Origin of the sequence: Thalassospira profundimaris, assembly GCF_003326795.1 — a bacterium.
GTDB lineage: Bacteria > Pseudomonadota > Alphaproteobacteria > Rhodospirillales > Thalassospiraceae > Thalassospira > Thalassospira profundimaris_C.
This window is the reverse complement of the sequence record NZ_JPWI01000002.1, coordinates 230,275-345,617: the sequence shown is the minus strand read 5'-3', so window position 1 is coordinate 345,617 and position 115,343 is coordinate 230,275. Positions and strand designations below refer to the sequence as shown.

110 protein-coding genes and 1 riboswitch (2 of these 111 only partly in view) are annotated in these 115,343 nt (G+C 54.8%); of the genes, 67 read left to right on the top strand and 43 right to left on the bottom strand.

Features of this window, described 5'->3' with window-relative positions:
• From cobT to TH30_RS05960, 3 genes are all read right to left on the bottom strand, one after another.
• Window positions 1–1,079 carry the 5' portion of a cobaltochelatase subunit CobT gene (cobT, locus tag TH30_RS05970; RefSeq protein WP_114097155.1) on the bottom strand. The gene continues 847 nt to the left of window position 1, outside the view, so the window shows 1,079 of its 1,926 coding nt (coding positions 1–1,079); the start codon lies at window positions 1,077–1,079; its stop codon lies beyond the left edge, outside the window.
• A 51-nt stretch (window positions 1,080–1,130) separates the two neighbouring features.
• Window positions 1,131–2,138, bottom strand: a complete 1,008-nt coding sequence (gene cobS / locus TH30_RS05965; protein WP_114097154.1) for a cobaltochelatase subunit CobS — start codon at window positions 2,136–2,138, stop codon at window positions 1,131–1,133.
• Window positions 2,139–2,362: 224 nt separating this feature from the next.
• A complete protein-coding gene (locus tag TH30_RS05960) occupies window positions 2,363–3,007 on the bottom strand; it encodes a J domain-containing protein (RefSeq protein WP_114097153.1) in 645 nt (214 codons plus the stop codon).
• Between the two features lie 161 nt (window positions 3,008–3,168).
• On the opposite strand from TH30_RS05960, the gene TH30_RS05955 reads away from it, so the two are divergent.
• The 3 genes from TH30_RS05955 to TH30_RS05945 all read left to right on the top strand — a co-directional run bounded on the left by TH30_RS05955 (window position 3,169) and on the right by TH30_RS05945 (window position 5,445).
• Window positions 3,169–3,462 (top strand): BolA family protein, encoded by a 294-nt coding sequence (locus TH30_RS05955; protein ID WP_114097152.1) that lies wholly within the window; start codon window positions 3,169–3,171, stop codon window positions 3,460–3,462.
• 142 nt (window positions 3,463–3,604) lie between these two features.
• Window positions 3,605–4,858 carry a PQQ-dependent sugar dehydrogenase gene (locus TH30_RS05950; protein WP_114097151.1) on the top strand — a complete coding sequence of 418 codons (1,254 nt, stop codon included), beginning with the start codon at window positions 3,605–3,607 and terminating at the stop codon, window positions 4,856–4,858.
• Window positions 4,858–5,445: a c-type cytochrome gene (locus TH30_RS05945; RefSeq protein ID WP_114097150.1), complete on the top strand. Its 588-nt coding sequence runs from the start codon at window positions 4,858–4,860 to the stop codon at window positions 5,443–5,445. The genes TH30_RS05950 and TH30_RS05945 overlap by 1 nt, the downstream gene beginning before the upstream one ends.
• Before the next feature lie 3 nt (window positions 5,446–5,448).
• Here the strand turns inward: TH30_RS05945 and TH30_RS05940 are convergent, their stop codons facing one another.
• The 6 genes from TH30_RS05940 to TH30_RS05915 all read right to left on the bottom strand — a co-directional run bounded on the left by TH30_RS05940 (window position 5,449) and on the right by TH30_RS05915 (window position 11,542).
• Complete coding sequence (locus TH30_RS05940; protein ID WP_147251941.1) at window positions 5,449–6,669, bottom strand: type 2 periplasmic-binding domain-containing protein; 1,221 nt, start codon at window positions 6,667–6,669, stop codon at window positions 5,449–5,451.
• A 262-nt stretch (window positions 6,670–6,931) separates the two neighbouring features.
• On the bottom strand, window positions 6,932–7,513 hold the full coding sequence (locus tag TH30_RS05935; protein ID WP_114097148.1) for a DUF2889 domain-containing protein: 582 nt from the start codon (window positions 7,511–7,513) through the stop codon (window positions 6,932–6,934).
• A gap of 175 nt (window positions 7,514–7,688) precedes the next feature.
• On the bottom strand, window positions 7,689–8,138 hold the full coding sequence (locus TH30_RS05930) for a CBS domain-containing protein (protein ID WP_114097147.1): 450 nt from the start codon (window positions 8,136–8,138) through the stop codon (window positions 7,689–7,691).
• Window positions 8,139–8,367: 229 nt separating this feature from the next.
• Window positions 8,368–9,642 (bottom strand): HlyC/CorC family transporter, encoded by a 1,275-nt coding sequence (locus tag TH30_RS05925; protein WP_114097146.1) that lies wholly within the window; start codon window positions 9,640–9,642, stop codon window positions 8,368–8,370.
• A gap of 168 nt (window positions 9,643–9,810) precedes the next feature.
• Window positions 9,811–10,965 (bottom strand): 3-dehydroquinate synthase, encoded by a 1,155-nt coding sequence (gene aroB, locus TH30_RS05920; RefSeq protein WP_114097145.1) that lies wholly within the window; start codon window positions 10,963–10,965, stop codon window positions 9,811–9,813.
• Complete coding sequence (locus TH30_RS05915; protein ID WP_114097144.1) at window positions 10,931–11,542, bottom strand: shikimate kinase; 612 nt, start codon at window positions 11,540–11,542, stop codon at window positions 10,931–10,933. Before TH30_RS05915 ends, aroB begins: the two co-directional genes overlap by 35 nt.
• Before the next feature lie 433 nt (window positions 11,543–11,975).
• Between TH30_RS05915 and TH30_RS22070 the strand changes: the two genes are divergently transcribed.
• The 5 genes from TH30_RS22070 (at window position 11,976) to TH30_RS05895 (ending at window position 17,669) form a co-directional block, all read left to right on the top strand.
• Complete coding sequence (locus tag TH30_RS22070) at window positions 11,976–12,113, top strand: hypothetical protein (protein ID WP_170310220.1); 138 nt, start codon at window positions 11,976–11,978, stop codon at window positions 12,111–12,113.
• Window position 12,114: 1 nt separating this feature from the next.
• Window positions 12,115–14,172 (top strand): antifreeze glycopeptide, encoded by a 2,058-nt coding sequence (locus tag TH30_RS05910; protein ID WP_114097143.1) that lies wholly within the window; start codon window positions 12,115–12,117, stop codon window positions 14,170–14,172.
• A 12-nt stretch (window positions 14,173–14,184) separates the two neighbouring features.
• Window positions 14,185–15,141, top strand: a complete 957-nt coding sequence (xerD, locus tag TH30_RS05905) for a site-specific tyrosine recombinase XerD (RefSeq protein WP_114097142.1) — start codon at window positions 14,185–14,187, stop codon at window positions 15,139–15,141.
• A gap of 265 nt (window positions 15,142–15,406) precedes the next feature.
• Entirely contained in the window at window positions 15,407–17,188 is a 1,782-nt protein-coding gene (locus TH30_RS05900; protein WP_258548624.1) for a GGDEF domain-containing protein, read from the top strand.
• A gap of 127 nt (window positions 17,189–17,315) precedes the next feature.
• Complete coding sequence (locus tag TH30_RS05895; RefSeq protein ID WP_114097140.1) at window positions 17,316–17,669, top strand: hypothetical protein; 354 nt, start codon at window positions 17,316–17,318, stop codon at window positions 17,667–17,669.
• Window positions 17,670–17,675: 6 nt separating this feature from the next.
• On the opposite strand, the gene TH30_RS05890 is transcribed toward TH30_RS05895, so the two are convergent.
• From TH30_RS05890 to TH30_RS05870, 5 genes are read right to left on the bottom strand one after another with little or no spacing between them, the layout of a single operon-like run.
• On the bottom strand, window positions 17,676–18,326 hold the full coding sequence (locus TH30_RS05890; protein WP_114097139.1) for a DUF459 domain-containing protein: 651 nt from the start codon (window positions 18,324–18,326) through the stop codon (window positions 17,676–17,678).
• Window positions 18,323–19,642 carry a CCA tRNA nucleotidyltransferase gene (locus tag TH30_RS05885; protein ID WP_114097138.1) on the bottom strand — a complete coding sequence of 440 codons (1,320 nt, stop codon included), beginning with the start codon at window positions 19,640–19,642 and terminating at the stop codon, window positions 18,323–18,325. The genes TH30_RS05890 and TH30_RS05885 overlap by 4 nt, the downstream gene beginning before the upstream one ends.
• A 60-nt stretch (window positions 19,643–19,702) precedes the next feature.
• Window positions 19,703–19,990, bottom strand: a complete 288-nt coding sequence (locus tag TH30_RS05880) for a hypothetical protein (RefSeq protein ID WP_114097137.1) — start codon at window positions 19,988–19,990, stop codon at window positions 19,703–19,705.
• Window positions 19,991–20,014: 24 nt separating this feature from the next.
• On the bottom strand, window positions 20,015–20,659 hold the full coding sequence (locus tag TH30_RS05875) for a CoA pyrophosphatase (protein WP_114097136.1): 645 nt from the start codon (window positions 20,657–20,659) through the stop codon (window positions 20,015–20,017).
• Window positions 20,659–21,339, bottom strand: coding sequence for a DUF1285 domain-containing protein (locus TH30_RS05870; RefSeq protein WP_258548623.1), 681 nt, complete (start codon window positions 21,337–21,339; stop codon window positions 20,659–20,661). The genes TH30_RS05875 and TH30_RS05870 overlap by 1 nt, the downstream gene beginning before the upstream one ends.
• A gap of 11 nt (window positions 21,340–21,350) precedes the next feature.
• On the opposite strand from TH30_RS05870, the gene TH30_RS05865 reads away from it, so the two are divergent.
• Genes TH30_RS05865 through TH30_RS05850 form a run of 4 tightly spaced genes read left to right on the top strand, consistent with a single transcriptional unit; the run spans window position 21,351 to window position 28,128 of the window.
• A complete protein-coding gene (locus TH30_RS05865; RefSeq protein ID WP_114097134.1) occupies window positions 21,351–22,391 on the top strand; it encodes an AAA family ATPase in 1,041 nt (346 codons plus the stop codon).
• A complete protein-coding gene (locus tag TH30_RS05860; protein WP_114097133.1) occupies window positions 22,392–23,345 on the top strand; it encodes a DUF58 domain-containing protein in 954 nt (317 codons plus the stop codon).
• Window positions 23,342–26,056 carry a DUF4159 domain-containing protein gene (locus TH30_RS05855; RefSeq protein ID WP_114097132.1) on the top strand — a complete coding sequence of 905 codons (2,715 nt, stop codon included), beginning with the start codon at window positions 23,342–23,344 and terminating at the stop codon, window positions 26,054–26,056. Before TH30_RS05860 ends, TH30_RS05855 begins: the two co-directional genes overlap by 4 nt.
• The gene (locus TH30_RS05850; RefSeq protein WP_114097131.1) at window positions 26,053–28,128 is read left to right on the top strand and encodes a hypothetical protein; all 2,076 of its coding nucleotides are present in this window, start codon (window positions 26,053–26,055) and stop codon (window positions 28,126–28,128) included. The genes TH30_RS05855 and TH30_RS05850 overlap by 4 nt, the downstream gene beginning before the upstream one ends.
• Before the next feature lie 51 nt (window positions 28,129–28,179).
• Here the strand turns inward: TH30_RS05850 and TH30_RS05845 are convergent, their stop codons facing one another.
• Window positions 28,180–29,145: a LysR family transcriptional regulator gene (locus tag TH30_RS05845; protein ID WP_114097130.1), complete on the bottom strand. Its 966-nt coding sequence runs from the start codon at window positions 29,143–29,145 to the stop codon at window positions 28,180–28,182.
• A gap of 175 nt (window positions 29,146–29,320) precedes the next feature.
• On the opposite strand from TH30_RS05845, the gene TH30_RS05840 reads away from it, so the two are divergent.
• On the top strand, window positions 29,321–30,283 hold the full coding sequence (locus TH30_RS05840; protein WP_114097129.1) for a glutathione S-transferase family protein: 963 nt from the start codon (window positions 29,321–29,323) through the stop codon (window positions 30,281–30,283).
• A 114-nt stretch (window positions 30,284–30,397) separates the two neighbouring features.
• On the opposite strand, the gene TH30_RS05835 is transcribed toward TH30_RS05840, so the two are convergent.
• The 9 genes from TH30_RS05835 to TH30_RS05795 form a co-directional block, all read right to left on the bottom strand.
• Complete coding sequence (locus TH30_RS05835; RefSeq protein ID WP_114097128.1) at window positions 30,398–30,901, bottom strand: F0F1 ATP synthase subunit B family protein; 504 nt, start codon at window positions 30,899–30,901, stop codon at window positions 30,398–30,400.
• A 4-nt stretch (window positions 30,902–30,905) separates the two neighbouring features.
• Window positions 30,906–31,391 carry a F0F1 ATP synthase subunit B family protein gene (locus TH30_RS05830; protein WP_114097127.1) on the bottom strand — a complete coding sequence of 162 codons (486 nt, stop codon included), beginning with the start codon at window positions 31,389–31,391 and terminating at the stop codon, window positions 30,906–30,908.
• A gap of 74 nt (window positions 31,392–31,465) precedes the next feature.
• Window positions 31,466–31,690, bottom strand: coding sequence for an ATP synthase subunit C family protein (locus TH30_RS05825; RefSeq protein ID WP_033068123.1), 225 nt, complete (start codon window positions 31,688–31,690; stop codon window positions 31,466–31,468).
• Between the two features lie 60 nt (window positions 31,691–31,750).
• The gene (locus tag TH30_RS05820; RefSeq protein WP_114097126.1) at window positions 31,751–32,473 is read right to left on the bottom strand and encodes a F0F1 ATP synthase subunit A; all 723 of its coding nucleotides are present in this window, start codon (window positions 32,471–32,473) and stop codon (window positions 31,751–31,753) included.
• A gap of 34 nt (window positions 32,474–32,507) precedes the next feature.
• Window positions 32,508–32,861, bottom strand: coding sequence for an AtpZ/AtpI family protein (locus TH30_RS22525; RefSeq protein WP_258548622.1), 354 nt, complete (start codon window positions 32,859–32,861; stop codon window positions 32,508–32,510).
• A 454-nt stretch (window positions 32,862–33,315) separates the two neighbouring features.
• Window positions 33,316–34,647 carry a class I SAM-dependent methyltransferase gene (locus TH30_RS05810; RefSeq protein ID WP_147251939.1) on the bottom strand — a complete coding sequence of 444 codons (1,332 nt, stop codon included), beginning with the start codon at window positions 34,645–34,647 and terminating at the stop codon, window positions 33,316–33,318.
• Window positions 34,648–34,752: 105 nt separating this feature from the next.
• Complete coding sequence (smc, locus tag TH30_RS05805) at window positions 34,753–38,286, bottom strand: chromosome segregation protein SMC (protein ID WP_114097124.1); 3,534 nt, start codon at window positions 38,284–38,286, stop codon at window positions 34,753–34,755.
• Between the two features lie 73 nt (window positions 38,287–38,359).
• Window positions 38,360–38,956, bottom strand: coding sequence for a thioredoxin domain-containing protein (locus tag TH30_RS05800; RefSeq protein ID WP_114097123.1), 597 nt, complete (start codon window positions 38,954–38,956; stop codon window positions 38,360–38,362).
• Between the two features lie 243 nt (window positions 38,957–39,199).
• Window positions 39,200–39,823: a DUF721 domain-containing protein gene (locus TH30_RS05795; RefSeq protein ID WP_114097122.1), complete on the bottom strand. Its 624-nt coding sequence runs from the start codon at window positions 39,821–39,823 to the stop codon at window positions 39,200–39,202.
• Window positions 39,824–39,893: 70 nt separating this feature from the next.
• Between TH30_RS05795 and mutY the strand changes: the two genes are divergently transcribed.
• The gene (mutY, locus tag TH30_RS05790) at window positions 39,894–40,967 is read left to right on the top strand and encodes an A/G-specific adenine glycosylase (protein ID WP_114097121.1); all 1,074 of its coding nucleotides are present in this window, start codon (window positions 39,894–39,896) and stop codon (window positions 40,965–40,967) included.
• Window positions 40,968–41,051: 84 nt separating this feature from the next.
• On the opposite strand, the gene TH30_RS05785 is transcribed toward mutY, so the two are convergent.
• The gene (locus tag TH30_RS05785) at window positions 41,052–41,261 is read right to left on the bottom strand and encodes a hypothetical protein (RefSeq protein ID WP_114097120.1); all 210 of its coding nucleotides are present in this window, start codon (window positions 41,259–41,261) and stop codon (window positions 41,052–41,054) included.
• A gap of 141 nt (window positions 41,262–41,402) precedes the next feature.
• Window positions 41,403–42,503, bottom strand: coding sequence for a site-specific DNA-methyltransferase (locus TH30_RS05780; protein ID WP_114097119.1), 1,101 nt, complete (start codon window positions 42,501–42,503; stop codon window positions 41,403–41,405).
• Between the two features lie 509 nt (window positions 42,504–43,012).
• On the opposite strand from TH30_RS05780, the gene TH30_RS05770 reads away from it, so the two are divergent.
• From TH30_RS05770 to TH30_RS05735, 8 genes are all read left to right on the top strand, one after another.
• Window positions 43,013–44,017 (top strand): BMP family protein, encoded by a 1,005-nt coding sequence (locus tag TH30_RS05770; protein WP_114097117.1) that lies wholly within the window; start codon window positions 43,013–43,015, stop codon window positions 44,015–44,017.
• A gap of 230 nt (window positions 44,018–44,247) precedes the next feature.
• Window positions 44,248–45,846 (top strand): ABC transporter ATP-binding protein, encoded by a 1,599-nt coding sequence (locus TH30_RS05765; RefSeq protein ID WP_114097116.1) that lies wholly within the window; start codon window positions 44,248–44,250, stop codon window positions 45,844–45,846.
• Window positions 45,843–46,910 (top strand): ABC transporter permease, encoded by a 1,068-nt coding sequence (locus TH30_RS05760; RefSeq protein WP_114097115.1) that lies wholly within the window; start codon window positions 45,843–45,845, stop codon window positions 46,908–46,910. Before TH30_RS05765 ends, TH30_RS05760 begins: the two co-directional genes overlap by 4 nt.
• A gap of 11 nt (window positions 46,911–46,921) precedes the next feature.
• A complete protein-coding gene (locus tag TH30_RS05755) occupies window positions 46,922–47,863 on the top strand; it encodes an ABC transporter permease (RefSeq protein WP_114097114.1) in 942 nt (313 codons plus the stop codon).
• Between the two features lie 53 nt (window positions 47,864–47,916).
• On the top strand, window positions 47,917–49,215 hold the full coding sequence (locus TH30_RS05750; protein WP_114097113.1) for an amidohydrolase family protein: 1,299 nt from the start codon (window positions 47,917–47,919) through the stop codon (window positions 49,213–49,215).
• A gap of 37 nt (window positions 49,216–49,252) precedes the next feature.
• Complete coding sequence (locus TH30_RS05745; protein WP_114097112.1) at window positions 49,253–49,858, top strand: flavin reductase family protein; 606 nt, start codon at window positions 49,253–49,255, stop codon at window positions 49,856–49,858.
• A 166-nt stretch (window positions 49,859–50,024) separates the two neighbouring features.
• The gene (locus TH30_RS05740; RefSeq protein WP_114097111.1) at window positions 50,025–51,326 is read left to right on the top strand and encodes an esterase-like activity of phytase family protein; all 1,302 of its coding nucleotides are present in this window, start codon (window positions 50,025–50,027) and stop codon (window positions 51,324–51,326) included.
• Between the two features lie 97 nt (window positions 51,327–51,423).
• Window positions 51,424–52,395: an SAM-dependent methyltransferase gene (locus tag TH30_RS05735; RefSeq protein WP_181850159.1), complete on the top strand. Its 972-nt coding sequence runs from the start codon at window positions 51,424–51,426 to the stop codon at window positions 52,393–52,395.
• Here the strand turns inward: TH30_RS05735 and TH30_RS05730 are convergent.
• Window positions 52,386–52,796, bottom strand: a complete 411-nt coding sequence (locus TH30_RS05730; protein WP_258548621.1) for a GFA family protein — start codon at window positions 52,794–52,796, stop codon at window positions 52,386–52,388. The two genes, TH30_RS05735 and TH30_RS05730, sit on opposite strands and share 10 nt — an antisense overlap.
• Window positions 52,797–53,042: 246 nt before the next feature.
• Between TH30_RS05730 and nadB the strand changes: the two genes are divergently transcribed.
• A complete protein-coding gene (gene nadB, locus TH30_RS05725; protein WP_114097110.1) occupies window positions 53,043–54,689 on the top strand; it encodes an L-aspartate oxidase in 1,647 nt (548 codons plus the stop codon).
• 25 nt (window positions 54,690–54,714) lie between these two features.
• Window positions 54,715–55,173 carry an MOSC domain-containing protein gene (locus TH30_RS05720; RefSeq protein WP_114097109.1) on the top strand — a complete coding sequence of 153 codons (459 nt, stop codon included), beginning with the start codon at window positions 54,715–54,717 and terminating at the stop codon, window positions 55,171–55,173.
• 5 nt (window positions 55,174–55,178) lie between these two features.
• Here TH30_RS05720 and TH30_RS05715 read toward each other — a convergent pair whose 3' ends face one another.
• A complete protein-coding gene (locus TH30_RS05715; RefSeq protein ID WP_181850158.1) occupies window positions 55,179–55,778 on the bottom strand; it encodes a DUF4269 domain-containing protein in 600 nt (199 codons plus the stop codon).
• Between the two features lie 153 nt (window positions 55,779–55,931).
• Between TH30_RS05715 and TH30_RS05710 the strand changes: the two genes are divergently transcribed.
• A complete protein-coding gene (locus tag TH30_RS05710) occupies window positions 55,932–56,888 on the top strand; it encodes an AEC family transporter (RefSeq protein WP_114097107.1) in 957 nt (318 codons plus the stop codon).
• A gap of 76 nt (window positions 56,889–56,964) precedes the next feature.
• Here TH30_RS05710 and TH30_RS05705 read toward each other — a convergent pair whose 3' ends face one another.
• Window positions 56,965–58,053, bottom strand: a complete 1,089-nt coding sequence (locus TH30_RS05705; RefSeq protein WP_258548634.1) for a YHYH protein — start codon at window positions 58,051–58,053, stop codon at window positions 56,965–56,967.
• 99 nt (window positions 58,054–58,152) lie between these two features.
• Window positions 58,153–60,015 carry an ABCB family ABC transporter ATP-binding protein/permease gene (locus TH30_RS05700; RefSeq protein ID WP_114097208.1) on the bottom strand — a complete coding sequence of 621 codons (1,863 nt, stop codon included), beginning with the start codon at window positions 60,013–60,015 and terminating at the stop codon, window positions 58,153–58,155.
• A 251-nt stretch (window positions 60,016–60,266) separates the two neighbouring features.
• On the opposite strand from TH30_RS05700, the gene TH30_RS05695 reads away from it, so the two are divergent.
• The 6 genes from TH30_RS05695 to TH30_RS05670 all read left to right on the top strand — a co-directional run bounded on the left by TH30_RS05695 (window position 60,267) and on the right by TH30_RS05670 (window position 65,955).
• Window positions 60,267–61,553 (top strand): glutamate-5-semialdehyde dehydrogenase, encoded by a 1,287-nt coding sequence (locus TH30_RS05695; RefSeq protein WP_114097106.1) that lies wholly within the window; start codon window positions 60,267–60,269, stop codon window positions 61,551–61,553.
• The gene (locus TH30_RS05690; protein ID WP_114097105.1) at window positions 61,550–62,158 is read left to right on the top strand and encodes a nicotinate-nucleotide adenylyltransferase; all 609 of its coding nucleotides are present in this window, start codon (window positions 61,550–61,552) and stop codon (window positions 62,156–62,158) included. The genes TH30_RS05695 and TH30_RS05690 overlap by 4 nt, the downstream gene beginning before the upstream one ends.
• 55 nt (window positions 62,159–62,213) lie before the next feature.
• Window positions 62,214–62,603 (top strand): ribosome silencing factor, encoded by a 390-nt coding sequence (gene rsfS / locus TH30_RS05685; protein ID WP_309471199.1) that lies wholly within the window; start codon window positions 62,214–62,216, stop codon window positions 62,601–62,603.
• A gap of 90 nt (window positions 62,604–62,693) precedes the next feature.
• Complete coding sequence (gene rlmH, locus TH30_RS05680) at window positions 62,694–63,152, top strand: 23S rRNA (pseudouridine(1915)-N(3))-methyltransferase RlmH (protein WP_114097103.1); 459 nt, start codon at window positions 62,694–62,696, stop codon at window positions 63,150–63,152.
• Window positions 63,153–63,351: 199 nt separating this feature from the next.
• Window positions 63,352–65,133 (top strand): methyl-accepting chemotaxis protein, encoded by a 1,782-nt coding sequence (locus TH30_RS22625; protein WP_114097102.1) that lies wholly within the window; start codon window positions 63,352–63,354, stop codon window positions 65,131–65,133.
• 48 nt (window positions 65,134–65,181) lie between these two features.
• Window positions 65,182–65,955, top strand: coding sequence for a DeoR/GlpR family DNA-binding transcription regulator (locus TH30_RS05670; RefSeq protein ID WP_114097101.1), 774 nt, complete (start codon window positions 65,182–65,184; stop codon window positions 65,953–65,955).
• Between the two features lie 8 nt (window positions 65,956–65,963).
• Here TH30_RS05670 and TH30_RS05665 read toward each other — a convergent pair whose 3' ends face one another.
• Both TH30_RS05665 and TH30_RS05660 read right to left on the bottom strand, forming a co-directional pair.
• Entirely contained in the window at window positions 65,964–67,298 is a 1,335-nt protein-coding gene (locus tag TH30_RS05665) for an aspartate aminotransferase family protein (protein WP_114097100.1), read from the bottom strand.
• Complete coding sequence (locus TH30_RS05660; protein ID WP_114097099.1) at window positions 67,295–68,296, bottom strand: phosphotransferase enzyme family protein; 1,002 nt, start codon at window positions 68,294–68,296, stop codon at window positions 67,295–67,297. The genes TH30_RS05665 and TH30_RS05660 overlap by 4 nt, the downstream gene beginning before the upstream one ends.
• Window positions 68,297–68,609: 313 nt before the next feature.
• Between TH30_RS05660 and fabG the strand changes: the two genes are divergently transcribed.
• Together fabG and TH30_RS05650 are read left to right on the top strand one after the other, a co-directional pair.
• Window positions 68,610–69,389, top strand: coding sequence for a 3-oxoacyl-ACP reductase FabG (fabG, locus tag TH30_RS05655; RefSeq protein WP_114097207.1), 780 nt, complete (start codon window positions 68,610–68,612; stop codon window positions 69,387–69,389).
• A gap of 97 nt (window positions 69,390–69,486) precedes the next feature.
• Entirely contained in the window at window positions 69,487–70,149 is a 663-nt protein-coding gene (locus TH30_RS05650; protein ID WP_181850157.1) for a YajG family lipoprotein, read from the top strand.
• A gap of 63 nt (window positions 70,150–70,212) precedes the next feature.
• Here the strand turns inward: TH30_RS05650 and TH30_RS05645 are convergent, their stop codons facing one another.
• Window positions 70,213–70,752: a dihydrofolate reductase family protein gene (locus tag TH30_RS05645; protein ID WP_114097097.1), complete on the bottom strand. Its 540-nt coding sequence runs from the start codon at window positions 70,750–70,752 to the stop codon at window positions 70,213–70,215.
• Window positions 70,753–70,915: 163 nt separating this feature from the next.
• Window positions 70,916–72,358 (bottom strand): L-serine ammonia-lyase, encoded by a 1,443-nt coding sequence (locus tag TH30_RS05640; protein WP_114097096.1) that lies wholly within the window; start codon window positions 72,356–72,358, stop codon window positions 70,916–70,918.
• A gap of 201 nt (window positions 72,359–72,559) precedes the next feature.
• Window positions 72,560–72,654, bottom strand: a riboswitch (glycine riboswitch).
• A gap of 287 nt (window positions 72,655–72,941) precedes the next feature.
• Between TH30_RS05640 and gpmI the strand changes: the two genes are divergently transcribed.
• The 10 genes from gpmI to TH30_RS05590 all read left to right on the top strand — a co-directional run bounded on the left by gpmI (window position 72,942) and on the right by TH30_RS05590 (window position 83,336).
• Window positions 72,942–74,534 (top strand): 2,3-bisphosphoglycerate-independent phosphoglycerate mutase, encoded by a 1,593-nt coding sequence (gene gpmI, locus TH30_RS05635; RefSeq protein WP_114097095.1) that lies wholly within the window; start codon window positions 72,942–72,944, stop codon window positions 74,532–74,534.
• Window positions 74,515–75,873 (top strand): murein hydrolase activator EnvC family protein, encoded by a 1,359-nt coding sequence (locus TH30_RS05630; RefSeq protein ID WP_258548632.1) that lies wholly within the window; start codon window positions 74,515–74,517, stop codon window positions 75,871–75,873. The genes gpmI and TH30_RS05630 overlap by 20 nt, the downstream gene beginning before the upstream one ends.
• Window positions 75,870–77,171, top strand: coding sequence for a S41 family peptidase (locus TH30_RS05625; RefSeq protein WP_114097093.1), 1,302 nt, complete (start codon window positions 75,870–75,872; stop codon window positions 77,169–77,171). The genes TH30_RS05630 and TH30_RS05625 overlap by 4 nt, the downstream gene beginning before the upstream one ends.
• 58 nt (window positions 77,172–77,229) lie before the next feature.
• A complete protein-coding gene (locus TH30_RS05620) occupies window positions 77,230–78,747 on the top strand; it encodes a divergent polysaccharide deacetylase family protein (protein WP_114097092.1) in 1,518 nt (505 codons plus the stop codon).
• Between the two features lie 42 nt (window positions 78,748–78,789).
• Window positions 78,790–79,323, top strand: a complete 534-nt coding sequence (locus tag TH30_RS05615; protein WP_114097091.1) for an RNA pyrophosphohydrolase — start codon at window positions 78,790–78,792, stop codon at window positions 79,321–79,323.
• A gap of 82 nt (window positions 79,324–79,405) precedes the next feature.
• On the top strand, window positions 79,406–79,594 hold the full coding sequence (locus TH30_RS05610) for a hypothetical protein (RefSeq protein ID WP_114097090.1): 189 nt from the start codon (window positions 79,406–79,408) through the stop codon (window positions 79,592–79,594).
• A 76-nt stretch (window positions 79,595–79,670) separates the two neighbouring features.
• Entirely contained in the window at window positions 79,671–80,477 is an 807-nt protein-coding gene (locus TH30_RS05605) for a methyltransferase domain-containing protein (RefSeq protein ID WP_114097089.1), read from the top strand.
• A gap of 33 nt (window positions 80,478–80,510) precedes the next feature.
• On the top strand, window positions 80,511–81,356 hold the full coding sequence (locus TH30_RS05600) for an alpha/beta fold hydrolase (protein WP_114097088.1): 846 nt from the start codon (window positions 80,511–80,513) through the stop codon (window positions 81,354–81,356).
• Between the two features lie 217 nt (window positions 81,357–81,573).
• Window positions 81,574–82,236 carry a hypothetical protein gene (locus TH30_RS05595; protein ID WP_114097087.1) on the top strand — a complete coding sequence of 221 codons (663 nt, stop codon included), beginning with the start codon at window positions 81,574–81,576 and terminating at the stop codon, window positions 82,234–82,236.
• Between the two features lie 113 nt (window positions 82,237–82,349).
• Window positions 82,350–83,336 (top strand): squalene/phytoene synthase family protein, encoded by a 987-nt coding sequence (locus TH30_RS05590; RefSeq protein WP_114097086.1) that lies wholly within the window; start codon window positions 82,350–82,352, stop codon window positions 83,334–83,336.
• 90 nt (window positions 83,337–83,426) lie between these two features.
• Here TH30_RS05590 and TH30_RS05585 read toward each other — a convergent pair whose 3' ends face one another.
• The 4 genes from TH30_RS05585 to TH30_RS05570 all read right to left on the bottom strand — a co-directional run bounded on the left by TH30_RS05585 (window position 83,427) and on the right by TH30_RS05570 (window position 87,175).
• Window positions 83,427–84,623 carry a phosphoglycerate kinase gene (locus TH30_RS05585; RefSeq protein ID WP_114097085.1) on the bottom strand — a complete coding sequence of 399 codons (1,197 nt, stop codon included), beginning with the start codon at window positions 84,621–84,623 and terminating at the stop codon, window positions 83,427–83,429.
• Between the two features lie 189 nt (window positions 84,624–84,812).
• On the bottom strand, window positions 84,813–85,694 hold the full coding sequence (dapF, locus tag TH30_RS05580) for a diaminopimelate epimerase (RefSeq protein ID WP_258548620.1): 882 nt from the start codon (window positions 85,692–85,694) through the stop codon (window positions 84,813–84,815).
• A 7-nt stretch (window positions 85,695–85,701) separates the two neighbouring features.
• Entirely contained in the window at window positions 85,702–86,394 is a 693-nt protein-coding gene (locus TH30_RS05575; RefSeq protein ID WP_114097084.1) for a TVP38/TMEM64 family protein, read from the bottom strand.
• 10 nt (window positions 86,395–86,404) lie between these two features.
• Window positions 86,405–87,175: an SDR family oxidoreductase gene (locus TH30_RS05570; RefSeq protein ID WP_114097083.1), complete on the bottom strand. Its 771-nt coding sequence runs from the start codon at window positions 87,173–87,175 to the stop codon at window positions 86,405–86,407.
• 92 nt (window positions 87,176–87,267) lie between these two features.
• Between TH30_RS05570 and TH30_RS05565 the strand changes: the two genes are divergently transcribed.
• Window positions 87,268–87,852 (top strand): Crp/Fnr family transcriptional regulator, encoded by a 585-nt coding sequence (locus tag TH30_RS05565; protein WP_114097082.1) that lies wholly within the window; start codon window positions 87,268–87,270, stop codon window positions 87,850–87,852.
• On the opposite strand, the gene TH30_RS05560 is transcribed toward TH30_RS05565, so the two are convergent.
• On the bottom strand, window positions 87,816–88,334 hold the full coding sequence (locus TH30_RS05560; protein ID WP_114097081.1) for a hypothetical protein: 519 nt from the start codon (window positions 88,332–88,334) through the stop codon (window positions 87,816–87,818). The two genes, TH30_RS05565 and TH30_RS05560, sit on opposite strands and share 37 nt — an antisense overlap.
• Window positions 88,335–88,753: 419 nt before the next feature.
• Between TH30_RS05560 and ccoN the strand changes: the two genes are divergently transcribed.
• The 20 genes from ccoN (at window position 88,754) to leuB (ending at window position 107,861) form a co-directional block, all read left to right on the top strand.
• Window positions 88,754–90,211 carry a cytochrome-c oxidase, cbb3-type subunit I gene (ccoN, locus tag TH30_RS05555; protein ID WP_114097080.1) on the top strand — a complete coding sequence of 486 codons (1,458 nt, stop codon included), beginning with the start codon at window positions 88,754–88,756 and terminating at the stop codon, window positions 90,209–90,211.
• A 14-nt stretch (window positions 90,212–90,225) separates the two neighbouring features.
• Complete coding sequence (gene ccoO, locus TH30_RS05550) at window positions 90,226–90,957, top strand: cytochrome-c oxidase, cbb3-type subunit II (RefSeq protein WP_114097079.1); 732 nt, start codon at window positions 90,226–90,228, stop codon at window positions 90,955–90,957.
• 17 nt (window positions 90,958–90,974) lie between these two features.
• On the top strand, window positions 90,975–91,136 hold the full coding sequence (locus TH30_RS05545; RefSeq protein ID WP_114097078.1) for a cbb3-type cytochrome c oxidase subunit 3: 162 nt from the start codon (window positions 90,975–90,977) through the stop codon (window positions 91,134–91,136).
• A 15-nt stretch (window positions 91,137–91,151) separates the two neighbouring features.
• Window positions 91,152–92,024, top strand: a complete 873-nt coding sequence (gene ccoP, locus TH30_RS05540; RefSeq protein WP_114097077.1) for a cytochrome-c oxidase, cbb3-type subunit III — start codon at window positions 91,152–91,154, stop codon at window positions 92,022–92,024.
• 310 nt (window positions 92,025–92,334) lie between these two features.
• Window positions 92,335–93,822, top strand: coding sequence for a cytochrome c oxidase accessory protein CcoG (gene ccoG / locus TH30_RS05535; RefSeq protein ID WP_258548619.1), 1,488 nt, complete (start codon window positions 92,335–92,337; stop codon window positions 93,820–93,822).
• A 34-nt stretch (window positions 93,823–93,856) separates the two neighbouring features.
• Window positions 93,857–94,375: a FixH family protein gene (locus TH30_RS05530; protein WP_114097075.1), complete on the top strand. Its 519-nt coding sequence runs from the start codon at window positions 93,857–93,859 to the stop codon at window positions 94,373–94,375.
• Window positions 94,372–96,792, top strand: a complete 2,421-nt coding sequence (locus tag TH30_RS05525; RefSeq protein ID WP_114097074.1) for a heavy metal translocating P-type ATPase metal-binding domain-containing protein — start codon at window positions 94,372–94,374, stop codon at window positions 96,790–96,792. The genes TH30_RS05530 and TH30_RS05525 overlap by 4 nt, the downstream gene beginning before the upstream one ends.
• A 4-nt stretch (window positions 96,793–96,796) precedes the next feature.
• Window positions 96,797–96,985, top strand: a complete 189-nt coding sequence (gene ccoS / locus TH30_RS05520) for a cbb3-type cytochrome oxidase assembly protein CcoS (RefSeq protein WP_114097073.1) — start codon at window positions 96,797–96,799, stop codon at window positions 96,983–96,985.
• Between the two features lie 78 nt (window positions 96,986–97,063).
• Entirely contained in the window at window positions 97,064–97,762 is a 699-nt protein-coding gene (locus tag TH30_RS05515; RefSeq protein WP_114097072.1) for a cyclic nucleotide-binding domain-containing protein, read from the top strand.
• 214 nt (window positions 97,763–97,976) lie between these two features.
• On the top strand, window positions 97,977–98,822 hold the full coding sequence (gene panB / locus TH30_RS05510) for a 3-methyl-2-oxobutanoate hydroxymethyltransferase (protein ID WP_114097071.1): 846 nt from the start codon (window positions 97,977–97,979) through the stop codon (window positions 98,820–98,822).
• Window positions 98,823–98,876: 54 nt separating this feature from the next.
• Window positions 98,877–99,746, top strand: a complete 870-nt coding sequence (gene panC / locus TH30_RS05505; RefSeq protein ID WP_114097070.1) for a pantoate--beta-alanine ligase — start codon at window positions 98,877–98,879, stop codon at window positions 99,744–99,746.
• Between the two features lie 244 nt (window positions 99,747–99,990).
• Window positions 99,991–101,478, top strand: a complete 1,488-nt coding sequence (gene ffh, locus TH30_RS05500; RefSeq protein ID WP_114097205.1) for a signal recognition particle protein — start codon at window positions 99,991–99,993, stop codon at window positions 101,476–101,478.
• Between the two features lie 149 nt (window positions 101,479–101,627).
• Window positions 101,628–102,038 carry a 30S ribosomal protein S16 gene (rpsP, locus tag TH30_RS05495; RefSeq protein WP_114097069.1) on the top strand — a complete coding sequence of 137 codons (411 nt, stop codon included), beginning with the start codon at window positions 101,628–101,630 and terminating at the stop codon, window positions 102,036–102,038.
• 48 nt (window positions 102,039–102,086) lie between these two features.
• A complete protein-coding gene (rimM, locus tag TH30_RS05490) occupies window positions 102,087–102,761 on the top strand; it encodes a ribosome maturation factor RimM (protein WP_114097068.1) in 675 nt (224 codons plus the stop codon).
• A gap of 3 nt (window positions 102,762–102,764) precedes the next feature.
• On the top strand, window positions 102,765–103,481 hold the full coding sequence (trmD, locus tag TH30_RS05485; RefSeq protein ID WP_114097067.1) for a tRNA (guanosine(37)-N1)-methyltransferase TrmD: 717 nt from the start codon (window positions 102,765–102,767) through the stop codon (window positions 103,479–103,481).
• Between the two features lie 3 nt (window positions 103,482–103,484).
• A complete protein-coding gene (gene rplS, locus TH30_RS05480) occupies window positions 103,485–103,889 on the top strand; it encodes a 50S ribosomal protein L19 (protein ID WP_068519851.1) in 405 nt (134 codons plus the stop codon).
• Between the two features lie 553 nt (window positions 103,890–104,442).
• Window positions 104,443–105,849, top strand: coding sequence for a 3-isopropylmalate dehydratase large subunit (gene leuC / locus TH30_RS05475; protein ID WP_114097204.1), 1,407 nt, complete (start codon window positions 104,443–104,445; stop codon window positions 105,847–105,849).
• A gap of 11 nt (window positions 105,850–105,860) precedes the next feature.
• A complete protein-coding gene (locus TH30_RS05470; protein WP_114097066.1) occupies window positions 105,861–106,049 on the top strand; it encodes a hypothetical protein in 189 nt (62 codons plus the stop codon).
• Between the two features lie 4 nt (window positions 106,050–106,053).
• Window positions 106,054–106,665 (top strand): 3-isopropylmalate dehydratase small subunit, encoded by a 612-nt coding sequence (gene leuD, locus TH30_RS05465; protein WP_114097065.1) that lies wholly within the window; start codon window positions 106,054–106,056, stop codon window positions 106,663–106,665.
• 92 nt (window positions 106,666–106,757) lie between these two features.
• A complete protein-coding gene (gene leuB / locus TH30_RS05460) occupies window positions 106,758–107,861 on the top strand; it encodes a 3-isopropylmalate dehydrogenase (protein ID WP_114097064.1) in 1,104 nt (367 codons plus the stop codon).
• A 37-nt stretch (window positions 107,862–107,898) separates the two neighbouring features.
• Here the strand turns inward: leuB and sigJ are convergent, their stop codons facing one another.
• The 4 genes from sigJ to TH30_RS05440 form a co-directional block, all read right to left on the bottom strand.
• Window positions 107,899–108,822 carry an RNA polymerase sigma factor SigJ gene (sigJ, locus tag TH30_RS05455; protein WP_114097203.1) on the bottom strand — a complete coding sequence of 308 codons (924 nt, stop codon included), beginning with the start codon at window positions 108,820–108,822 and terminating at the stop codon, window positions 107,899–107,901.
• A gap of 146 nt (window positions 108,823–108,968) precedes the next feature.
• Window positions 108,969–109,403 carry a carboxymuconolactone decarboxylase family protein gene (locus TH30_RS05450; RefSeq protein WP_114097063.1) on the bottom strand — a complete coding sequence of 145 codons (435 nt, stop codon included), beginning with the start codon at window positions 109,401–109,403 and terminating at the stop codon, window positions 108,969–108,971.
• A gap of 131 nt (window positions 109,404–109,534) precedes the next feature.
• Window positions 109,535–109,957 carry a hypothetical protein gene (locus TH30_RS05445; RefSeq protein ID WP_114097062.1) on the bottom strand — a complete coding sequence of 141 codons (423 nt, stop codon included), beginning with the start codon at window positions 109,955–109,957 and terminating at the stop codon, window positions 109,535–109,537.
• A 137-nt stretch (window positions 109,958–110,094) separates the two neighbouring features.
• On the bottom strand, window positions 110,095–111,318 hold the full coding sequence (locus tag TH30_RS05440; RefSeq protein WP_114097202.1) for an SAM-dependent methyltransferase: 1,224 nt from the start codon (window positions 111,316–111,318) through the stop codon (window positions 110,095–110,097).
• 446 nt (window positions 111,319–111,764) lie between these two features.
• Here TH30_RS05440 and TH30_RS05435 point away from each other — a divergent pair, with 446 nt between their 5' ends.
• From TH30_RS05435 to TH30_RS05425, 3 genes are all read left to right on the top strand, one after another.
• On the top strand, window positions 111,765–112,787 hold the full coding sequence (locus TH30_RS05435) for an aspartate-semialdehyde dehydrogenase (protein WP_114097061.1): 1,023 nt from the start codon (window positions 111,765–111,767) through the stop codon (window positions 112,785–112,787).
• Between the two features lie 193 nt (window positions 112,788–112,980).
• Window positions 112,981–113,931, top strand: a complete 951-nt coding sequence (locus TH30_RS05430; protein ID WP_114097060.1) for a sugar-binding transcriptional regulator — start codon at window positions 112,981–112,983, stop codon at window positions 113,929–113,931.
• Between the two features lie 199 nt (window positions 113,932–114,130).
• Window positions 114,131–115,343 carry the 5' portion of an ABC transporter substrate-binding protein gene (locus tag TH30_RS05425; protein ID WP_114097059.1) on the top strand. The gene runs 98 nt beyond the window's last position, so the window shows 1,213 of its 1,311 coding nt (coding positions 1–1,213); its start codon is at window positions 114,131–114,133; its stop codon lies off the right edge, out of view.

Sequence of the window (115,343 nt, the reverse complement as noted above, 5' to 3'; positions counted from 1 at the left end):
GCCATCAGACGACGCTGCAAACGGTTGGCAAGACGCGACACCACGTTCTGAAGGTTCGCCAACTGCTTATCGAGCATCGCACGCAAGCGTGACAGTTCAAGGTTTTCGCACAGATCATCTGCGGTTACGACCTCGTCGAATTCACGCGTGAACGGCTCGTAGCCACGTTCAATCGGCTCGTTGCGACCGTCAAATTCAGGCTGCTCACCCGGACCGGCAGGCTTTTCTTCCTGCGACATCGCTTCAAGCTGCTGATCGTCAATATCGCCTTCGCCTGCTTCGGCGTCTTCGGAACCCGCGTCCTGTTGCTGATCGCTGCCATCAGGTTCGGAATCGTCGTTCTGGCCTTGCTGGCCGCCCTGACTTTCCATGTCTTCCTGTTCAGGATCGGCTTCGCCTTCTTTTTCCTCGTCATCCTCGCCTTCCTGTTCGGGCGGGACATCATCAAGGTCATCTTCAAGCGACAGGTGATCAAGCAACCGGCGCATGCCGCGCGCAAAGGCATCCTGATCATCAAGAACTTCACGCAGATCAGAAAGGTCAGACCCGGCACTTTCTTCGATATGAGTGCGCCACAGATCAATCAGCGGACGCGCGCTTTCGGGCGCACGTTCACCAGTAAAGATTTCACGCGCCAGCATGCCGATGGCATCAGCAAACGGTGCATCTTCACGCGATGTCAGGCGATGATAATTCTTGGCGTGGCAATCCTGTTCGGCATGGTCGCGCAGGTTTTTGCGGACACCCGGGAAATAGCGCGATCCCACCGCTTCGCAGCGTGCTGTTTCAAGCGCATCGTAAACAGCCTGAGCCTCGGCTGTTTCGGGCATGCGTTTGGCATGCAGGGCCACGTCGTGGTGACGCATCTTGAGCGCCCAGCCATCCGCAATACCACGAAGGTCTGCGACTTCATCCTTGGGCAAGGCCGTTTTGGGCATCGGCAAACGCACATGTTCGCCATAGCCGCCCGGCCGCCCGCCTTTGACAAAGCCGACTTCCAGATCATTGCGCCCGGCAAGCGCGCGAAACGTCGCTGCCGTGCCGCGCAAGAACCCGGAAAGAGCCTCATCATTCTTCATCGTACTACTCGCTTGTGGGATCAGCTCGCCAAGCTGCTTTAAAGACACGCCTTAGCGAACCATCACATTGATGGCTTCTTCGGGCAGCTCTTCACCAAAGCAACGCTGATAATATTCCGCCAGGATCGGACGTTCGACCTCATCGCAACGATTAAGGAACGTCACCCGGAAGGCATAGGAAATATCACCGAAAATCTTGGCGTTTTCAGCCAGCGTAATCACCGTACGCGGGCTCATCACGGTCGAGATATCACCAGCAATGAAACCCTGACGGGTCAGATTGGCAAGTGCGACCATCGCTTCGATCTTCTGGCGGCCGTCGGCATTGTCAAATGCCGGAACCTTGGCAGCAACGATATTGGTTTCATCGGCAACCGACAGATAGTTCAGTGTGGCCACAATCGACCAGCGGTCCATCTGGGCCTGGTTGATCTGCTGGGTGCCGTGATAAAGACCGGTGGTATCACCAAGGCCCACGGTGTTTGACGTCGCAAACAGGCGGAAATGCGAATGCGGGTGGATGACCTTGTTCTGATCAAGAAGGGTCAGTTTACCATCAACTTCGAGAACACGCTGGATCACGAACATGACGTCCGGGCGACCGGCATCATATTCGTCAAAGACCATCGCCACCGGACGTTTCAGCGCCCAGGGCAAAATGCCTTCGCGGAATTCAGTGATCTGTTTGCCATCACGCAGAACAATCGCGTCCTTGCCGATCAGGTCGATACGGCTGATATGGCTATCAAGGTTCACGCGCACGCAAGGCCAGTTCAGGCGCGAAGCCACCTGTTCAATATGGGTGGATTTGCCCGTACCGTGATAACCCTGAATCATCACACGGCGGTTGTGGGCAAAGCCCGCAAGAATTGCCAGCGTGGTATCACGGTCAAAACGATAGGTCGGATCAGCGACCGGCACGTGTTCACTGCCCTGGCTAAATGCCGGGACTTCCATATCGATATCAATCCCGAACGTTTCGCGCACGGAAATGGTGATGTCAGGTGTATCAAGCGGATGTTCAGCCGCCGTACCTGTCGCTTCGTAACCTTGGCTCATAAGTACTCGCGCATTTCTCGGACCGGCACTGGTGACGCGGTCGTTTCGTTAAACTTGCTCATTAATAGCGGTTTAGTCGCATCACACAAAGGGAAGATGCGCAAAAAATCTCTATTCCCGCAAAAGGTTTGCTCAAAGAGCTTCTCTAAATACTCTGGCACGGTACGCAAACCGCAGCCAGATTGACCAGATTTTTTGAAATTATCGGGGCGGCCTCTGTCAAATCAGAGGGTCACACGCGCCTCAAGATCGCGGATATAGCTCATCAGGGAACTATAGGCCGCGCTGATCTTCTTGAAGCGTTCTTCTGCCCCCTTGTCGCCGCCATTGGCGTCGGGATGGTACTTTTTTGAAAGCGCCTTGTATTTGGCCTTGAGCTCGTCACGGGTAAAGGGCCAGCCAAGGTCAAGCGTCGCCATGGCCTGCTGCTGTTCGCTTGGCATGCCAAGTGCCCCTGCGCGGCGCTGGGCTTCCTCGCTTTTGCGTCGGCGCTCCGCACCGGGATCGGCACCCGGACCATGATGGGTCTGATCACCGTCTTCGTTAAAGAAGCCGAACCCGTCCCTGAACTTGAAATTGAAGGGTTTCTTGGAACCGCGAATATGGCCGAATTTCCATGTCGGGCGCTGCCAATGGGTATCGCGACGCATGTCGTTCTCGATATCCTCGGCCTTCATGCCTTCATAATAGTTCCAGGATTTGTTGTATTCGCGAACGTGATCAAGGCAGAACTTGTAATAGTCGCGCAGCTTGCGATCCTTGGGCGCACGGAACTCACCATGCCCCTCGCAGCCCGGCCAATCGCAATCGGGCAGGATGGGTTCATTGTGATACAGCGTCTTGCGCTTGTTGCGGTGTCCTCGGTTCATCTGCGTCTATATGTTCTGAAAAATCGATGCACGCAATATCATAGGGATCGTTTAAATGCGATAAAAGGCTTGAAAAACCGCCATCGCGTGCCAGAACCTAACGCAGCAATTCGTTTTTGCAGCAATTTGCAAATATCCCCAAGAAAATAGAGGCCCTTATCATGCAGGTAGCCAATCAGATCCGCGACATCCTGACCGAACAATTCGCCCCGACCGAATTGCAGATTATCGACGACTCTTCAAAACATGCCGGTCATTCGGGTGCAGACCCGCGTGGCGAGTCCCATTTTTCCGTTCTGGTTGTGTCTGAAAAATTCACCGGTGAAAACCGTGTCAATCGTCAACGGCTGGTCTATGGCGCACTTGATAGCCTTCTGAAGGACCGTGTCCATGCGCTGGCGTTGAAAACCATGACGCCTGGCGAATACAAATCGGCTCCGGAAAACAGAACCTGAAAATACAATTCCACATCGTGAAATCAACCTAGACGTTAATCCCGATTAGGCGCAATGCTTGTGACACAAGCCGTCCACAAGCATTGCAGGTACGGCACGGGTGCCGACAAATGGCACCCGCTACAATCGGGAGGACTACGTAATGACGAAACGCCTGCTTATGGCGAGCATTGCGCTTGCCATATCCGGAACCGCCCATGCGCAAGCACCAGCACCGGATAACCTCGAAAAGCTGTCGAACTTTCAATCTACCGGAACCACGGAATTCACCCTTATCGAACAGGGTGGCGATTACGCCGAGGGCATCAAAAAGACACTTGAACGCATCAAACTGCCCGACGGCTTCAAGATCGGGCTTTATGCCGTTGTGCCCGATGCCCGTCATATCGCGGTCGGGCCGCAGGGTGTTGTGACCTTTGTCGGCACCCGCAAGGACAAGGTCTGGTCGGTAACGGACCGCAACAAGGACCGTGTCGCCGATGAGGTCAAGGACTTTGCCCCGTCCCTGCGCTTTGCTATTCCCAATGGTCCCTGCTTCTCGCCCGACGGAATGCTTTATATCGCCGAACAGAACCGGGTTCTGACCTTCCCGGCGGCAGAGTTTTTCTATGAAAGCCCGGACGTTGCGGCATTCAATGTCGTCAAACAGGGTGATCTGATCCCGCCATCCGAGGAAAGCTATAACCACACCGCACGCGTCTGCAAAATCGGCCCGGATGGCAAGCTTTACATCTCGCTGGGCCAACCGTTTAACGTTGCGCCGGAAAACAAACTTGAGCTGTATCGCAAGCACGGTATTGGCGGCATCATTCGCATCAATACGGATGGCTCGGACCGCGAAGTCTATACCTACGGGGTGCGCAACTCTGTCGGTCATGATTTCCATCCAGAAACCGGTGAGCTGTGGTGGACCGATAACCAGGTCGACGGGATGGGCGATGACATCCCGCCCGGTGAAATCAACCACCAGACCGCAGCCGGTCAGCATTTCGGGCATCCCTGGTATGGCGGCGGCGACGTTCGCACCAATGAATATGCCGGACAGGAAGTCCCCTATGACGTGGTGATGCCTGCGGTCGAAACCGTGGCCCATGCCGCCGATCTTGGCATGACCTTCTATACTGGCAAGATGTTCCCGGAAAAATACAGGAACGCCATCTTCTCGGCCCAGCACGGATCATGGAATCGCACGACACCGGTCGGCGCACGCGTGATGGTGACCTTCATTGATGCCGACGGCAATGCCGCCATCGAACCGTTTGCCGAAGGCTGGATCGACGAGAATGGCGAATATCTTGGCCGTCCGGTTGACGTTGCCCAGCTGCGTGACGGTTCGATCATTGTTTCTGATGATCTGGCCGGCGCACTTTATCGCATCTGGTATGAGGGCAACTGATGCGAATTTTCCGGATTGCACTTCTCGGCGGGCTTTTGCCCGCCGGGACCTTGTTCGCACAAGACGCCACCAATCTTGAAGACGGGCGCAAGGTCGCTGGTATGTGTCGCACCTGTCACGGACTGGATGGCAAGGCCCGCATTCCGATTGCACCACATATTGGCGGTGAGCCGGTCGATTACCTGATCTCTCAGCTTCGAGCCTTCAAAACCGGCGCACGTGAACATGAAATGATGACTGTTGTAGCAAGCGGGCTGTCAGACGAACAGATCACCAAGGTCGCCACATGGTTCAACCATTTCACCATCGAGGCCACCTTGCCCACTGGCAAAACCGAAGATGACGCACCACAATTATGTGTTGGCTGTCACGGGGCAAATGGCATTTCCGAATTAAAGGATGCCCCCAATCTGGCCGGTGAAACCAATATCTATATTGAAACCCAGCTTAAGGCATTCCGCACAGGAAAACGCACTCATGACATCATGTCCCCGATTGCCCGGGACCTGACAGAAACCGAAATGCAGGAAGCTTCTGACTGGTACAGCAAGATCACGATTGCGATTACAGACCCGACGAAGAAATGAGCATCAGCTTTCCGGACGCAAAGCGGCTGAAACATCAAGCCCGACGGTCAGAACCGCAAGGGTCTGACCACTGTCCGGATCAAGGATCGGCACCGTAATTTGCGACAAAAAAGCACGGGTTGATGCATCAAATCTGATGTCATCAATCAGGGCATGATCGCGATTGATGTTTTGTGCCATCTGATATTGCGGCTCGTCAGACTGGTCAAAATCCGACGTCAGACGGTTCATCCCGATGGTCTGACCATAGACATCGAACACAAATGCCTCGGCAACCTGACCGCCACTTGTAAGCTGAAAGTTTCGCAAGAATTCCGATAATTGATTCCCCAGTACCGCACGGGCCTTCATGCTGGGTTCACCAAGACGCGCCATGGTTGTCCATTCTTCATCGACCAGACGGCGCTGATCAGCAGGCATCCTGTTTCTTTCCATTACCGCGCGCACATTTCGGATCAGGTCTGGCGACCGCGCCAATTGCCGAACAGCAGGTAAATGCACCCGTTCAATTGCGTCCCGTTCCCAAGGTTCAAGACGCATAGGATTGGTTTCACAAAATTCCAGAACCGTATTCAGTCGATCAATCAGATCGGGAAACTTCGCCACATAGCGCTTTGAGAAATAGACAACAAGCGGCGCATACCGTTCAAACTGAACCAGAAACTGTTCGGCACCGATGCCCAGCTCGTTGCGAGCGATCTCGAAACTGTGTTTATCAATCAAGGCATAGTCAACACGCCCCGCAGCAACCTGCCCGACCAGCGATGCAATCGACGGCACGCGCACCAGATCAGTATAGCCTTCCTCGCTGAGCCATTCGGCCTCGTTGGACCCCAGTATCGCACCGATTGTTGCCACACCATCGGGTTTTGGCACTTTGACATTGCTCGCTTCAACCGCCCGTCGGGACGGCGACACCCACACCCATTTTTCAAGTGCCAGCGGGTTTGACGCCACCGCATATTCATCCATGAACTGGCTGATCCGGGCCAGGAAAAATCCGTCTGCCTGCGCATTACGGACCAGTTCGCGGTTGCGCTGGCGCGGAGCAACGGCAAGACCGTATCCGACACCAATACGTTCAAACGCACAATTAAGCACTGAAACAGAATATCCACCCAGCGTCCCGTTATGAAGTTCCTGATAGGGCGGATGAAGATTGGTTTGCAGGATCAGGAAGTTCTCAATGCCATCATCGTCAGCTTGAGAAACTTCGTCCGACACTGATCCCCCACCTGTTGCAGACACAGGTGAAACAGGGACCAACATCGAAATTGCAATCAAGCCCGCAGCCTGCGCAAACCGGTCAGTGTTGCGCAACAAACCATTTATGGCCTTGGTGATCTTTTTTGTTATTCCAGCACGGCATAGTACGGTCATGAAAAACCTGCAAAAACACGTGGCGGAGTGGCATTGATATTGGGCCTGCTTTCAGAACTTGCAAGACTGCTCTGACAGTTCGTCGAAGGACGGCATTTTCTAAAAGCTATTCATCCCCTGTGAAGAATTCAGGCGCGATACGTTTGACCGCTGGCCCGTCGCTTCGCCATCCGTGACAGGTATTGATCAACGGCATGCGACGACGTGGCGTTTCTTCGGATGATGTCTGTTCGGCTTTTCTTGCCACCAGGGATTCACGTGCAAGGATCGGGAAAACAGTTTGAAAAGCTGTTGTCGCAACCGGCCCCATCAGTTCGTTCAGATGTGTACAGCCATGTACACCGCCGACCCGTTCGCGGATCTGCTTACGTAGCCCCGGCCCCAGTTTAAGACCAACCAGTTTTTCGTAGTTTGGCGCAATGGCATCACAGCCATTGAACGGCGCATAATCGGTGACCGCCTCGACCGCACGTATCACCAGATCGTTGCCGATGGTAACCCGTATCCACATTTCATGAACCGGCTCACCGGCTGGTATTTCGCCACGATCATCGTTGGTGAAGGCATATGTCTTGATATCAGTGATGTGACCTTCTATGTCCCACAGATCGTCTTTGCGACGGAAACCCTGACAGGTCACGGTGCGGGTATGAATATGTTCACGATCAACGGGGCGGGACAATGGCATGGGAAATCTCTCCTTTACGTAAACGTAAGGACATTCCCCTATGCGCTGTCAAGTATCAAAGCACGCCATTCAAATGTAGCGGCCACCTCACCCGCCTGATATTCGCGCCGAAACCCTGCATTTTCAAAGCCACGATTGTTCCGGTTACAGCCAATACCCGAACGATCAACAAGGATCAGGCAACTCCGTAGTCAGACCCGAAAATGAACTTTTCACGTTCACGAACATCTTCTTCGAGTTGAGCCTTGACCACATTAAACAGATCGCGGATCGACACCATGCCAATGACGGTATCCCCGTCAACCACCGGAAGATGGCGATAACGCCGCGCACTCATCAGATCCAGCGCATCCATTGCCGAATCATTTGGCGCAAGCGTATCGGGGTCGGCGGTCATCACCTTGGACAAAGGGACTGTTGCTGCGTCCAGCCCCTGGGCGACGACGCGGTTCACAAGGTCGCGTTCAGTAAAAATACCCGCAAGTCTTGCCGAATTATCAACGATGATCACGGCACCGATCTTGCGTTCGGACATCAGGTTCACGGCATCCATTACGGAATCAGCGGGATTAAGCGTTGCGAGGGATTGCTCCTTGACCACACCTGGTACGATTTTCGTATCCATTTATTTCTCTCTGCAGATTGCTGTTGCCACATGCCCAAACCCGACTGGATCATCTGGTTCTATGCTGCAAATCATTGCAATACATAGGGGCCCTTATCTGCAAGTGGCCCTGCAATCCTTTGGGTCAAGACCTTGAAACAAGATTTTAACCCATAAGTGGAGAAACCTGAAACTGTTTACGCGAATAAGGTTTAGCTAACGTAACCTGATCAAGAAACCGTATGTGCCGCTATTCGTGAGAATCCCCGGCAAGATCGGTAACTTCATTCATCCGGACACGGGTGATCTGATTGCGGATACGGCGCAATATTTCGAACTCGAACCCGTGGAACCGGAATTGCTGCCCGACATCAGGAATACGACGGGTTTCATACAAAAGCAGACCTGCAACAGTGGCAGCTTCCTCGTCAGGCAGGCGCCAGCCAAACCGGCGGTTCAGGTCACGAATGGTGACATCCCCCCGGACAATGACCGATCCATCGGCCTGTGGCTGCACGCCAACCACTTCGACGTCGGTTTCATCAGCAATATCACCGACGATTTCTTCGAGAATATCCTCAAGCGAAACCACGCCTTCGAACGCACCATATTCGTCAACGACAATGGCAAAATGCTCATGCCGTTCCTTGAATGCCTTGAGCTGATCGGCAAGGGTGGTTGAATCCGGGATAAACCATGGTTCGGCGCTGAGTGCACGAACATCGGCGGCATTGGCCGGTTTGGCCCCGCGTACAATTGCCTTGAGCACTTCACGGGCATGGAGAACACCGACGATATTGTCGGGATCTTCTTCATAGATCGGAATACGGGTGTGCGGACTTGCCAGTACCGTATCAAGAATTTCTTCCATCGGGCGGGTAATATCGATCATCTGCACCTTGCGGCGGTGAACCATGATTTCCCAGACCCCGACATCCTCAAGATCAAGAACCCCATGCAACATGGTCCGTTCGGCGTGATGATTACCGACAACAACATCATCGGCATGAAGCTCAATCGCCCCGCGCAATTCGCGTTCACTATCCAGTCCGGGTCCCTCACCACTGCCAAACAGCCGCAAGGTTGCCTGCACGATGACCTGAATGCTCTGGGTGACCGGGGCAAAGATGACGACGAGAATGCTCATCGGGCGCGCGACACGCAACGCCATGGTATCGGCATGTTGCAGCGCGTATGTCTTTGGCAGAATTTCCGAGAAGATCAGAACAAGTGCGGTCATCACCGCCGTTGCGTAAACAACGCCATTTTCCCCGAACAGCTCGATCATCACCGATGTCGCAAGGGCCGAGGCCAGAATGTTGACCATATTGTTGCCCAGCAAGATCGCACCAAGCAACCGTTCCTGATACTGGCGCAGCCTGTTAACGATCCCGGCCCGCTGGTCGCCATCCTGTTCCTTGTGATGCATCACCGGACGCGACGCAGCCGTCAGCGCGGTTTCCGAGCCAGAAAAGAATGCCGACAACATCAGCAGGAAAAAAATCACGATAATCGTGATTGTCATTCAGGGAAGTCTCCAAAGAGTGATCGCAACAGGATTACTTTGTCCTGTGTTCACCTATAAGGTCAATTGGCGTTAAACAAGTTAACGACATCACAAATCATAAAACCCGCTTTGAATACCCGCCACACGGTCATTACTGGTTCCGGGCATCCAAGCGCAAACGATCAGTCAGCCCCGGCAGGATCGCGTGACGGCAGCCCGCATCTTTTCAACATCCATTGCCTTGGATGTAAATGCCTTGCCGATACCGCGCGTCATGACAAAGGTAATCTCGCCATCGCGGACTTTTTTATCACGTGACATATGGCCGATCACCTTGTCGATATCCCAGTGCATGCCACTGACTTCCGATGCACTTACCGGAAGACCAACCGATTTCAGATGCGCAACAATACGGTCTTTTTCGCCGGCGGGTGCCATTCCCATGGCACCACAGACATCATGGGCAATGACCATACCCATTGCGACGGCTTCGCCGTGCAAAAGTTTCTCGCCGTACCCGGTTTCCGCTTCAAAAGCATGACCAAAGGTATGACCAAGATTAAGCAGCGCACGCTTGCCGCCTTCGCGTTCGTCTTCCGAGACGATACGTGCCTTGGCCGCACAGCTTTTGATAACAGCCTGACGCCGCTCCGCACCATCTTCGGCCAGAACCGCCTGCCCGTTTTCTTCAAGCCAGTCAAAGAATTCCGGGTCATCAATCAGGCCGTATTTGACGACCTCGGCATAGCCAGAACGCAATTCGCGCGCAGGCAGGGTATCAAGAACCGCAGTATCGGCCAAAACCAGACGCGGCTGATGAAACGCCCCGACAAGGTTCTTGCCCGATTTCGAATTGATCCCGGTTTTTCCGCCGACAGAACTGTCAACCTGCGACAGAAGTGTCGTTGGAATCTGCACGAAATCAAGACCACGCAAAAGTGATGCTGCGACATAACCAGCCAGGTCACCGACAACACCACCACCCAGTGCGATAATCAGGGTAGACCGTTCAATCCCCATTGCCAGTATCTGTTCGACAACATCTTCGAACACGGCAAAGCTTTTGGATTTTTCACCCGACGGCACGATCACTTCGCGATGGGCGATATCGGCACCATCAAGGGAGTTCAGAACCGTTGAAAGATGATGCTTGGCAACAACGGCATCACTGATCACGACAACACCGGCCTTTTTGACGAACGGTGCAATATATTTGGCGGTATCAGCCAAAAGGTTGCTGCCAACAAGGATGTCATAGCTGCGCGCGCCAAGCTCGACGCGAAGGGTGTCGTGATTGCTCACTCTGTCAGGTTCCTGTCTTGATGAGGTGACCGTCGTCATCAAAGGATTGCGCCAGCAATTCGAGAACGGCATCCCGCGTTGCTTCCTTTGAAGATTCATCACAGTCGAAAATAATGTCTGCCCCCGCATAGACCGGGTAACGCGTTTCGATCAGGTCGGCCAGGATCTGGCGCGGATCGCCGTTATTGAGCAACGGACGATGGGTACGCCCGCTCGTACGGTGCAACAGCAATTCCAGATCGGCGCGCAGCCAGACGGATACGGATTTTTCAAGAATAAGCTCGCGGGTGCGTTCACGAATAAACGCGCCGCCCCCCGTCGCCAATACAATCGGTTCGCCTTCAAGCAACCGGGCTATTACACGTTCCTCACCATCGCGAAATGCCTCTTCGCCATACAGCTTGAAGATATCGGCAATCGAGCAGCCAGCGGCTTCTTCGATTTCGCGGTCGGCATCGACAAAATCCAGTTTCAGTTCCTTGGCAACCATACGGCCGATGCAGCTTTTTCCAGCGCCCATAAGCCCGATGAAAACCAGGGTCCGGCCCTTAAGACCGTTCCGGATTTTGGCGATCACGTCTTCGTGCAAACCCGACTCGGCAATGTTGCTGTCCATGTTCGGTTTGCAGTCCTGTAGTTCATTCGGTTGATATACAAATTACCCAATTCTTTAGGGCAGCTGAGCCACGAACGCAAGCAAACCGCACATCATCGGCGACAAAAACCTGCACATATTTGCCAATCCCGGTCACATGAAACATTCCGACAACCTGATTTGACTAATCACGTTGCGGCGTTGGGTATTAACCCTCTGTGAGGAACAGCATCCTATACTGCCTTGAAGTTGCCGGATTGAAATGTCATCCACCGCCTTTGATCATGCCAAAACGCGGCATCATCAGGGTGGGGGCACCAGACTTGCTAGAAGCGCAAATGGTCGTTTGCAACAAATGACCAGACCATGGGGTTTCCGTTTCTTGCATCTTTGGTTTTCGTGGCCATACTGGTAGCTGCGTCATTTGCTTAAACGCTTCGAAGTCTGGATTAAAATGAGAATCTTATCGCGCATCATCTTGTTGCTGGTCATCGCCGTCATTGTTGGCGGTGCGACGTTCCTTGTGACCTGGGATATCCCGGCACCGACCACCCAAATCGAAGAAACCATTCCGAATTCGAGGTTCAACTGAGATGACGTTGCGTTCCCGCCTGCTGATACAGACCTGTTTACTGGCAATGATGACGGGAACGGGCGCGATCGCCGTTCCTGCCAATGCACAGACATCGGCACCTGTACCGCTGTTTTTAAAACAGGAAGCAGAACGGGATGCAGAACAGCGATCTTCTGACTCAAATACGGCCCCCGACAGCACCGGCGGCACGTTGTCACAGGGCGGATTTGGCGGCACAACCACCACTCCTTCGCAGTTCCCCTCTGATCCGAATGCGGTTCAGTCGCTGTCTCTTGGCGCAGTCGATGCCGAGGCTGTCGGAACCATTGACCGGTCGCGTGGCGGGCTGGGCATTGATATGTGGAATGGCACGACCCGTAAATCCGCAGCCCAGCTGATTTCGGAATTACCAGCCACACCAGCCACTCATGCGGCACGCGACCTTCAGGTTCGTTTGCTGCTTTCAGCCGCTGCCTTGCCGCAGGACTCACAGGATATCAGTCTCCTTGATGCCCGCGTGGCCAAGCTGATCAATATGGGGGCGCTCGACGAGGCGATCGGACTGGTCCGTGCAGCCCCGCAAGGATCCCGTGGCGAATTGCTTGCCGAGGCCGAAGTGAATGCACTTTTGATCGGCGCACGGATGGATGAAGCCTGTGCCGCAGTTGAAAGTTACGGCGCAAGCTATGATCAGTTGTTCTGGCTAAAGGCCGCTGCCATGTGTGCCTTCTATGCCAACGATCCGACAGCCGCGGCATTTTCGGTTGATCTGGTCCGTGAAATGGACGGCGAAAAGGATGCAACCTTCTTTGGTCTGGCCAGCGCCATTCGCAGCGGGACGGCCATTAAATCCGAACCTCTTGCCCAATTGCGCCCGATTGACATCGCTCTTCTGGCCATTGCCAAACAATCGATCCCGACCAGCCAGCTTGAATCAGATAATGCTGCGGCAATTATTGGCATCACCAATGCAAATGCCACCGCAACCGATATTCGCCTTGAAGCCGCGCGCAAGGCTGAGAAGCTTGGGCTGATTGATGCTGAAAAACTTGCCGGGATTTATGGCTCGGTAAACTTCGAGCCGTCCGCACTTGAAAATGCGCTTGATGATGGTGCCGAGGCCATTCAGGCCCGCCAATATGCCAAACTGTATCAGGCCGCCGCACAAAGTGATGTGCCTGCTGCGCGCGCCGAAATTCTGGCGGCCCTGTTTGAAGCAGCCCAGATCGAAGGCGATTTCATGCAGGCAGCGCGCCTGAGTGCGCCACTACTTGCCGATATTCCGGTCAATGGCGATTTTTCGTGGTTTGCGGTTGATGCCCTTAAGGGGGCGCTTGCTGCAAACAGTCTTGAGCGCGCCGAAAACTGGCTTCAGGTCGCCAAGAACGCATCGAATTCCGGCAATGATATAGCCTCGCGGCTGAGCCTTCTTTACCCGATTCTTGCCATTGCCGGTCTCGAAGAAACCGGTGCGGCAAAGCCGGTCAATCAGGTTGCGAACGCAACCGATAGCATGGGCATGACATCTCCGGGACTTGCCCCGCAGATGCCGACGCAAAGTTTTGGTCTGGGTGGTGCGATCACGCCGAATACAAATAACGGCATGGCATCGGCGACCGTCATGCCCAATTCGACATCCCCCGAAGACATCCAGAAGGCCACCGATCAGGCGGCCGCCATTGCACGTCATCGCGCCCGTATGACCGAGTGGCAGGAAATGCAGGCTGCGCGCGGTGATCAGGCCGCAGCAAAACGCTATGCAGAACTGACCTTTGCCTTGTTTGAAGGGTTCGGAATCGAAGTTCCCGCCGGTCTTTGGGACAGTCTTTTGACAGCACCCTATGCCGAGGATCGCCTGACGATCAGCAGTGCGGTTGCCCATAACATGATGGCGTCCGCAGCTGCCCGCCAAAAAGCCAGAACCGTTGCCATGGCCATTCAGGCCCAGCAGATAGCAAATGCGGATAATGCCGATCCCAAGGCACTGGCAGATACGGTTGCAGCACTTGAGATGATAGGCCTTCACGATGATGCGCAGCATCTTGCGACTGAACTGTTGCTGTCATTTGATCAGTAATGGAACCGGGCAATGGCCAAGGCACTGACAAGCTCGCTGATATCGGCTTTTCTTGAAATGATGGCCGCCGAGCGCGGGGCAAGTGCCCACACGCTTGATGCCTATCGCCGTGACCTTGAAGATTATGTGGCGTCGCTCCTTGCGGGGAAATCCGGTCCGGTCGATGCCACCGAAAAGGACCTTCGTCGCTATATGGCCGAGTTGGGTGCGGCGGGTCTTGCGCCACGCACGCAGGCCCGACGCCTTTCAGCCCTGCGACAGTTTCACAAGTTTCTTTATTCCGACGGGTATCGCAATGACGACCCGTCGTCGAATATCGACAGCCCGCAACAGGGACAGACACTTCCCAAGTTCCTGTCGATTGACGAAATTGACCGTCTGATCACAACCGCTGCCAATCATCCTGGCATCAAGGGCAAACGCCTGCTTGCCATGGTCGAGTTGATGTATGCCACCGGCATGCGTGTGTCCGAACTGGTCGAACTGCCCTATGCCGCTGCGGCTCGCGATCCGCAAATGCTGATCGTACGAGGTAAAGGCAGCAAGGAACGGCTTGTCCCCCTGTCTGATCCGGCCCGTGATGCGCTTCGCGATTACCTTGATGTCCGCGATGCATTCATTCCCTCTGACAAATCAGACGGGCACGCTGATCGCCCCGGGCAATCCTCATACTTATTCCCGTCACGCGGTAAAACCGGCCATCTGACACGCCAGATGTTTCTGAAAATGATCAAGGATCTGGCGATTGAGTCAGGCATCGCACCATCGCGCGTATCGCCCCATGTGCTCCGCCATTCCTTTGCCAGTCACCTTCTGGCCAATGGTGCGGATTTGCGCAGCTTACAGAAAATGCTGGGCCATTCCGATATTTCGACGACACAGATTTATACCCATGTTCTCGAGTCTCGCCTGCGCGGGCTGGTACAGGAACATCACCCGCTTGCGCGGATGGCCGGACACGGATCCTGACCACAGAATAATCAGATTTGTCTAATACCCCCGCATAGGTAAAAGTCGATAATTTGACATAAAAACGGACTTTTTCTGCGGATGTCATATATTCGTAATCTAACTGTCATCAAGTTGTTGTCGAACCTGAGCTACCAGCAAGATCGTAAATAATAGTTTCTCCTTATATCCGGGATTTCAGGCCATTTTTGAAGATCGGGGAACTGCATTGGCGTTTGATGCAGAAGATGAATTGATAGCGGACCGACCCGTAAGCAAACCAGTCATGCTGCGGAACTGGCAGCAGGTCGTTGAAAAGGTCGACTTCGCATTCCAGCCCATTGTCAGCCCGCATACAGGCCATATTTTCGGCTACGAAGCGCTTTTGCGCCGCTGGGAGGATGCCGGTTTCACCTCCATTCAGGCCCTGTTTGATACCGCCTGGGATACAGGCAACCTGCATAGCGTCGATATGCTGCTGCGCGCCAAGGCAATTGAAAAATTCGCCCGGATGCCGGACGCAAAACGTCTGAAGCTGTTTTACAATTTCGACAATCGCGTTGTGAAGACCGAGGATTACCAGCCCGGTCAGACGGCAGCCCTTCTGGCCGATGCCGGGCTTGAGCGCGATACCATCTTTCTTGAGATTTCCGAACGTCACGACATCAGCAATGCAGACTATCTCAAGGACATTCTGGTGCGGTACCGCAGTCAGGGGTTCAAGATCGCCATTGATGATTATGGCAGTGGCTTTGCCCAGTTGCGCGCCCTTTATGAATGCGAACCTGACATCATCAAGATCGACCGGTTCTTTATTGATGGCATTGACCGCGACCGCCGCAAGGAACTGTTCGTCACCCAAATCACCGCCTTTGCCCACATGATCGCCGCCCAGGTGGTCGCCGAAGGTGTCGAAACCCGCGAGGAATTCCTGTGTTGCCGCCGGTTGGGATGCGATCTGGTACAGGGCTTTTTCATTGCCCGCCCGTCCATCGAGTTGCCGGAGCGGACCGACCTTGTTCAGGTTGCCGCCGACATTGCGGCTGATACCCGTCGGCAGTCGGATCGTGATGATGACGTAGTTCGATCCTACCTGCTTGATACCCCGGCCATTCCAAGTGATATCAACCCGGTCGATATCCTGACCTACTTTCAGCAGAACCCCGACATCACACTCGTTCCCGTCGTTAATCCGGATGGCGAGCCGATGGGCGTCGTTCGCGATTCCGAATTCAAGGCATTCATTTACACGCCATTCGGACGTGAATTGCTGCAAAACCCGGCAAACCGCGCCAATATCAAACGGTTCCTGCGCAGATGCCCGGTTGCAGACATTCGTACCAGTCTTTCGGAACTGCTTGAAACCTTTGTCGCGACCAATGCACTTGATGGCGTAATCCTGACCGAAAACGGACGCTATCTTGGTGTGCTTGATCAAAGTGCGCTGCTGCGCGCGGTCAATGAACGCAACACGTTAAATGCGCGCGATGAAAACCCGCTGACCCGATTACCCGGAAACAGCGCGATTTATCGATATGCCGCACATGCCTTATCCCAACCGCGCAAACGTCGATTTGCCGTCTATTTTGACTTTGATAATTTCAAGCCGTTCAATGATCGCTACGGGTTTCGGCAAGGTGACCGTGCAATTCTTCTTTTCAAGGATATTCTGGGCAAGGCGCTGAGCCAGAATGACTGGTTTGTCGGCCATATCGGCGGCGATGATTTCTTTGCCTATGTCCAGTCGGTTGATTTCGAAGTGGCCGTCGAAGCCGTGCAGCGCGCACAGGCCATGTTCGATGCACAGATCAAAAGTTTCTATGATCAGGAAACCCGTGATCGCGGCTATCTGATCGGCAAGGGTCGCGATAACCAGGTTACCAAATTCGATCTGATGAGCGTCAGTGCCGCCCTTGTCCGCATCCCGCCCGAACGAACCGATATCACCCTTGATCATATTTCGGTCGAAGCTGCCAAGCTCAAGGCGATTGCCAAAAACAGCATAAACCGTTTTGCCAGCGGACTTTATGATGCGCCCTGTGCGCCGCTTCCGATCAGTGGAAAATAAGTTTGCACCGGGATACGAAAACAAGTTTCTCGCAACCGCAAATTAACGCTTCAAATTATAGAATTGCTGGGTAATATTCCGACCAAAGACCAGAACAGCAACGATCTTTCACGAGCATTCTACAACGATGGTAAGCGTTTCCTCATCGTCCGATATTAAAACGGCAATCCCCGTTCGCCCGGCAAGTCCGATTGCGCAACGTCAGCAATCCGAACAGGAAATTCAACAACAAAACCAGTCTGTTGAACGGACCAGCCGCGTCTCCTTGACGACGGATCAGGAAATTGAACGTGCTGTTCAGGCCTTTCAGCGTGATCGCAACGAACAGCAGCGATTCGTCAAGGAAGGCACACAAGAAACCATTCTGGAAAACTATATCGACCAGTATGACCCGTCAGGCTACGGGCAGACCGGTACGACGAATTCTGCCAGTGCAAATAACGCCGCCGGTCGTGGTCAATATATCAACATCATTGTCTGATCCGGATCAGTCGGTCAGCCCGACAGCCCGTTTCCAGCCATCCCATTCCCAGATCAGTTCGGCCACCCGGTCATAACCGGCCTTGTCGGGGTGATACCCATCACCACGGCGTAATGCACGCTGCCATCTATCGTCCTTAAGCGTGGTCGCAAACAGATCAAGGTAAGGCACGTCAAAGCCACGCGCGGTTTCCAGATAAATCTGGTTTAACCCTTCGAGACGTTCATTGATTTCCTGACTGGATTTGCTGCCATCAATCACCGCCTGTGGCCCGATCCAGAGTGTCGGGGCAAGTCTGGATGCTTCCCCGATGATCTCGGCTGCATTTGCCGCCGACGTTGCAGGCGACACACGCATAGTGGTTTCTTCACCACGATCTTCGACATGGTTGGCATCATTGACACCAAAGCTGAACATCAGGATGTTCGGAAATTCGGTGACCATGCGTAACTGAGCTTCAAATTTCCAGCGGGCCTTAAGCCCCTCGGTGGTTTCTGCGCGGATGCCAAGATTGTATATCGTGGTTTCACGTTTGGCCTCTTCAAGCAACCTGCGCCCAAGGCGCATCGGCCAGCCGCCCTTTTCCCCATCGCGGACACCATTCACCAGACTGTCTCCAAAACAGCAAATGCGATGCCCGATTGCGCCTGTGCTCATTCCGTCTCCTGTGCGCCAGCCGATAGCAGGCCGACAATATAAGTCTTCAGTTCGTTCTGATCGGGTTCAAACCCGTGATCAAGCCAATATTCTTCGGCCTGTTTCAACAATTCGCCAATTTTCGGCCCTGCCGGAGCCAACCCGGCGGCCAGAATGTCGCGACCTTGTATCGGCAATTTGACCGGTTGCCAATTTCTCGCCGCATCAATCAGGCTTTGCCATTGTTCATTTTCCTGCCGCGAACATCGTGGCGGGACAGCGGCCCGCGTGCTCCAGGCCAGCAAAACAGCATCACGAAAGGCATCCGGTCCGATCCGATATAAATCGCGGCGAATATTGTCTGCCGACATTTCGGGATCAATCAGCGGCGCTTGTGCCACCATCGCGGCGAACCGGTCCGTCTGCTCGTTGGAAAGACGCAACGCACGCGCAAGCCGTTCTGCCGCGGCAAGGTTGTCATCCGTCCCGTCATCGCCGGTCTGGAACAATGCAGCCAGACGGCGCAAGGGATCAGGCATGATCGCCGGATCAGCAAGGGCTGTACTATCAAGCCATTGCATGATGCGCAGGCAGTCCGTCCGCGCCAGTTGCGGCAAGATCACCGGCAGAATGCCAAAGCCGATCATATCCCCGACGGTTCCCGCCGGGCTTCTGGACCGCAATAACTTGAATATCTCGTCGCGGATACGCTCGGCCGAAATATCGATCAGCCCATGCGCCCCCTTGCGACAGGCCTCTGCCCCGACAGGATCAACCGGCGGGCGGCCAAACCATGCCTGAAACCGGAAGAACCGCAGGATACGCAGGTAATCCTCGGCAATTCGGTTTTCCGCCACACCGATAAACCGCACCCGCCCTTCGCGAAGATCGGTTTCCCCGTCAAACGGATCATAAACGGTGCCGTCAGGGTCGCAGTAAATTGCATTAAAGGTAAAATCGCGGCGCTTGGCATCGGCAAGCCAACTGTCGGTAAAAGCCACCTCGGCATGACGTCCATCGGTTTCGACATCAACACGCAGGGTGGTTATTTCATAGGCGCCCGCGTCTGTTAACGCCGTGATCGTCCCGTGTTTGAGCCCGGTCGGCAGGACACGAATACCCGCCTTTTCCAGCGCAGTTTGCGTTTCTTCGGGTGCAAGGTCGCATGCGATATCAACATCAACCAGATCGCGTTTAAGCAAGGCATCCCGGACAATACCGCCAACATAGCGCGCCTTGCCACCATGCTGTGCGATGGCGGCAAACACGCGGGCGGTATCGTCGGCAACCATGATCCCGTATGGCTGCAATCTTCCGGTTGGTTCGAGTGCTGTCATTGCACGCTTGGCCTTAAACGCTTATCCGTCTGAACATAAACTTCGATATGTCATGCCAGGTTATTTTTTTGGCTCGAAATAGCCCGGCTCGACCACACCGTCACGCAGTACCGGGGCATGATAGATGGAATCAGGCGGTGCGCCAGTCCCTAGTGCCGTGAAAATCAGGATAGCGGCCGTCAGTGCAACACCGGCCCCGAACAGCAGCAACCAGGGACCTTTATTCCATGGCGGAATAACGTCGTGACCTTCCCGGATCGCCTTGACGCGTGCCCATTTCAACCACAGCCCGTAAAGGACAAAGGGCAGGATCAGAGGCAGGCCGATCTGGATGATTTGTCGCAACATAAAGCTGAGTTCCTGACACTTGGTTTAAGGTTGGAAGGTCTGTGTATTGGCGCGGATGACTTCACTGAAGTTTACCAGCATTCCGGCTGTTGCCCCCCATATGTAATATTCCCGGTACGGAATGGCAAAATACCGCCGACGCATTCCCTCGAATGTAACGGTCTGGAGCTTCTGGTTTCTCGGATCGATGATAAAGTTAAGGGGTACTTCAAAAACCTCGGCCACTTCATGGTCATCTGGCGACAGATCAAAGGGGGGTGTCACCAGACCAATCACCGGGGTCACCTGATATCCGGTCACGGTATAATAATCGTCAATTCGTCCGACCAGATCGACATGCCGTCGCGACAGACCAATTTCTTCTTCGGTCTCACGCAAGGCGGTTTCTTCGAGCGTCGCGTCCTCTTCTTCCTGACGGCCACCGGGAAAACTGATTTGCCCGGCATGGTCACTAAGATGATCCGTTCTTCGGGTTAAAATGACATGCAAACCGGCTTCACGTTTTACCAATGGCACCAGAACGGCCGCAGGCCGTGACACCAGTTCGCCCTCGGCAAAGGCACGCGCGCGCGATTTCGACCCCGGATAGTCAACAGCATGATCACCCCGACGTTGCAAAATGTCGGTCTGGGGTGCCCTGAGGGCGGCAATGATATCATCTGGACTCATCAAACAGCCTCCATCCGGCCAATCTCGAAGAAGTGTCCATGACTATACACGCCAATACGTAACATATTGCTTTCGGGCTCAATAATTTCGTCCGCCAGTTCAACCAGCTGATAAAATACCGCCCGGTTCAGGCGCGCCTCAAGACCGCGTTCGAGGCTGATATAGGGGGATGGTTCGTCAGTTTCCGGATCATGTTCAACCCGCAAGGGATGGGACATATCAAGTTCCACCCATTGATCAATATTGGTCCGGAAACGAATGATCTGATCCTGTCCGCTGCCTTCATTTTGCATCTCGACGGTAATGAAGGCGACGTCTTCAACCTCGATGCGGGCCATCTCGGCAGGCGTCACCAGCCAATGGCCGCCTTCATCGTCACGTTGCAGGACGGAAGAAAAAAGTTTCACCAGCTCAATTCGGCCAATCGGGCCACCTTGATAGAACCAGGTTCCATCCCGACCTATAGACATAGGAATATCGCCGCAGATTTGCGGATGCCGCCCACTACCCGGCTTTTGCCCGCGCAGGCGCGACCACAATTTTTCGGCAAGATCGACGGTTTGTTGGTTGTCACTCATGCTGTACAGTTGATCCTGAGCCAGACGTTTTCCCGTAATATTTATGTGAATCCATCTGCGCTCTTCAACCTGCTGGCATCCATGCTGCAACAAAGGAAGCAAAGTTTCGCATCATGACAAACGCGCCACGTTTCCCCGAAGAAATGGGATTTTCCCAAGATAGCAGTCTGGAACGCGACGCCGCTCGTTTAGACGAATGTGTCGCGCGGCTGGCCGAAGCCCGCAAAATGGTTTCATCTGTTATATTTGGGCAGAATGAAGCCGTAGAGCAAACACTTATCGGTATTTTATCAGGCGGTCACGTCCTGATGGTCGGTGCGCCGGGGCTTGGCAAATCATTGCTTGCCCATACGCTCGGCAAGGTTCTGGGGCTTCTGGACAAACGTGTTCAGTTCACCCCTGATCTGATGCCGGCCGATATCCTCGGCTCCGAAGTCCTTGAAGAAGGTGCCGACGGCAAGCGGGCATTTCGCTTTATCAAGGGTCCGGTCTTCTGCCAGTTGTTGCTGGCTGACGAGATCAACCGCGCCAGCCCGCGTACCCAGTCCGCCCTGCTTCAGGCGATGCAGGAACGCGAAGTATCCGTCGCCGGATACAGCCACAAGCTTCCCGAACCGTTCCATGTTGTCGCAACCCAGAACCCGCTGGAACAGGAAGGGACATATCCCCTTCCAGAGGCACAGCTTGACCGTTTCCTTCTGGAAGTGCGCCTTGGCTATCCCGACGCAGACGAAGAACGCAAAATCGTAACCGAAACCACCGGGCGGTATCCGACCCGTCCGCGTCAGGTTCTTCAGGCAGATGATCTGGTCGAGGCACAGGATTTTGTCCGTCGCCTGCCAATGCCTGACCGGGTGCTTGATACCATCATTGCACTCTGTCGCGAATGCCGCCCGGAAAGCACATCGCTTTCCGACATCCGCGACAATGTTGCATGGGGTCCGGGGACGCGTGCCGCACAGGCGCTTTCGCTGGCATGCCGGGCACGTGCGATGCTGTTTGGACGTTTCGCCCCGTCGCTTGAGGATATCGAAGAACTCGCCGTCCCCGTCCTGCGTCATCGTTTCGGTCTGACCTATGGCGCGCGCGCCGAAGGGTTCACTGCCAAAGGCCTGATCACGGATGCCCTTGCCCACTTGCAGGAGAAAGCATAATTGGCCGTTCCCGCCGTGCATGATCATGTTGCCGCCGCACGCGCCCTTGCGGCACGGCTGCCACAGCTGATTGATGAGTCCCGCAGAACGGCCATCAGTTTGCGAAGCGGTCTGCATGGCAATCGCAAGGTCGGCCCGGGCAGTGATTTCTGGCAATTCCGGCCCTATGTTCCCGGCGACCCAACCAACCAGATAGACTGGCGTCGGTCCGCACGCAGCGATCATACCTTTATCCGCCAGACCGAATGGCAAGCCAGTCACAATTACTGGATCTGGCCTGTCCTTTCGCCGTCCATGTACTGGTCATCCGATAGTTCCATTCCGTCCAAGGCCGAGCGCACCCTGATCATTTCCATCGCGCTGGCCGATCTTTTGATCCGCAATGGCGAGACCGTTGGCACCTTTGACGGGGAACGCACCCGGATCACGTCGGCCGAACATCTTGAAAAGCTGGCCCATGCGATGCTGGCAACACCGCAAAGCATCGCCGAACAAGGAAGCGGCATACATGCCGGGCGCAAGCAATCGGTCCTGCTATTGGGTGATTTTCTGGAATTTTCCGATCAGGCTGAAAAAAGCACCAATGTCATCCGGCGACTTGGCCAGTATCAGAATGACGGTGCACTGGTGCAAATTCTTGATCCGGCTGAAATATCCCCGCCATTTCGCGGACGCGTTGATCTGTTTGATACCGACGATCAGATGATCTATCGCAGCGAAAAGTTCGAAGACATTGCGGATGGCTTCAAACAGCGGGCCCGCAAATGGCGCGCAGCAGTGCGCGATGCTGCACGTCATAATGACTGGCTTTATGATCGTCATGTCACGTCCGAAAGTGCCAGCCCGACCCTGCTTGCGCTGTATCAGCATCTCAGCGAGCGGCAAAATCAAAGCGGATCAAACGGTCGCGGACGACCAAACTTGCATCGCCATAACCAGCAGGAGATGTCATGAGCCTGTCGGCCATCACATTCCTTTATCCTGCGATGCTGGCTGGCCTGATGGTTTTGCCGATTGTATGGCTTTTGATCCGCTCGGCCCCGCGTGCGCCAAAGAATGTGATCTTTCCGGCCGCACGGCTATTACGCGGTCTGAAAAGCCAGCGCCGCGATATTCAGCGCGCCCCGATCTGGCAGACTATTCTGCGCTGTCTTATCCTGACATTACTGATCATTGCCGCCGCGCGTCCGGTGATGAACCGCAACGACTTTGCCCGGAATGAGGGGGCGCTTCTGATCATTGCCGATAACGGTTGGGAAAGTGCTGCCAACTGGTCGCAATATCGCGTCGCCTTGCAACAGATTGCCAATCAGGCGCGCTTTGACCTTCGGACCATCTATGTCGCGCGCACCGCCCCCGAGGCCGCAGGCGCATCGACATGGAAATTGCCCGAACTTGTTGGCCCGGTTTCCCCGCATGATACTGAAAACCTGATTGATCGACTGCATCCGCGCCCGTGGAATTCCGACTATGCGGCCCTTTCTGATCTGATTTCCGAAAATCCGGAAATGAATAATGCGATCGGAAGTATCCTGTGGCTGACCGACAATATGGATGGCCCAGGCAAATCCGCACTTGCCACAGACCTTCAGGATATTGCCCCGATCACCGTTATTTCGCCGACCCGGACCGACCGGATTGCCATCACATCACTGACACGTTCGCGCACCGGCATGGTTGTATCCATCGCCCATGACCGCAACGAGAATCCGCGTACAATCAACCTGCTGGCCCGTGGCGAACGGGGTTCCGTCCTGTTACGCCATACTGCCGAACTTGCCGCCAATAGTGACCAGAGCGAAATCGCCATCTTTTTACCAAGTGACATTGCCAATGCCATTCAGGCTGTCGGCGTTGAAGGTATCGAAAGTGCGGCAACGATGTATCAGACCGGGGCGCGCTGGCAACAGCGGCGCGTTGGCGTGATTGTCAGTTCAGGTGACAGTCCCGGTGTTCTGTCAGATCAGTATTTCTTCCTTGATCGTGCCATTTCACCCTATGCCGATGTGACCTATGCGCCGCTTGGTCAGCTTCTGGACAGGAAAGTCGACATTCTGGTCGCAACCGGCCCGATTTCCGGTCTTGGCAGCCAGTTCGAAGCACTGGAACGCTGGGTCAATGACGGCGGAATGCTGGTGCGATTTGCCGGTGACAGTTCGACCGACATCGGCAATGAATTTTTGCCGGTGACGCTGCGTCTGGGCAACCGCGATTTTGGTGGTTCCATGTCATGGGAGAAGCCAAAGCGCCTGCTTGATTTCCCCGATAACAGTCCGTTTTACGGCATTGCCATTCCGGGCGACATCACCGTTAACCGCCAGCTTCTTGCCGAACCGGACCCAGATATTCTGAGCAAGACCTGGGCGCGACTGACCGATGGCACCCCCCTGATCACCAGTGCCACGCGCAATTCCGGCCGTATTGTTCTGTTCCATGTAACACCTTGGGCGGACTGGTCGAACCTTCCGATGTCGGGTCTGTTTGTCGAGCTGTGGCAAAAAATCCTGCCTCTTGCCAGCCCAAGTAACAATAGTGACGCCGAACTCAGCACCAGCCTGCCGCCGCAAGCGGTTCTGGACGGGTTTGGACAAACCCATCAACCAGATGCGGTGATCCTGCCGGTGCGAGCACCACTTCCGCCCCCGAACCCGCGCCACCCGCCGGGTATTTACGGGGAAAACGGACAGGCGGTTGCACTTAACCTTGGCCCGTCCCTTGGCAATGTTGCCAATACCGTCAACTGGCCATCCGGGGTGAGTGTCCGCCAGATTACCCGTCATGACCAGGTCGATCTGGCAGCCCTTTGTCTGTTGGGGGCACTGTTGTTGTTGCTGTGTGATGCGCTGATCCTGCTTGCCATTCATCATGTGACGTTACGACGTAACCGGCGCAGCAATGCCTTTACCTCGATCCTGATGGTGATCGGAATTACGGGGATGACCAGCGCCATCCTTATGGGATCGTCCGGAAGCAGTCATGCAGCCTCGCTACAGGAAGCCGCCCTGCAACCACGTCTGGCCTATTTGAAAACCGGCGTGGCACCGGTCGACCGCCTTAGTCAGGCCGGCATGACCGGTTTGACGGAATATCTGCGCCGTCGCAGTGCTGCGGACCTTAATACAGTCGATGGGATCGATCCTGAAACTGACGAGCTAAGTTTCTATCCCCTGATCTATTGGCCACTTGTTGACGGACAGGCTGCGTTTTCGGAGCGCGCACGCGAACGGTTGAACCGCTATCTGAATAATGGCGGCATGATCCTGATCGACAGTCGCGACCGCGAAGTTCAGCCAGCCCGCCTGCGCCGTTTGCTGGCCGGGCTTGAAGTTCCGCTTCTTGATCGGGCACCGGGCGATCACATTCTGTTTCGCAGTTTCTATTTGCTTGATCATGCCTATGGCCGGTTTTCCGCCCCGCTTTGGCTTGATGCTCGCCCCAATCAGCGACTGGACGGTGTTGCCTCGGTTTTATTTGGTGGCAATGACTGGGCATCGGCCTGGATGATCCCCGAAGGCCGCGATGAAATCCGCTCAGAGGACATCGCCCCGCGTCAGCGCGAAATGGCGGTGCGCTTTGGCATCAATCTTGTGATGTATGCCCTGACCGGAAGTTACAAGGGCGATCAGGTCCACCTTCCAGCCATTCTGGAAAGGCTGGGACGATGAATCAGGGCTGGCAAAACCTCCAGATTTCCCCGCTGCTTGATATCACGATCCTTCAGGGCTTGGCGGTACTGTGTCTTGGGGCAATCATTCTGTTTACCCTGTTTAGACTGCGCGGGACGGTCTGGCGCGGGGGGGTGATGGTGCTTGTCCTGCTTGCGCTTCTGGCACCGCAATTCACTGACCGCGAAAGTGAGAAGCTGAGCGACATTGTGCTGGTTCTGGTCGACAGATCGGCAAGTCAGCGCATTGCCAACCGGACAGAGCAGACGGACAAGGCCATCGCCGAACTCAGGGATCGTTTTGCAGATGATCCATCGGTCGAGTTGCGGTTCGAAAATGTCAGAGGTGAGTCAGACACACGCATGTTTGCCGTTCTTGATCGGATGCTGGGCGGCATTCCGCGTGAACGCCTGGGCGGGGTGATGATGATCACCGACGGTCAGGTCCATGACGTTCCGACCCGCCTTGATCTTGGTGCACCTTTGCATGTTCTGATCAGCGGCGCGCGCGATGAACGCGACCGCCGCCTTGTCATTCGCCAAAGTGCTGATTACGGCATTGTTGGCAAAAAGGCCGAATTCATGATCGAGGCGATTGATCATGACCTGCCGCCCGGTACCGCCATCCCGGTCAGGATGCTGCTTGAAGACGGTACTGAAAATGAAATCTTGCTGCCTGCCAACGAGCAGAGCCGGGTCAGCATTCCCGTACCTCATGCCGGATCGGTTCTGGCAGAATTGCGCATGGATGACGCGCCTGAGGAAACCGATAAAACCAATAATCGCCTGATCCTTGAAACCACCGGCGTGCGCGACCGGTTGCGGGTCTTGCTACTATCGGGGGAACCCCATCCGGGCGAACGGGCATGGCGCAATCTTTTGCGGGCTGATCCCGGTGTTGATCTGGTGCATTTCACCATTTTGCGTCCACCCGAAAAAGGCGATGACACGCCGATCAATGAACTGGCCCTGATCCCGTTTCCGATCCGCGATCTTTTTGAAGTTCGCCTGCGTCAGTTCGATCTGATCATTTTTGACCGCTATCAGATGCGCGGGGTTTTGCCGCCGCACTATCTGGAAAAGGTTGTTGATTTTGTGCGCTGGGGCGGGGCTGCATTGGTGGTTGCCGGGCCGGAATATATCGGACCTGACGGGCTATCAAGCACTGCCCTTAACAGCCTGATGCCCGCCGAAGCAACCGGTCGCATCGTCGAACAACCATTTGTTCCGCGTGTGAATGCCGCGGGTCGACTGCATCCGGTGACCGCCGCAATTGCCGGATCACCAAACACACCACCGAAATGGGGGCGCTGGTATCGTCAGATCGAAACACGGGTTTCCGATCCCGATGCCATGACGCTTCTGACCGGGGCTGATGACATGCCGCTTCTGACCCTGCAACGGGTTGAGGAAGGCCGGGTCGCGATGCTCAGTTCCGACCAGATGTGGCTGTGGCAACGGGGTCATGACGGTGGTGGTCCGGTTGCCGAACTGTTGCGCCGCCTGTCACATTGGCTGATGAAGGAGCCTGCTCTTGACGAAAACACGGTTACGACGTCGCGCAGTGCCGACGGACAAAGCCTTATCCTGAACTGGCGCAAGATCGGAGCAGCACCGGATAGGGCAAGCGCCATCAATCCGGAAACCGGCGAGCAGATCAATGCCAGTTTCGAACAATTGCCCGACCAGTCGTGGCAGGCCGTCGTGCCGATTGCGGAACGCGGCCTGATCCGGGTCAGCGTTCTTGATCGCAATGAACGCCAGCAAACAGCCCTGCATGTCGATCGGGATGTTTTGACTGCAGAAACCCAGAACACCAACTCCACACCGGAACTTCTGGCCGGACTGGTGGCAGAAAATGGCGGTTATATCGGGCGGATCGAAGACGGTCTTCCGGATTTGCGCCATGTTCCCGATGATCGCATCTGGCATGGTGGCAATTGGGCAGGTTTCATTGAAACCGACAGCTACAAGACCGTGATTGGCGGTATCACCAACCTGCTGCCGATCCCGATCATTGCCCTGCTGATCGGGGCGATTTGCCTTCTTGGCTGGCGGGTGGAAAGCAAATAGCTTCTCTGTTGCGATGGACCAAAAACGCTAACAACCCTGTGCGAACACATATCAGGGGGCCAGACGCTGCCGCCCCCGACCTTCCTTGTATTCCTTGCAGGCAGCTTCGTGGAAATTGCAAAGCCCGCCACGGAATTTTTCGGCCAGAAAATCGATAAACACACGTACCTTGCTCGGCAGGTGGCGACGTTCCGGATATACCGCATAGATACCGCCATTATTGAGCGGATCATAATCCTTGAGAATGCGGACAAGCCTGCCTTCGCTGAGCGCCTCGGCAACGATGAATTCCGGCTCGCGCGCGATACCCAGCCCCCGGATGGCTGCAATTGATGTGAACTCACCGTTATTGCACGACATGACCGGATTGACCCGGACCGTGACCGGACCATCGGGACCTTCGAAATCCCAGATATTCGGGCTGGCAACGTTGGTATAGGCAAGCGTCTTGTGATCGGCCAGTTCCTGGGGTGTTTTCGGCTCGCCATGCTGTTCGAGATAAGCCGGTGCGGCAACGACGTGGCCGGTAAAGTCGGCCAGCTTGCGCGCAATCATGCTTGAATCCTTGAGACGGGTAATGCGGATCGCCATGTCGAACCCTTCGGCGACCAGATCAACCATGTGATCGGCCAGATGAATATCGACATGCAGCCCCGGATACATTGCCATGAATTCCGTGACCAGTTGCGGCAAATACATCTGCCCGAACGTCAGGGGGGCCGAAATCCGAAGGGTACCTCGCGGCGTTCCGCGCAAATCCGTCAGGGCATGTTCGGCTGTTTCGATCTCTTCGACGACACGTGCACAATGCTGATAAAAGGTCGACCCGGCATCGGTCAGACTAAGACGACGTGTCGTGCGGTTCAGGAGCCGGATGCCAAGACTGTCTTCAAGCTTGGTGACATGCTTGCTGACAGCGGATTTCGACATGCCGAGTTTGCGTGCAGCACCGGAAAAACTGGCTTCCTCAACCACGCGGGCAAAAACGGTCATACCGTCCAGATTACCGATCAACATCGTCGTTCTCCTGATCGCTTCGCAACACGACTGTTGCGCATTGGGAAACAAATAAATCTCACATCACCGGATTGTCTTCAACGCGGAAATGGCGACAATGAAAGAAACAGCATAATTACCGACCTGCCATGATCATCGTTAGGCGTGACGCGCAGGTCCGTGACGGAGGAACAAGATGGGTCAACTGGTAAATGGCGTATGGCAGACCGAAGCGCTGCTGGCCAAGAACAAAAACGGCAAGTTCAACCGGCAGGACTCGGTCTTTCGGCAATGGCTTTCTGCTGACCCCGATGCCGAATTCCCGGCCGAACCAGGTCGTTACCATCTTTATGTTTCCTATGCCTGCCCCTGGGCCCATCGCACCCTGATCTTCCGCGCCCTCAAAGGCCTTGAAGACATGATTTCGGTATCGGTCGTACATTGGCACATGGGTGACGATGGATGGCGATTCTCGCCCGATGAGGGTCTTGTTGATGACTTGGGCGGTCATGCCTTGCTGCATCAGGTCTATAGCGCGGCCAAATCCGATTACACCGGTCGCGTCACGGTTCCGGTCCTGTGGGACAAGAAAACAAGCCGGATCGTCAGCAACGAATCTTCTGACATCATCAGAATGTTAAATACCGCCTTTGACAGAGTTGGCGCCAAAGCGGGCGACTACTATCCCGAACATTTGCGTAGTGAAATCGATGCCGTTAACGAGCGTGTTTATCATGACGTGAATAACGGCGTTTACAAATCCGGGTTCGCCACCAGCCAGGAGGCCTATGAAGAGGCCGTTACGACCCTTTTTGACGCGCTGGACTGGCTTGAACACCGTTTGATCAAACAGGCCTACCTGATAGGTAACACGCTGACAGAAGCCGACTGGCGCCTGTTCCCGACCCTGTTGCGCTTTGATGCGGTCTATCACGGTCATTTCAAATGTAACCGCAAGATGATCCACGAATATCCCAATCTGTGGAACTACACCAAGGCGCTTTATCAGCATCCCGGTGTCAAACAGACCGTGCATTTCGATCACATCAAGAAACACTATTACCAAAGCCACCCGTCAGTGAACCCGTCGGGCGTTGTGCCGGTCGGGCCGGATCTTGATTTTGACGGTGCCCATGATCGGGATCGTTTTTTACGTTAAGGCACGCCAGTTTGTCGGCCACGACAAAATGACGAAGCTGGTACCGGGCTGAACACAAACAAAAACCCCGCAAGCATCGCTTGCGGGGTTTTCAATTTCCGAAACTGGAAAATCTTAGTTCAGGCGAACTTTGATTTCCGCGATCGCGCCGTTCACCAACTCGTCTGCCTTGGCACCCGCGACCTTGTCAGTGACAAGGGCAGTGGTTGCCTTTGCTGCGATTTCGGCGACATGCGCACGAACTTCAGCAACAGCCTGGCTTTCCAGGTTGGAGATACGTTCCAGAGCCTGCTGCTCGCGGCGTTTAAGTGCCGCTTTCAGCTCAGCCTGGGCGCTTTCAAGCATACGATCGGCTTCCACCTTCGCATGTGCGCGGATCTCGTCAGCTTCCTTCAGGGCTTCGCGTTGTTTGGCCTGATAATTGGCCAGAAGCTCCTGAGCTTCTTCGCGAAGACGCTGAGCTTCGTCCAGCTCGTCAGAGATCTTCTGCGCACGTTTATCAAGTGCGCTCGAGATGCCTTTAACGGCCTTGAAACCGCCAAAACCGGCGACCAGGACGAAAGAAAGCGTAGTCCAGGTGTATGGATCGGTAAGGAAAGTAACCTCTTGGGTTGCCATTATCTTACTCTCCTACAATCGCCGAAACGGCCTTGTCGGCAGTTTTGGCCTGAACCTTGACACCGATAAGTTTTTCGGTTGCTTCGCGGGCAATTTCCGATGCTGCTTCTGCAACACCGCTCAGTGCATCCGTTTTGGCATCCGCAATTGCCTTCTCGGCATCAGATGTCTTTTTAGACAGCTTCTTGACCAGCGCTTCGGTTTTCTTGGCCTGCTCTGCAGCAGCCTTTTCCGAAGCTTCGCGAATGTCAGCCTGTGCGGCGTCACGAGCTTCTGCCAGAGCAGCCTCGTATTTCGCGATGGCGGCATCGGTTTCGTCTTTCAACGCCCGGGCCTTGCCAAGGTTGTCTTCGATGGTTTTCTGACGGCGTTCAAGCACTTCACCAACTTTCGGCAGCGCGATTTTCGACATCAAGAAATACAAGACGGCGAAAATAACGAACAGCCAGAAGATCTGTGCTGAGAACGTCGCAATATCAAACTGCGGCATAGCCTACTCCCGAATTCAACGACACCGGCGAGGGTCTTCCTCGCCGGGCCGTGTATTCGCTCAAAAGGCGCCGATTAGACGAACAGAACGATCAGCGCAACGACGAGTGCGAACAGTGCAATAGCTTCGGTAACAGCAAAGCCGATCCAGCCATACAGTTCAACGTCGCCTTTTGCAGCCGGGTTACGGCCAACAGTCGCAATCAGGCTCGACCAGATGTTACCAACACCAATACCGGCACCAATCATGCCAATAGCAGCCAGGCCAGCACCGATCATCTTAGCAGCATCGAGTTCCATAACTTCACCCTTTCGAATTTCTTAAAGGCAATCAGAAGAGATCACACCAAACCACACACATTAGTGCATGTGGATTGCATCATGGAGATAGATGCAGGTGAGAATTGTGAACACATAAGCCTGAAGCGCAGCAATGCCGAACTCCAGAACAGTAATCCCCGTCAGCAGAGCGAACGGAAGCACGCCGAGAATGCCAATCAGGCCGACGAACCCACCGATAACTTTCAGCATGATGTGGCCGACGGTCATGTTTGCAAACAGTCGGATAGCCAGGCTGAACGGACGAGAGAAATAGGAGATGATTTCAATCGGGACCAGAATGATCGCAGTCGCAATCGGCGCACCTTCAGGGAAGAACATCCGAAGGTAATGCGTACCATGACGCATAAAGCCGATGACCGTCACACCGATGAAGATCACCAGAGCCAGCGCGAAGTTAACCGCGATGTGGCTCGTAAATGTAAAGCTGTGCGGGATCATGCCAAGCAGGTTCCCGAACATAACGAACATGAACAACGTAAAAATGAACGGGAAGTACTTGCGACCCGCGCTTCCAACGTTATCTTTGAGCATATTGGCGACGAATTCGTACATCACCTCGGCAGCACCCTGCCAGCGACCCGGGACCAATGCACCGCGACGCATGGACAGCGTCATGAAGCACGTTACGAGAACGGCTGCGATTACCATCCAAAGGGCGGAGTTGGTGAAGGAAATATCAATGCCACCAAGCGAAAGCTCGGCCAAGGGCTTGATTTCAAACTGCTCTAGCGGTCCAGCCACCGTAATCCTCGCTCAATATTATAAGGCTTCGGGGTTATTCCCCGTCCCCCTGCTTGTGCTCCCTTATCGCACGACCAAGACCGACAGCACTGTCATAGCCTTTGGCAACACGATAAGCGTTCAAGCCTCCGGCACCTGCCCCGAGAAAAACGAACAGGACAAGAAGCCAAGGCGTCGTATCAAGCACCCGATCCAGCGCCCAGCCAATCAACAAGCCAACAAGAACAGCAGCGATCATTTCCGCCGAAATTCTCATGCCTAGTGCCATCCCTTGGGACGGTTTGCCAGTCGCCCGGTTCGGGCCGCGCGTCTCTTCGCGTTTGCCTGCTACAGCTGCCAGCTTGCTTTCCAGCTCTTCTAATGAAGCGCGATCTTTATCATCGCTCATTGTCGTGAACCCCGCTTTGGCAACCTCGCAAACGTCGCAAGGAAATGCGCGGGCAACATACTTAGCACCCCATGGGCTGTCAAGCTGTAAAACCCCGCCTCGCAAGCGGGATCAAAACAGGCATAAGTCTTTTTATAACAATATCTTATATTGAATAATGTGAAGGAAAACACTTTTGCACTTAGGCAATAGTCGCAGACGATTAAGCTGCCATTTTTGCAAGCAGGTCGGCTGCAACCGGCAGTTTCCCTTGGTTATCATGGATTTGGCAGCAAAGAGCGCAACATATTACAATGTGATCTAATTTCACATGCACCTGCGATTTTCAGTGATTCTGGTCGATATTTTACGGTGTTGGCGCAGTTTTTCCCGACCAGTTGCACCACAGGTTGGTCGATTCACCCCGGGTCGCTCAAAACACAATTCACAAACGAGAATCTCGACGATCACAGCGTCAAAGTTTGCGGATGCTCAATCGACGTTCGCTTTCGGATTTTTGCCAGCCATCTGGACGGCTTGCCAGCATCCAGTCAAACTTGTGGAACAACGCCCAGACAGCTCCAAGCGTGTTGATGGCAATCGAATTCATATCGATGGGCTGTTTGACCAGAATCTCGTCACGCAGAATCCGGACCAGATCGGCCACCGTGTTCTTGCCATCAAACACCGATAACAATCGCGCCAGATCAGGACCGCCTGTCAGGTCAACGGCATTACCACTGCCATCTTCGATCAGGACCGGCTTGCCTGCCAGGGCAACCAGATCATCAAAGAATGTGTCATCCGGTTTGACAAAGAAATATGGTGCAAGTTCCCCATCCGGCAGCATTTCTGCCACCTGCGCACGGTCTTCACGGGTCAGATAAAACGCATGGAGCGGCATGGCCCCGCTGTAACGTTCGCAAAATGCCTGCTGATCGCGGAGTGGCTTGGCCGAAAGTTCCCGCAACAAGACCGGATCTCGTACCAGATTGCCAACCGCGTAATGCGCCTTGCCCGTCCCACCGAACCCGAAAAATCCGGTAAAGGCCGCAACATGCAAACCCGCTGATGCGGCAAAGTCATAGACCCCGTGAACGTCATAAGCACATTCGACAGGATGAAGCAGCAAATCAACAATTTCAGGATCGTTTTCAAGCAATCCTTTGATGAACCCCGGACCACCGCCCATCTTGAGCAGCATATTGTCGTCGGGCAGATTGCCCAGCAACGTGCGCGTCATGGCAAGTTGTTCGGACAAACTTTTGTTGACGAGAAGCGGTTCGATCATCTTGCGCCATTCGGTCACCGCAAGACGACCATGTTCGCCATACACCATAACGCCCATCGCCCCGTCAGGCTTCAAAACCGAAGTCAGATCACGAAGCCCTTCTGGCGGGTTTTCAAGATGGTGCAAAACGCCGGCGCAATTGATGTAGTCGAACGGTTCGGGCTTTGATCGCGCAAATTCGGCAATCGTCGCCTTAACATAGGTAACATTCGCAAGACCGCGCGCCTCGGCACGTGCACGTGCCACCCTGGTGCTGGCTTCGGACGGTTCAAGATATGTCACCGAGCCGCCAACATCGCGGAGCTGTTCGGCAAGCCAGACCATGGCATCACCCGTACCGCCGCCGGCAACGAGGGCACGGAATGATCCGTCGATCCCCCCGGCTCCCCCAAAACAGTAGTGATTAACCCGGGACAGATTGTCGAGCGGCGGCATCAACAAACGGTCTTTTTCGTCCTGCGGGTCTCGCAGGGGATAAGGAAACTGTTCGTAAAGCTCACGCACTTTCTGGGACATCAATTCTTCACCGTCATTGAATTTCAATCTCGGTTTAACATTGAGCACCCTATCAGTTTATTAACTTCGGATAATCTAATCGCACCTGAAAACGCGACGGCGACCCTAGCTTGTAAAATCGAGCTCGGTCTGTTCTTTTTTGGAATAGACTTCGGCCTGATGAAGGTCGACCGATACCAGCGACGACACGCCACGTTCTGCCATTGTCACACCAAACAGACGGTTCATGCGGGCCATGGTCATACGGTGGTGGGTGATGACCAGGAAACGGGTATTGGCATGGCGCCCGATCGCTTCAAGCAGCTTGCAGAAGCGGTCAACGTTGGCGTCATCAAGCGGTGCATCGACCTCGTCAAGCACGCAGATCGGGGCCGGGTTGGTCAGGAACACTGCAAACAGAAGTGCGACCGCCGTCAAAGCCTGCTCCCCACCGGAAAGCAGGGAAAGATGCTGAAGCTTCTTGCCCGGCGGGGACGCCATGATTTCAAGTCCGGCTTCAAGCGGATCATCTGCATCGGTCAGCATAAGATGCGCACCACCGCCACCAAACAGGCGCACAAACAGTTGCTGGAAATGTTTGTCGACTTCGTCAAACGCAGTTTTAAGGCGCGCACGAGCTTCGCGGTTGAGCTGATTGATGCCATTGCGCAGCTTGTCGATGGCAGCAATCAAATCATCGCGTTCAGACACCATCGTGTCTTTCTGTTCCTGCAATTCCGCCAGTTCGACTTCGGCACGCAAGTTAACCGCGCCAAGATTTTCGCGTTCGCGTGACTGGCGTTGCAGGCGCGCTTCGATATCGGTTTCGGACGGCAATTCCTTGGTCAGGTCAATCTGACCAAGTTCGACCAGTTGATCGGGCGTGGCATTGACGCGTTCGCGGATACGCTCGATCAAATCGCGGCGATGCTGTTCGGCCTGTTCGAGCAATGCTTCACACCGCACACGGCCTTCGCGGGCTTCGGCCAGTTTCTGTTCAGCTTCCTTAAGGTTCTGATCCGCTTCACGCTGGGCGTTTTCGGCCTTTTGCAGCTCATCTGCCGCGTCCTTGCGGGTCTGGTCAGACAGCTCGATCCGGTCAGACAGGATCGCCCGGCGTTCTTCGATTTCGTCGGGCTTAAGCTCAAGCTCCTCGATCTCCATGCGGGCTTCTTCCTGACGGTCGCGCAATTCGGCAACACGTTCACCCGCACCCGATGCACGTTCGTTCCAGGTGGCAATTTCGTTTTCAACAAACTCAAGCCGTTTGCGACGGCCTGACATCGCACTTTGCATACGTTCAAGCAGACTTCTTGCTTCCATCTGATCGGCGCGCGCATCGGAAAGATTGGCACGCTGTTCGATCAGTTCGGCCTTGATTTCCATAAGGCCTTCGCTGCTTTCCTCTGGCAGGGCGGAAAGCTCTTCCTGTTCGGCGATGACTTCATCAAGGTCCTGTTTGGCGCGTTTTTCGGCCTCTTCGGCGTTTTGCAGACGGCTTTCAATAGCACTGGCATCGCGCTTGATATTGGCGATTTCCTCGCGGGCCCGCGACAGGGTGCCTTCTGCCTCACGCACAGCACGATGGGCTTCCTGTTCGGCATTGCGCGCAGCTTCGATTTCTTCATCAAGCCGTTCGACATTTTCGCTGGCAATTTCGGACCGCTCAAGGGCAGCTTCGACAACGCCGTCGGCTTCTTCAAGTTCACCGCGCAGCTCATCAAGCCGGTTACGCTGACGCAAACGCACAGCCGCCGGAAGTTCGGCACCGGCCAGAATGCGATAGCCATCCCAACGCCAAAGCGCACCTTCGCGTGACACCAGTCGCTGACCGACTTTCAAATTCTTCGACAGGAAATTACCGGTCGCCTCATCATCGACAATACCGATCTGCCACAGGCGACGGTTCAGAAGTGCCGGTGCCTCGACAAATTTGGCGAGGGCACTTACCCCGTCAGGCAAAGCCGGATCGTCGGTCGCCGGATCAATGGCCGACCAATGCATCGCGGCATCAGGTGCATCAGGCGCATCAAGGTCTTCGCCAAGGGCCGCTGCCATTGCCAGTTCAAGACCGCTTTGCACGGTGATGTCTTCGATCACGCCGGGATATTTATCGTCATCCCCGCCCTTAAGCAGACTTTCAAGCGCCTCGATCTCGGCCACCAGGCGCGCCTTGCGGCTTTCGGCGTCACGCAGGGCATCGCGGGCGTCGCTTTCGGCAGTTTTCAGGCCGTCCTCGCGGTCGCGCATTTCTGCCAGACGCATCTCGGCTTCTTCGACCGCCATTTTGCGTTGCTCGCAAAGCTCTTCGCATTCTTCAAGATGCATGTTTGCTTCTTCAAGGGCCTCGGTAAAGTCGGCCTCGATGCGAATATCATCAAGCTTTGCCACTGCCTCGTCATGACGTTCGGTCAACCGGTTGCGGCGGGTATTAAGCTCGCTTAAGCGCTGCTGGACGGATTTAAGACGGGCTTCTTCCTCGGCGACCTTGTTGGTCAGGGCATCGACCGCACCTTCAAGCTCTTCAACCCGGATGGCCTTTTCGGCGACCCTTTCCTTGGCTTCATCAAGCTCGTCATCCTCGCCACCCTGGGCTTCGCTGAGTTCTTCACGTTCACGTTTCAGCTTTTCAAGCGCACCCTGTGCATCGCTTGCCAGTTCAGCTTCACGCGCAAGGTCGGCATCAATCTGCTGGATGCGGGCGCGAAGCTGGCTCATCTGGGTTTCGATCTGGGCCTTGTCTTTATCAAGGCCTTCGCGTTCGATCAAAAGACGCTGAAGGGCTGCTGCGGCATCGGCTTCTTTTTTGCGCAAATCCGGAAGGCTTGCCGCAATATGAGCCTGAACCGTTGTCGCCTCGGTCACCGAGGATGTCAGATCACGGACCGCACTTTCACCCGCCACCAGCAATTCACGCGCATCATTCTGACGTTTCTGCGCCTCGGTCCAGCGGATATGGAACAGTAATGCCTCGGTCTCGCGGATGCTGTCGGAAAGCTTGCGATACCGTTCGGCCTGACGGGCCTGTTTTTGTAAACTCGCAAGCTGCGCATCAAGCTGCACAAGAACGTCTTCAAGACGTTCCATATTCTGTTCCGCGTTTTTCAGGCGCAGTTCGGCCTCATGACGACGCGAATGCAGACCGGTAATGCCCGCGGCCTCTTCAAGAATCAAACGACGCTGGATCGGTTTGGCCCCGATCAGCGCACCAATCTTGCCCTGGGAGACCATGGCATTGGATCGTGCACCGGTCGCCGCATCGGCAAACAGCAACTGGACATCGCGCGCACGGACATCCTTGCCATTGACCTTGTAATTCGATCCGCCACCGCGCTCGATACGACGGGTAACTTCAAGAAGCTCGAAATCGTTGAACATGGCCGGGGCCTTGCGTTCGCTGTTATCGAGCGTCACAGAAACTTCGGCCACATTTCGGGCAGGACGGGACGATGTCCCGCCAAAGATAACGTCGGACATGTCAGAACCGCGCATCTGTTTGGCGGACGTTTCGCCCATCACCCAGCGCAGTGCTTCAACAAGATTGGATTTGCCACAGCCATTCGGGCCGACAACACCTGTCAGCCCGTCTTCAACCAGTAAGTCTGTTGAATCGACGAAGGATTTGAACCCCGTCAGCTTTAGCGATTTAAACTGGACCAATCATGTCCCCCGGTCCGACCTCTGCCCCTGATGCCGGACACCGTAACCACGGTATCCGGCAGATTTGTTTTATTTAGTCGATAAGGTCTTCGACTTTTTCGATGAAGAATTCAGCGTCACGCGAACCGGCAATGGTTTCACCATCAAGGACGAAACTCGGCGTCGAGGAAACATTGTATTCCTGTTCGCCTTTCATGCGCGAAGCAACGATTGCATCAATCATGTCCTGATCAGCCAGACACGCATCAACGGCATCCCCATTCATGCCACCGAAACGGACAACCTGCTTGATCCCGTCTATCGGGTCTTGTGAACGGGCCCAGGTCAGCTGCGATTTGAACAGCATGCTCAGCACACCGAAATAACGGTCATCGCCCGCACATTGCGCAACAGCTGCTGCGCGCAGGGCAACCGCATCAAGCGGATAATCACGGAAAACCAGTTTAAGTTTTCCGGTATCAATCAGCTTTTCCTTGAGTTCGGGCAGAACTTCATTGTGGAAGGTCGCACAATGAGGGCAGGTCAAAGATGCATATTCAATCATCGTGACCGGTGCATTCTCATCACCCAGCACATGTTCTTTCCATTCTGTTGCATGTGCCTGTTGCGTACCAGCGACACCTATCGCAATCAGAAACGCGCCTGCAAGAAACTTAACCGCCTTTAGCAAGGAAACCTCCGTTAAAACAAAGTTTTGTGATTACAAGCCTGTTGCAGCGCAGGAGTCAACACGCCCCCCAAAACTGCTATTGCACCAACGAGTCGCCAAGCTGCCGGGAAAATGCGGCAAGACCGTGTTCGTTCATTTCAGGAAACTGATTCGATAATCGCCCCCCAAAACAGGTGGCAATCAACGTCCGTCAGCAACACCAAAACACCGTGATTTGACGGACTTGCCCATATCCCCGGGGGACTATTTTTTGCCAGTGCCCGGCTTTGCAGCACCGTTGGCACCGGCGATGTGACGCCCCAGTCGGGTCAGGACTTCGCGCAGATGCGGGTCTTCGATCTTGTCGATATTGATCTGGCTGGCTTGGGTGATGTCGCCTTCGGGCACAATAGTCGGACGGTGAACGGTGCGTTCAGGACGGGAAATATCGCCCTGCATCATCTTGATCCGGTCAACCGCCCGATACCCGAAATAGGTATTCACCCGATCAATGATCTGGGGCATCCGGTGTTGCAGCTCGATTGCGACAGGTCCGGTTACGCGGATGACAAGCGTCCCGCCCCCGGCATTTTCGCCGCGTGGCGGGGAATATTTCACCGGCATCGTGAATTGTTCAAGATCACGTCCGACGATTTCCGCCCAATGCAGGATGATTTCCGTCTGGAAAAAGCCGCGCTTGCGCACCAGTGGACGCGTCAGGTTGCCAACCAAGGGGGCAACATTGCGCAAGCCCATCCGGCGTTCAGAACTGCCCATCGGGGTAATTTTCTGGCGCTTTTTGACCGCGTTTTTGGCGTCAACCGACGAGGATGCCTGATCCATCGCAGCAGCAGTTTTCGTACCAGTCATATCTTTTTGCTTGCTCACGCCCGGTTCTTTCGTAGGGTCGGTCTGACTTTACCCGTAAATCGTAATCACAACATAACACGGGAACGCCGTGCATTTCACCACTGACGATATCGCCCGCCTCGGTCAGACCATGCTTGAATGGTATGACCGACATCACCGCACATTACCGTGGCGCTCGGAACCGGGCGAAACGCCTAATCCCTATCACGTCTGGCTCAGCGAAATCATGCTGCAACAAACCACGGTACAAACCGTCGGTCCGTATTTCGCGGCCTTTCTGAAACGCTGGCCGACTGTGACCGATCTTGCCAGTGCCGAACTTGATGACGTGCTTCATGCCTGGCAGGGGCTAGGATATTACGCACGAGCGCGCAATCTGCACAAATGCGCCAAAGTGGTCGCTAGCGACTATGCTGGCATTTTCCCCGATACCGAGGAAGGCTTGCTGAAACTGCCCGGCATTGGCCCCTATACCGCCTGCGCGGTCGCAGCCATTGCCTTTAACCGGCATGCAAGTCCGGTGGATGGCAATATCGAACGGGTGATTTCACGCCTGTTTGCACTTGAAACGCCACTTCCCGACGTCAAACCGGAAATCAAGGAAAAGTCGGCAGCCCTGACACCGGCCAACCGGCCCGGTGACTATGCCCAGGCCCTGATGGATCTGGGCGCAACAGTGTGCACGCCGCGCAATCCGGCTTGCGGCATCTGTCCCTGGCAGGCTGATTGCGAAGGCCGCAAATCGGGCATCGCACCAGATCTTCCGAAGAAACGGAAGAAGGAAGCCAAGCCGACCCGTGTCGGATATGCCTTCTGGATCCGGCGCGAGGATGATGGACGTATTCTGATACGTCGACGCCCCGAAACGGGACTGCTGGGCGGCCTTTATGAAGTACCGGGAAGTGACTGGCGCGCAATCGAAACCCCCGATGACGTCATGTTGTCCGAAGCACCGATCTCGGCAAAATGGTCCGAACTTGACGGAACGGTCGGGCATACCTTTACCCACTTCCATCTCAATGTCAGTGTTCTTGCGACCACCGTTCCCGCCGATCAGGCAGACCGGATGAATGGCAGTTGGACCACCATTGACGGACTGGCCGATTTTGCCTTACCGACAATCATGAAGAAAATTGTCCGCCACGCCCTGAAATACCGCTAAAACAGCGTTGACGTATTGCCCGCACGTGAAAGGGCCCGTGATTGCTCACGGGCCCTTTTTGTTTTTAACCTTGCTACGGCGCGATCAGGCGTAAATATCGATTACCTGTCCACGTCCCCCGGTCGGGGCCGGCGCTGCCTGCTGCGAGGTTTCTGTTTCTGCTGTTTGCTCAACCCGCTGTGTCGGCGGCGAATTCAGGTCATTGTTGCCCGCTTCAGCAATCGGGGCGGTCGCCTGCTGAATCTGAACCGGGTTGGGTGCGTATCCTGCACCGCCTACTGCGCCTGCTTGCATAGCCTACTCCATCTATCCTTGCGGATAATATTTGGTTTGCAAGTCATAGCAAGTTTTCGGGCAAAAAGCAAAAGCCGGTGCAATTTTTCAATCGCACCAGCCTATGGGCATCAATGATTTAATCGGTTTTCCCGATCAGAATCAGGCGGGGACCTGACCCATTTCCTTGCGCAGCTGGCTGCGCAAATTGTCGATCGAAACCAGACGTCCGTCACACTTGTAATGCCAATAAGTCCAACCATTACAAGCCTGTGCGCCCTGGACATGTGCGCCGATCTGATGGATCGAACCGGCATTGTCCTTGTGGCTGATCGAGCCATCGGCACGGACCATCGCAGCCACATTGCCACGGTTGTCATAGATTTTGTCGCCCGGCGACAGCAGGCCGCGTTCGATTACCGCACCGAACGGAATCCGCGGCAAAGAGCGTTTCGATTCGGTCAGTTCAAGGCTGTCGCCATCAAGCATCTGGACCTTGGCAATCCGATCACGCGCGGCTTCGGCATAGGTTTCTTCGCGCTCAAGCCCGATGAAGTGACGGCCCAGACGACGTGCCGCAGCACCGGTCGTGCCCGTCCCGAAGAACGGGTCAAGAACCACATCCCCCTGACGGGTGGTTGCCATCAGAACGCGCTGAAGAAGGGCTTCGGGTTTCTGGGTCGGGTGGACCTTTTTACCCTTTTCATCCTTGAGACGTTCCGAACCCGAGCAAATCGGCATCAGCCAGTCAGAACGCATCTGAAGGCCTTCATTCAGCTGTTTCATCGCTTCATAATTGAAGGTGATGGCTTTCTGCTCTTCGCTTTTCGAACACCACAGAAGCGTTTCATGCGCATTGCAGAAACGTTTGCCGCGGAAATTCGGCATCGGGTTGGTTTTGCGCCAGACAATGTCGTTGAGGATCCAGTAACCGATGTCCTGGAGCATGTTACCAACGCGGTAAATGTTGTGATACGAACCGATCACCCAGATCGCGCCGGTATCCTTCAACACCCGGCGCGCAGCCGTCAGCCAGTCGCGGGTGAATTCGTCATAATGGCGGAAACTGTCAAACTGGTCCCAATGGTCGTCAACAGCGTCGACCTTGGAGTTGTTCGGACGCAGCAGATCGCCGCCAAGCTGAAGGTTATAGGGCGGATCGGCAAAAATCAGATCAACCGATTTTTCCGGCAAGCTGTTCATCAGCTCGATGCAATCGCCGACCAGAACCTGATCAAGTGGTAAAGTTGCTTTTTTAGTCATGATGCCTTCTAGGTTCCCCCTTGAAATCTTGAGGAAAGCATCAACCGAAATAGTTAATGAAAGGGTTAACCAGCTTCGAAATTTTTCTTTGGCGACTCCGAAATTTTTCAAGGATTCGCATTGTGTTAGAAAGTGGATGATCTGTTTAGACAATCTTAACCGGTCTGCTCCAAAAACCGGAAGATTTTGGGTCAGCAATCCACCCCGCCCCCAATTGCCCGATCACGCGGTCAGACCGGCCGGACTCCGCAGGGCTGCTTTCTGTTTGATCCCCCGAATGTCACACATCAAAAGCGCAAAATCACCTTTTGGGTGAATAAACAATAACTTATACACGCCAAAAGCCGGTTTTATTGCGCCAAAGGTCCGGTTTTCCGGGTAAAATAACAAAAACTGACCATTTGGACAGAACACCCTTTGCCTCATTTCTGATCGTGTATACAATCTGCCCACAATCTATGCACAAAAGTTGAACTTCGCATAACGGCAATAACCTTCAGGGGGACAAAATGAAGTCAGGCACTTTTAGCCTTTCCCGCCGTGCATTGCTTTCGGCCATGGCGGCCGCAGCAGCAGTGGTTTCCTTTGGCTTTGGCACGCCCGCACAGGCCGACCCGCTTAAAGTTTCGGCCATTTACACCGTTCCGGTCGAACAACAATGGGTTTCGCGCATTCACAAGGCGCTGAACGCAGCCAAGGAACGTGGCGATATTTCCTATGAGTTTTCTGAAAACGTCGCCAATACCGACTATGAGCGCGTCATGCGAGAATATGCCGAAAACGGATCTGACCTGATTGTTGGTGAAGTCTTTGGCGTTGAACGCGCAGCCCGCAAGGTTGCTGCTGATTATCCGAAAACGGCCTTCCTGATGGGATCAAGCTTTGCCCCGGATGGCGACAATTTCTCGGTCTTTGACAACTTCATTCACGAACCGAGCTATCTTGTCGGCATGGCTGCCGGTGCGGCGACCAAATCGAACAAAATCGGCATGGTTGGCGGTTTTGCCATCCCGGAAGTCAACCGTCTGATGCATGCCTTCATGGAAGGTGCAAAATCGGTCAACCCGGATGTTGAATTCATGGTGACCTTCATCAACAGCTGGTACGACCCGCCCAAGGCCAAGGAAGCATCCTTCGCGATGATCGACAAGGGTGCGGACGTCATGTATGCGGAACGTTTCGGCGTATCTGATGCGGCCAAGGAACGCGGCATTCTGGCAGTTGGCAACGTGATCGACACGGCTGCTGATTATCCGGGCACCATTCTTGGTTCGGCGCTCTGGCACATGGAAGCAACCATTGATCACGCCATCGAAGCGGTCAAAGCTGGCAACTTCAAAGCCGAAGATTACGGCAAGTTCAGCTACATGGAATTTGGCGGCGGCAGCGTTGTTCTTGATGCAAGCCTCCTTCCGGAAGGCACTGTTGCCAAGGTCGAAGCCAAACAGGCTGAAATCCTTGGTGGCAAGTTCACCGTCACCGTGAATGACGAAGAACCGAAATCTTCGATGTAAGATTTGCTTAAAATGCGGGGGCAGTTCGGTGTAGAAGCCGGACTGCCCTTTGCCGTTTGACCCTGTTTCCCGGGTTTGAACCAATCGGGGCCGTCACCGCACCCCATCATGCCTGTGCTGTAAATCCGATGCAGACATCTTGTCGCCAAGCTTGCTCTTTGCGTTCGGGTCCCGCACCATCGGCACTTCGCCCTACAGCGTGACGCATAAAAACAAAACGGATTACCCGGATGTCATCTGCTGCGCAAACATCACCTGAAATATCCCAAGACCTGCTGCTTGCGCTTGCAGGCATTACCAAAAGATTTGGCCCGCTTATCGCCAATGACGCCATCGACCTGACGGTCCACAAGGGCGAAATTGTTGCCTTGCTTGGCGAAAATGGCGCGGGCAAGACCACGCTCATGAACATCCTGTTCGGTCACTATGTCGCAGACGAAGGCACCGTCACGGTTGCTGCGCGCGATGGAAACCTTGAACAGCTTGAACCGGGTGCCCCGCAGGCTGCCCTTGATGCCGGGATCGGCATGGTTCATCAGCATTTCACCCTGGCCGAAAACCTGACCGGTCTTGATAACATCGTTCTTGGCACCGAGCCGATTTTCCGGCTGCGCCGCGACCGCACCAAGGCACGCGCCAAACTGGCCGAATTGATGGCCGGTTCGGGCCTTAATGTTGACCTTGATCAGCCGGTTCACAAGCTGACCGTTGGTGAAAAGCAGCGCGTTGAGATCCTTAAGGCGCTTTATCGCGACGCACGACTTCTGGTTCTTGATGAACCAACTGCGGTTCTGACCCCGCAAGAAGCCGACAGCCTGTTTGCCATCCTGCGCAAACTGGCCCAGAACGGGCTGGCTGTCATCATTATCGCCCACAAACTGGCTGAAGTTCTGGCCGTATCGCACCGTATTGCTGTTCTGCGCGGCGGTAAAAAGGTCGGTGAAATGATGACAAGCGATGCTGATCATCGCTCGATTGCTGAACTGATGGTTGGTCGTGAAGTTCCAGTCAGCCGCCGCGTCGCGCGCGAGCCGGGCAAACCAGTCATTACGCTAACCGATATCACGATTGATCGCGGGGATTCACGGCGGTCGCTTCATGGCGTTTCCATCATGGCCCGCGAAGGGGAAATTCTCGGGATTGCCGGCGTCTCGGGCAATGGGCAGGCTGCCCTTGCGCAACTGATTGCGGGCCTTGATAAACCCGATCAGGGTTCGGTCGAGATTTTCGGTGAAAAGGTCGAAAAATTCGACGCCCACAAATTTGCGCAAAACGGCATCGCCCGCATCCCCGAAGACCGCCATCATGATGGCATCGTCGGATCGATGACGGTGGCTGAAAACATCGCCATCGAAGATGTCCGTAATGCCGGTTACCAGAAATTCGGCTTCCTTGATTTCGATGCTATTCGCAAACGCGCTGAACACGCGATCAAGGATTATGATGTCCGCTGTCCCGGCCCGGATGCGCCAGCGCGCCTTTTGTCGGGCGGTAATATCCAGAAACTTATTCTGGCGCGTGTTCTGGAAAAATCACCCAAACTTATTCTGGCCAATCAGCCGTCGCGTGGCCTTGACGTTGGCGCGCAATCCGAAGTCCATCGCCGCCTGCTTGAAGCGCGTCAGAATGGTTCTGCCGTAATTCTGATTTCCGAAGATCTTGATGAACTTCTGACCATTTCAGATCAGATTGCCGTTATCCATGCCGGTCACGTCACACCGGCAATGGCAACCGACACCATTGATCGATCCGAACTGGGATTGATGATGGCCGGCCAAAAGAAAGTCCATCATGCCTCTACCAACGCACATTCGGGAGAAACAGCATGATCCGCTTTGAACCCCGCACCAATCCAGGCCCGGTTCTGACCTATGGCGTGCCGGTCATTGCAGCTGCCATTGCCATTTTGCTTGCCGCCATCCCGCTTGCCCTTGCCGATGCCCCGATTATCAAGGCCTATGGTCTTATGATCACGGGTGCCTATGGTTCAGTTTTCTCGATTTCGGAAATGCTGACACGCGCAACGCCCCTGATCCTGACGGGCCTTGCTGCTGCCATCGCATTTCGCGCCAAGCTTTGGAATATCGGTGCTGAAGGACAGCTTTACATGGGGGCCATGGCCGCTGTTGCCATCGGATCGGGTGCGATTGATGGCCCAAGCTGGGTCATGATCCCGATTATCATGATTGCCGGTGCAGTTGCCGGTGCGCTGATGCTGATCGGGCCGACATTGATGAAAACCCGTCTGGGTGTGGATGAAGTCGTCACCACGCTGCTTTTGAACTTCATCGTTCTCCTGTTTGTGCAAATGATGCTTGAAGGCGCGCTTAAAGATCCGATGTCGATGGGCTGGCCGCAGTCCGAACCGATCATTGACAGTGCCGTGTTCCCGCCACTTCTGGAACGGATGCGTGTTCATTTGGGTCTGATCATTGCACTGATTTCGGCGATTGCGCTTGCGATCTTTGTCAAACGCACCGTCTGGGGGTTTGAAATCCGCGCCGTGGGTGAAAACGCCGCCGCCGCCAGGTTTGCAGGCATCTCGGTGACCAAAACCATGATCCTTGTTGCCGCCCTTTCGGGGGGGCTGGCCGGACTTGCAGGTGTTGCCGAAGTTGCCGGAACACGAGGGTATCTCGCAACCGATCTTTCGCCCGGATATGGCTATGCCGGAATTGTGGTTGCCATGCTTGCCCGTTTGTCGCCGGTTGGCGTCATTGCATCTGCGCTGTTTGTGGCATCGGTCTTTGTCGGTGCTGATTCCATGAGCCGTGCCATTGGTGTTTCAAGCTATCTCGCGGATCTGATCGTCGCGATGGCGTTGCTTTGTGTTTTGATTGGCGGCTTCTTGACCCGGTTTACGGTTCATTTTGATCGCAAGACGGCCGGTTAAGGGGAAAAGACATGGAAATCATTGATATTCTTCTTGCCGCCAGCTTCTGGGAAGCCGCCATTCGTATCGCGACCCCGCTGATATTCGGGGTTCTGGGCGCACTTGTGTGCGAACGCGCCGGGGTCCTTAACCTTGGCATCGAGGGTATTTTTACCGCCGGTGCCATGGCGGGCTGGATGGCGGTATGGCTAGGTGCCGGACTTTGGGGCGGCGTTCTTGTCGCAGCCCTTGCCGGGGGCTTCTTTGGCCTGATCCATGCGATCCTGACTGTGCCATTGGGCCTTAGCCAACACGTATCAGGCATCGGGGTGACGTTGCTTGCGACCAGCCTTTCCTATTTCACCTATCGCACGGCATTGCCCGATGTCTCGTCCCCGCCGCGCATCGAACCGTTCCGGCCGCTTGATATTCCGTTCCTGTCAGACTTGCCTTTCATCGGCCAGGCACTGTTTTCGCAAACCGCAATGACGATGCTGGCCCTTGTTCTGGTGTTTGTCACCGGCTGGGTTCTGTATCGCACCCCGCTGGGTCTTGCCATCCGGGCAGTTGGCGACAATCCGTCCTCGGTCGAGGCACAGGGACTTTCGGTTTATGGTTTGCGCATCGGTGCCGTTGTTGTTGGGTCATCGCTGATGGCCTTGGGCGGGGCTTTCCTGACCATGTCGGCCTTTGACGCTTTCTTCTTTGGCATGATCAATGGCCGTGGCTGGGTTTGCATTGCGCTGACCGTCTTTGCAAGCTGGCGCCCTGGAAAAGCATTGATCGGCGCCCTGTTGTTCGGGGCCTTTGATGCGTTTCAGGTTCGCCTGCAAACCGAAGTCGGGGCATTCCTGCCCTCACAGGTCTTCCTGATGATGCCCTATATCCTGTCGATCATCGCCCTGATTGTTGTTGCCCGTAAGGCCGATTACCCCAAGGCACTTCTGGTGCCATGGTTCAAGGGCCAGCGTTAAGTATCACTTCCAAACGTCTCTGATTTTGCGACCACCACACCAAGGATGACGCCATGCAAGCCGATCTGATTTTGAAAAATGCCAATATCGCCAATGGACAGGCGGGCGTTGATATCGCTTGTAGCAATGGAAAGATCGTCGAGATTGGCGAAAACCTGAACATCCCCGCGACCGAGGAAATCGATTGCGGCGGCATGCTGGTCAGCCCACCCTTTGTCGACAGTCACTTCCACATGGATGCGACCCTGTCCCTTGGTCTACCGCGCATGAATGAGTCGGGCACCCTGCTTGAAGGCATCGCCCTTTGGGGGGAGCTCAAACCACTTCTGACGCCGGAAGCCGTAATTGAACGTGCCCTTAAATATTGCGATCTCGCTGTGTCCAAGGGCCTGCTTGCAATCCGCAGTCACGTCGATGTTTGCGATGACCGTTTGCTGGCCGTTGATGCGTTGCTGGAAGTCAAGAAACAGGTCGCAACCTATATCGACCTGCAACTGGTTGCCTTTCCGCAGGATGGCTATTTCCGCAGTGCCACGGCCAAGGAAAACACCATTCGTGCGCTCGACAAGGGTGTCGATGTTGTTGGCGGTATTCCGCATTTCGAACGCACCATGGCCGATGGTGCGCAAAGCATCAAGGAGCTTTGCGAAATGGCTGCGAACCGCGGCCTGATGGTTGATATGCATTGCGATGAATCGGATGATCCGCTGTCGCGGCATATCGAAATGCTGACCTATGAGACCCAGCGTCTGGGTCTTCAGGGTCGCGTTGCCGGATCGCACCTGACATCCATGCACTCGATGGACAACTATTACGTCTCCAAGCTGATCGCCCTTATGGCCGAGGCCGAGGTTGCCGCCATCGCCAACCCGCTGATCAACATAACCCTTCAGGGCCGTCACGACACCTATCCGAAACGTCGCGGCATGACCCGTGTGCCGGAACTGCGCAAGGCGGGACTGACGGTTGCCTTTGGTCATGATTGCGTTATGGATCCTTGGTATTCGATGGGATCGGGCGACATGCTTGAAGTCGCATCGATGGGACTTCATGTTGCACAAATGACCTCACGTGATGATATCCGGGCCTGCTTTGACGCCGTAACGGTCGAACCTGCCAAAATAATGGGACTTGAAGGGTACGGGATCGAAATCGGTAACAATGCCGATTTTGTCATCCTCCAAGCCCGCGATACAATTGAAGCCATTCGCATGCGGGCAAACCGTCTGTTTGTCATTCGGCGCGGTAAAATCATTGCCGAAACCCCGATGACCCAGACCCGCCTGCATCTGGCTGATCGCCCGGACCATGTCCGCGAACATGAATACACCCCCGGTCAGCAATCAACCTGACCGGGCATTGATACATCACTACTGAACGGACGCTGCCATGTTCTATGAACCCGGAAAAACGCCACATAACCTGCCGCATGATCCGTTCAAGGCCTGTGTGGCGCCGCGTCCGATTGGCTGGGTTTCCACGCTGGATAAAAACGGGCGTCCGAACCTGGCGCCCTATTCGTTTTTCAATGCCGTGCATGGCAATCCGCCAATGGTGATGTTTTCATCCGGCGGATCCATCGACAGCCTCAGAAACGCGCGTGATACCGGAGAATTCGTTGTCGGTGTCGCTCCCAGGGCTATGCTGAAAGAGTTGAATTTCAGTTCGGCCCCGCTGCCGCCCGAAGAAGATGAATTTGAGTATGCCGGTCTGGAAAAGCTCCCCGCCAAATGCGTGAAACCATACCTGATCAAAGGCGTTCCGATCCATATGGAATGTGAAGTGTTCCAGATTGTCGACCTGCCCAGTTCCAATCCGGAACGTCCGTGTGCCATGGTGATCGGAACCGTAATCGGGCTGCATATTGATGACGCCATCATTCGCGATGGTATGGTCGATATCACCCTGTTTGAACCGCTCGCGCGGCTCGGTTATCAGGAATATGCCAGCGTATCGGAGACCTTTACGGTACGACGCGAAGATTTCTGGAAATAGAAAACCGTTAACCAAAAGATCGGTTTCATCAAAACGACGCCCAAGCGCAAACAAACTGTCACAGAGACTCTCTAATGTGATCAGGAACACAGTTCGCTCGAACATTTCCGGGCTTGAGCTGTGTCTTTTTTACATTTTTCAGATTTTTCTGTGGGGGAATCATTCCATGAAACGGACGTTTGCAGCGGGCGTCGCCGGCTTTGCAGCTTTGCTGCTTGCCAGCTCGGCAATGGCTGGAGAAGCCAAGGTTTTCGAAACCAAAAGTGCGATCAACAATCTTTCGACCGTGATGGTTGAGGGTGGCAAGGCCCGTGACCTGACCGTTGGGCTGGGATCTGGTGCCTATCGCCGTCCGGGCGACCCCGTCAATATGTTCTATGCGGTTTCCGACCGTGGTCCGAATTTCGTTTGCGGTGACGTTCAGGATGTCCTTGGTGTATCCGAAGACGTCGTCTGCAAAGGCAAGAAAGTCCGTATCTATCCGACCCCGGATTATTCGCCGTCGATCTACACCATTTTCCTCAATGAGGATGGCAGCTTTGACATCAAGGATGTCATCACCATCAAGGATCAGAAAGGCGTTCCACTGACCGGCCTAACCAACAAGCTGACCGTTGCAAAAACCGAAAAACCGGTTGATGCCAACGGCAATGCGCTTGAACAGTCTGTATCCTCGATTGACGCCGAAGGCATCATTCGCCTTTCGGATGGCTCCTACTGGATTGGTGAAGAAAACGGTCCGTCCGTTCTTCATGTAGCTGCCGATGGCACCGTGATCGAACGCATCGTTCCTGCCGGTTCGGAAAAAGACTTCGAAGGCGCTGCATACAAAATCACCGGCGGTCTTCCGGCAATTCTAGTCACCCGTCAGACCAACCGTGGCATTGAATCCATGGCGGTTTCCCCGGATGAAACCAAACTGTATTTCATGGTTCAGAACCCGCTGGCCAACCCGAATGCCGATGCCTACAAGGCGGCCAAGAACACGCGCCTGTTCGTTTATGACCGCGTAGCCCAGAAGCTTGCCGGTGAATATATCTATCAGCTTGATGATCCGCAGACCTTCCGTAACGATCCGTCCAAGAAGCAGAATGCCCCGCGCATTTCCGAAGTTCTTGCTCTTGGCAATGATCGTCTTCTGGTTCTCGAACGCACCGACAAAACCACCAAGCTTCACGAAGTCAAGCTGGATGGCGCAACCAATATCCTCGCATCGCGCTGGGATGACATGTCCACCAGTCCGACACTTGAACAGGAAAACGATCTTTCCAGAATTGATCTGGTTGCTGTTTCCAAAACCCTGCGTTTTGACAGTGCTGATTATCCGGAGGCACCAAACAAGCTCGAAGGGCTTGCCATCATGGGTGACGGCGCGCTTGCGATGATCAATGACAATGACTTTGGCATCAAGGGCGACCCGACCAAGGTGATCCTGATCGACGGTCTGGTTCAGGCCGATAAATTCTGATTTGCCTTTTCCCGGATTGGCACATCAAAGCAGGAAAGCTGTTATGCAGCTTTCCTGCTTTTTTATTGCCTGAAATGGGCGTAAAAGCAGGCCCATGATGACAAACACACAGACATTCGACACCCCGGACGGCATTACCGCCGTCATCGAGCCCATGGATGCAACCGGCTATCTCGCCCCTGTCGGGTTCGAGGAGCAGTTGTATAACGAACTGGGCGACGTCATTGAGCGCCACGACCGGTTGATGTTCGCACCCGGTCCCGAACGGCGTGTTTTCTGGGCACAGAATGTCTGGCGCAATCCGGTCCGCATCGCCATTCCGTCGATCAAGGGTGCTGCCAAAATCCTGAAATTCAATCAGCGTAACTGGGCCCTGTTCAAGTTCGATCATTTTTCCCGCGCCAAACTGATCGAGGGGCATTTGCCCCATGTATCGGCGAAACGTCAGGTATTTGGTGAACCGGCCCCGACCGCACCGCTCGGATCCTGGACCCTGATTGATCCTGATACGATCATCGCATCGGCAGATTGCTCAAGCCCTTGGAAAAACGGCGAAATCGAGTTTGAGGAAGACAAGGTTACCCCGCCAAACCGCGCCTATCTGAAACTGTGGGAAGCCTTTACCCGTCTTGGTGCCGCGCCGCAGGCCGGTGACCGTACCATGGATCTGGGTGGCAGCCCCGGCGGCTGGACATGGGTGCTTCATGAGTTCGGCACCGATGTCATTTCCATCGACAAGGCACGCCTTGACACCAAGATCGCCAGTCTGCCACGTGTTGATTTCCGACAGGAAAGCGCCTTTGGCCTCAATCCGGAAGAAATCGGCTATATCGACTGGCTGTGCTCGGATGTGATCTGCTATCCTGATCGCCTGTTTACACTGGTCAATCAGTGGATGGATGCAGGCATGGCGACCAACTTTATCTGCACCATCAAATTGCAGGGCGATACAGATTATTCGGCCATCACCCAGTTTGCCGATATCCCCGGATCAAAGGTCGTGCATCTCTATAACAACAAGCACGAACTGACCTGGATGAAGGTGCCGGGCGTTACCGATCAGGATTGATCCAGCTGCCTGATCGCAGGATCAAGCGGATAGTAATCTCCTTTATCGGCACAGAAAATCTGCCCGGCTGTCCTGATTCCTCCGGTCTGGTCAAGGGTTCCGGGCATAACCGCCATATGCTCGGTACGCACAGGACGCCAGAACAGCCCGGTCCCGCATTCCTTGCAGAAACCCCGGTCCGTCTTTTCAGACAGACGATACCAGCGTAATCCGTCATCACGCACCAGTTCGAGATCCTGCCGATCAAACCGCGCATAGGAACTGACATGACCGTGCAGCTTGCGACACAGATTGCAATGACACATCACGGTATCATTGATCGTTCCGTTGATTTCAAATCGAACCGAACCGCAGTGACAACCGCCTTGATAGGTCGGTTTCTGTGTAGAATTTTGGGCCACCCTGACCTCCCCTGACCGGTGATGTATGGTTCATCTTAATCTGTCTTGCCTTGCCCAAATTGCAAGCACAGCCGCAAACACGACCATCCGGACGCCTGTTCAGCACGAATTCATCACACCATTTCAGACAAATATGTTTGAGATTGCCGAAAAGCAGTCCTATTCTGCGCGTCTGTTCGGAGCCAGATGATGACGCCACCGCGCCAGTTCCTGCCATCTGGCACCGCCCGAAAGTGATGGGATAAAATGTCCGAAAATTCTTTCCATTATGATGTGCTTGTCATCGGTAGTGGTGCTGCCGGTCTGTCCACCGCCCTTAAACTTGCCCCGCATGTAAAGGTCGCAGTCCTGTCCAAGGGCAAGATTGATGACGGCTCCACCAACTGGGCGCAGGGCGGGATTGCCGCCGTTCTTGATGCCACTGACAGCATTGAAAACCATGTCCGCGACACCCTGATTGCCGGGGCGGACCTGTGTAAACGCGAAACCGTCGAATTCGTCGCGGCCAATGCACCACGCGCGATTGCATGGCTTGATGAACTCGGGATTCAACTGACCCGCGATCCTGACGGGGATAACAGCCAGCCATTCCATCTGACACGCGAAGGCGGACACAGCCACCGACGCATCGTCCATGCCGCAGACGCCACCGGGCGCGCTGTGCAGACCACCTTGCAAAGTCAGGCGGTCAATCATCCCAACATCAAGATTTTTGAAAACTACCTTGCGATTGATCTGGTGACGGATCGCAAGTTTGGCGGCGAAGGTCGTCGCTGTATCGGTGCCTATGCCCTTGATCTCGATACCGGCACCGTCAAATCATTCAATGCCCGCACGGTTGTTCTGGCTACCGGTGGCGCAAGCAAGGTTTACCGTTTCACATCCAATCCGGATGGCTCCACCGGGGATGGCATCGCCATGGCATGGCGTGCAGGTTGCCGCGTAATGAATATGGAATTCAGCCAGTTCCACCCGACTTGCCTTTATCACCCGCAAGCCAAATCATTCCTGATTACTGAGGCCGTGCGCGGCGAAGGTGGCAAGCTTTTGCTGCCTGATGGCACACGTTTCATGGACCGGTTTGATGAACGTGGCGAACTGGCACCGCGCGATATTGTTGCGCGCGCGATTGACCATGAAATGAAACGTCTGGGTGCCGATTGCGTTTATCTTGATATCACCCATAAGGGTGCGGATTTCATCAAGGAACATTTCCCGACCATTCATGAAACCTGTCTTGGTTATGGCATCGACATGACCAAACAGCCGATCCCGGTTGTCCCGGCGGCCCATTACACCTGTGGCGGGGTTCTGACCGATCTGCGTGGTCGGACTGACCTGACCGGGCTTTATGCCATCGGCGAATGTGCTGGTACCGGTTTGCACGGGGCAAACCGTTTGGCGTCGAACTCGCTTCTTGAATGTCTGGTATTTGGCGAATCTGCCGCCAATGACATTATCGAAGCCCTCCCGGTCGAGGATCACTTCAAGCCGATCCCCGACTGGGATGAAACCGGCATCACCGATTCCGACGAGGAAGTCATTGTTGCCCATAACTGGGAACAGTTGCGCAACGTTATGTGGGACTTTGTCGGGATTGTCCGCACCACCAAGCGTGTTCAGCGCGCGCAACATCGCGTTGACTTGCTGCTGTCCGAAATCGATGAATATTACGGCAATTTCCGCGTCACCAATGACCTTCTTGAACTTCGCAACCTGTCCGTGGTTGCCAAGCTGATCATTCAATCCGCCTTGTGGCGTCGCGAAAGCCGTGGCCTGCATTACACCACGGACTATCCGGACCTTGATCAAAGCGGCTCGCCGCGCCAGACCATTCTGGTGCCTGAAAACTTTGCCGGTCGCTGGGTGATTTCCGGCCAGTGGAAGACCTGATCTGTCACAGCATTCGGGAAGAACCATGACTGTCAAAGCAGAACTGATCGGCATTGCCCGCAAGTCAAAATCGCGCGCGCCAATGGAATCACTTGATCAGGTTACGGCAAGCACAGATCTTGGCATTGACGGCGATTACCGGGGAAAGCTGCGTCGTCGTCAGGTGACAATATTGGCAGAAGAAGGCTGGCAGGCAGCCATCAATGAAATCAACAGACCTGATCTGCCTTGGACAACCCGCCGGGCGAACCTTTTGGTGCGCGGAATTGATCTGCCACGTGAAAAGGGCAGTAAACTTGTGATTGGTACCGTAACTTTTGAAATCACCGGGAAAACCGATCCTTGCAGCCGGATGGATGACGCCGCTTCCGGGCTCATGGATGCCATGACGCCGGACTGGCGTGGCGGGGTGACCTGCCGGGTGATTGAAGGGGGTGAACTTCGCCTTGGCGACAGCGCCTTTGTTATTGAAACTACGGGCTAACTCACCTATCGCGGCTTTGCCGAAAGATACGTCGCAAGTTCGACCGGATTAAGCTCCACAAGGTTAGCCAGCGCGATATAGGGATCACCATCGATCTCCAGCAATTTTGCAAAGGCTGGTTCGGTTTTGACCCCGGTTTCCTTTAACGCACGCACGTCATCGGCAAACCCATCGCCCATCAGATGAAGAATACGCGCCTCCACCAGCATATGGACAAAGCCATATTGCAAGGTCGCCGGGCAGTCGGTTGCAAAGATCTCGACAGGCAAATCATCACATGTAAAGCGCACAACCAGCGCCGGCCGGATATTCCGCGTCGCTTGGCGTTCATGACATGTAAACCCCGACATCGCCCCGAATGCGCGCAAGGCAAACTGTTCGAACGCAGTTAAATCAGATGCATGGCAAAGAATATCGATATCTGATTGCGCGGTATCAATGCCGATCGGTAATGTCCCCGCGATGACCGGATCAAATTCAGCCAATGTCTCCAGAATGCGATAATCGCGCAGAATTCCGGCGGCGGAGAGCCCCCGTGACGACGCCTGTTCCAGACCATCAAGACCACGGAAATGATCGATACACAGTTGGTCTGGCCAATTCATTACTGTTTGGTTCATTTACAAAACCATTCTGTTTCTTGACCCGATTGAACATTGCGGGGATATCTGATTGTTGCAGCCATTCCAACAAGATGGTTCTTACCTGCCACCTGCGCACTTCCTTGATCGCGCCAAACCGGAAAGCCCGTACGCCCCATGATTGATATTCTGGCGATCACGTCACCGATCTTCATGATTATCGCAATCGGATATTTCGCCGTCTATCGCAACATCGTTCCGCAAAGCATTACCCGCGGCATGGGGGCGTTTGTAATGAACTTTGCGTTGCCTTGCCTTCTGATTCGGGCATTGGCACAACGCGATCTGACCGAAGTCATTGAACCGGTTTATCTTCTGGCTTATGGCGGTGGATCGCTTTTGGTTTTTGCCTTTGGATATCTTTATGCGCTTAAGGTCGCCGGGAAAGGACAGGCGAATGCCACCTTGCAGGGACTTGGCATGTCGATGTGCAACAGCGGCTTTGTCGGTTATCCCGTCGCGTCTCAGGTCTTTGGCCCGACCGCCGAAATTGCACTGGCCCTGTGCGTTATTATTGAAAACCTTGTGATGATGCCGCTTGTTCTGGTGCTGGGCGACAGTTCACAGAATAACGGCCAGACCCGCATGCAGGTTCTGGGCAAGGCATTCCTCAATCTTGGCCGTAATCCGATCATTATCGGTATCATGATCGGATTGGTAATTTCGCTTTCCGGGATCACGTTACCAATGCCGATCTTCAAGGTTGTTGATATGCTGGCATCTGCGTCCGGGCCGGTTGCATTGTTTGTTATTGGCGGCGGCCTTGTCGGGCTTAAGCTTAAAGGTCTGCGTGCGGACATGGCCCGCATCGTCAGTGCGAAACTCGTCCTCCATCCAATTGCAGTCTTCGTTCTGGTTTACTTACTGCCCGGTTTCGACCCGACTTTGAGGATCGCGTGCGTCGCATTTGCCTGTTCCCCGATGCTGAGCATCTATCCGATTTTCGGTCAGCGTTATGGCCATGAAGGACTTTGTGCAGCGTCCCTTATGATGGCGACGTCCCTGTCCTTTATCACCATCAGCACGGCGTTGTGGTTGCTTGATACGACAAGTGTCTTTGGCCCGCTTCCCTAGGAAAATCGGCAAGCAACAAGGGCGGTCAGAATATGTATGACCGCCCTTGTTGTTTAACGTCGTCCAAGTACCGGTTTTAACCCGGCCGCTGACCAAACGGAGGACGCTGTCCCGGGAAACCACCACCCGGAGGAGGGCCGCGACGACCATCTGGTCCACCGCCACCGGGACCTCCGCCGCCCGGGCCACCCGGCTGCATTCCGCCCGGTCGCTTGTCAAAGCTTGGATCTGGAATCCCTGCGAGCACGCGCGGAATGAACGGGAAGCTTTCGGTGACGAAATAGGCATAGGTGCCTTGCGGGTATTCCGGCGTCACGGTTTCACGCCCATTGGCTTCATCAAGATCGCCAAGGCCGGGGACAAATTCGAAATCCTCGCCATAGGTACCATCGTATTTCCCGCCCGGACCACCTTGGCGCGTTCCGTTCTTAACCTGCCATGAACTGCGCAAAGCGGTTACCGGTGATCCCGGATCATCGGGATTTGAATAGCCGAACATCGCATAGACCGGGAACCCGTCAGCCGCAAAACCGATGCGAATGGAATGCTGGCTTGGTGACCAACTTGTGATCAGGCCTTTTGGCACGCCATGATAGTGATAGGTCCCGTCGGGCTGCACATGGGCATTGTTCTGATCAAGGCCCAGATCAAGCGTGGGTGAAATCGCTTCGTAGCGCCAACCCGACTGACGATCACGGTTCCAGAACTCGCCCGTAAACGGATCAAACGGCACACCGTTCACGGCAACTCCGAAAAGATTACGCGGATTGGGCATGAAACGTCCGCTGCGTTGCGGATTGATCGGCATACGGAATTCAAGTGACTGGGCCTTGATCGAATTGGGATTCCGGCGATTGGGAAAACTGCCCGTTGCGTGATCGGGGATCGCATTCGACGTGATATAGCGATACCGGCCGTCTTCACGAACACTGATTTCGTTTGAAAGTGCCCAGGCTTGCCGCGTCGGGTTCAGGACCATGCCGGCAAGCGGCAACATTCCCAGTCCGACCAGAATGTTGCGGCGCATCCGGTCGACTTCTTCGCGCGTATCACCGGCATATTTGCCTTCATCCATCGGTTCATGATGGTGGTGGTGCTGCTGGTGATGGACATGTGCATGTCCAAGCTGTTGATCCTGAAGCGCATGAAGCTCGCCTCTTGTCATTTTCGGCACTGGACTTCCCCCCAAAGGTAATCGTGACGTTATCCCTTTTATCTGGCGATAACGTCACGATGTTCCAGCGAAAAATGCACCCGATCCAAATTAACCGGGAATTCCCCCTGCATGGGCAAGGATTTCCTCGGCCTCGCGGATTTCCTGTTGCTGTGCCCACATTTCGGAATAGAGACCTTCCATAGCCAGCAATTCCTGATGACGCCCGCGTTCGGCCACCTGACCATCACGCAGGACAATAATTTCATCAGCATCAATCACGGTCGACAGACGGTGGGCAATCACAAGGGTGGTGTGACCACGCGATACTTCGCGCAGGGCCTGCTGAATGTCTTTTTCCGTTCTTGTATCAAGGGCGGATGTGGCTTCGTCAAAGATCATGATCTTGGGCCGTTTCAGCAACATGCGCGCAATGGAAACACGCTGCTTTTCGCCACCTGACAATTTAAGGCCACGTTCCCCGACCATGGTTTTAAAACCGTCTGGCAAGGCCGCAACAAAACCATCGATGCTGGCAAGTTTCGCAGCATTTTCGATTTCGCTCTGCTCTGCGCCGGGGCGGCCATAGGAAATGTTATAGGCAATGGTGTCGTTAAACAGCACCGTGTCCTGCGGAACGATACCGATGCTTTGACGCAAGGAATTCTGGGTAACATCGCGGATATCCTGACCATCAATGGTGATCCGGCCACCCGACACATCATAGAACCGGAACATCAGTCGGGTCAGGGTTGATTTACCCGCCCCGCTTGGGCCGACAACGGCAACCGTCTTGCCCGCCGGAACGTCAAAGCTGACACCCTTAAGGATGTTGCGATCAGGATTATAGGAGAAATGCACATCCTCGAACCGGATCGCTGCATCCTGACAGGCCAGCGTATCGGCACCTTCCTTGTCTTCAACCTCCTTGTCGACATCCAGCAACGAGAACATCCGCTCCATATCGGTCAGGGATTGCTTGATCTGGCGATAGACAAAGCCAAGGAAGTTAAGCGGCATGTAAAGCTGCAGCAAATAGGTATTCACCAGCACAAAGTCACCCACTGTCATGGTGCCGTCTTTGACACCCTGAGCCGCCAGCAACATGTTCAGGACAAGCCCCACCGCAATGATCGCACCCTGCCCGACATTGAGCTTGGAAAGTGAAACCTGTGACTGAACGGCGGCAACCTCATAGCCACGAAGGGCTGCGTCATAACGCTTGGATTCATGGGCTTCATTATTGAAATACTTGACCGTCTCGTAATTGATCAGGCTGTCGATGGCCTTGGTGTTTGCTTCGTCATCGCGCTTGTTCATTTCGCGACGGAACTTCATGCGCCATTCGGTCACGACCAGCGTAAAGACGATATAAATCACGATGGTGACAAAGGTAATCAGCGCAAACCAGACATCATAAAGTGCCCACAGAATCGCCGAGACCATGAAGATTTCAAGCAAGGTCGGCAGAATATTGAACAGCATAAAGGACAGAAGGAATTCGATCCCCTTCACACCGCGTTCAATCGCCCGCGAAAGTCCGCCCATCTGGCGATCCAGATGGAACCGCAATGACAACCCGTGAAGATGTTCAAATACGCTAAGCGCCGATCTGCGAATGGCGCGCTGGGCCACCTTGGCAAAGACCGCATCGCGCATCTCGCCAAAGGCCGACACAAGAATACGCACAAGACCATATCCAATGATCAATGCAACCGGCACGACAATCAGGGATGTGGTATCGGTACCAGATGACTGGACCGCTGCCCCGGCCTTGTCTCCACCGCCAAGCGCATCGACCGCATATTTGTAAAGAACCGGGATGTAAACGTTTGCGACCTTGGCACCGACAAGAAACATCAGTGCGATAACAACACGCGCCTTAAGCTCGAACTCGCCACGCGGCCACAAATAGGGCAAGAATGTTTTGACGACGCCGAACTCTGCGCGTGCAGTCGGCTGATCGGAACCCATATTTTTCAATTTCTTATCCCCAAACAGGTACCGAACGGCATTGCGGGATGCGCGCGGTATATCTTTTCCTTCTGTCATCAACAGATGGACCGGGAAGCCGCGTTTGGCAAGCATCGTCGATTGTTTATCGACTTAAGGTCATTGCAGAGCGCGGGTTTGATGTCTATTTTGTCAATTTGTTGATAAAATCTCAAAACGACGGGTTTGAGACATGTGTGTTCAAATCATTTTCTAGGAACGGAATCAGGACCATGACGGCGCTTGCCAGTATCGAAAGCCAGGACATCGCTGCACTTATGCGCGAAATGGGTATGAATGCCCGCAAAGCTGCACTCGAACTTGCACAGGTCCCGGCCGAACCAAAAGTCGCTGCCCTCAAAGCGGCGGCTGCGAAACTGCGCGAAAACGCCGAAGCCATCCTTGCTGCCAATGCCAAGGATATGGAAGCAGGCCGTGCAAAGGGCCTGACCGCCGCCCTTCTGGACCGTCTTGCCCTTGATGCAGGTCGCATTGAGGGTATTGCATCGGGTGTCGAAGCAGTCGCAGACCTTCCCGATCCTGTTGGTCGCGAACTGGCACGCTGGAGCCCCGAACATAACGGGCTTGATATTGCCCGCGTTTCCGTACCGCTTGGCGTGATCGGCATCATTTATGAAAGCCGCCCGAACGTTACCGCCGATGCCAGCGCGATGTGCATCAAATCGGGCAATGCTGCGATCCTGCGTGGCGGGTCGGAAAGCTTCCATTCCTCACGCGCAATCTTTGACTGCATGGTTGCAGGTATCATTGAGGCTGGCCTGCCTGAACATGCCATTCAGATGATCCCTATCACTGATCGCGCAGCCGTCGGTGAAATGCTGAAACTGTCCGATTATATTGATGTGATTGTTCCGCGCGGCGGGAAGTCACTGATTGCGCGCATCACCGATGAAAGCCGCATTCCGCTGTTCAAGCATCTGGAAGGCCTTTGCCACACATATGTTCATGCCAGCGCTGATCCGCAAAAGGCTGTCGACATTGTCGTCAATGCCAAGATGCGTCGCGTCGGGATTTGCGGTGCCACCGAAACCATCCTGATTGACAGTTCGGTTGCCGGACGCCTGTTGCCGCGTATTGCCGAGGCACTGGTCGCCAAGGGCTGTGAACTGCGTGGAGATGAAACAGCACAGGCGGTTGATGGGCGGATCAAAGCTGCAACGTCTGAAGACTGGGTCACTGAATATCTTGATGCAATTGTGTCGATCAAGGTTGTTTCGGGCGTTGAAGAGGCCGTTAATCACATCAACACCTATGGCTCGCACCATACCGATGCGATCATTGCCGAAAATGCCGCCGCAACGACGACCTTCCTCAACGGGGTTGATTCGGGGATCGTGATTGTCAATGCCTCGACCCAGTTTGCCGATGGCGGTGAATTTGGCATGGGTGCGGAGATCGGCATTTCGACCGGGAAGCTTCATGCGCGCGGTCCGGTCGGAGTCGAACAGCTGACCAGCTATAAATACATCGTTCGCGGTCAGGGTCAGACCCGTCCATGACCGTACCTGCGCCAAGATCGCATGTGGCACCAAAACGCGTCGGATTGCTGGGCGGGTCGTTTAATCCCGCCCATGAAGGGCACCTGCATATCTCGCTGGAAGCCTTGAAACGCCTGCAGTTGGACGCGGTTTGGTGGCTGGTGTCACCGCAGAACCCGTTAAAGCCGACAACCGGTATGGCCGATCTTGCAGATCGCTTTGATTCTGCACTGATGATGGCAAAGCATCCCCGCATTGTTGTTTCTGCAATTGAAACCGAGCTCGGAACCCGCTATACGGCCGACACTCTTGCAGCCTTGCAGCGTCGTTTTACCCAAACACGGTTCGTTTGGCTGATGGGAGCAGACAACCTGGCCCAGTTCCATAAATGGAAATGGTGGGAAAGGTTGATTTTACGTGCTCCCATTGCGGTTATCGACCGTGAGGGGTATTCTAACAAGGCATTGTCCGGGACCGCTGCGCGCCGTATGGAACGCTGGCGTATTCCCATGGACAGGGCGGGTTTGCTGGCCGATCTGGATGTTCCGGCCTGGGTATACCTGCCAATCAAGCGCCATCCGGCTTCTTCGACCGCAATCCGCGCCGAAGGCAGATGGCAGGTGTAAGCAAACGGTGATCTGGGCATTCGGTTCAAACCGGTCCAGCACGTGGAACATTAAGGTGGCGACCATAGGTACCGCAAAACAAACTCTTCAGTCTGGCGAAATGCTTGCACTGATCAAGAGTACCCTCGAAGACGACAAGGCCGAAGACCTTGTCATCATTGATCTGACCGATAAAACCTCTCTTGCCGATCATATGATCATTGCAACTGGCTCGTCCTCGCGTCGCGTGGCTTCCATGGCAGAACATATTGTCGAGGCAATCAAGGATGCCGGTCAGGGCCGTGCAGCGGCAGAAGGCAAGGAACAGGGTGACTGGGTTCTGGTTGATACCGGCGACGTCATTGTCCATCTGTTCCGTCCGGAAGTCCGCGCCTTCTACAACATCGAAGAGATGTGGGGCGTTGAAAACCCGGCACTGAAACAGCAGGCAGCGCGACTGTACTAACAGTCCGCGCAGCCCGGCTGCGCCCGACTGATATCGTTTCATTCGGGCGCATATCTGACCGATTGCAGCATAACGGCCAGGATCATAACCATGCAAATCACCCTTGCAGCCGTGGGCCGGATCAAAGCCGGGCCCGAAAAAGATCTGTTTGACCATTATGCTGCCCGACTGCGCTGGCCATTTGTCGTGCGCGAAGTCGAGGAAAAGAAAAAGCTACCGCCCAATCAGCTTAAAGACCGCGAAGCAGAATTGCTGCTTGGCGTCATTCCCGACAACGCCTTCCTGATCGCGCTTGACGAACATGGCAAGGAATATGGCTCCATCGAGTTTTCGCAAAAACTTGAAGGCTGGATGGATCAGTATGCCGGAAATATCGCCTTTGCCATTGGCGGGGCAGACGGCCATGGCGCGGCACTGAAATCCCGCGCCAACACGCTTTGGTCGCTTGGCAAGGCAACATGGCCCCATATGCTGGTCCGCGCATTGATCGCCGAACAGCTGTTTCGGGCCCACGCCATCCAGACCAATCATCCCTACCACCGCGAATAAGGTCTTTACGCTTCCCTGTTCGTGACCAGACCTTCCAAAATTCAATGACAGCAACTGATGACCGAGTGAAGAAACAACTTCTCTCGTTTTTCGTGTATGTTGCCTTGCAACATAACGCCACACTCGCTAATCTTTCCCCATAAGAAAAAAACATTCCCAAAATCAAAAATACTCTTGGGTAGTGGCGAGGCTTTAAAAAATGGAACAGACCGTCCTTTCGGCACATCATGTCGCCGATGACGCAAACAGTAGCGTTGTGGCCAAAGCACAGATCAAAGATCTGATGCGCGGTATTTCAACCGCACTCGATTACATCCAGCACCTTCTGGAATTTGCCAACACGGCTGGCGAAAGTCAGGACAGCCTGATGCGCGAGATCGATGTCCGGTCTAACAATCTGCGCGCCGGTCTTGATGAAACCCGTCGCGAAATTGCCAATAGTACCGACGTCGCCCGGGATATTCAGAACACCACGCGCTCTACCGTTGCCTGCAAGACCGAGGCCATCAGAAGCGACCTTGAACGCATCAGCGCGGAACTTGAAACCAAGGCCGAAGGTGCCAACAAGGTTCTGGGTGCAATTGAAGATATCGGCAAGGGTATCAAGCTTCTGGCTCTTAATGCCGCGATTGAGGCGGCGCGTGCCGGTGACCATGGTCGCGGCTTTGCAGTTGTCGCCAAGGAAGTCGGCAATCTGGCGCAAAGTACCATGCAACGCACCAACGAGGCCGTCGATCTGATCGACCTGTCCGATGTGACCTGTGCCTTACGCCAAAGCATGGCCAATATCGGTAGCGACCTTGACAGTCTGGGCAACGAGATCGAGGCATCCCTTGCCACCTTGCAGGAACGCTTTGCCAATATGTCGGATCGTCTGGCTGACATCTCCGAACATAATCAGGTGGTATTTGAACTGCTTGCGGGAAGCAAGGATGCGTCCGCGCGAACCCGCAACAAGGTCACATGGGCCCGCACGGATACCAGAAACCTTGCCGGAAGCCTTACAGACACGGGCTCGGCTCAACAGAAACTCGCGAGCTTCCTTAAGACCAATCATCTTCATGATGACCCGACCTATGATCGGCTGGCCGACATCAAGGCACGTGGCAAAATCCGGATCGCCATTGAACCGGCCTTTGTCGGTCTGTCTTTCCGCCTGAAACCGGGTGACCCGCTGCGCGGTCTTGATGCCGATTATGCACGCGCACTGGCGAAATGGCTGGGCGTTGAGTGCGAATTCGTTGAACATCCGTGGGACTTGCTGACCGAACTTCTGTTTGTTGGCAGCAAACCCGGAACCCCGGCCGCCGATGTGGTCTGGAGCGCCCTTCCCCCAAGCGAGTTTTATAAGGGAGTCGCCTATTCAGATACCTATACATATCTGAATTTCGCCCTGTGTCGCCGGGCGGGAAATACCGGTATTAACCGGCTTTCCGATCTCAATGGCAAGGTACTTGGCATCATCAACGACCCGGTCGCCTTCATGGTACTTGAAGAACAGGGGCTTCGCTGGGCAGGCAATGAAAACAAGCCCGGTGGTATTGCCAAACTTTCCAACCTGATCGCCTATAGCGACCAGACGCGCCTGCATGATGCACTGGCCGACGGGGCCGTTGATGCCTTTGCCGTTGATCAGCCGATCTTTCACTGGGCCGCAAACAATCCCGAAAGTCCCTGGCACGGCCGGATTGAGGTCCTGCCAGGCAGTATCCTGCCACTGCCATACTATTACACCGCCGCTGTCGCCTCCGATCCGGCATCCTATACCCTGCTGTGTGCCATCAATGACTTCATTGGCAGGTTCCGCACCACCCCGGAACGGACCGAAATTGAAAAGCTTTGGCAGGGGCAGGCGATCACTCATCATCTGACCTACAAGGACGAGACCGGCAATCTGATCGGGGCTGATGAGCTTGCCAGCAGCTATCATGCACATTGCAGGAAATTCGGCCTCAATCCGGTCAATCCGTCATCATTGTAACGCATTAAGCCTCTGGCGCGATGAGGGTATCGGCACTATCATCGCGCCATGGCAGCAAACAAAAAATCCCTGCGACAACAACGCATTCTAGGCGAACTGGATCATGAACCGTCCTTGCGGATCATTGATCTGGCAGAACGTCTTGGTGTCTCGACCGAGACCATTCGTCGTGACTTTGACGAACTGACCCAGCAGGGATTGATCAACCGGACCTATGGCGGTGCGGTGCGCCGGCAATCAAGCGAGCCGGGCCTGAATGAACGACACAAGCTTCACATTGCCGAACGCGAACTGATTGCCCGTCAGGCGATGCCGGTTCTGGCCGGTGCCCGCCATATCATGATCGGGTCCGGTGCAACCACGGTGCATGTCGCCAAGCGTCTGGCTGTGACCATGAATGATCTGACCGTGATCACGCATTCCTTCGGGGTCGCGACCGTGCTTGCGATCAATCCGACCATTCGCGTGATCATGGCACCCGGTCTTTATCACGCCCAGGAAGGTGCGATGCATGGTGCACAGACCATCCGGTTTCTGGAAAACTATCGGGTGGAATGGGCAATTCTTGGGGCCAGCGGCCTTGATGGTGACGGCGCAAGCGACGCCATGATTGATGCATCCGAGGTTTACGCCGTAATGATGGAACGCGCCACGCGCAGCATGATCGTCGCCGACCACACCAAATTCAATCAGTCCTTCCCGGCGCGCTATTGCGAATGGAATGGTGTGGATGTTCTGGTCAGTGACCAGAAGCCGTTGGGCGCACTGGGTGAAACCATTCGTGCCGCCGGTTGCGTGATCAAGGCCAAACAACCCGACTGAACACTCATCTAGCCACAGGCGCGAAGCGACTTGCCCAGTGCCTCGATAAAGAAATCGACTTCTGATCGTTTCAGGCAAAGGGGCGGACGAATTTTCAATGTCTGCCCGTATTTTCCGGCTGCACCGATCAGAACACGATGACGGCGCATCGCGTTGATCACATCCCCGACCAGTTGCCCGCTTGGTTGTGCCGCATCCCCGTTAGCCGACAGATCAACTCCCAGAAAAAGACCGGCACCGCGAATATCACTGATGCGACCATCAATCTCGGCCAGATGCTGCAACCCTTCGCGCAAATAGGCGCCGCACACGGTCGCATTGTTTTGCAAGTTCTCGTCACGAATGACGTCAAGCACGGCAAGCCCTGTGGCTGCGGCAACCGGACTTGCCGCAAAGGTGTTGAAATAACCGACATCCTCGCAAAAGGCGGCCAGCAATTCCGGCCTGACCGCAATGCCCGCCATCGGGAAACCATTGCCCATCGGCTTGCCCATACTAACGATATCGGGAACAACATCGTGACGCGCAAAACCCCAAAAGGCATCACCGGTCCGGCCAAATCCGGGCTGAACTTCATCAGCAATAAACACCCCGCCCGCGCGATGGACAACCGCCACGGCCAGTCGCAAAAAGCCCTTGGGATTTGAAAAGACCCCGTCACTCGAAAAGATGCTGTCGACAACAAGGGCGGCAACACCGCAACCACGTTCTTTCAGCGTTTCAATCGCCGAATGCACAGCATCGGCAAAACCGGCTGCAATATTATCGCCATAGGCCTGCTTGCCAGGTGGCGGGATCGCAATCACGTGATCGGGCAGCCCGCCGCGCTTGATCGCCGATGGTGATATCTCGGTCACGGCCGCAGTATTCCCGTGATAGGCGCTTTCGGTAACGATGATGCCCAGTGCCCCGGTCGTACGCTGCGCAACCCGGATTGCAAGGTCATTGGCCTCGCTGCCACTGCATGTCAGAACGATATTTTCCAGATGATCAGGAAACGTCTCCTTGAGACGATCCAGATAGGTTTCCACCGTCTGATGCAGATAGCGACTATTGATATTCAGGCGCGCGGCTTGGTCGGCCATTGCGCTGACCACCTGTGGATGACAATGCCCGACCGAGGGCACATTGTTATAGAAATCAAGATAGTTGGTGCCGTCTGCGGCAGTCATCCAGCATCCCGATGCGGATACCATTTCAATCGGGTCACGGTAAAACAGCACCGATGCCGCCCCGACATTGCGCAACCGGCGACTTAAAAGATCAGGTCGCGCCGGGTCATTTCTGCCCGGGACAGAAATGTCATAGGCATTCATATCAAGGATGGGGCGCACCTCGGTCATGATATCCCCTCTGCCACAAGATAGGTTTCCGCCATCGCAAGGGTTCCGCTGGTGAAATCAGTTCCCATTTCCTGGGCCGTTGGTGTTTCCGGATGACTTGCAATCCATGCCGTCAGCAACAACCGTCTCAGCATCACGAAACTGTCGAGCATCTCGTGATCTGCTTTGGAAAATGGCGCGATGGTTCGATACCCCTCCACCCAGGCTTCCTTAAGTGCCGGAATGATCGGGTCCAGTTCGATAAAGCTGATGGCTGCGGCAAAGTCATAGCCAAACCAGCCAAAGCCACAATCGTCAAAATCAATGACGCCAAGCCGGTCGCCATCGGCCAGCAAGTTGGCAAGACGCAAATCCGCATGGATCAGTCCAAACCGCTCACTCCCCATCCCGAAGGCCATAAGTTTCTGATCCAGATGGCGACAAACCTGTTCCAGACGAGCCAGCCCGTCCGGGTCCAGCCCCGGAGCAGCACGCCAGTCCCCCCAATGCGGTGTTGCGCCAAGGGTGGTGTCAAATGTCCAGCTTTTGCGCACAAAATTCACCGAACGCGACCATTTCCGGGCATGACCATGCAACCGGGCACTAATCGCACCCAACTTGAAAAACCCGTCGATCAAGGCATCATCGGCGGATGGTTCATCGCCCTTCATGAAATCAAAGGCCACCACATGGCGGGTAACGCCATCCTGATCAAAACCGGCCACCAGTGATCCGTCACTGCGCAAGCGCGGTTTGGGCGTATCGACCACGTCAGCCGCGCGCAAGGCATTGATCCAGGCAAGTTCGGACTCGATTTCGGAACGGGTGTGATAACCGGGCCGGTGTACCCGCAAGATCATCCTGGCACCCGTATCCGGATCGGTCGCAAGGAAGGTGGCGTTTTCCGAAACCGTCAAAAGCGACACGATGCTGTCAGGCCCCATACCCCAGCCGCCCAAAACCGATATTGCACCAGCCTTAAGGGTAGCAATCAGCTCGTCATTGTAAATTCCGCCCAATATTGGCCTCCCTCATTCCCAAGCTGAAACCGTCTCGAAACCTGATCGGGTGACTGCCATCAAAGCCGTTGAAAACTGTCGGCATTGGCCCAAGGCATCCGTCACGCATTTCACCGGATAAGCCGTTTTAGACGGCCTTCTGTGAATATTGTGCTCTAAAATGTGTAACTTGCAACATTTTTTGTTGCATCACGGAAAAATTGCCCCGATCATCTGAAAAACATAACGCACCGCACAATCAGGGACGACGCACCCGTCAGACGCTTTTCAAATGCATCGACCGGCGTGCCGTGACTTCATGAAAGGATCCCTCATGCTGACTTCAATTTCCGGAAAAAGCGTCATCGTTACCGGTGGCTCCAAGGGCATTGGCAAGGGCATCGCCAGCGTCTTTGCAAAACAGGGCGCAAAGGTCATGGTTGTGGCCCGCACCGAAAAGGATGCGGTCGTAACGGTTGAGGAAATCAAGGCTGCCGGTGGTACAGCGGATATGTTTCTGTGTGATGTCGCAGATTGGGATCAGGTCATGGGCATGGCGGAATACACCGCAAAGACCTTTGGCGGGATTGATATCCTGTGCGCCAATGCCGGTATCTTCCCGCAGGTCAAAATGATTGAAATGGGTGCAGATGACTGGGATCAGGTCATGTCGACCAACCTCAAAAGCAGCTTTCTCTGCGTAAAGGCCTGCATTCCCTATTTCGAGAAAGCCGGCAAAGGCCGGGTCGTGATCACCTCGTCCATAACCGGTCCGGTCACCGGCTATCCCGGTTGGGCGCATTACGGTGCGTCCAAGGCTGGTCAGCTTGGTTTCATCCGGACTGCCGCAATGGAACTGTCGCGCTATAACACGACGATCAATGCCGTGATGCCGGGCAATATCATGACCGAAGGTCTGGCTGATCTTGGACAGGATTACCTGGACTCGATGGCGAACTCGATCCCGCTCAAACGTCTGGGCAGTGTCGAGGACATCGCCAATGCCGCCCTGTTCTTTGCATCCGACGAGGCCGCCTATATCACCGGCCAATCCATTATCGTCGACGGCGGACAAATCCTGCCTGAATCGCTTGATGCACTGGGCGAGATCTAAGCAAAAAACGAGATACTCACCCGGGAAACACAATTTAAATTTGCATCCCCTTTCCCCTTTGGATACTGATATTTTCAGTATTCAGAGGGGATTTATCATGAAACTTCATCACCTTAAGATTCTCGCAGTGCTCGGCTGCGTTGCGTTCCTCGGGGCTTGCGCAACATCACGAAGTGTCGTTCAAATCGAACAACCAGACACCATTGAAAACCCCGCCGAAGGGACCGAGGTCAGAATTCTGGAAGTGAACGACAACCGTCAATTCCAGATTGACCCGCCCAGTCCGGATATCCCCTCACTTGCCAATGACGAAATTGATAACAAGTCGATCACGTCCCGCGCCTATGCGCGTAAACGCAACACCTATGGCATGGCCTTGGGCGATGTGCTGATCCCCGAAGGCAAGACCGTCGCCGACGCCATTGCCAAAACGGTCGAAAACGGATTCCAGGCAGCAGGATACCGTGTTTTGACACCAGAAGATCCGAATTACGCCAGCGCCGCCGATGTCAAAGTTGATATTTCGGAATTCTGGTCATGGTTTGAACCCGGCTTCTGGCAAATCACCATACACAATCGCAGCGACATAACCTTAACTGCCGACAATATCACCCAGTCTGGCCCTATCAGGATCAAAGAGCAGTACAACGAGAACATGCAAATGGCGCTCGATAGCGATTGGCAGAAAAGTGCAATCAACGCTTTAAAGCAGGTTCGCGAAAAAATCACCGAACAGCTCTTGGCGCTTTCAGAAAAATGATCGGCCTTTAAGCCGAAACGTGGTGAACCAAAAACCGCGCCGTTTGGGCGCGGTTTTTGTCATTCAGATATCATGCAACCCATACTGGCTGCGGACCACGCCGGAATTATAGCGCTCTGACGCCAGAAGTCGGGGTTTGATACCACCGGCATCGCGCCCGAACAGCGATATGCCATCGCCGAGCACTTCGGGTACCGTAAAGATATCAAGCTGGTCGGCAAAGCCGCCAAACAGGAACTGCGTCACCACGCTGCCCCCGCCAACAACCCAGATATCCCCGTCCCCATTCCGACTGTCGCGAAGCTGATCGACAAGTTCGATAATGCTGCCGCCATAGGGCTCGATATTTGCCGGGCGGTCTTCGGGAAGATCGCGTGATGTCAGAACGATGGTGCGGCGAGCCTCGTACGGCCAGTCACCAAATTCCATGACCTGATCAAAGGTGTTTCTGCCAATGATCAATGTGCCAACGGAGTCCAGAAAGTCATCAAAGCCAAACTCGGCCGGATCATATTGATCCAGCCAGTCAACCGCACCATTGGTGCGCGCAATGAAGCCATCCAGACTGACCGCGATATATATGCGGAACAGCTTTTTGCCCATGTCTATGTCCAACCTTTGATGGGGTCTTTGCCCCTTTTTTTTGGTTCACCGATCATAGCAGATTATCAACCGGGAGTGACAAGAAAGCAGAAACCGGCACTGTTTCCATCACCACCCGATTGTCAGAAACCGCTGTTTTCCGCCCTATTCTTCCGAACAGGGGTCAACATTCGACAACATTGACATTAACCGCAAGCCCGCCCTGACTGGTTTCCTTATACTTGCTTTGCATGTCGAGTCCCGTCTGGCGCATGGTTTCGATCACACGATCAAGCGACACGGTGTGCTGCCCGTCGCCGCGCAATGCCAGACGTGCGGCATTGATCGCCTTGACCGCCCCCATTGTATTGCGTTCGATACAGGGCACCTGCACCAAACCGCCAATCGGATCGCAGGTCAGGCCAAGGTTATGCTCCATCCCGATCTCGGCGGCATTTTCGACCTGTTCGGGTGTGCCGCCCAGAACAGCACAAAGTGCGCCCGCTGCCATCGAACAGGCCACACCGACCTCCCCCTGGCATCCGACCTCGGCTGCCGAGATCGAGGCACGCTTCTTGTAGATCGAACCGATTGCAGCAGCGGTTAAAAGGAATTCGCGAATTTTGGCCTGACTGGCATTGGCCCCAAACCGTTCATAATAGCGAAGAACGGCCGGGATCACCCCGGCTGCCCCGTTGGTCGGAGCCGTCACGACGCGCCCGCCGGCGGCATTTTCCTCGTTCACGGCAAGGGCATAAAGATTGACCCAGTCAATCACGGTCAAAGGATCGCGAAGGCCTGCTTCGGGTTTATCCGTTAGTTCGTGATAAAGCTTGGATGCACGCCGTTTCACATTCAGCCCGCCGGGCAAAATACCGTCCGTTTTGCAGCCACGATCAATACAATCCATCATCGCCTGATGCACGCGATCAACAAATTCATATGTCTCGTCCGGGCTGCGCCAGCTTTGTTCATTTGCCATCATGATTTCGGCAATCGAACGCCCTTCGCGCTTGCAGATCGCCATCAATTCATCGGCTGATCCGAACGGATGGGGCAATGTGATGTTATCACCGGAATATTCCGCCCCGCGATCATCACCAGACACAATAAATCCGCCGCCAACTGAAAAATATTCCTGTTCGTGGATTTTCACCCCGTCACGATCAAAGGCGGTGATCCGCATGCCATTGGGATGTTGCGGCAAGGTCTCGGTGAAATGGAAAACAAGATTGGTCTCGCGGTTAAAGGCCACCGGATGCTGCCCGTAAAGTTGCAGCTCGGAACTGGCATCAATTGCCGCCATGGTCGGGGCCACATCATCGGGATCCACACTGCGCGGACGTTGCCCTGAAAGGCCCATGATCACTGCGGTATCGGTCGCATGTCCCTTACCCGTCAGGGCAAGAGATCCATAAAGATCGACCACAACACTGCCGGTTGCGCTCAAAAGATTGCGGGCTTCAAGTTCAAGGCAGAAACGGTAACCCGCCCGCATCGGACCAACCGTATGCGAACTCGATGGGCCAATCCCGATGGTATAAAGATCAACAACAGAAAGGTTTACGTCTTGCACAGATCCGTCTTGCGATCCCGAAGCGGGACCGGTGGCGGTATGGGTGGTCATAAGGGCCTCCTTCACGGCTCTTGAACGCGCGAAATCTCGCGCCGTTTGCGAACCGGTGTCTTGCCCCCTCTGTCCCTTGACCTGAGATTGTGCGCCTGCCTGCCAAAAACAATGTCAGCCAACAGGTTTTCATCCTTCGGTGGAAACCGGGTGTCGGGCACAATGAACATGCACGCCATCCGGTTTCTCTCTCCAGAGCCTCTATCCGCGACGGTCCATCTGCCTGAGAGTTTTATGGGGCTATTGCTCCTTCGGCGCCGGTCATGCGGATGACCGGGCTCTCCCGTCGTGGTGCGAAACGCCATTTCTGCCGTCTCTGAGGATCACCGTTGGAACGCAGAGTATCTGTGTCTGCAAACCCTGTCAAAAAGCAGCTTTGCACCTGCAAAAAATTCCCGGCACGGGTACTGTTTCGCGGCCACATTCATGCTAAATTGCCGGAATTACGCATGTGCCTGTTGCGAGTAACGGTTGACCCACCCTGCCCGCGCAACAGGATTGATGGCGAACTGTCCCGTAAGTCACCATATTTACTGGTAATTATTTACGGGTAATTCAGCCTTTATCTCTATCAGTGGGGTTTATGAACGTGACTGTATCGAATTCCGTAAAGCGCCCGCGCCCGGTGGTGCTGTGCATTCTGGACGGCTGGGGTTATCGCGAAGAAACCAAGGACAACGCCGTTGCCTTGGCCAATACGCCTGTCTGGGATGCGCTTTATGCCAATAACCCGACCGGTTTCCTCAAGGCGTGCGGTCTGGATGTTGGCCTGCCCGAAGGCCAGATGGGCAATTCGGAAGTCGGTCACATGAATCTTGGGGCGGGCCGTGTGGTCATGCAGGAACTGCCCAAAATTGACGAAGCCGTCAAAACCGGCTCCATTGCCGATACCGACACCGTCAAAAAGATTATCGCGACCCTGAAAGACAGCAAAGGCGTCTGCCACATTGCCGGTCTTCTGTCCGAAGGCGGCGTTCATTCCCATCAGGCCCATATGGCCGCCCTTGCAAAAATCATCGCAGGCGCTGGTGTGCCGGTGAAAATTCACACCTATCTTGATGGTCGCGACACGGCACCGAAAAGTGCTGCCAAATTCCTTGAGAAATTCCGCGCCCTGATCGGCGATGCCGACGTCGAAATCGTGACCGTTACCGGGCGCTATTACGCCATGGACCGCGACAATCGTTGGGAACGCGTCAGCCAGGCCTATTTCACGATGGTGCAGGGCAAAAATTACGCCGATGGCCGTACGGCTGAAAGTGCCGAAGCCGCCATTGCCAATGCCTATGCCAAAGACACCACCGATGAATTCGTTCTGCCGACAGTGATTGGTGATTTCGATGGCATCAAGGATGGCGATGGCCTGCTGATGACCAACTTCCGTGCCGATCGCGCCCGTGAAATCCTGGCAGCCCTGTGCGCTCCGGAATTCGATGGCTTTGATCGTGGCACGCCGGTCAAGTTCGCAGTACAGGCTGGCATGGTCGAATATTCGTCCGAACATGCCAAATACATGGATGCGATCTATCCGCCCCAGACCCTGCCGAACATCTTTGGCGAAGTGGTTTCCAAAGCCGGTCTGAAGCAGCTTCGTATTGCCGAAACTGAAAAATACCCGCATGTCTCGTTCTTCTTTAACGGTGGCGAAGAACAGGTCTTCGAAGGCGAAGACCGTATTCTGGTCGCATCACCAAAAGTCGCGACCTATGACCTTCAGCCGGAAATGTCGGCCCCCGAAGTGACCGAAAAACTGGTTGCTGCGATCAAGTCGGAAAAATACGACGCGATCATCCTGAACTTTGCCAATCCCGACATGGTCGGCCATAGCGGCATTCTGTCTGCGGCCATGAAGGCGGCCGAGGCCGTTGATACCTGCCTTGGCAAAGTGATTGATGCGATCAAGTCGGTTGGTGGTGTCGCCTTTGTGACTGCCGATCACGGCAATTGCGAAGTCATGGTCGATCCTGAAACCGGCGAACCGCACACGGCACATACCCTTAATCTCGTTCCGACCATTCTTGTTAACGGTCCGGAAGGGGTAACATTGGAGAATGGGCGTCTTGCCGACGTTGCGCCGACCTTGCTGCAACTGCTTGGCGTCGCCCAGCCAGCCGAGATGACTGGCAAACCGCTGCTTAGGGGCCTGAAACAGAATGATGCGCTTCTTGCGAGCTAAATTTGCTTACAGGATAGCCCTGCCTGCGCTGACCGTTTTTGCGGTTCTTGCAGCAGGCGGGGCAGCGCCTTCTTTTGCCCAATCGCTGCAGAAAGTTGACAAGAAGCTTGATCAACTCGAAAGCCAGCTTTCCGAACAGCAAAAACAGGAAGAGTTCCTGTCGCGTAAATCGCGCGAACTCTGGACCGAGGAACAGGCCCTGCAATCCGAAGCCATTTCGGTTGCCCGGCGGACCCAGCGTCTGGAATCGACCCTGACCGAACTTGAAGATCAGCTTCAGACACTCGAAACCCGTGAAAAGGTTGCCGCGACCAGTCTCGAAGACAAGGCCGGGCAATATGCCCGCATCCTGATGGCACTTCAGCGTCTGTCAACAACACCGCCCGAAGCCGTCATTGCCCTGCCAACATCACCGCAGGATACCCTGCGTTCGGCTGTGTTGCTCAAAGCGGCGCTTCCCGGTGTGGAACAGCATGCGCGCGACCTGCGCAAGGAATTGTCTGAAATCGCCACACTTCGCGAAGATATCCGCGACCGTCGCGCCGATGTCGCCAAAGCGACCAAGGAATTACAGCAGGACCGCGCATCACTGGCCGCCCTGCTGGGTGAAAAACGCCGCTTGCGCACCGAGACCGAGGCCGAAGCACACGAAGCCGCCAAAGCCGTGAGCGCCCTTGCCGACGAGGCCAAATCACTTGGCGAGTTGCTGAGTACGCTTCGCAAGCGTGCCGAAGGCCTGCCGAAACCGCGTTCCCGTCCGGAAATTCAGCTTGCCAGCCGGACCGAACCGGACGCCGACACGCTTGGCGCAACGACCATTGCGCGTAACCCGCCGCCGGAACCCCCGGCGCGAAAAGATGACGCACCCAGCGCACCGGACAAAAAAGATGGCACCAGCGATGAGGAATTCGCTGTTGGCAGTTCAATTACGCTGGCACACGGGCATTTACGAATGCCCGCCAGTGGCAAAGTCGTCACACTGTTCGGGGAAAAATCACGTGGCCCGGACGGATTGACAGTCACAAGATCCAAAGGAATTGAGATCAGCACACGTGCAAATGCGCAGGTTGTCTCGCCCTTTGACGGCAAAGTTGTCTTTGCCGGACCCTTCCGCGGTTACGGCCGACTCTTGATTATCGAACACGGCGAAGGATACCATAGCCTTATCGCCGGTTTTGATCGGCTCGACAGTGTGGTAGGACAATATCTATTGGCGGGCGAACCTGTTGGTATTATGGGTGAAACGGCGCCTAAACTGTATCTGGAGATGCGCCAGGACGGAGAAGCGATTAATCCGCTTCCCTGGCTGGCCTCGAAAAACGGCAAGGTAAGTGGATGAAAACCTCTCGATTGGCAGTACTCGCACTCGCGACCGGCATGACTTTCGGCCTTGCGTCCCCAAGTCTGGCGCAATCTTCAACGTCCTCGGCTGAAACGTATCGCCTGCTGAATTTGTTTGGCGATGTCTTTGAACAGGTCAAAGCCAAATATGTCGAAGAAGTCGATGACAAGCAGCTGATCGAAGCTGCCATCAACGGCATGCTGACCTCGCTTGATCCGCATTCCTCCTATCTGAACATGGATAATTTCGAGGAAATGCAAGTCGATACCCGCGGCGAATTTGGCGGGCTTGGGATCGAAGTCACGATGGAAGACGGCTTTGTCAAAGTCATCTCGCCGATCTATGACACGCCCGCGGAAAAGGCAGGCCTGCAACCGGGCGACTTCATCACCCATATTGATGGCACGGCCATTCGCGGCCTGACGCTTAACGACGCGGTCGAAATGATGCGCGGCAAGGTCAATACCGACATCGTCCTGACCATCATCCGCAAGGGTGAACAGGCGCCGTTTGATGTCACCCTGACCCGTGCAGTGATCAAGATCCAGTCGGTTCGCGCCGAGGTAAAGGAAGATATCGGTTACATCCGCATCACCAAATTCAACGAACAGACCTTTAGCGGCCTGCAGCGCGCCATTACCAACATGCGCGATCAAATCGGCCCGGAAATCAAGGGTCTGGTGATTGACCTTCGCAACAATCCGGGCGGTCTTCTTGATCAGGCGATTTCGGTTTCCGATGCCTTCCTTGATAAAGGCGAAATCGTATCGACCCGTCCGCGTGACACCCAGAATACCGAACGCTACAACGCCCGTTCCGGCGATCTGGCCGAAGGTCTTCCGATGATTGTTCTGATCAATGACGGTTCTGCATCGGCATCCGAAATCGTTGCCGGTGCGCTTCAGGATCACCGCCGGGCGATCATCATGGGCACCCGCAGCTTCGGCAAGGGATCGGTACAAACCATCCTTCCGATGCCGGGCAATGTCGCACTGCGTCTGACGACAGCGCGCTATTACACCCCGTCGGGCAAATCGATTCAGGAAGTCGGGATCGTTCCCGATATCATCGTGCCACAGGCCCGTGTCGAAAGCATCGAAGGTGACACCCGTCGTTCCGAAGCATCACTGAATGGTGCGCTTCGCAACGAGGATGCACACACCAACGATACCGAAAAGGATGCAAATTCCCGCCGGGATCAGGCCGAGCAGCTTGCGATTGACGATTACCAGCTGTCGCGTGCACTTGACATGATCCGGGGCATTTCCCTGTTTGGTTCTCGCCCGCAAGGGTAAGGACCAACCGGACACCGTGAGAGACTAGCTGTTCGTGTTCAGGAAAATCCTAAACTCCTTGCCATTCAGAAAGAAGAAGAATGGCGATCTCGACGAGGACATGGCTGGCGCGCTGGCTGACGACCTTGGCGACGGGATGTCTGACGCCGAACACGATGTTGATCTCGATGACCTGCCCTTCAATGAACTGCCCATCGATGTTCAGTTCAAAAGACTTCCCAAGCGGCCGAAATCAAGGCGCAGCTGGTTGTCAAAGCTTCTGATCATTACGCTGTTCCTGTCGCCCTTCGGGGCGACAGCTGTGGCCATGATCCCGGTTCTTGATCCCGAAACCGGCTGGCGACTGTTTCATACCGGCGGGCCCGAGGCACTGGTTGCCGTGCCGGGCTCAGAGCGTGAACTTCAGGAAGAGATTGCTCGCGGTGTGCGCGACATGCAGGAACGCGAACGCGCCCAGCAAAACACCAATATGCCAACCGATGGCGCGAATAGCAGTCCCGAAGAAATCGCCAGTCAGCTATCGGGTATTTCCGATCTGATCGGGACACCCGAACAGGGTGATGGTGCAACTTCAGGGGACCAGCCATCCCCCGAAGAACTCGCAGCCCTGATCGCCGAGGAAGGATCGCTTGACGATCCCATCGAACCCGATCCCTTGCGACAGGCCCCGCTTCCCGGCCTTGACGAGGAAGGAAGCTTCGGACGTATTCCGCGTATTGCAGATGACGGGACAACCCCGTTTGATGCCTATAAACGCCCGTTCGAGAAAACCGACGGACAACCTTATGTCGCCATCATTCTGACCGGTGTTGGCTTGAATGATGAACGCACCCAAACCGCGATCAATGATCTTCCCTTGAACGTGTCATTGGCGATTTCGCCTTATGGGCGCGACATCAAATCGGTCGCCAGTCAGGCCCGTGCAATGGGACATGAAGTCTTCCTTGAACTGCCGATGGAACCCGTCGACTTCCCGCTGTCTGATCCCGGTCCGCGCGCACTTTTGACATCCCTGTCCGAGGGGGAAAACCTTGTGCGGCTTGAATGGTTACTTGCACAGTTCCCCGGCTATGCCGGGCTGGTCAGTCACGAAGGATCAAAATTCGGCAGCCTTGATAGCGCCATCCGGCCGATCATCGAATTCATTTCCCGATCCGGTCTGATGTATGTCGAAGGCACACGCAGCGGCATGGCAAGCTACGGCGCACAACTGGCATCGAATGCCGGAACACCCAATGCAATCGGCAATGTCCTGATTGATGAAATCCCGAGCCGCCGCCAGATCGATGCGAGACTGACCGAACTGGTGAAACTTGCAAAGCGCAATGGTGCGGCAATCGGATTTGCCCAATCCTATCCGGTCACAATCCAGCGTCTGCGGAACTGGGCATTGCGTTTAAAACGTCAGGGGGTCGAACTGGCCCCGGTCAGTGCAATTTCCGGGATGCAAGTCACACCGCAATCCGTCGCCGAGGCCGAAGCATCGCGCCTTGAAGCTGAAAAACGCGAAATCGAAGCGATGGCGCAAGATGCTGCCAACAACACAGAACCCGCCGCCACCATCGAAGGTCAGTGACGGCAAGCCGCCAATTCCGGCCCCGGTCACGCAGGAGAAATCATGGCTGACAAATCCGCAAACCCGTCCGAAACCAAATCAAAGGTCCGTGCCGAAGACCTGCCATACCGTCCGTGCGTCGGCATTGCACTTTTCAATGCGGATGGTCTGGTCTGGATGGGCAATCGTCTGGGCTTTGAAGGTGCCTGGCAGTTGCCACAGGGTGGTATCGATGATGGCGAAACACCGGTTGAGGCCGCCCTTCGCGAACTCAAGGAAGAAATCGGCACCGACAAGGCTGAAATCATCGCAGAAACACCTGACTGGCTGACCTATGACCTGCCCGACCATCTGGTCGGCAAAGCATTCAAGGGCAAGTATCGCGGCCAGAAACAGAAATGGTTCGCCATGCGCTTTACCGGCAAGGACAAGCACATCAAGATTGATGTTCCCAATCCGGAATTTGATGCCTGGCGCTGGAATGATCTTGCCACACTGCCCGATCTGATCGTGCCGTTCAAACGGCCTGTTTATTTGCAAATTGCTGATGCATTTCGTGATGTACCGCAAAGAATTCGTGAAATCAAACAGGCATAAGGCGACTATGCGGCTTGATCGCCGCGTTCTTTTCGCTAAATTTCAAGAATCAATAACACCTACGGTTTAGAGGAGTTCCAATATGGGTGCGGATCGGATTATCTTTGGTGTTTTGACCATTGCGGTCGGTATTTTGGGCCTGTTCTATGCATCTGGCTCACAAGACGGCTATTCCTATTTTGTCGGTTTGGCCCTTTTCATTGGCGCTGTGCTGTTCATGTTCCATCTGATCAAGGGTTATTATGATCAGCTCGAAGCTGCCGATCATTAATCAACCTTGTGCCTGACGCAGCCGTAACCGGCATCTAATGCTTTAAAAACACCCGAGAAAGCTCTAGGAATTGTCTATGAGCAATACATATTGGGACCCTGCCCGTTACGGTCTGTTTGGCAATGAGCGTTTGCGACCGGCCATTGATCTGATTAGCCGCCTGCCCAAAGCAGCAAGCGGATTTTCACCCCGTCACATCGTTGATCTGGGCTGTGGCCCGGGATCGGTGACAGCTGTTCTTGCCGATGCATATGCGGATCAAGGCGATGATACCCCGCGAATTATAGGTGTTGATTCCTCTGACGAGATGCTTGAGACCGCACGCAAACGGTCGGAAAATATCCGTTGGCAAAAGGCCGATATCGCAACATGGCAGCCTGATGATCAGGTTGATTTGCTGTTTTCCAATGCCGCCCTTCAATGGGTCCCCGATCACTCACACCTGTTTCCGCGCCTGATGAGTTTTGTCCGCCCCGGCGGCATGATTGCCATTCAGGTGCCCAATAATTTCCTGGCCCCCAGTCATCAGCTGATCGGTGAAGCCGGGATCGAGTGGCGCAAGGAAGTCGCCGAAGCCATGCATGCCGCACGCATCATGCGACCAGGCGACTATTTTGATGTTCTTGCACCGTCCTGCGACGAGATTGACCTCTGGCAGACACAATATTGCCATGTGCTCAATGGTCCGGACGCAGTTTATAACTGGACCAGCTCGACCATCCTGCGCCCGGTTATGGCAGCCCTTCCTGATGACGCGGCACGTGCGAGCTTTACCGCGAAATACAAGGAACGCCTTAATCAGGTTTACCCGATACGCGATGATGGACGCACATTGTTCCCATTCAATCGCCTGTTCATGATTGCCCGCAAACGGGCCAGCTGATCCCCGATCACTTCCCTGACAAGGAGCCTTCCCATGGCAGATTTTCGCGAACATTTCGTCAAATGCTGTGGGTATGAAATCCATGTCAGGGCATGGGGTGATCCAGCAAAACGCCCACTGATCATGATGCATGGTCTGGCGCGGCTTGCCGATGATTTTGATCATGTTGCCCCGCATTTCACCGATCAGTATTACGTACTGTGTCCAACCATGATCGGGCGTGGTTTTTCCGGCTGGGCCAAAAATCCGGACCGCGAATATACCGTCCCTTTCTATGTCGCCCAGATGTTTGAACTGCTTGACCATTTCGGGGTAAGTACCTGTGACTGGATCGGCACATCCATGGGCGGGCTGATTGGCCTTTATGCCACTGCCGAAGTCGCAGGACGGATCGAAAAGCTGGTCCTCAATGATATCGGGCCGGAACTTGATCCGAATGCGGTTGCCCGGATCAAATCCTATGTCGGGGCATCACCGGAATTCGAAACCATCGATGATGTTGAAAAGCTGGTCAGGCTGGTTTATGCCCCGTTTGGCGTTGCCGATGATGCCACCTGGGCATTTTTAGCTTCACGGTCCGTGCGACGACTGCCGAATGGCAATTTCATGATGCATTACGACCCCGAAGTCATGCGCATCTTTGCCGAACACATTGATTCCTTTGATGCCTGGGATGTTTTTGATGCCCTGCCCTGTCCGGTAATGCTGATCAGCGGCGAACAATCTGATCTGATCCCCAAGGCCATTGTCGATAAAATGAAAAATAAAAAACCTGAAATGCCTGTTTTTGCAGTGGCGAACTGCGGGCATGCTCCCCATCTGAATGACAAAGCGCAAATCAACGCAATCAGGGACTTTCTGGGAAGCACAAGCCAATAGGCCGCAATCGTCACGCGGTCCCGTTGACGTCTCCCTCCTTCACAAGTGACCTGATCAGGTTCGATCCGCGAAAAATGCCACGCATAATGTGGCGGCGCGGACAATACATGGTTGGTATGGGACCGACACCGAAGACGTATATGACCTCCTACGCAGAGGTCCCAAATCCAATGCGCTGATTGCTGTGGCTCTGTGATCACCTGTGGGAACAGGCGGCATGATGAAACTGCATCTGGCAAACTTTTCGCTCTATAGCGCATTACTCGCTGCCCTCATCACTGTGGGCATGGGTCGGCTTTCTTCTGCCTATGCGCAATCAGATGACGTTCCTTCGATCAGTTCGGCACCGCGTCTTGCCTTTGGCAGTGATCTGGGGGCCGCTATCTTGCCGCCGGCGGGTCATAACGGTATCAGCCGGTATTTTTCCGGACGCACGCGCAGCAGTTTCCTGCTTGGCCCGGAACCCGATGACACCGGACAAGGCAGTCAGTTCTGGCTTGAAATGGACGGGACCCGGAACACCCACAACGGGCTTAGCGCCCAGATCGGGCTGGGCTATTCACCGACACCGGGTCTTGGCATTGCCGTTGGACCGTTTCTTGATCTGAGCGCATCGAAATCGGAAAATATCGGCATATACCAGACGGGCGGCTATGCTTTTGAGCAACCACGCAGGCCACTTCTGTTATCTGAAAGCGACAATGACATAAACGATGCCGGTCTTGCTGCGTCACTTTCCTACATGCCGCTTCAGGATATCTGGATCGGCTTGCATGGCAGTGTGTCGCGCAACCTGACGCCGTCCCAACCCGATCAAAGCGTCCTTGACGGTATTGATGCCATGCTGGGCCTGACCGCGCGCTATCGAATCGAATTCTGATCTGACCGATCGATATCTGCATTTACAGGCCGATGGGCAAATACCCTGTTGCACAGGACGGGCAGTCCTGTATGACTCTTTGAAAGGCAACCCAAAGGGACATATAGACGCGTATGAGCCATTCGCTCCCACCTGAAAATGCCGTACTTGGCGCACCGTTTAATGCCTGCAATGAACTTGCTGCGGCCAAAAACGCCAATCTTTATCGTGCGGCTATGCGTCTTTCTCCGGAACGCCAGCGCTTCTTTCTGGCAAGCTACGCCTCGATGCGCGTCATTGACGATATCGTCGATGACGGTTTTCTTGAGTTGCCCGACGCCGAACGCGATGCTCAGCGCGAAACAGTTATCGAAACCATCAATCAGTGGCAGGCACAAATCATCTCGGCCAAGGCCGGGGCGAAAAATCCGCTGCCCGAAACCGGACCGCTTAGCGGTGATGTGTATGAGGCACTCCGCCTGACCCTTGGCCGCAGTGATCTTGCGACCGATCCATGGATCGAACTGGCTGACGCCCTTCATCGCGACGTTGCCGAAGAACCGATGGATGAATGGGACGATTTCATCGCCTATTGCGAAGGCGCGACTGCTGCGCCTGCATCGATCTTTGTCTATCTGCTATCTGCGCGCTTTGACCCGGAAATCGGCTATACCTCGCCCCTGACCAATCCGCCGATCTATCACGCGCGGGACATGGCAATTTTCTGCTATATTATTCACATCCTGCGCGATCTGCCCGACGATATCAAAGGCCCCGACCGCCTTGTCACCATTCCGTCCGAAATGCTGATCGCAGCCGACATCACCCTTGGCGAAATTCGCAATGCCATCGGTCAGGGCAAGTATGAAGAGCTCGATTATCTGGGGAAAATCATGCTCGAACATGCATGGGAACATTTCGAAACCGGTCAGGCCCGGTCTGGCGAACTTTTGTCTGTCCTTGACACTGACGAGGCCGACACCCTGTCTCGCCTGTTCACGGTTTATATCGAGTTGGGCGGCGCAATGATGGAAAACGGCTATGCCAGTTTCCTCAAAGATCGCAAATCGATCATGGAAACCACCGCCCAGAACAGCCTGCCTGATATCAGCAACGACTGACCATTCTGGATGGTCGCGACACCATCAAGGCAAAAGAAAACCCCGCCAAACTGGCGGGGTTTGTCATTTTCAGGTCGGACCTGATGGATATTATTTGGCGCTAAGGGCTGCAACACCCGGAAGGGTTTTGCCTTCAAGCCATTCAAGGAATGCGCCGCCCGCAGTCGAGACATAGGAAAATGCCTGATCAGAATCGGCGTGGCGCAATGCGGCAACCGTGTCACCGCCACCGGCAACCGACAGAAGCTTTCCTGCCTTGGTCAGAGCTGCTGCATGCTGGGCCACTGAAACCGTTGCCGTGTCAAACGGCGTGATTTCAAAGGCACCGAGCGGGCCGTTCCAGACCAGCGTTTCGCAGGTTTCAAGGCGCTTGTTCAGATCCTTGATGGTTTCCGGACCGGCATCCAGAATCATGCCATCACTTGCAACATCATTGATGTCGGAAACATCATGCGGTGCGTTGGCGGCAAATTCCTTGGCAACCAGACCATCAACCGGCAGAACGATTTCGCAATTGGCGGCTTCTGCCTTTTTGAAAATCTCGCGCGCGGTTTCAAGCAGGTCATGTTCGCACAGTGATTTGCCAACATTGACACCCTTGGCCGCAAGGAAGGTGTTGGCCATGCCACCACCAATCACCAGCTGATCAACCTTGGCAACCAGATTGCCCAGTAGATCAAGCTTGGTGGAAGTCTTGGCACCACCAACAATCGCCATCACCGGATGTTTCGGTGCCTCAAGCGCGTTGCCAAGCGCTTCAAGCTCAGCCTGCATCAAACGCCCGGCATAGGCCGGAAGCGCACGTGCCAGACCTTCGGTCGAGGCGTGCGCACGGTGCGCGCATGAAAACGCGTCATTAACGTAAACATCACCCAGCTTGGCAAGTTCCGCGACAAAAGCCGGATCGTTCTTTTCTTCTTCTGCATGGTAACGCAGGTTTTCCAGAAGCGCGATCTCGCCATTTTCAAGGCTGTTCACAACGCTTGCTGCTGCTTCACCGATGCAATCATCGGCAAATTTCACCGGACGGCCAAGCTGCTTGGCAAGGGCCTCTGCCACCGGCTTAAGCGACATTTCGGGAACGCGCGCGCCTTTCGGGCGGCCGAAATGGGTGATCACCACAAGCTTCGCACCGGCATCGGCCAGTTCAATCAGGCCCGGAACGGTACGGTCGATACGAGTCGTATCACCAACCACACCATCCTTCATCGGAACGTTAAGATCAGCGCGCAGCAAAACGCGCTTGCCAGCGACATTGACACCGTCAAGCGTATTAAAGTCAGCCATTATCTGAACCTGCTTTTGAGTTTCACAAAAGACGGGAGGCGGGCGTCCCGACATGGATCGAACCAAATCCTGTTGGGCCCTGTTTTGCCTGATCAGGGCAATCGACGCAAGGCCCGAAGCGGTCCGTAAAAGTACCTGTAAAAAATAACCGGCCGGTCATGATCCTGACGGCCGGTTATCGAATTTCGATCAATGCTGTCCCAGAAGGGATGAATGCAAAAAGCCCTGGAAACTGGTCGCTACCGGCCCGGTCATCAGAACATGGTCATCTGGCAACCATTCGATGGTCAGTTTACCACCATCCAGAATGATTTCGGTCTTGCGCCCGGTCAAACCGCGGCGCGCAGCTGCCACACCAACGGCACAGGCCCCGGTCCCGCAAGCACGGGTTACGCCAACGCCACGCTCCCAGACACGCATCCGGATCTGATTTTCGCCAACGATGCTGCAAACTTCGATATTGGCGCGTTCCGGGAACATCTCGTGATGTTCAAGAACCGGACCAAGCTTTTCGATATCAATCGCTTCGGCGTCCTCGACAAAGAACACCGCATGCGGGTTGCCAACATTGACCCCGACTGCATCGGAAAGCGGGCCAAGCGACAGCGGAATGTGGTTGGTATCAACTGCCTCGGCAAGCGGGATATCGCGCCAGTCAAGTTTGACCTGACCCATATCGACCGTCACCAGACCATTGGTTGACGCATTGGCATCAAGCAATCCGACAACGGTTTCAATGATCGCATCATTGCGGCCAAGCTCGCCCATCACGATGCTGGCAACACAGCGCGTAGCATTGCCACATGCCTCGACTTCGCCGCCGTCATTGTTGCGGATACGCATAAAGGCGTCCGCCATATCATCGCGGGCGGGTTCAATAACGATCAGCTGATCACAGCCAACACCGGTCTTGCGATCTGCAATCCGGGCGGCTGTTGCATCATCAAGATCAAGCACGGCGGGATCGCGTCGTCCATCAAAGACAACGAAATCATTTCCCAGACCATGCATTTTGACAAAAGGAATACCGTTCATACCCGCCTTATAGTCCTGTTTCCAAAGCCAGTCCATATGTCGCTTACCCGGATGTAGCACGCCCGGAGCTTTGTGCAAGCTTGCGTTTTTGGCGACGGTGATGACCAATCAGAACAAACCAGGAAATCCACAGCACGGCCGACACAGCCCCGGCCCCCCAGATTGCCGGCATCGGATCGACAAGTGAACTTTGTGCGCCAATCCAGGCACACACGATCACATATGGCACGGTGCCAACAAGATAGGCCGAAACGAAATGGGCCAACCGCATGCGGGTCACACCGGCAAGACAGCATGATACTTCAGGCAGGATCGGCATTGCCCGGCAAATCATCAGAACAACCACGCCATATCGGGCGAAGACGTCCTCCATCTCGCTCAACCGTGCTTCATCGGAAATGACTCGCCCCAGCACAGGTCGACCGAATTTCCGGCTCAGGACATATCCCGTACCGCCCGCCAGTATCATACCTGTTGCGGCCGCACATGCGCCAGCCACCGGCCCCAGAAAATATCCCGCCAGTATGGTGATGGTCATGGTCGGTACCGCGACAAACAGATCAGCAACCAGCAAAACAATCACAAGCCCCGCGACGAATGCCGGATCAATCTGTTGCGCGACTTCAAGCCAGTTTGTCACGTCCTCGCGCTGCAAAACGCCCAGAGCAACCAGAACAAAGAATGTAAGAGCAAAGCAGCTCGCCAGAATCAGGGCGATTTTCAAAAGGTCTTTCATGATTCTCGCCCTAGCCCCTGCGCAGGATTGATTTCATCAAGGCAGGCGACACCCGGTTCAGAACGGGAATCCATCGCGCCTTGCCGACAAAGATTTCGTCCCTGTTTTCGGTGATACCATCCCAAATCTCGCTGGCAGCCTGCAGCACAGATATTTTGCGCATATCGCGGCCCTTGGTCATCGGCGTATCCACGACAGGCAGGAACACTTCGCTGATAGCAATGGGAAGACCGGCCTCTGAAATCTGGTAGCGCAGGCTTTGCGACAGGCTGTGCAGGGCGGCCTTGCTGGCGCAATAGACGGCACTTCCAGTCTTGGGAAAAAACGCCAGTCCGGACGATACGTTTACAATCCGAATCCGGTCTTTTGCAGTTCCGCCTGCCAACATTCCGTGCTGCTTCGCCAAACGGGACATCACCGCGTGACAAATGCAAAGCGGTGCAAGAAAGTTGATCGCCATTTCCCGATCCGCATCACATGGATCGCACGCGCTCTGCGTGATCATGCCCGGCATCTGAACCGCTGCGTTATTGATCACAAGGCTGATAGCTGGATGTGTCGCCAAAACACCATCCATCATCTGCTCGACAGCACCAAGGTCTGCCAGATCACAGAGCACGGTTTGCACGCCCGGAAACTGATCGACAAGGGTTGAAAGTTTTAGCTCTGATCGCCCGTGGGCAATGACCTGAAAGCCCTGATCGTAACAAAGACCGAGAAGTTCCCGCCCGATTCCCGATGTTGCACCGGTAATCAGGACAGATGACGTCCGATTGGTCATAATGATGGTTCCTTGCGCTTTCTGTTAATGACAGATCAGCGTTCAGTTGCCACCTTGCGGCACCCTTTTGCATTAACCCGGGTTTATCAGACATGGATTTTTGCGGACTGATCAAGCGGCTCGAAAACGATCCGCATCTTGATGGACAAATACGAATTGCCCGTCATGCCAAAGGCACCCGGATCATTCAGCAGGGTGATATCTGTCGCGACGTGATTTTCCTGCGCAAGGGGCTGGCCCAGATGTCCTATGTCACGTTCGAGGGCAAGGAATGGATCAAAAGCTTCTTTGCCGAAAATTCAGTGATGGGATCACGACGCTGTCAGATCATGAACGCGCCAAGCCATTTTGCCATCACCTGTCTGGAAGACTGTGACATCACGGCATTTCCCTATGACGGGATCAGAAAGGCTGCAGCGGCTTCGCCGGAATTGATGGCGCAGTTTTTTGATTTCAACGAGCAGGTCAGCCTTCGCAAGGAAAAGCGCGAATACGAGTTCCTGTGTCTGTCAGCTCAGGATCGTTATTTGGGGTTTCTGGAAGACTACGCCGCCATCGTACCCCGCCTGACACAGGCCCAGATCGCAAGCTTTATCGGCATTACACCAATCGCGCTTTCGCGTATCCGCAAACGTCTTACTCAGGCAGAAATTTTGGGCGTGGCAGGCGCACAATAACGCACTTTGCTTGGCACGAAACCCGCCTTGGCAAAGTAATCACGCAAACGCCCGTCAAGTTCGCCGATGGAAACATAGACATTTGCGCATTTGTGAACCTGTGCAAGCCTGGTCATGGCATCGCGCATGGCATCAAGAACATAGGCTCCGGCAACAATTTCAACCGCCATCACATTGTCCACATGCAAGACAAGGCCGTCTTTCATGTCATCACGGACATAATAGGAAAACAGGCCGTGGATATATCCGCGTTCGTTTGAAATCACGATAATGCCACGCTGCCGCTGCCACAGAATCTGGTCGGCATCCGATTTCCTGCCGGTTCCGGGAACCTTTTCGCAGTCTCCAACCGGCAGGCAGTATCTGCCAACAAATGCCCTCCAGTGATCAAAGGACATATCGACCTGCATCATCTGCACCAGCGGATAAGTCATATCCGCAGTATGTGATGTAAGGGGATGTGCCTGATAGGCTTCTGACATGATTGTTGTCCTCTGGAATTTACATGATCATGCCGCAAATAAATCCGGTCAACCTTGATGTGCATCAACACCTTCGGGTGAGTTGAAGCGCATATATTGCCGCAACACTTGAGGCATCACTTTGCCACCTGTAAGGTTTTCCTTGATTGAATTTCTGCCGCGAATTGCGCGCCGATATTGACGTACATCAATGGCTTTTGGCCCGTCAAACCGCATACTCGCGACTATGATTGGAAAACCTCACCGGCATTGATGTGCTTCTGCTGATTTCAGAAGAGGCACCATGGGTGAGGCTTCAAGTGCAGGTGAATAACCATTCCAATATCCGGTTATTCATGGGGACGGATGAGACTGTCCGAGAGGGTCTGGACAGTTGCCCCGAACACCTTGAACGGGAGTCAAGCATGGGCCAAGGGAGCATGGCACAGACAGCATCACCTTCTGTTGCTGTTAATTATAATATGGACGTTGTGCGCTGGGCCGCACTCGCGACCGTATTTTGGGGAGTAGTCGGATTTCTGGTGGGCGATGTCATTGCCTGGCAGCTCGCATTTCCGGTACTCAATTTCGATACCGAGTTTCTGAACTTTGGGCGTTTGCGCCCATTGCACACCTCGGCAGTTATTTTTGCCTTCGGCGGGAACGCCTTGTTGGCGACTTCCTTCTATGTGGTTCAACGCACCTGTCGCACCCCGCTTTATGGTGGCACGGCGTTGCCTGCATTTGTCTTCTGGGGGTATCAGCTTTTCATCGTGATGGCCGCAATCGGCTATGTTACCGGTGTTACGCAGGGCCGCGAATATGCTGAACCGGAATGGTTCGTTGACCTTTGGCTGACGGTTGTCTGGGTCGGCTATCTCGCAATGTTTGTCGGCACCCTGCTGAAACGTCAGGAACCGCACATCTATGTTGCAAACTGGTTCTATCTGGCGTTCATCGTCACGATTGCGATGCTCCATCTTGGCAACAACCTTGCCATTCCGGTTTCATTGACCGGCGCAAAGTCCTATTCGCTGTTCTCGGGTGTTCAGGATGCCCTGACCCAGTGGTGGTATGGACATAACGCTGTTGGCTTCTTCCTGACAGCCGGCTTCCTCGGCATGATGTATTACTTCATTCCGAAACGTGCCGAACGCCCGGTCTATTCCTATCGCCTGTCGATCATTCACTTCTGGGCGCTGATCTTCCTCTATATCTGGGCTGGTCCGCACCATCTGCATTACACCTCGCTTCCTGACTGGGCGCAGACTCTGGGCATGACCTTCTCGATCATGCTGTGGATGCCGTCCTGGGGCGGGATGATCAACGGCCTGATGACCCTTTCGGGGGCATGGGACAAGCTGCGTACCGATCCGGTTCTGCGTTTCATGGTTGCCGCTGTCGGTTTCTATGGCATGTCGACCTTCGAAGGTCCGGTCATGTCAATCAAGGCGGTGAACGGTCTTTCGCACTATACCGACTGGACCATTGGTCACGTGCATTCCGGTGCGCTTGGCTGGGTTGCCTTCGTGTCGTTCGGTGCGATCTACTTCCTGATCCCGGTTCTGTGGAACCGCGAGCGCCTTTATTCGATGCGTCTGGTTTCCCACCACTTCTGGTTGGCAACCATCGGGATTGTTCTGTACATCACCTCGATGTGGGTTTCGGGGATCATGCAGGGCCTGATGTGGCGTGCCTATGACGAGTTGGGCTTCCTGCAATATTCCTTCATCGAAACCGTTGAGGCGATGCATCCCTACTACATCATTCGTGCAACCGGCGGCCTGCTGTTTGTTCTTGGTTCGCTGCTGATGGTCTGGAACGTCTACAAGACGATCAAGGGCGATCTGCGTAACGAAGCTCCGATCGGCACACCTGCCACCGTTGCAGCCGAATAAGGGGGGAACGAGATATGCTTCTTAAAAAACACCATATCGTTGAAAAGAACGTCTTTGTTCTGATCCTCGGCATTTTCCTGACCATCATTATCGGTGGTATTGTTGAAATCGTGCCTTTGTTCACGATGGAACAGACCATTGAGAAGGTTCAGGGGGTACGTCCCTATTCGCCGCTCGAACAGGCCGGTCGTAACATCTATATCCGCGAAGGCTGCTATAACTGCCATTCCCAGCAGATCCGTCCGTTCCGTGACGAGGTCGAACGTTATGGCCATTACAGCCTTGCTGCGGAATCGATGTATGACCATCCGTTCCAGTGGGGTTCGAAACGTACCGGTCCGGATCTGGCGCGTGTTGGCGGCAAATATTCCAACGCCTGGCACGTCGCCCATATGGTTGACCCGCGCGCTGTTGTGCCGGAATCGATCATGCCGGGTTATCCGTTCCTTGCTGAACGCAAACTGAACTTTGACGATGCCCAGGCCCATCTCGAAACTCTCAAAATGGTTGGGGTTCCCTATACCGACGAGATGATCGAGGCCGCCAAGGCAGACCTTTACCTGCAGGCCAGCGAGGATGCGGCCTATGACGATGACTTCCTTGCACGTTACCCGAATGCGGCAACGGGTGATTTTGACGGCAAACCTGAACAGCTTACCGAAATGGATGCGTTGATTGCGTATCTGCAGGTGCTGGGCCGGATGGTCGACTTCACCACCTACAATCCGCAGATGAACCTGCGCTAGTCGCAAAGGGGAACGTCATGGAATTCTTTACGCAACTCGCTGACTTTTTCCGCCCGCTATGGGGTTTGTGGCTGATGCTATTGTTCAGCGCGATTATTGCCTGGGTCATGTGGCCAAGCAAAAAGCGCAATCAGGACATGGAAGCACACGCCCGAATTCCGTTGCAGGATCAGGATTAAGGGGAGAACTGAGCAATGTCGACAAAAGTCGAGAAAGATCAAGTGTCCGGGCGTGAGACCACCGGCCACGAATGGGATGGCATCAAGGAGCTCAATACACCTTTGCCATCATGGTGGGTCTATGTCTTCTGGGTCACCGTCATCTGGTCGATCGGTTACTGGGTGGTTTACCCGTCCTGGCCGACCGCCAACGACTATCTCAAGGGGATGTTTGGTACCACCAACCGTACCCAGCTGCATGAAACCATGAACAATGTTGCCGCAGAGCGCGCACCATACATGGAACGCCTTGCAGCACTGGATGTTTCGGAAGTCGTCAATGACGCCGAACTCCTGAATTTCTCCATGGCAGGCGGCAAGGCAATCTTTGCTGACAACTGCGCACCGTGTCACGGCACGGGTGGTTCGGGCAATCCGGGCTTCCCGTCCCTTCAGGATGATGCCTGGCTTTGGGGTGGCTCGCTTGAAGCGATCAACGAAACCATCCATGTTGGTGTCCGCTGGGACGCCAATGAAGACACCCGCATCAATGACATGCCGGCCTTCGGACGTGACGAACTGCTTGAACGGGATCAGATTGACGATGTTGTTCAATATGTTCTGAACTTGACCAACAGTGCGACCGACAGTGCAGCTGCCCGTCGCGGTGCCGTTGTCTTCGAAGAAAACTGCGCATCTTGCCATGGTGATGATGCCAAAGGCATTCAGGAACTTGGTGCTCCGAACCTGACCGATGCGATCTGGCTGTATGGCGGCGACAAGGCCACCATCACCGAAACCGTAACCAATTCTCGTCGCGGCGTCATGCCCGCATGGGAAGGGCGTCTTGACGAAGAAACCATCAAGATGCTGACGGTTTATGTCCACTCACTGGGCGGCGGCCAGTAAGGCAGATATTTAAGGGCCAATGGTTTTCAATCATTGGCCCTTTATCATTGGACCTGATTGTCCATAACGATATGTCCGGCACAGTTTTCCGATGATGATCACGTCGCAAATTGACATGTATCATGGTGACTATGCCGGACTTTTCGTATTTTCAGGCTTAGATTTGAATAATGAAAGCCTGCCCCGAAACGCTGTCCGGAAATTCACTTTTCTTTTCTGACAGTCTGGCCGTTTGCTCCGACTGGCGATATCCCGCAAAACCATCGCAGTCAGCACGGCAGGGAGCATTAAACAGGTAGCGAATATGGCCATGTCCAGCTTGCCGCATCCCGATGCAGAACCGGTCTCAGTCCCTGAAGACGATGATCGCGATCAACCGCTTTATAAAACACGCGACAAGGTCTATCCGAAACGCGTCTCCGGCCGGTTCAGAAACCTGAAATGGTTTGCACTGGTCACCTTGCTGGCAATTTATTGGCTGATCCCCTGGATCCGCTGGGATCGTGGTCCGAGTGCCCCGGATCAGGCTGTGCTGATCGACATGGATCTTGGCCGTGCCTATTTCTTCTTCATCGAAATCTGGCCGCAGGAAGTCTATTACATCACCGGCATTCTGATCATGGCCGCCATCGGGCTGTTCTTGGCAACATCCCTGTTCGGACGTATCTGGTGCGGATATGGCTGTCCGCAAACCGTCTGGACCGACCTTTTCATGCTGGTCGAACGTTACATTCAGGGTGACCGCAATGCGCGCATGCGTCTTGATCAGTCAAAATGGACGTTCGAAAAACTCTGGAAAATCGGCGCAACCCATCTGGCCTGGATTGCCATTGCCATGGCAACCGGTGGTGCCTTTGTTCTTTATTTCAACGATGCCCCGACCGTGATCACCGACGTCTTTACCGGTCAGGCAAGCCTTGGCGTTTATGTCACCATCGCGTTTTTGACCGGCTCGACCTATCTTCTTGCCGGTTGGGCCCGCGAACAGGTTTGCACCTATATGTGCCCCTGGCCGCGTTTCCAGTCCGCGATGCTTGATGATGAAAGCATGATCGTCACGTATGAAGGATGGCGCGGTGAAACCCGTGGCCCGCTCAAGCGTAAAAACCTGACCCGCGGGGAAGTTCCCGAGACAGGCCACTGCGTTGACTGCCATGCCTGTGTCAATGTCTGCCCGACAGGTATTGATATCCGCGACGGTTTGCAGATGGAATGCATCGGCTGCGGCCTGTGTATTGATGCCTGTAACGACATCATGGACAAGGTCGGGTTCCCGCGTGATCTGGTGCGGTTTGACTCGGTTCAGAACACCCAGCTTCGCGCCCAGGGCAAAGCCACCCGCGTTCGCATCATTCGCCCGCGTACCATTTTCTATACGATCATTCTGGTTCTGGTCGCATCGGTGATGGCCTTCGGGTTACTGAACCGCTCGATTCTTGAACTCAATGTTCTGCGTGACCGCAACCCGCTTTATGTACCCTTGTCTGATGGCGACGTTCGCAACGGCTATACCGTCAAAGTGCTGAACAAGGAACAGGCCACCAAAACCTATCGGTTGACCGTGACCGGCCTTGATGTATCTGATTTCCAGGTCATTGGTCAGACACCCAATCAGCAGGGCACTTTCGATCTTGAAGTCGCCCCTGACCGGGTCGGCAGTTTCCGTGTGTTTCTTGCTGCGAGCCCGTCAGCCCTTGACGGCGAGGCCACACCGTTTGAATTCACCGTGACCGATCAGGAAACCGGAAATTCGGAAACATATGATACAGTATTCGCTGGCCCCAAAACCGGCCACTGATCGTGCAAATGCTTTGGCACAGGAAAGACACGCAATGGCAACGCATATGACCACGCCTTCTTCCACCCGGAATGGCCCGCGCAAGTCGGACCGCTGGATCCCATGGTATTTTGTTGGCGGCTTTGCCGTCATGCTGATTGCCAATATCTCGCTGATCACCTTTTCAATGACCAGCTGGAACGGACTTGTGACCAAGCATGCCTTTGAAGAAGGCAACAATTACAATGCCGCCATTTCCGGCGCAGCCCGTCAGAGCGAACTTGGCTGGCGGAGCAAACTGACCGTTGGTGGCGTCATCAATCAGGCGGGTACCGTCACAGTCCTTTTCCGTGACAAGGAATCCCGGCCGATCAGCGGGGCCAGGATGTCGGTGGTCATGACCCGTCAGGATCGCGACGATTTGGACCAGACCGTACCCTTGGCTGAAATCGCACCGGGCGAATATCGCGCAAGCGTAGAAATCCCGGTTTATGGTCGCTGGCAAGTTCGGACCATTGCCCATGCGATGGGTGATGACTACCAGATGCTTGAGAACGTCGTCATCAATCCATGACCCAAACCGCCCTTTGCCGTCATTGTCAGGAACCGGTGACCGCCGCGTCACCGGCCGGTCCTGATTTTTGCTGTTCTGGCTGTGCAGGGGCTTATGAGCTTCTTGGCGAATTGGGGTTGTCTTCCTATTACAAACGCCGTGCAATCGATCCGAAAATCCGCGCTCTTCGCCCGGACGAGGAACCCGTTGGCAGTTTAGATTTTACCGAACTGACCAGCACCGATAATGAAGGTACCCATCATCTGAACCTGATGGTTGACGGCATTCATTGTGCGGCCTGTGTTTGGCTGATTGAAACCCTGCTTCAACGCAACGAGGCCGTGATCAAGGCGCGGGTCAATATGACAACCCGGCGCCTGCGACTGAGCTGGCAGGGCGACAAATCCGATATCGGTGCCATCGTCGCCCCGGTTCTTCAGATGGGCTATCGCCTGATTCCGTTTGACCCGGCCGCCCTTGAACAGGCAACAGTGTCACGCAACAAGGAATTGCTGCGTTGTCTTGCCGTTGCCGGGTTTGCAGCAGGCAATGTGATGTTGCTGTCGGTTTCGGTATGGGCCGGATATTTTCAGGGCATGGGCGGGGCCACCCGCGACCTGTTTCACTGGTTGTCCGCGTTAATTGCACTTCCGGCTGCCGCCTATGCAGGCATGCCGTTTTACCGTTCTGCAATCGGGGCGATCCGCAATCGCCGGGTCAATATGGATGTGCCGATCAGCCTTGGAGTGATCCTTGCACTGGGCATGAGCCTTGCCCAAACCATCCGAAGCGAACCGCATGCCTATTTCGATAGTGCCATCACGCTTTTGTTCTTCCTGCTGATCGGGCGGTATCTTGATGGTCGCGCCCGTGGACAGGCCCGGTCCGCCGCCGAACATCTGTTATCTCTTAATGCCCGGTCCATCACCGTGATTGATGATGATGGTACGCGACGTCTGATTGCCCCGCACAAGGCCGAACCGGGTATGGTTGTTCTGGCCGCAGCCGGCGAACGCATCGGCATCGACGGCGAAGTCATCGACGGCCAGTCCGATATCGACACCAGTGTCATTACTGGCGAAAGCATCCCTGTTCTGACCCGGCCGGGTAAAACGGTGTTTGCGGGCACCACCAACATTTCCGCACCATTGCGTATTCGTGTCACAGCAACCGGTGGCAATACCTTGCTGTCCGAGATTGTCCGGCTGATGGAAAATGCCGAACAGGGGCGTGCGAAATATGTCGCCATTGCCGACCGGGTTGCCAAATCCTATGCACCGGTGGTTCATTTTCTGTCATTGGCGACCTTTGCCGGATGGTGGCTGATTGGCGGCCTGCCTTGGCAGGATGCCCTGATGAACGCGATTGCGGTTCTGATCATTACCTGTCCCTGTGCGCTTGCCCTTGCCGTTCCTGTGGTTCAGGTCATTGCAACCGGTCGATTGCTGCGTGCGGGTATTCTTGTCAAATCGGCAACCGCCCTTGAACGCCTGACCAAGATCACCGGCATCATCTTTGACAAGACCGGGACGCTTACCACCGGCAAACCCGAACTCGTCAGCCAGACCGATCCGGATGCACTGGAACTTGCCGCCCAGATTGCCGCGAACAGCAACCATCCCCTGTCACGTGCACTGGTCCGCGCTGCTGGCAATGTAACACCTTGTCCAAATGTGACCGAACAGCCCGGCCTTGGCCTGACCGCGCAAGGCCCGTCGGGACCGGTCCTGCTGGGGAGCCGGACATTTTGCAACATTGCCGAAAATGCCGATTTGCCATCCGATATTGCCGGCCCGGAATTGTGGCTTGCCGAACCGGGGAAATCACCCGCACGCTTTGTTTTCCGCGATACACCACGCAATGATGCCGATAGCGTGATTGAAACCCTGCGTGCGCGCGGGTTTGATATGACATTGCTTTCGGGGGATCGCAGCACCACGGTGCGCCAGCTGGCCGAAACACTTGGCCTGCGGGACTGGCATGCCCGTATGTCACCAACCGACAAAGCCGCCTTTGTTCAGGCCCGTGCCGATCACGGCAAACATGACCTTATGGTTGGCGATGGCATCAATGATGCCCCGGCCCTTGCCTGTGCCCATGCCTCTATGTCCCCAGCTACTGCGGCCGAGATTTCGCAAAATGCCGCAGATATTGTCTTTCAGGGGGACCGACTGGGTGCGGTGATCGAGGCCATTGATGTCGCGCGTAAGGCTGACCGTCTGGTCCGACAGAACTTTGCCCTGTCCTTTGCCTATAACCTGATCACGATTCCGCTGGCGGTTTCGGGATTTGTCACGCCATTGATTGCCGCAATCGCCATGTCGTCGTCTTCACTGATCGTGATTGCCAATGCCTTGCGCCTGCATGCAAAATCGTCCAAACCAGATGACCATGGGTTCAAGGTACACCCGCAAACATCCCAACAGGCAGGAGCCTAATGGCATGAGCAACCTTCTTCTTCTGATCCCGATCGCTTTGTTTCTGGGGCTTTTGGGCCTTGGTGCGTTCCTTTGGTCGCTGCGTTCGGGGCAGTTTGATGATATGGAAGGGGCTGCCAATCGCATCCTGTTTGACGACGATGATGAAGCGCTGGCGCACAAATCCAAGAAACTCAAAAAAAATGATAGTTAGAATAGCTTGAAACACACCTATCTGTTCGCATAGATTAACCCGATATAATGTCTCGACTCACCAGCATCGGAGTCTGCGATGGCAGTCCGCCCCCAACTTTGCGAAGCCTGTTCTATCAAGGACTTGACCTTTTGCTCGTCATTGCACGGGGCTGAACATGATCAGTTGCGCCAACTGCTGACCCACGTCCAGTTTGATTCGCACAGCACCATCTTCCACGAAGCAGAGGAAGCCGACTACGTTTTCAACGTCACGTCCGGCTCTGTGAAGCTCTATAAATTGCTGGGTGATGGTCGCCGCCAGATCACCGGTTTCCTGTTTGCAGGTGATTTTCTGGGATTGGCGCTTAATGCGAATTACAGCTACACCGCCGAGGCGATTGAACCGGTAACGGCCTGCCGTTTCCCGCGGACCAAGCTTGAAAAACTGTTTGATCAGTTCCCGCATCTGGAAAAACGCATGCTGGGCATGGCTGTGGACGAACTCGCCGCCGCCCAGGATCAGATGCTGTTGCTTGGTCGCAAGACCGCCAAGGAAAAGGTCGCATCCTTCTTGCTGATGCTGGCCCGCCGTCAGGAACATCGCGGTGAAAACACCGATATGATCAATGTCCCGATGAGCCGGTCCGACATTGCCGATTATCTGGGCCTGACCATTGAAACCGTGTCGCGCACCCTGACGCAATTGCGCAAGGAAGCAACGATTTCGCTCAAGGATAACCGCCATATCGAGGCCGTCGGTCTTGATATGCTCGAAGACCTTGCCGAAGGCCTCTGAGTTTCTTGTGCAGTTGCACAAAAAGACCCTTAACGTGCCTGAATTCAGATACGGACGAAGCATGAATTCGGCCAATTGATAAACTATTGGCCGAATTGCTTATTTCGCGATTGCGAAAAAATATTTCCCGAATACCGTCATCATATTGTAAACATGACGGCACGCTCGACACAGATCGGGCAGCCAATTCCGGTCGAACCGGGGGAGAAACGTCATGAGTGCCACCACTAAAAAGATGGGCCGGACCTCCGTCCCTGAACTTCGTGCCCGCAAGGGTTCTGAACCCATTGTCTGCCTGACCGCTTACACCATGCCGATGGCTCAGCGTCTTGATGAACATTGCGACCTTTTGCTGGTCGGCGATTCATTGGGCATGGTTGTTTATGGCATGGACAGCACGCTTGCTGTGACTGTCGATATGATGATCAATCATGGCAAGGCGGTTATGCGCGGCTCGAAAAATGCCTGCGTTGTCGTTGACCTGCCGTTCGGCAGCTATCAGGAATCCAAGGAACAGGCCTTCCGTACGGCATCGCGCATTCTGGCCGAGACCGGCTGCGCTGCCGTCAAACTCGAAGGCGGTGCCGAGCTTGCCGAAACCATCGCATTCCTAAGCCAGCGCGGCGTTCCCGTCATGGCCCATATCGGCCTGATGCCCCAGCAGGTCAACACGATGGGTGGCTTCAAAAGCCAGGGTCGTGGTGATGAGGCTGCAGAAAAGGTCGTCAATGACGCCATCGCGGTTGCGAAGGCCGGTGCCTTTTCCGTCGTGATCGAAGGCACGGTTGAAGCAGTTGCTCGCCGTATTACCGAAACCATTGATATTCCGACCATCGGGATTGGTGCATCGGTGGCCTGCGATGGTCAGGTGCTTGTGACCGAGGACATTCTTGGCCTGTTTTCCGATTTCACACCGAAATTCGTCAAACGCTATGCCAATCTCGGGGATGCAATCTCCGAAGCTGTTGGCACCTATGCCAGCGAAGTGCGCAACCGTCAGTTCCCGGCGGATGAACATTGCTTTGGTGTCCCCAATAAGGGTAAGTTGCGCGCGGTCTGAGAACCATTGGTTCTGACCGCCGCGATTTCTTGAAATTTCGATACGACGATCACGATGTCCCTTACGACTGTTCACACCGTCGCAGATTTGCGCGCGACTGTTGCCGACTGGCGCGCACAAGGCCTGCGTGTTGCCTTGGTTCCAACCATGGGCGCGCTGCATGATGGCCATATCAGCCTGACGCACCTTGCCCGTGAACATGCGGATCGCGTGATCGTGTCGATTTTCGTCAATCCGACCCAGTTCGGACCGAACGAGGATTTCGGGGCCTATCCCCGCACCCTGCCTGACGATCAGAAGCTTCTTGATGCTGCCGGGGTCGAGCTTTGCTTTGCCCCCTCGGTCGATGAAATGTATCCCGACGGCTTTGCCACCAAGGTCAGCGTCGATGGTGCCATGACCAATGTGCTTTGCGGCGCATCCCGTCCCGGTCACTTTGACGGGGTCGCGCAGATCGTCACCAAACTGCTGCTGCAATCCCTGCCTGATTGCGCAATTTTCGGCCAAAAAGACTATCAGCAACTGATGGTCATCCGCCGGTTCGCAGCCGATCTCAACATCCCGGTCGACATCATTGGCGCCAAAATCCTGCGCGAAGAGGATGGCCTGGCCATGTCGTCGCGCAACCGGTATCTGTTGCCCGACGAACGTGCTGTCGCCCCGACCCTGAACCGGGTTCTGGCCGACATTACCGCACAGGCGGCAAAGGGTGCCGCCCTTGCCCCGCTTCTTGCCAAGGGGCGCGAAGATATCCTTGCTGCGGGCTTTGCACCGATTGACTATCTTGAAGTCCGGGACGCGGAAACACTGGAACTGATGAATGATACCGTCAAGAAGCCGGCACGCATCTTTGTTGCCGCCCGTCTTGGCAAGGCACGCCTGATTGATAATCATGCGATTATTCCGGGTGGTTCCGCGGCCTAAACATCTGGTTGGGACCACCTTGCTCTCATCAGAATCAGCGATTGGGTACGAATTGACTCGAAAAGCGCAGAACATCGCGCTTTTGCGCCCGATTGCGCTTGACTCCTTACACCCGATCCAATAAACCCTCCTCACCAACGGTCGCCCAAGGGGTGACTCCCCCAGTCCTCGAGTTTTCGAGCACTGGGTTTTAGTTTTTTGTGCGTACTCGGTGGAAACACCGGCAACACAGACGGGATTTGGAATGTTTGAAGGACTAAGCGATCGCCTTGGCGGAGTTCTCGATAAGCTGCGCAAACGTGGCGCGCTGAAGGAATCCGACGTCAAGGAAGCCATGCGCGAAGTACGCGTCGCCCTGCTTGAGGCTGACGTTGCGCTGCCGGTCGTCAAAACCTTTATTTCCAATGCCACCGAACGTGCGGTTGGTCAGGACGTTCTGCGCTCGGTCACCCCGGGCCAGATGGTCGTCAAGATCGTCCATGACGAACTGAAAAACATGCTGGGCGAAGGCGAAGACATCAATCTTGCCGCCACCCCGCCGGTTCCGATCCTGATGGTTGGTCTTCAGGGTTCGGGTAAGACCACCAGTTCTGCCAAGATCGCGCTGCACCTGACCAAGAAGCGCAACAAGAAAGTTCTTCTGGCGTCGCTCGATATCTATCGTCCGGCCGCACAGCAGCAGCTGAAAATTCTGGCCGACGATAACGGTCTTGGCGTTCTGCCGATCGTTCTGGGTGAAAAGCCGGTTTCAATTGCCAAGCGCGCGATGGATACCGGTCGCAAGGAAGGCTATGACGCGGTCATCCTTGATACCGCCGGCCGTCTGCATATCGACATGGAACTGATGAGCGAAGTCGCCCAGATCCGCGATGCAGTCAACCCGGTCGAGACCCTTCTGGTCACCGATGCGATGACCGGTCAGGACTCGGTCAATGTGGCCAAGGAATTTGCCGACAAGGTCGGTATCACCGGTATCGTTCTGACCCGTATTGACGGTGATGCACGTGGTGGTGCGGCCCTGTCGATGCGTCAGATCACCGGCTGCCCGATCAAGATGATCGGTGTCGGCGAGAAAATCGACGAGATGGAAGCCTTCCATCCGGATCGTATTGCCAACCGTATTCTGGGCATGGGCGACGTTGTCAGCCTTGTTGAGAAGGCGGCTGAAACGATCAAGGCCGAAGACGCCGAGAAAATGGCGAAGAAGCTGCGTAAGGGTCAGTTCGACCTGAACGATCTTCTCGCACAGCTCAAGCAGCTTCAGAAGATGGGTGATCTTTCCGGCATCATGGGGATGCTGCCGGGCATGGGCGCGCTGAAAAAACAGATGTCGCAGACCAAGCTTGATCCGAAACTTCTGACACATCAGGAAGCGATCATCCTGTCGATGACGCCGAAGGAACGTGAAAACCCGGCCCTGATCAAGGCATCGCGCAAAAAGCGTATTGCTGCGGGTTGCGGGCTCAGCGTTCAGGATGTGAACAAGCTGCTCAAACAATACCAGACCATGTCCACCATGATCAAAAAGATGGGCAAGATGGGTAAAAAGGGTCTGTTTGGCGGTATGCCGAAAATGGATCCGGCGATGCTAGAGGGCGGCGATATGCCAGACCTTGGCAATCTGCCAAAAGGTTTCCCCGGTGGTGCAGGCGGCTTGCCGCCCGGTCTGCCGGGATTGGGAGGCGGCGGTGGCCTGCCTCCGGGATTCCCGGGGTTTGGCAAAAAGAAATAGCCAGATCCCAGGTTCTTAAACGGGTTCTCAAGAATTCCTCTTAGGAACCGAAACGGCCCACAAGGCCGGATGACTACAAGACTAAGCGAATAGGCCCCAAGGGGTCCTGATTTAAGACTACAAACCCAAGCTGAAAGGAACTTATCCGAATGGCTGTCAAGATTCGTCTTTCCCGTGGCGGTGCCAAAAAGCGTCCGTACTACCGTATCGTAGTTGCTGACGCCCGCGCTCCGCGTGACGGCAGCTTCATCGAGAAAGTCGGTACCTATGATCCGATGCTCCCGAAGGATGCTGGCAATCGCGTTACCTTCAAAGAAGAACGCATTAAATATTGGCTGTCTGTTGGCGCACAGCCGACCGATCGTGTTGCACGTTTCCTGGGCAAAGCTGGCCTGGCTGATGCGTTCAAACCGACCGAACAGCCGCAGAAGTCTGCTCCGAAAGCGAAAGCTCAGGAACGTCTTCGTGAGAAAGCTGAAAAAGCTGAAGCTGCTGCTGCCGCTGCTGCGGAAGCCGCTGCCGAAGCAGCAGCACCTGCTGAAGAAGCTGCAGGCGAGTAATTCGCTGAAAGCACGCTTTGATCAGATACCGGAAACTTGTGAACCGAAATGGCTGATACCCGCAAATCCAAAAACGACGAAGCTTATGTCTGCGTCGGCATGATCACCGCCCCGCACGGGGTGCGTGGTGCCGTGCGCGTCAAAAGCTATACCGTCGACCCGGATAACCTTGTCGGTTACGGCCCGTTGTTCGACGCAAAAGGGCATGTGAAATACAAGCTCTCGCCCGTTGGACATGTCCGCGACCAGCTGATCGCCAAGATCGAAGGTGTGGACGACCGGGACGCCGCCGAACGGCTGCGGGGAACCAAGCTTCATGTACCGCGGACGGCACTGCCCGAAACGGAAGATGACGACGAATTCTATCTTGCTGACCTTGTCGGTCTGAAAGCCTTCCACATTGATGGATCGCTGTTCGGAACCGTGCGTGGTGTGGCTGATTTTGGCGCTGGCGACGTAATCGAAGTCGCGCTCGAAGAAGTCCGGGGCAAGGTTGTCGTGCTTCCGTTTACCAGGGAAGTTGTTCCCGATGTGGTTCTTTCGGAACGCAAGCTGGTGGTAAATCCGCCCGAGGGGCTACTGCAGGACGAGGAAGGACCCGGCAATCGCAGCCGTCGTCCCAACAAACCCCGCAAGGACTCTCAGGCCGACCGCGATTCTGATGCCGTCACTGCCGATGCAGTAGGCGCGGAAACCGCGACCGGCAGCGGGAAGGAGGCCTGATCGATGTCTGTGTGGCAGGCAAAAGTTGCAACCCTGTTCCCGGAAATGTTTCCGGGCGTGCTTGGACAGTCTCTGGCTGGCCGTGCGCTTGAGAACGGGATCTGGTCGCTTGATGTCAAAGACATCCGCGATCATGCAACCGACCGCCACCGCACTGTAGACGACAATCCCTTCGGGGGCGGGGCCGGTATGGTCATGCGCCCGGATATTGTCGACGCCGCCCTGCGTGAGTTGCGTGCAGATGCACCGAACTTGCCGCTGATTTACCTCAGCCCGCGGGGAAAAGTGCTGAACCAGAAACGTTGCCGTGAACTGGCAGCAGGTCCTGGTGCCATCCTGCTTTGCGGTCGTTACGAAGGTATCGACCAGCGGGTTCTGGATGAACATCAGGCCGAGGAAATCAGCATCGGTGATTACATCCTCATGGGCGGCGAACTGCCGGCCATGGTCCTGATTGAATCGTGCATTCGCCTCATCGAGGGAACAGTCAACAAGACTGAATCCGTCGACGAGGAAAGCTTTGAAACCGGGTTGCTTGAATATCCGCATTACACGCGCCCGGCCAATTGGAACGGGCGTGACGTGCCGGAGATCTTGCTTTCCGGACATCATGCCAAGGTACAAGCCTGGCGGCATGCACAGGCAGAAGAAATTACTCGTGAGCGACGCCCGGACCTTTGGGACCAGTATGTCGCAAACGGGAACATCAAAGAGGGTTAAACCATGACCAACATCATCCAGCAGCTCGAGAATGAGCAGCTCGACAAAATCGTTGCGCAGCGCGAAGTTCCGGAATTCGACGCCGGTGATACCGTTCGTGTACACCTGAAAGTCGTTGAAGGTACCCGTGAGCGTATCCAGCAGTTCGAAGGCGTTTGCATCGCCAAGAAGAACCGCGGCCTGAACTCTTCCTTCACCGTGCGTAAAATCGCATCGGGCGAAGGCGTTGAGCGTATCTTCCAGTCGTACTCCCCGGCCATCGACAAAATCGAAGTCGTTCGCCGCGGTGACGTCCGTCGCGCGAAACTGTACTACCTGCGTGGTCGTACCGGTAAGTCTGCACGTATCGCCGAGCAGACCACTGGCCACAAAGGCAAACTGACCGCAGCAGAACGCGCGAAGAAGTAATTCTCCGCCGTTTGGCTATGTCAGACGAAAAGACGGGCTCACCTTCGGGTGGGCCCGTTTTCTTTTGTCTGTTCCGACAGGGTGCCAAGGGAAAGAAACAGGCAAATACACGCTATGATTGCATTATAGCGAATCGCCGAAAATCCGGACCGGCAATCCTGACCCGCAGAAACCATACCATATTCCGATCAGCTTTTTTTATATCAGATATCCCTAACCTATATCGATTTCCGGTGATTTGGCTACTCAGGGATGCTGTATTTTTTGTGATTCAATTTCCGGATGCAAATCCGGGAAAAACACGCGCCCCATGCCTTGCGATTTAAAGGCTTGAGTGTATAAAGGCACTCCCGCGGCACAAACAATCAAACCCGCGTGGTTCTGGATAATAAAATTTCGCAAATCGGGTCGAACCGGTTGCGCCGGAGAAACCGCCAAGCCCGCCCGCCGATACCGGCATCAAGACTTGCGCACATTTCTTCGCGAAACTCCGGACCACTCAGACGGACGGTTGTTGCTGCTCAAAAGATCGATGTTTTATGAGGAGGTCGAGATGGGTCAACCTAAAACCCTTTTTGACAAGATTTGGGAAAGTCATGTGGTCGATACGCAGGATGATGGCACCTGCCTGCTTTATATTGACCGTCATCTCGTCCACGAAGTAACCAGCCCGCAGGCGTTCGAAGGTCTTCGCAATTCCGGCCGCAAAGTGCGCCATCCCGAGCTGACCCTTGCGGTTCCGGATCACAACGTTCCGACGTCTGATCGTACCCAGGGCATCAAGGAAGAAGACAGCCGCATTCAGGTTGAAACCCTTGACCAGAACGCCCGCGACACCGGCATTCATTACTTCCCGATGAACGACCTGCGTCAGGGTATCGTTCACATCGTCGGTCCGGAAGAAGGTTTCACCCTGCCGGGTGTGACCATGGTTTGTGGTGATTCACATACTTCCACCCACGGGGCATTCGGTGCGCTGGCATTCGGTATCGGCACGTCCGAAGTCGAACATGTTCTGGCAACCCAGACCCTTGTTCAGAAACCGGCCAAGAACATGCTGGTCAAGGTCGAGGGCGATCTGCATCCGGGCGTGACCGCCAAGGACATCACTCTTGCCATCATCGGCCGCATCGGCACCGCTGGCGGTACCGGCTATGTCATCGAATATGCCGGCTCGGCAATCCGTTCGCTGTCGGTCGAAGGCCGCATGACCGTTTGTAACATGTCGATCGAAGGCGGCGCACGTGCAGGCCTGATCGCACCGGACGAGAAAACCTTTGAATATATCAAGGGCCGTCCGATGGCACCCAAAGGTGCCGCATACGAACAGGCTGTTGAATACTGGAAGACCCTGCCGTCTGACGAAGGTGCTCATTACGACAAGATCGTCGAGATTGATGCCACCGAAATCGTCCCGCAGGTTACCTGGGGCACAAGCCCGGAAGACGTCGTACCGGTTACCGGTGTTGTTCCGGCACCGACCGATGCCAAGGACCCGGGCAAGCAGAAAGCCATCGCGCGTTCGCTCGAATATATGGGTCTGACCGCTGGCACCCCGATCGAGGAAATCAAGATCGACCGCGTCTTTATCGGTTCTTGCACCAACGGTCGTATCGAAGACCTGCGCGCTGTTGCCGAAGTGGCCAAGGGCCGCAAGGTTGCCGCATCGGTCAATGCGATGATCGTACCGGGTTCAGGTCTGGTCAAGGAACAGGCCGAAGCCGAAGGTCTGCATGAGATCTTCATCGAAGCCGGTTTTGACTGGCGCGAACCGGGCTGCTCGATGTGTCTGGCGATGAACCCGGACCGTCTGGCACCGGGCGAGCGTTGCGCTTCGACCTCGAACCGTAACTTCGAAGGCCGTCAGGGCCGTGGTGGTCGTACCCACCTCGTCAGCCCGGCCATGGCAGCAGCTGCTGCTATCACCGGTCATCTGACCGACATTCGTAAACTCGGTTAAGGACAGTTCCCATGGCCGACACTGCATTCATCAATTTCCGCGAAAGCGCACCACGTCTGGGACGTGCCCCTGTGCTTGAGCAGCTCCTGCCGCAGCTGACCGGGATCAACCTTCCCGATTTCGTCGCGCAGGAACTCGATGCTACCGAAGAATTGATCGAAGCACTGGGTCTGGCCTGGGAAACTGGAAGCAAGGGATAAGACAATGGATAAATTCACCAAGCTCACCGGTGTTGCAGCACCGCTGCCGATGATCAATGTCGATACCGACATGATCATTCCCAAACAGTTCCTCAAAACCATCAAACGTTCGGGCCTTGGCAAGAACCTGTTTGATGAGATGCGTTACGACGACAATGGCAACGAGATCCCTGATTTCGTTCTCAACAAGCCGGCTTATCGCAATGCCCAGATCCTTGTATCTGGCGATAACTTTGGCTGCGGTTCGTCGCGTGAACACGCACCCTGGTCGCTGCTTGATTTCGGCATTCGCTGCGTAATCGCACCAAGCTTTGCCGACATTTTCTATAACAACTGCTTCAAGAACGGCATCCTTCCGATCCGTCTGCCGCACGAAGATGTCGACAAGCTGATGGCCGATGCAGAACGTGGTTCCAACGCCACCGTGACGATTGACCTTGAAAAACAGGAAATCACCGGTCCGGACGGCGGTTGCATCAAGTTTGAAGTCGAAGAATTCCGCAAACATTGCCTGCTGAACGGTCTCGACGATATCGGCCTGACCCTGCAGAAAGGCGATGCCATCAACGAATTCGAAGCCAAACGCGCGGCCTCGCAGCCCTGGCTGTCGCTCTAATTCAAAAAGGGGTGTCGAACGGTTGCGTTTGCCACCCCTTTTCTATCGTTACGGGGTGAGCGGCCCCGAAAATATCTGGGAAGGATTCTTTTATGACCACCACCAAAAAAGTACTGATGCTGCCGGGCGACGGAATTGGTCCGGAAGTCATGCGTCAGGTTCAGCGCGTCATGGACTGGATGGCCAAGAAGCGCGATGTGAACTTCGAAATCACCGAAGGCCTGATTGGCGGCGCATCGATTGATGCGCACAACAACCCGCTGACCGACGAAACCCTTGCCGATGCAATGGCAGCTGATGCGGTTCTGCTCGGTGCTGTTGGTGGTCCGAAATGGGACAACCTTCCGTTTGATATCAAACCGGAACGCGGTCTTCTGAAAATCCGCAAGGAAATGGGCCTGTTTGCCAACCTGCGTCCGGCACTGGTGTTTGATGCACTTGTTGGTGCATCGACCCTGAAAGAAGACGTGGTCAAGGGTCTGGATATCATGATCCTTCGCGAACTGACCGGCGGCATCTATTTCGGCCAGCCGCGTGGCATCGAAGAACGCGACGGCGTTCGTTATGGCTACAACACCCTGGTGTATTCCGAGCCCGAAGTAGAACGCATTGCGCGCGTTGCCTTTGACATGGCCATGAAACGTGACAAGCGTCTTTGCTCTGTCGACAAGGCCAACGTTCTGGAATCCACCGTTCTGTGGCGCGAAGTTGTTGAACGTGTTGCCAAGGACTTCCCGGAAGTCGAAGTCAGCCACATGTATGTCGATAACGCTTCCATGCAGCTGGTTCGTAACCCGAAACAGTTCGACGTGATGGTCACCACCAACATGTTCGGCGATATTCTGTCTGATTGCGCGGCCATGCTGACCGGATCGCTTGGTATGCTTCCGTCTGCATCGCTTGGTGCAGCAGACGCTGACGGCAAACGCAAAGCCCTGTATGAGCCGGTACACGGTTCGGCTCCGGACATTGCCGGTCAGGACATTGCCAACCCGCTGGCAACCATCCTGTCCTTTGCCATGATGCTGCGTTACTCGTTCGATATGGGCGATAATGCAACCCTGATCGAAACCGCTGTTCAGAACGTCCTGAAGGGCGGGCTTCGCACCGGTGACATCATGCAGCCGGGCATGGCCAAAGTTTCGACCACCGTCATGGGTGAGTCGCTGATCAACGAACTCGACAAACTTGTCTGATCTGTCGTTCTGATCTCGAAATTGAAAAGGCCGGGGTTCATTCCCCGGCCTTTTTGTTTGTCAGATCAATCTCGGTTGCATCGGCAATCACCGCGTTGAACCGTTCGAGCTTGTCAGGATTTCGATGGACAAACAGATCAACAATCCGTCCGTCGCGCTCCGACGCGCTGATCCCGGTTACAATCATGTCGTTCAACTGCATCAGAAGCCAGCATTCACCCTCAATGGTGATATGGAACACACGTTCGCGCGGATCACGCTTGCCCCAAACCCCGACGAAGAACCGGGAAACATGATCCGCCCCGAATAACGGATTGGCGGTTGCCTGTGCCTTGCCACCGCCATCGGAATGCAGGATCACATCCGGAGCCAGCTGACTGACCAGCTGACTGATATCACCCAGACTAAGTGCCTTGATAAAGGCTTCTATTTTCGGCTGTTCCCATATCCGCCCTGCCGGATCGGGGGTGGCATCGCGTTCGCTGTCGCGTTTCATCTTGCCGCGCGCCCGAAACAGGATTTGCCGTGTATTGTTGGCAGTCCGTTCGATCACAGGTGCGATATCGTCATGGGACCAGTCAAACACTTCATGCAGGACAAGTGCGACCCGCTCAATCGGTGTCAGACGTTCAAGCATCAATAAATAGGCCTGCCCCAACCCGTCCTGTTCAATCAGATTGGCTTCGGCCTTGGGGGGCTCGGACGGCATCCAGGGTTCAGGCAACCAGTTGCCGACATAATTCTCGCGTTGTCGCCGGGCCGATTTCAAAACATCGAGACAGATATTGCTACAGACCCGCACCAGCCAGCCGGTCGCATCACTGATGATGTCATGGTCCTGCTTGCGCCAGCGCAGCCAGACATCCTGAACCGCATCCTCGGCATCGGCATGACTGCCCAGCATCCGATAGGCCAGTGCCGTCAGTCGTGCACGATGCTGTTCAAAAATCTGATCCGACATTTTGGGTCCATCAAACGGGTGCAGCGGCACAGGTTCACCCTGTGCCGCGCAAAAAGGTTTCGTGGTGCTGTTCATCCTGCCCGATGGGCGATGATCTTGCAAAGAGGCGATATCATCATCGACCTCCTTGCGCAAAGGCCCCCGCATCATGCAAATTCGTGCTGGGCAATTCCCAGACGGTTCCAGGCATTCATGGTTGAAATGATGCAGGTCAGCTCGGAAATTGCATCCGCTTCAAAATGTTCGACAAGCTGACGATGGCTTTGCGCGATGCGTTCCTGACTTTCAACCCTGGTCAGGCATTCCGCCCAGTCCAGCGCCGCCCGTTCGGCATTGTCAAATCCCTCTGCCGCACGCCAGACCGGCAAAAGAGCCAGTTTCACGGAATCTCCGCCATGTTCGGCAAAGCTTTTTGAATGCATGCGCAGGCAATAGGAACATTGATTGATCTGCGACACACGACACTCGATCAGATCACGCAACACGGCCGGGATTTTGGCGTTGTCACCAAGCGCTGTCGCAAGGGCGAGCATCGGTTTGAACAGGGACGGGCTGGCTTCGGGGAATGAAAAGCGGCTCATGGCAAATCTCCTTGTGGAATACGGGATCATCTCCCTTCTGCCCACAAGGACGAAACGCGGATGGACCGCGTTACACGACCACACGTTTTTTTCGATATTTTTTGTAACCGGCTACGTTCTGTTCTGAAAACCTAGACCAGACCAAGATTTTCCATGGCACATGCCACCTGCTCATGCATCACCCAGTTCCAGTCCTCACCATCCGATTGCTTGCCATCTGCAAGGGTAAAGATCGCGGCAAGATAATCACTGACATCGGTTTGGCAGATCGGCAGTCCGGCAGCTGTCGATATCTTGGCTGCCAGACGACCATATTTCTTAAGCCCCATCCGGCATCCGAAATGCCCGACGGTTTCGGCCAGTTCAAGTCCGGTTATTTCCCGCCCCGGCGCCTTTGCATGGGCGCGCAGCATATCGCGTTCACAGCTTGAAAGTTCGATTGCGCTCAATGCGCGTATATAGTCCTCGACCTGACCGATATGCGGAGCACCCGTGATCACAGATACGTCACGGGCACGCTGGTTACGATCATCCCGGTCCATCACTTTAAGCATGTCGTTTCCTCCCGACAAAATGACCGGTTAGTCGTTTTTACATCTGTCGTGCCGGTCGACCACGCGATGTATATTGGATCTTGATTTGGCTGTTAAAACCGCAAGGGCGGGAAACCTTCATTTCCCGCCCTGTGACATCAGGCATATTCAAAGCCCGGCTTGGTAAAGACAAACTGGCCGACCCGCATGCCGCCACCGCCCTCGGAATCGTCAAAGGCATTTATGCAACCCGCCAGATAGAACTCCCACATCCGCCGGAATTCCTCATCATATTTGGTCGGGTCCAGTTCGTCGCGCACCGCCCGGAAGCGTTCCCGCCATTCGACAAGGGTCCGGGCATAATTGCGGCCGGGGTGGAAATGCGATGCTTCAACCATCAGCTTGGCATGTTCAGCCGCCTCGATCACTTCATGCACTGCCGGGATATAGCCACCTGGAAAGATATATTTATCAATCCAGGGCGATGTGAATTCTGCGCGCGGCTTGATGATGGTGTGAATGACCGCCCGCCCACCAACCTTAAGCAGTTCACCAACCTTTTCGAAATAGGTTTTGAACTGATGGCGCCCGACATGTTCGAACATGCCGACCGAAACCACGCGATCATATTTACCGGCATTGGCATCGGCAAACACCCGATAATCCAGCAGATGATAATCAAGCCCGGCCTTGGCATTGTCGCCCAGCTCTGCGCGCTTCTCCTGCGCCCAGTTATATTGCTCGGTCGATAATGTGATCCCGTGGACTTCGGCCCCGGTTTCACGATGGATGAACCGGCTCAGTCCACCCCAACCACACCCGATATCGACAATCCGCAAACCCGGTTCGTTGATTTTCAGGCGCTGGGTGGTCAGGCTCATTTTGCGGTGCTGGGCTTCTTCAAGCGTCTGCGCACCATCATCCCAGAAGGCACATGAATATTGCATCTCCGGGTCAAGGAACCGGGTGTAAAGATCATTACCGATATCATAATGGTGGCGCACCCGCTTGGAGGCTGCCTTGACAGTGGTGAATTGTGCGATCTGGAATTTAAGCGCCTGCAATTTTTCAATGAAGGTGCCAAAACCGCTTGAGGAATGCCCGCCTTCAAAATTCAGGCGCAACACCCGGATCAGGTCTTCCATTTCGCCGCTGACGACATCAAAGCCGCCATGCATATAGGCCTCGCCAAATCCCGGATCGGGACTTAGCGCCATTTTAAGGGTATTGGCCCAGTCAGGTACGGTCATCCCGGCCCTTGGCGGCGCGCCATCCCCCAAAACGACTTCATGCTTGTCATCGACGCGAAAAACCAGTGTTCCGCGCGTTACATGTTCCCGAAAGAAATCGAGAACCTTTTTTTGTGTCCAATCCAAACTCATCGGGTACGTCATCAGGCCGTCCTTTTTGCAAAAGTCGGAATATTGATCGCCCCATATGCAGTCACGCTGCATATCTGTATCGAACCCTGTTCAGGATCGTTCTATCTTGCCGTTCGGAAGGTCTTAGATGGTGGCTGCGGCTACGCGATGCGGACCAAGCCGAAAACAGGAATCAACCAAGCAGGATGCAAAACGATTCTGATTTCGGGTTCGACACATGAACCCCACTGACGATTTTGCCAGATTTTTTTGCGATCTCAAGTAGTAATCGCATCAGCCATATCAAGGATACGCTTGCGCAATTGCTTTGAAAGCCTTACATCTCGCCGCAGATTATCCGAAATTATCCACAGGCATGTGTCCTGCGCCGTCCGAACCATAACGCGGATTTTCCACGTCGGTCCGGGTCTGGCCACCATGCCCACAAGACTGAAAAGAGGCACCTGATGGGCTACAAGATTGCCGTTGTCGGCGCGACCGGAAATGTCGGGCGCGAAATGCTCAACACCCTTGCCGAACGTAAGTTCCCGGCCGATGAAGTCTTTGCACTGGCATCGTCGAAATCCATCGGGCGCACCGTCGGCTATGGCGAAGATGACGAGATCAGTGTTCTTGATGCCGCAACCTTTGATTTCTCGCGCGTCGATATTGCCCTGTTCTCGGCCGGTGGTGAAACTGCCAGGAAACTGGCCCCCAAGGCGGCCGAAGCAGGCTGCGTTGTCATCGACAATTCAAGCTATTGGCGCATGGAACCGGGTGTTCCGCTGGTCGTGCCCGAGGTCAATGGCGATGCACTGGCCGGATACGCCAAAAAGAACATCATCGCCAATCCGAACTGCTCGACCATTCAGATGGTTCTGGCCCTTAAACCGCTTCATGACATCGCCACGATCAAACGCATCGTTGTTGCGACCTATCAGTCCGTGTCGGGTGCCGGTCGTGCCGCCATGGACGAGCTGTTTAACCAGACCAAAGGCATCTATGTGAATGACCTTCCCAAAAAGGAAGAATTCACCAAACAGATCGCCTTTAACGTCATCCCGCATATCGACAATTTCATGGATGATGGCGCGACCCGCGAAGAATGGAAAATGTCGGTCGAAACCCGCAAAATCCTTGATCCGGAAATCGCCGTTCATGCGACCTGCGTTCGCGTCCCGGTCTTTGTCGGTCATGGCGAAGCGGTCAATATCGAGTTTGAAAAACCGATCACCGTCGAAGAAGCCCGCAAGGCAATGAAAGACTTCCCGGGCGTTTCGGTTGTCGATTACCGCCAGGACGAAGGCTATGTCACCCCGCAGGAAGTCCAGGGCGAAGACAATGTCTTTGTCTCGCGCGTGCGCAAGGACCCGACGGTCGAGAACGGCCTGTCGCTGTGGTGTGTTGGCGATAACCTGCGCAAGGGCGCGGCCCTGAACGCGGTTCAGATTGCCGAAAAACTGGTTGCGGAATTCCTGCCCAGGAAATAAGGCAGACCAACAGTTTCATCTTCAAAACCCGCCCGTCACAAGGCGGGTTTTGTCGTTTATAGACATATGGATGCTGGTAAGAGTTTCCAAAAGGCGCTAGGGAAAAGTATAAGACTTCAGGGAAAAATAATCCGTCACACACCGGCCATATCCGGGACGGGTGACGCGCAAAAAGACATATCGGGGGACTCGGATGGTAAAACGAACCCGCAAGGAAGCGGCCCGTCTGGATGAAGCAGCCCGCGCTGGCTGGCTTTATTATTGCGCCGGCAATACGCAGGACGAAATCGCCCACAAGCTTGGTGTTTCGCGCCCGACCGCGCAACGACTGGTATCGGCTGCTGTCAGCGAAGGTCTTGTGAAGGTTCGTCTTGATCATCCGATCACCCGTTGCATGGAACTGGGCCGGGCCATCTGCGAGAAATACGGACTGGCCAATTGCGATGTCGTGCCGACCGATCCCTCTGCGCCCGAGGCAATGTTTGGCATGGCACAGGCCGCGGCAAACTATCTTGAACGCACCTTGCAATCGACCGATCCCAAAATTATCGCCCTTGGCACCGGACGGGCCATGCGCGCCATGGTCGATGAAATCGGCCGGATTGACGGAAGCCATCACAAGATCGTCTCGCTGGTCGGCACCATCGCCCATGACGGGGCGGCAAGTTTCTATGATGCGGTCACCGATCTTGCCGACCGCACCCGCGCGCCGCACTATCCGCTGCCGATCCCGGTCATCATCGAAGACCCGAAAATGCGCGAACGCATGCAAAAGCAGCCGCCGATGGACAATATCCTCAAGCTCGCACGCGAAGCCGATATCCGCTTTATGGGTGTCGGGCATCTGGGCGATGACGCGCCGCTTCATATTGACGGGTTTATTTCAAAGGATGAACTGACCTCCCTGCGCGACAGCGGTGCGATTGGCGAAGTCATCAGCTGGTCCTTTGATCAGGACGGCAATATCCTTGATCATCCGGTGAATAATTGTGTGACCAGCGCACCCGCCTGCCAGCCGGCAACCAACACCATCGCCGTTGCCAAAGGGGCTAAAAAGGTCGCAGCGATTCGGGGTGCCATGCGCGGAAAGCTGATTTCGACCCTGATCACCGACGAGGCAACAGCTGAATCTTTGCTGCGCTAGCACGCCTGCGCAAGTCTGCAACAATCCAGCATAAAACCACCCTGCCAGATCTTCTGGCAGGGTTTTGTTTTGTGCGCCGCAAAAACGATTTCGTTTGACAAGATGAGGTAAAATTGAGTGAATGCTCATTACCTGAACAAATGATCAAGACGGGCAACCCAAGTTGCCCAACGGGTAGACAGTCCTTTTGGGAGGAAATATGAAACGCGTAATGGGAGCAGCGCTATGTGCGCTGTTGGCTGGCGGTATCGCACACGCCAATGCCGAAACGAAACTGACCATCGCAACCGTCAATAACGGTGACATGATCCGCATGCAGAAGCTGACGGATGATTTCACCTCCAAAAACCCGGACATCTCGCTTGAATGGGTCACGCTGGAAGAAAACACCCTGCGTCAGCGCGTCACCACTGATATCGCCACCAAGGGCGGTCAGTATGACGTCATGACGATTGGCACCTATGAAGTGCCGATCTGGGCTGAAAAAGGCTGGCTGGCACCGCTCGATCAACTTGGCCCGGACTATGATGTTGATGACATCATGCCCGCCATCCGTTCCGCAGTATCCAAGGATGACGCACTCTATGCTGCACCGTTCTACGGTGAAAGCTCGATGATGATGTATCGCAAGGATCTGTTTGACGCGGCCGGCATCACCATCAATGGTCGCCTGACCTGGGATCAGACCCTTGAGATCGCTAAAAAACTCCACAAGCCCGACGAGGGTGTCTATGGCATCTGCCTGCGTGGCAAGGCTGGCTGGGGTGAAAACATGGCGCTGATCACCACCATGGGCAATGCCTATGGCGCGCGGCTGTTTGATGAAAACTGGAACCCGACCTTCGATAGCGCCGAGTGGAAGGCGGCCCTGGACATGTATACCAATATCCTTGGTAACTATGGTCCTCCGGGCGCGACCTCGAACGGCTTTAACGAAAACCTGTCGCTGTTCAACTCGGGCAAATGCGGCATGTGGATTGATGCAACGGTTGCGGCATCCTTCGTAACCAACCCCAAAGAGTCCAAAGTGGCCGACAAGGTCGGCTTCACCGAAGCTCCGTGTGCGGCAACCTGCACCGGCGCCAACTGGCTCTGGGCCTGGAACCTTGGCATTCCGATGGGGTCCCAGAAAGTCGAAGCCGCCCAGAAATTCATCGCTTGGGCGACCTCGAAAAACTATCTGGAACTGGTAGCGTCGAAAGAAGGCTGGGCGAACGTACCGCCGGGCACCCGTATGTCGCTGTATCAGAACCCGAAATATCTCGAAGCCGCACCGTTTGCTGACGAGACCCTTCTTGCCATCGACAGTGCAGACCCGATCAACTCGACCATGAAACCGAAGCCCTATGTTGGTGTCCAGTTCGCTGCGATCCCGGAATTCCAGGGCATCGGCACCACGGTCGGTCAGCAAT

Bases quoted from the DNA above. Each gene is read 5' to 3' on its own strand.
- cobS (WP_114097154.1), bottom strand. From the start codon at position 2,138: ATGAGCCAAGGTTACGAAGCGACAGGTACGGCGGCTGAACATCCGCTT.
- TH30_RS05960 (WP_114097153.1), bottom strand. From the start codon at position 3,007: ATGAACCGAGGACACCGCAACAAGCGCAAGACGCTGTATCACAATGAA.
- TH30_RS05955 (WP_114097152.1), top strand. From the start codon at position 3,169: ATGCAGGTAGCCAATCAGATCCGCGACATCCTGACCGAACAATTCGCC.
- TH30_RS05950 (WP_114097151.1), top strand. From the start codon at position 3,605: ATGACGAAACGCCTGCTTATGGCGAGCATTGCGCTTGCCATATCCGGA.
- TH30_RS05945 (WP_114097150.1), top strand. From the start codon at position 4,858: ATGCGAATTTTCCGGATTGCACTTCTCGGCGGGCTTTTGCCCGCCGGG.
- TH30_RS05935 (WP_114097148.1), bottom strand. From the start codon at position 7,513: ATGCCATTGTCCCGCCCCGTTGATCGTGAACATATTCATACCCGCACC.
- TH30_RS05930 (WP_114097147.1), bottom strand. From the start codon at position 8,138: ATGGATACGAAAATCGTACCAGGTGTGGTCAAGGAGCAATCCCTCGCA.
- TH30_RS05925 (WP_114097146.1), bottom strand. From the start codon at position 9,642: ATGACAATCACGATTATCGTGATTTTTTTCCTGCTGATGTTGTCGGCA.
- aroB (WP_114097145.1), bottom strand. From the start codon at position 10,965: ATGACGACGGTCACCTCATCAAGACAGGAACCTGACAGAGTGAGCAAT.
- TH30_RS05915 (WP_114097144.1), bottom strand. From the start codon at position 11,542: ATGGACAGCAACATTGCCGAGTCGGGTTTGCACGAAGACGTGATCGCC.
- TH30_RS22070 (WP_170310220.1), top strand. From the start codon at position 11,976: ATGAGAATCTTATCGCGCATCATCTTGTTGCTGGTCATCGCCGTCATT.
- TH30_RS05910 (WP_114097143.1), top strand. From the start codon at position 12,115: ATGACGTTGCGTTCCCGCCTGCTGATACAGACCTGTTTACTGGCAATG.
- xerD (WP_114097142.1), top strand. From the start codon at position 14,185: ATGGCCAAGGCACTGACAAGCTCGCTGATATCGGCTTTTCTTGAAATG.
- TH30_RS05900 (WP_258548624.1), top strand. From the start codon at position 15,407: ATGCTGCGGAACTGGCAGCAGGTCGTTGAAAAGGTCGACTTCGCATTC.
- TH30_RS05895 (WP_114097140.1), top strand. From the start codon at position 17,316: ATGGTAAGCGTTTCCTCATCGTCCGATATTAAAACGGCAATCCCCGTT.
- TH30_RS05890 (WP_114097139.1), bottom strand. From the start codon at position 18,326: ATGAGCACAGGCGCAATCGGGCATCGCATTTGCTGTTTTGGAGACAGT.
- TH30_RS05885 (WP_114097138.1), bottom strand. From the start codon at position 19,642: ATGACAGCACTCGAACCAACCGGAAGATTGCAGCCATACGGGATCATG.
- TH30_RS05880 (WP_114097137.1), bottom strand. From the start codon at position 19,990: ATGTTGCGACAAATCATCCAGATCGGCCTGCCTCTGATCCTGCCCTTT.
- TH30_RS05875 (WP_114097136.1), bottom strand. From the start codon at position 20,659: ATGAGTCCAGATGATATCATTGCCGCCCTCAGGGCACCCCAGACCGAC.
- TH30_RS05865 (WP_114097134.1), top strand. From the start codon at position 21,351: ATGACAAACGCGCCACGTTTCCCCGAAGAAATGGGATTTTCCCAAGAT.
- TH30_RS05855 (WP_114097132.1), top strand. From the start codon at position 23,342: ATGAGCCTGTCGGCCATCACATTCCTTTATCCTGCGATGCTGGCTGGC.
- TH30_RS05850 (WP_114097131.1), top strand. From the start codon at position 26,053: ATGAATCAGGGCTGGCAAAACCTCCAGATTTCCCCGCTGCTTGATATC.
- TH30_RS05845 (WP_114097130.1), bottom strand. From the start codon at position 29,145: ATGTTGATCGGTAATCTGGACGGTATGACCGTTTTTGCCCGCGTGGTT.
- TH30_RS05840 (WP_114097129.1), top strand. From the start codon at position 29,321: ATGGGTCAACTGGTAAATGGCGTATGGCAGACCGAAGCGCTGCTGGCC.
- TH30_RS05835 (WP_114097128.1), bottom strand. From the start codon at position 30,901: ATGGCAACCCAAGAGGTTACTTTCCTTACCGATCCATACACCTGGACT.
- TH30_RS05830 (WP_114097127.1), bottom strand. From the start codon at position 31,391: ATGCCGCAGTTTGATATTGCGACGTTCTCAGCACAGATCTTCTGGCTG.
- TH30_RS05825 (WP_033068123.1), bottom strand. From the start codon at position 31,690: ATGGAACTCGATGCTGCTAAGATGATCGGTGCTGGCCTGGCTGCTATT.
- TH30_RS22525 (WP_258548622.1), bottom strand. From the start codon at position 32,861: ATGAGCGATGATAAAGATCGCGCTTCATTAGAAGAGCTGGAAAGCAAG.
- TH30_RS05810 (WP_147251939.1), bottom strand. From the start codon at position 34,647: ATGTCCCAGAAAGTGCGTGAGCTTTACGAACAGTTTCCTTATCCCCTG.
- TH30_RS05785 (WP_114097120.1), bottom strand. From the start codon at position 41,261: ATGCAAGCAGGCGCAGTAGGCGGTGCAGGATACGCACCCAACCCGGTT.
- TH30_RS05780 (WP_114097119.1), bottom strand. From the start codon at position 42,503: ATGACTAAAAAAGCAACTTTACCACTTGATCAGGTTCTGGTCGGCGAT.
- TH30_RS05770 (WP_114097117.1), top strand. From the start codon at position 43,013: ATGAAGTCAGGCACTTTTAGCCTTTCCCGCCGTGCATTGCTTTCGGCC.
- TH30_RS05765 (WP_114097116.1), top strand. From the start codon at position 44,248: ATGTCATCTGCTGCGCAAACATCACCTGAAATATCCCAAGACCTGCTG.
- TH30_RS05760 (WP_114097115.1), top strand. From the start codon at position 45,843: ATGATCCGCTTTGAACCCCGCACCAATCCAGGCCCGGTTCTGACCTAT.
- TH30_RS05755 (WP_114097114.1), top strand. From the start codon at position 46,922: ATGGAAATCATTGATATTCTTCTTGCCGCCAGCTTCTGGGAAGCCGCC.
- TH30_RS05750 (WP_114097113.1), top strand. From the start codon at position 47,917: ATGCAAGCCGATCTGATTTTGAAAAATGCCAATATCGCCAATGGACAG.
- TH30_RS05745 (WP_114097112.1), top strand. From the start codon at position 49,253: ATGTTCTATGAACCCGGAAAAACGCCACATAACCTGCCGCATGATCCG.
- TH30_RS05740 (WP_114097111.1), top strand. From the start codon at position 50,025: ATGAAACGGACGTTTGCAGCGGGCGTCGCCGGCTTTGCAGCTTTGCTG.
- TH30_RS05735 (WP_181850159.1), top strand. From the start codon at position 51,424: ATGACAAACACACAGACATTCGACACCCCGGACGGCATTACCGCCGTC.
- nadB (WP_114097110.1), top strand. From the start codon at position 53,043: ATGTCCGAAAATTCTTTCCATTATGATGTGCTTGTCATCGGTAGTGGT.
- TH30_RS05720 (WP_114097109.1), top strand. From the start codon at position 54,715: ATGACTGTCAAAGCAGAACTGATCGGCATTGCCCGCAAGTCAAAATCG.
- TH30_RS05715 (WP_181850158.1), bottom strand. From the start codon at position 55,778: ATGAATTGGCCAGACCAACTGTGTATCGATCATTTCCGTGGTCTTGAT.
- TH30_RS05710 (WP_114097107.1), top strand. From the start codon at position 55,932: ATGATTGATATTCTGGCGATCACGTCACCGATCTTCATGATTATCGCA.
- TH30_RS05705 (WP_258548634.1), bottom strand. From the start codon at position 58,053: ATGACAAGAGGCGAGCTTCATGCGCTTCAGGATCAACAGCTTGGACAT.
- TH30_RS05700 (WP_114097208.1), bottom strand. From the start codon at position 60,015: ATGGGTTCCGATCAGCCGACTGCACGCGCAGAGTTCGGCGTCGTCAAA.
- TH30_RS05695 (WP_114097106.1), top strand. From the start codon at position 60,267: ATGACGGCGCTTGCCAGTATCGAAAGCCAGGACATCGCTGCACTTATG.
- TH30_RS05690 (WP_114097105.1), top strand. From the start codon at position 61,550: ATGACCGTACCTGCGCCAAGATCGCATGTGGCACCAAAACGCGTCGGA.
- rlmH (WP_114097103.1), top strand. From the start codon at position 62,694: ATGCAAATCACCCTTGCAGCCGTGGGCCGGATCAAAGCCGGGCCCGAA.
- TH30_RS22625 (WP_114097102.1), top strand. From the start codon at position 63,352: ATGGAACAGACCGTCCTTTCGGCACATCATGTCGCCGATGACGCAAAC.
- TH30_RS05670 (WP_114097101.1), top strand. From the start codon at position 65,182: ATGGCAGCAAACAAAAAATCCCTGCGACAACAACGCATTCTAGGCGAA.
- TH30_RS05665 (WP_114097100.1), bottom strand. From the start codon at position 67,298: ATGACCGAGGTGCGCCCCATCCTTGATATGAATGCCTATGACATTTCT.
- fabG (WP_114097207.1), top strand. From the start codon at position 68,610: ATGCTGACTTCAATTTCCGGAAAAAGCGTCATCGTTACCGGTGGCTCC.
- TH30_RS05650 (WP_181850157.1), top strand. From the start codon at position 69,487: ATGAAACTTCATCACCTTAAGATTCTCGCAGTGCTCGGCTGCGTTGCG.
- TH30_RS05645 (WP_114097097.1), bottom strand. From the start codon at position 70,752: ATGGGCAAAAAGCTGTTCCGCATATATATCGCGGTCAGTCTGGATGGC.
- TH30_RS05640 (WP_114097096.1), bottom strand. From the start codon at position 72,358: ATGACCACCCATACCGCCACCGGTCCCGCTTCGGGATCGCAAGACGGA.
- gpmI (WP_114097095.1), top strand. From the start codon at position 72,942: ATGAACGTGACTGTATCGAATTCCGTAAAGCGCCCGCGCCCGGTGGTG.
- TH30_RS05630 (WP_258548632.1), top strand. From the start codon at position 74,515: ATGCGCTTCTTGCGAGCTAAATTTGCTTACAGGATAGCCCTGCCTGCG.
- TH30_RS05625 (WP_114097093.1), top strand. From the start codon at position 75,870: ATGAAAACCTCTCGATTGGCAGTACTCGCACTCGCGACCGGCATGACT.
- TH30_RS05615 (WP_114097091.1), top strand. From the start codon at position 78,790: ATGGCTGACAAATCCGCAAACCCGTCCGAAACCAAATCAAAGGTCCGT.
- TH30_RS05610 (WP_114097090.1), top strand. From the start codon at position 79,406: ATGGGTGCGGATCGGATTATCTTTGGTGTTTTGACCATTGCGGTCGGT.
- TH30_RS05605 (WP_114097089.1), top strand. From the start codon at position 79,671: ATGAGCAATACATATTGGGACCCTGCCCGTTACGGTCTGTTTGGCAAT.
- TH30_RS05600 (WP_114097088.1), top strand. From the start codon at position 80,511: ATGGCAGATTTTCGCGAACATTTCGTCAAATGCTGTGGGTATGAAATC.
- TH30_RS05595 (WP_114097087.1), top strand. From the start codon at position 81,574: ATGATGAAACTGCATCTGGCAAACTTTTCGCTCTATAGCGCATTACTC.
- TH30_RS05590 (WP_114097086.1), top strand. From the start codon at position 82,350: ATGAGCCATTCGCTCCCACCTGAAAATGCCGTACTTGGCGCACCGTTT.
- TH30_RS05585 (WP_114097085.1), bottom strand. From the start codon at position 84,623: ATGGCTGACTTTAATACGCTTGACGGTGTCAATGTCGCTGGCAAGCGC.
- dapF (WP_258548620.1), bottom strand. From the start codon at position 85,694: ATGGACTGGCTTTGGAAACAGGACTATAAGGCGGGTATGAACGGTATT.
- TH30_RS05575 (WP_114097084.1), bottom strand. From the start codon at position 86,394: ATGAAAGACCTTTTGAAAATCGCCCTGATTCTGGCGAGCTGCTTTGCT.
- TH30_RS05570 (WP_114097083.1), bottom strand. From the start codon at position 87,175: ATGACCAATCGGACGTCATCTGTCCTGATTACCGGTGCAACATCGGGA.
- TH30_RS05565 (WP_114097082.1), top strand. From the start codon at position 87,268: ATGGATTTTTGCGGACTGATCAAGCGGCTCGAAAACGATCCGCATCTT.
- TH30_RS05560 (WP_114097081.1), bottom strand. From the start codon at position 88,334: ATGTCAGAAGCCTATCAGGCACATCCCCTTACATCACATACTGCGGAT.
- ccoN (WP_114097080.1), top strand. From the start codon at position 88,754: ATGGCACAGACAGCATCACCTTCTGTTGCTGTTAATTATAATATGGAC.
- ccoO (WP_114097079.1), top strand. From the start codon at position 90,226: ATGCTTCTTAAAAAACACCATATCGTTGAAAAGAACGTCTTTGTTCTG.
- TH30_RS05545 (WP_114097078.1), top strand. From the start codon at position 90,975: ATGGAATTCTTTACGCAACTCGCTGACTTTTTCCGCCCGCTATGGGGT.
- ccoP (WP_114097077.1), top strand. From the start codon at position 91,152: ATGTCGACAAAAGTCGAGAAAGATCAAGTGTCCGGGCGTGAGACCACC.
- ccoG (WP_258548619.1), top strand. From the start codon at position 92,335: ATGTCCAGCTTGCCGCATCCCGATGCAGAACCGGTCTCAGTCCCTGAA.
- TH30_RS05530 (WP_114097075.1), top strand. From the start codon at position 93,857: ATGGCAACGCATATGACCACGCCTTCTTCCACCCGGAATGGCCCGCGC.
- TH30_RS05525 (WP_114097074.1), top strand. From the start codon at position 94,372: ATGACCCAAACCGCCCTTTGCCGTCATTGTCAGGAACCGGTGACCGCC.
- ccoS (WP_114097073.1), top strand. From the start codon at position 96,797: ATGAGCAACCTTCTTCTTCTGATCCCGATCGCTTTGTTTCTGGGGCTT.
- TH30_RS05515 (WP_114097072.1), top strand. From the start codon at position 97,064: ATGGCAGTCCGCCCCCAACTTTGCGAAGCCTGTTCTATCAAGGACTTG.
- panB (WP_114097071.1), top strand. From the start codon at position 97,977: ATGAGTGCCACCACTAAAAAGATGGGCCGGACCTCCGTCCCTGAACTT.
- panC (WP_114097070.1), top strand. From the start codon at position 98,877: ATGTCCCTTACGACTGTTCACACCGTCGCAGATTTGCGCGCGACTGTT.
- ffh (WP_114097205.1), top strand. From the start codon at position 99,991: ATGTTTGAAGGACTAAGCGATCGCCTTGGCGGAGTTCTCGATAAGCTG.
- rpsP (WP_114097069.1), top strand. From the start codon at position 101,628: ATGGCTGTCAAGATTCGTCTTTCCCGTGGCGGTGCCAAAAAGCGTCCG.
- rimM (WP_114097068.1), top strand. From the start codon at position 102,087: ATGGCTGATACCCGCAAATCCAAAAACGACGAAGCTTATGTCTGCGTC.
- trmD (WP_114097067.1), top strand. From the start codon at position 102,765: ATGTCTGTGTGGCAGGCAAAAGTTGCAACCCTGTTCCCGGAAATGTTT.
- rplS (WP_068519851.1), top strand. From the start codon at position 103,485: ATGACCAACATCATCCAGCAGCTCGAGAATGAGCAGCTCGACAAAATC.
- leuC (WP_114097204.1), top strand. From the start codon at position 104,443: ATGGGTCAACCTAAAACCCTTTTTGACAAGATTTGGGAAAGTCATGTG.
- TH30_RS05470 (WP_114097066.1), top strand. From the start codon at position 105,861: ATGGCCGACACTGCATTCATCAATTTCCGCGAAAGCGCACCACGTCTG.
- leuD (WP_114097065.1), top strand. From the start codon at position 106,054: ATGGATAAATTCACCAAGCTCACCGGTGTTGCAGCACCGCTGCCGATG.
- leuB (WP_114097064.1), top strand. From the start codon at position 106,758: ATGACCACCACCAAAAAAGTACTGATGCTGCCGGGCGACGGAATTGGT.
- sigJ (WP_114097203.1), bottom strand. From the start codon at position 108,822: ATGTCGGATCAGATTTTTGAACAGCATCGTGCACGACTGACGGCACTG.
- TH30_RS05450 (WP_114097063.1), bottom strand. From the start codon at position 109,403: ATGAGCCGCTTTTCATTCCCCGAAGCCAGCCCGTCCCTGTTCAAACCG.
- TH30_RS05445 (WP_114097062.1), bottom strand. From the start codon at position 109,957: ATGCTTAAAGTGATGGACCGGGATGATCGTAACCAGCGTGCCCGTGAC.
- TH30_RS05440 (WP_114097202.1), bottom strand. From the start codon at position 111,318: ATGAGTTTGGATTGGACACAAAAAAAGGTTCTCGATTTCTTTCGGGAA.
- TH30_RS05435 (WP_114097061.1), top strand. From the start codon at position 111,765: ATGGGCTACAAGATTGCCGTTGTCGGCGCGACCGGAAATGTCGGGCGC.
- TH30_RS05430 (WP_114097060.1), top strand. From the start codon at position 112,981: ATGGTAAAACGAACCCGCAAGGAAGCGGCCCGTCTGGATGAAGCAGCC.